Raw genomic sequence first — 114,042 nt, forward strand, 5'->3', positions numbered from 1 at the left:
GGCTGGGCGTGGGCATGGGACAGCCAGGGGCGCGCTACCTGGGGTCCGCCGAGGTCCGCTGGCGATTCTTGGGCGGGCAGCTCTACGCGATGGGGACGGGCGGCACGCTGCTGTTCCCCACGCCGGAGGGGACGCTGCGGCCGGGGGCGTTCGCCTCGGTGGGCCTGGGGTTGGACGATGCGCGCTGACGCCCTCTTGCTGGCCCTGGTGCTGATGACCGCGGGATGCGCCTCCATGTCGCAAGCGCCTGGGCGTGGCCGGAGCTTGAGCTACGCGCCGCGAGAGGACTCCTTGCCCGCGTGGGTGGAGACTCCGCGCGATGAGCCCCCGCAGGCCCGGGCCTTTCGCCCACGCGCCATCTCCGGGCCCCAGCAGCGTCTCCTGCGTCGCCAGCCGCCGCGTGACGACGTGACAGCCGTGGGAGACATCGGCAGGGAGGGCACTGTTGGGGGCGGGGCTCGGAGCGCTGCGTCGACGCGGCAGGCGGTTCTCGACGCCACGGACGAAGTGAAGGGTTCCCTGCGCAGCATCGAGGCTGCATTCACGAAGCTGGCGGCCCGTCCTGCAGACCCCTGGGGCTGGAGCCTCACCGGCGTCTTCACGCGCTACCTCGACCATGGGGCCAGGCAGGTGACGTGGCTCCATGGCGCGCTTGGGAGCGCCACCGCGTTGACGGAGGTGGCCACGGAAGTCGGCGACACGGACATGGAGTTGGGCCTGCTGCGCATGACGGGGCCGAAGCTCCAGGCCGCCCAATTCGGAACCCTCCTCCTGGCCACCTGGGTGGACTTCCTGCACCTCGCGGACGCCGTGCTCCGAAACTGCCCCATGTGCAGCGCAGAGAAGCTCTTCACGGACCTGCATCGCGTGCAGGGGCTGATGGAGCCCACGCTGACAGACCTGGCCTCACTGGACCCGGAGCGGGTGGAGGCGGCGACGACCGCGATGCCCGAACTGATGGGGAAGCTGACCCGCGAGTTCGACACGCTCCAGCGGGAGACCCGCGCGACCATGAAGCTCGGCGGGCAGGTCCTCGCGGCGATGCAGGCAGTGGAGATGGTCACCATGATTTCCACGATGAAGCTGTCCCTGCCACGGGTGCCGCCCTCGGCCCCCGCGACGCTCGGCATGGGCCTCGTGATGAGCTCGGGCGGAGTCATGGTGGGCTCGCGGATGGTGGTCTCCGCCGAGTGGATGGAGATGATGCGAAGGCTCGTGCAGGCGGGCGTCATCTCCAGTTCCGCCGCCAGCGCGACCGTCCTCATCCAGGGCGGACAGGTCATGATGGCCCAGGCGCATCAGGACCTCCCCAAGGGCGTACGCGATGCGCTGGGGGACAGTCCGGAGGTGCGCGGCATGCAGGTGACGGGCAGAGCAGGGGCGGGCATGTCTGACGCCCCGAAACACCACGTGCTGCCGCAAGAGAACCGCGACTGGTTCGAGCAGCGCGGCTTCAAGGGCGACATGGACATCGACCAGTTCTGCGTCCGGATGGAGCAGGCCCACCACGAAGCGATTCACGGTGGCGGGAACTGGAAGCTGGGCCGCACCTGGCCCGGTGAGTGGAACCGGATGATCATGGAGATACTGCACGACGCGGAGACCAAGACCGGCCGGATGTTGACCAGAAACGAGGTCCTGGACATCGTCGCAGCGACCATGGAGCGCTACTACATCCCGATGAGTTTTGTCCCAGGGAGAAGCCGATGACCGCCAGACATCCATGGGACGGCAACTGGAGGGCCCGCTTGTACGAGAGGGTTCGCGAGCGTGGCTATGATTCCCTGACTGCCTTTGCTGAAGCGCACCCGACCGCCTCGCTGGTGAAGCTTGCCGCGGAGCTAGGTGAGGGCGAGATCGCCGGGGTGCAGGTGTTCAGCGGACTCGTTGCCGAGGCGGAGCGGAGCAAGCAGCTCACGCGCTTGGTTCGCGGACAGCTCGTGCGTGAACTGGCGGAGTGTCTACCCAGGGGTTGGCCGGGCGTGCTCGACGATGCCAACCGCTTCAAGGTCGCCAAGGCACTCGGCTTATGGTCCGGCTTTACGCCAGAAACGCAAAAAGAACGTGTCAGGCGGGTCGGCGACGCTCTTCTTGCCAACCCACCGCCCGCTGGCTGGCGCCCGCTCGGTCCTGACGATGAGCTACTCCGGACGCTCCTCCCCGACGAGGAGACCTGATCGGACGCGGCGGCCAACGGAAGACGTCCAGTTGGCAGAGAGGGCCGCGGCGGTGAGTCGTCGCGTGTGCAACAGTGTGGGCCGCCGGCGGGGTTCAAGGGCGTGCAGGTCCCGCGATACTCCATCGCATCTGGCCCTGCGGGGGATTAAGCCTGGGGAACCGGCTCCCCGGGTGGGACCCTCCAGGACTTCATGCCCAGCACGACCCGTCACGACCCCGCGCCATCCCCTTCGTTGAGCGCGGTGGGACGCGCGCTCCCCCCGCACTACGCCAGCCAGGAGCAGCTCATCGCGGCGCTGCGCGACCTGTGGGCGACGAAGCACTTCAACCTGGAGCGACTGGAGGACCTGCACCGCAACGTGCAGGTGGGCGGCCGGCACCTGGCGCTGCCCTTGGAGGAGTACCCGGCGCTCACGACGTTCCAGCAGCGCAACGACGCGTGGATCCGCGTGGCCACGGAGCTGTCGGAGAAGGTGGCGCGCCAGGCGCTGTCGCGCGCGGGGCTCACGCCGAAGGACGTGGACCACGTCTTCTTCGTCACGGTGACGGGCATCGCCACGCCCAGCGTGGACGCGAGGCTGGTCAACCGGATGGGCCTGCGCGAGGACGTGAAGCGCACGCCCCTCTTCGGCCTGGGCTGCGTGGCGGGCGCGGCGGGCCTGGCGCGCGCGGCGGACTACCTGCGCGCGTTCCCGAAGCAGACGGCGCTGCTCATCGCCACGGAGCTGTGCTCGCTCACGCTCCAGCGCGAGGACCTGTCCATCCCCAACATCATCGCCTCCGGCCTCTTCGGTGACGGCGCGGCGTGCGTGGTGCTGCGGGGCGCGGAGGCACCAGCCACGGGTCCTCGTGTGGTGGGCTCGCGGTCGGTGTTCTACCCGGACACCGAGCGGGTGATGGGCTGGGACGTGGTGGACACGGGCTTCAAGGTGGTGCTGTCCGCGAAGGTGCCGCAGTTGGTGAAGGAGCACATCCGGGGCAACGTGGAGGGCTTCCTCGCGGAGCACGGGCTTGTGCTCAAGGACGTGAAGCACTGGGTGGCGCACACCGGCGGGCCCAAGGTGCTGGAGGGCTTCGAGTCCGCGCTGGAGCTGGCGCCCGGCGCGCTGGAGCGCTCGTGGCGGTCGCTCAAGCAGGTGGGCAACCTGTCCAGCGCGTCGGTGCTCTTCGTGCTGGGGGAGACGCTGGAGGAGGTGGACGCGAAGCCGGGCGACTGGGGCGTGGTGATGGCCATGGGTCCGGGCTTCTGCGCGGAGATGGTGCTGGTGCGATGGTGACCGGGACGCAGGCGTTGTTCGCGGGCTTCATGGGGCTGCTCGTCGCGGAGCGGCTGCTGGAGCTGGTGCTCTCCAAGCGCAACGCGGCGCGGGCCTTCGCGCGGGGCGGGGTGGAGACGGGGCAGGGGCACTACCGGTTCATGGTGGTGTTCCACACGCTGTTCCTCGTCGCGTGCGTGGCGGAGGTGTTCGGCCTCCAGCGGCCCTTCTGGGGCGCGTGGAGCTGGGCGGCGCTGGTGGGCGCGGCGGTGGCGCAGGGGCTGCGGTACTGGGCCATCGGGACGCTGGGCGACCGGTGGAACTCGCGCATCATCGTGGTGCCGGGGCTGGCGCCGGTGACGGGCGGGCCGTACCGGTTCCTGCGGCATCCGAACTACGTGGCGGTGGTGTTGGAGCTGTTCTGCGTGCCGCTCATCCACGGAGCGTGGGTGACGGCGGTGGTGTTCACGGTGGGCAACGCGGCGCTGCTCTATGTGCGCATCCGCGCGGAGGAGGCGGCGCTCGGGGCGATGTACTCCGAGGCCTTCGCCCACCGTCCCCGCTTCATTCCGGAGGTTCGCCGTGGCTGACATCGTGACGGAGGCGGTGGCGGAGATCCGCCGCATCGCCCGCGAGGAGCTGGAGTTCGAGGGCGCGGTGGAGCCCGCGCACGACCTCTTGCGCGACCTGCAACTGGACAGCCTGGGGCTGACGGTGCTGGCGGTGGGGCTGGAGAACCGCTTCCGGGTGCTCCTGTCGGAGGAGGACGCGCAGGGCGTGCGGACGGTGGAGGACCTGGCGCGGCTGGTGGCGGCGCGGGTCGAGGCCGCGAAGCCGGACGCGGGAGCGCACCCGTGAAGGGGCCGCCGCTGCCGGCGCTGAAGCACGCCACGGTGAACGCGATGCTGAAGGCGACGTCGCGCACGTCGCTGGGGCTGGTGTTCGTGGACGCCGCCGAGCACGAGACGTCCCTGCCGTGGGCCCAGGTCTACCGGCGGGCGAAGCGCGCGGCGGCGGGGCTGGCGCGGCTGGGCGTGCGCCCGGGGGACCGGGTGGCGGTGTTGTTGCCCACGTCGCCCGCGTTCATGGATGCGTACTTCGGCGCGCTCCTGGCGGGCGCGGTGCCGGTGCCGCTGTATCCGCCGGTGCGGCTGGGGCGGCTGGACGAGTACCACCGCTCGACGGCGCGGATGCTCCAGTTGACGGGCGCGGTGGTGGTGCTGACGGACACGCGCGTGCGGCTGCTGCTGGGTCCGAGCATGGCGCTGGCGCGGCCGAGGCTGGGCTGTCACACGGTGGACGCGGTGCTGCACGGCGACGAGGACCTGGAGGTGGAGGTGGAGCCCGACGCGCTGGGGCTCATCCAGTTCTCCTCCGGCTCCACGGTGGAGCCGAAGCCGGTGGCGCTGACGCACGGGGCGCTGGTGGCGCAGGTGGCGGCGCTGGAGGCGGCGATGCCGTTGGCGCCGGGCGTGATGCCGGTGGGCGTGAGCTGGCTGCCGCTGTACCACGACATGGGGCTCATCGGCTGTGTGCTCGCGGCGCTGTACTACCCGGGCAGCCTGGTGCTGATTCCGCCGGAGACATTCCTGGTGAAGCCGGCGCTGTGGCTGCGCGCGCTGTCGCGGCACCGGGGCTTCGTGTCGCCCGCGCCGAACTTCGCCTACGGGTTGTGCTTGAAGCGGGTGAAGGACGCGGACCTGCAGGGCGTGGACCTGTCCGGGTGGCTGCACGCGCTCAACGGCGCGGAGCCGGTGTCCGCGGACACGCTGCGCCGCTTCGCGGAGCGGTTCGAGAAGTGGGGCTTCTCCGCGAGGGCGCTGCGGCCGGTGTATGGCCTGTCGGAGGCGGCGCTGGCGGTGACGTTCCCGCCCGCGGGCCGGGGGCCGCGCGAGCTGGGCGTGGACGCGGACGTGCTGGCGCGCGAGGGGCAGGCGCGTGACGGGGCGCGGACGCTGGTGAGCGTGGGCGCGCCGGTGGCGGGCTTCGAGGTGCAGGTGCGCGGTGAGGACGGCGCGGTGCTGCCGGAGCGTCAGGTGGGGCGCGTGTTCGCGAAGGGGCCGTCGGTGATGCACGGCTACTTCGAGGACGCGGAGGCGACGTCGAGGGCGCTGGTGGCCGAGGGCTGGCTGGACACGGGAGACCTGGGCTTCAGCGCGGACGGGGAGCTGTACCTGACGGGCCGCGCGAAGGACCTGGTCATCATCCGGGGCGCGAACCACGCGCCGCAGGCCTTCGAGGATCCGCTGCTCAAGGTGGAAGGCGTGCGCACGGGCTGCGCGGTGGCGCTGGGCTTCACGCCCGAGGGCGGCCAGGACGAGGCGTTGCTCATCCTGGCCGAGCGCGCGGAGCGGGGCGCGGACGTGGCGTCGGTGGAGGCGGACATCCGCGCCGCGGTGGTGGAGGCGACGGGCGTGCAGCCGCACACGGTGAGGCTGCTGGAGCCGGGCACGCTGCCGCGCACGTCCAGCGGCAAGCTGCGAAGGCGCGAGGCGTTGCGGCGCTATCTGGCCGGAGAGCTGACGGCGCCGAAGAAGGTGGGCGCGGTGGGGCTCGCGGTGGAGATGGCGAAGAGCGCGCTGGCGATGGTGCGCGCGGAGCACGACTCGTGAGCGTGGCGGTGCTCGCGTGATTGCCTCGGTGCACGGGGCACGGACCGCTCTGGGCGGGATGCGCCTCGATGCAGCGCTCCGCATGACCTCTCTGGTGCGCGAGGCCAGGAACGCTCGGAGCAGGGCACGTCTTACGCTGATGCCACGTGGGACTTGTTCTGGTTTGCCGCGCCCTGCGACCCGGCGAGGCCCATGCACGTGAAGCCGCATGACGTGGTCGTGGTGGGCGGAGGCCCTGCCGGGCTCGCGGTGGCCATCACGGCGGCCCTGCGTGGGCTGGACACGGTGGTGGTGGAGCGCGCATCCGCGCCCGTGGACAAGGCGTGCGGTGAAGGCCTGATGCCCTCCGGCCTCGCGGCGCTGGAGCGGCTGGGCGCGCTCGCGCACCTGGACCGGAGTGACAGTTCGCCCTTCGTGGGCATCCGTTATGTGCAGGAGGACGGCAGCACGGCGGAGGGATTGCTGCCCGCGCCCGGTGGGCTGGGCGTCCGCAGGCTGGCCCTGTCGAATGCGCTGGCGACCCGTGCGCGCGAAGTGGGCGTGGACCTGCGCGAGCACACGCACGTCGTCTCGCACGTGCGCACGCCGGACGGGGTCACGCTGGAGACGCCCGTGGGCCGCGTGTCCGCGCGCTTCCTCGTCGCGGCGGACGGCTTGAACTCACCGCTGCGCAAGGCCGAGGGCCTGGACGTGGAGCAGGACATGCCCAGGCGCTACGGACTGCGGCGCCACTTCCGGCGCGCGCCGTGGACCCCCTACGTGGAGGTGCACTTCGCCTCCGGCGTCGAGGCCTACGTGACGCCCGCTGGAGCGGAGCGTGTGGGCATCGCGTTCCTCTGGGAGGACGGCACGGTGCCGGGCCGCGTGGGCTTCGACGCGATGCTGGAGCGCTTCCCCCGGCTGGCGGAACAGCTCACCGGCGCGGAGCCGGACTCCCAGCCGCGCGGCGCTGGCCCCCTGGCCCGCGTGGCCCGAACGCGCATCGCGGATCGCTTCGCCCTCGTCGGTGATGCCGCCGGCTACGTGGACGCGCTGACCGGCGAAGGGCTCACGCTCGCCTTCGCCTGCGCGGAGTCCCTGGGCGCGCTGCTCCCGGACGCTCTGGCGAAGGGCGCGGGCCGCGACACGCTGCTGCCCTACGAGCGCACCTTCCAGCAGGTGTTCCGCAAGTACTCCTGGACCACGCACGGCCTGCTGCTGCTCGCGCGCCGCCCGCGTCTGCGCAGGCCCGTGGTGCGCCTCCTGGGCCGCGCCCCCTGGCTCTTCGAGCGCATCCTCGCCGCCGTGGTGAGCTGACCCGGACGCGGATCCGCACGGCCTGGCCCTTGTTCCACCGCCGCGCGCCGGGGACACTCGTCCCCATGGCATCTGGCCCCGCGGCTTCACGTCCCTGGTTCGCGTTCTCCCTCGACCTGGCTCCGGCCGCGGCGAGCCGGCACCTGCACGGCCTGCCCCCCGTGCCCGACTTCCCCGAGGGCGAGCTCGCCGAGGCCCTGGACGTGGACGTCGTCTACGACGTGCACGTGCCCAACTGGGGCGGCCGGGTCGCACGCCTGGTGGATGCTCCCGGACACCGGCTGTCCGGGCGCCTGCGCCCCGTCGCCACCGAGTCCTGGCCCGTCCTCGCCCGCCTGGAGACCGCGCTCGCCCTGGCCACCGAGGAGCGCCCGGTGAAGGTGCGCACCGCCTCCGGCACCGTCGTGGACGCCCACGCCTTCACCCCCGCCGCGCGCAACGCCTCCACGCAGGGGCCCGTCAGCGAGGCCTTCCTGATCACCCTCGCCGTCGCCGCCGAGCGCGCCCGCCTGCCTGCCGCCGTGGTCGAAAAACTCCAGGCCGAAGCCCGCATCGTCCACGCCGTCCAGCACGCCCGGCCCGACGGACACCACCCTCCGCCCCCCTCCAAGTCCGGCATTAAGTGACAGCCGGGTCCAGCCGGACCGAAAAACGCCCTGCTCCCTGAGAAAAAAGGCGGGGTGACGCAACCGGGCGCCGGGTCACTCCGACGATGGAGGGGAGGGGCCCTCCCTGATCGTCTCCCCCGCCGGCTCCGAGGACTTTCACCGCATGTCGCTGCGAATCCCGACGGGAATCTCCACCCCGCGTCCCACGCCCGCGAATGCCGCCGCCCCCACCGCCGCGCCCGCGAACACCGCGGTGCCCGCCGGGGCGGACCTCCCCGTCAATGCGCCCGCGTCCCATGTCGTGGCGCCCACGGGGGGCAGTTGGAAGCGCTCCGCCACCAAGGAGGTGGCCATCTCCGACCTCCAGCAGAAGTTCGGCTGGACGGATGAGAGCTGGCAGGGGCGCCTGCTGCACGCGGCGGACGAGGGCGCTGACGGGAGCCGGGCCTCGAACGGCCAGGTGTCCGCGGCGGAGCTGGAGTCGTACCTCTCCGCGCCCGCGGACGCGCAGTTCCTCACGTCCACGGCGCTCCAGCAGCAGCGCGCGGCGCTCGACGCGAAGCTCCAGGGCGGCGCGCAGTCCGCGAAGGTGGACAGCTTCGACAGCCCCTGGCAGCAGTCCGTGGCGAAGCGCGCGGACCTCCTGGGCGGCAACGGCGACGGGGAACTCTCCGCGGACGAGCTGACGGCCTACATCAACGCGTCCAAGGCGAACCAGGCCAAGGGCACGGGCACGGCCGCGAACACGCAGTGGGTGCCCGACCAGCAGATGGCCGCCTTCCAGAGCCGCGTGGCGGAAGTGGCCGGCGAGGTGGATCCGCTCCAGGGCGTGGGCGGCAGCGGCGCGACGCCCGGCCTGAACATGGTGAAGGAGTACTCGCGCACACTGATGGACACGGACAAGAACGTGCCCACGTTCGTGAGCTACCTGCTGTCCGCGGCGGACGTGAAGGAGACGCCCGCGGACGTCAGCCGGCTGGACAGCACCTTCGTGCGCGACCCGGAGCTGAAGCAGGGCGGCGTGGTGGACTCCGACTACAACAACACCGGTTTCGACCGGGGGCACATGAAGCCGGCCGAGGACTCGCCCACGCAGGCGGCGATGAACGAGAGCCACTACATGAGCAACATCGCGCCCCAGCACGGCAACCACAACCAGCAGGTGTGGCGCACGCTGGAGCGCGGCGTGTCCGAGATGGTGAAGGAGACCGGCGGCAAGGCCTACATCGTCACGGGCAACCTGTACCTGGATGACAAGGGCAAGCCGCTGCCGCCGGAGTCCATCCAGACGACGGGCTCGAAGGCCGACCGGCAGATCGCGGTCCCCACGCACAACTTCAAGACGGTCCTGCTGGAGCTGCCCAACGGCAACCTGTCGATGTTCGCGTACATGGTGCCCAACGCGAAGGAGGGCCCGTCCAAGAAGGAGGACATCCTCCCGCTGCTCCAGCAGTCGCGCGTGCCGGTGGACCAGTTGGAAGGATTGCTGGGCCAGGACCTCTACGCGCAGTTGCCGAAGGGCGTGCAGGACAAGCTGGAGAAGGACACCTCCGCCGCGGGCGTCTTCCAGCAGCAGAGCCTCTACGAGTCCGCCACGCTGCTGCGCGCGCCCTGAGCCGTTGTCAGGGCCGCGGGGGCACGGGGAAGAGGCTCAGCGCCGCACGCGGTACCGGAGCCACACGATGCCGGAGTCGCGGCGCTCCACGTGGGTGAGCTCCAGCGCGGCGCCCGCGCCGGTGGAGCCCTGGGGGCGGTCGAAGACGGTCGGAGTGCCGGGCAGGCCATCGGCGGTGGGGTGCACGAGGAGGCTCACCTCGTCGATGAGGCCCGCGGCGAGGAACGCGCCATTGATGCCGCCGCCGCCCTCCAGCAGCACGGTCTGGATGCCGAAGGTGTCTCCGAGCTTCTCCAGCACGTGGGCGAAGTCGATGTCCTGCGTGCCGCCGAAGACATAGGAGACGCCACGCTCGCGCAGGTGGGCGAGGTGCGCGTCGGAGACGGACTCGGTGAGCACGACGACGAGGTGGTCCTCGTCGATGGCGCCGGACTCCCAGCTCAGCTTGCCGTGGGCATCCAGGGCGATGGCGTAGGACTCCGCGTCCTTGCGAGCGACGAAGTCCGTGCGGGGCAGGGGAGTAGCCGGAGCGGGCTTGAACACGGCGCCTTCCGCGGCGAAGTCCTCCATGGTGATGCGGCCGCACATCCAGGCGTCCGCGTCGAAGGTGTCGGCGGTGCGCTCGTATTCACCGCGCAGCGACGCCGGGTCGGGCCAGTGCTTGACGACGATGCGCCCGTCGATGGACGAGACCATGTGGCAGATGACGTGGGGCTTCATCGGGAGGCTCCGGAGCACGGGCGGAGCGCGGATGGTTCCTGAGGCGCCAAGGCCTGTCGAACCGATTCCGCGCCGGTCCGTTCACAATCCCGCGAGCCGCTACTGCGTCGCGCCGGGGTCGTCGGAGGCCTCGGCGGTGGAGGGCTTCTCCTCCTCCGCCTTGGGGGCTTCGAGGGGAGGGGACTCTGACTTGCCCACCTGGATGACCACGGGCCTGGAGACAGCGGGCGCGGCGGAGAACCGGCTCCTGGGCGTCGTGCCGACTCCCACGTAGGAACAGCCAGCCAGGGCGAACAGCGGGACAGCGGCAATCAGTCGGCGCATGAACGCATTCAAGCGGACGTGCGTGTGGGAGGTCCAGCCACGGAGGTGTTCAGCCGGTGGCCGTCGTTCGGGTGAACTCCATCACCCAGTTGGTCTCCCAGGTCTCTCCGTCGAGCGAGAAGGCCTGCTCCCACCGGGCCCGGTCGTTGCCCAGGCGGGTCCAATTGAACATGACCTGGACCGGGTGGCCTCCTTCGGTGTCCTCGCCGTAGAAGCGGCCGTGGTCGCCGGTGAAGCCTCCGTGCACGGGGGGCTGGAGCACCGCGTGGCGGCTGTCGATCCAGTGGATGGACCAGCGGCGCTCGCGCACGTCGAACAGGCGCAGCGCCATGCCGGAGAAGCCCCGCTCGAAGACGGTCTCCTCGACGTTGGACAGGCCGCCCAGGTGGGGTTGGCAGCGCATCCTGGACGTGAACACGTCCCAGTCGTCGCTGCCTGTCAGCCGTTGCTGGAGCTTCCGGTTCACGCACGTCCATTCGCCCATGAGGAAGTCGAAGTCGTGCACGTCGCCCGTGGGCAAGGGGGGAAGGGGCTTCATGGTGCGGGTCCTTTCAGCGCAGCTCGGAGCGCGCGGTGGGGGACAGCGTCAGGTGTTCAACCGGCGCGCTCAGCCACGGTTGGAGTGGCTCCGACCAGTTCTTCGCGGTGGCCCGGCGTCGTAGGTGTTCGCGGTGGCGCGCCGCATCCGGGAACACGGTGAGCCACGCGAAGACGTGCTCGCCCGTGCGTACGGGCAGGGCCGGGAACGTGTTCTCCGCGGGAGCCTTCAGGTAGCAGACCGTCACCACCACCCGGGAATCCGGACGCGTGTCCGTCTCCGGCGCGGGTCGAGGCGTGCCTGGATGCGCGAGGCCCGTGTCCGAGCGCACCGGCCTCAGGAGCAGGACGTTGTCGGAGTCCTGCATGGTCACGTTCGCGGCGCTCCGGTGCTCCTTCCACACCGGGCTGCCGTAGAACGCGCTCAGCGCCTCGCGCCGTGAGGCCATGTCGCGGAAGCCTCGCAGCCACACGAACCGGTCCGGACGGTCCTCGTCGCGGAACTGACCGATGAGGTGCATGCCGGTGGCTTCCTGCGACTCGATGAAGGCCCGGTCGAACAGCGAGATGAGGACGTCCCGCTGACCGGGATGCAGCGTGTACTGGCGCAGTTCGAGGACTGAGCAACAAGAGGACGGCATGAGGGGCTTCCGGGGTGCGGGGGCGGAGGCCATCCTTGCCAGGGAACTGGTAGGGTCATGAAGACCACTTCCGCCAGAATCGGCCATACCAGTTTGAAGACCTCCCACGGCGTCGCCTCCTCGCTCCTCCTGCGGCTCGATTCGCGGAGTCCCACGCCGCTCCATGAGCAGCTCTTCGAGGGGATTCGTGCGCGCATCCTCGCGGGGGCGCTGGCACCCGGGCTGCGGCTGCCGTCCTCTCGTCAGCTCGCCACCGAGCTGGAGGTGGCCCGCAGCACCGTCCTCCAGGCGCTGGACGCGCTCACGGCGGAGGGCTACCTCGTGGCCCGTGCGGGCTCCTGCACGCGCGTCGCGCCCGAGCTGCCCATCCTCGCCGGGGACCGGAGCCGTGAGCCCGCGCTCCCTGCTGCCTCACGCACGTCGCTCACAGGGGAGCGGGTCCTGGGCAGGGGGCCCGGTGCTTCACGCGGGTCCCGCTTCTCCACTGCCGCACAGACGCCAGGCTCCGTGGCGCGGAGGCAGGGTGCCTCGCGAGGGCCTCGACTTGCTGCCTCCGTGCGGACGCTGAAGTTCACACCTGTGGGGGCTCCGCGCCTCGGGGCCGCGCCTCGCGCGTTCCGGCCCGGTGTGCCCGCGCTGGACCTGTTCCCCACCGCGCTCTGGGCCCGCACGGTGTCTCGCGTCCATGCTCGCGCGAGCACGGGCCTGCTCGATGGCGGTGACCCTTCAGGCCATGCGCCGCTGCGTGAAGCCATCGCCACCCATGTGTCCGTGTCGCGGGGCGTGCGCTGCTCCCCGGAGCAGGTCTTCATCACGGCCGGCACCCAGCAGGCCTTCGATGAAGTGCTCCGGCTCGCGCTGAACCCGGGGGACCCCGTCTGGGTGGAGGACCCGGGCTATCCCGGCGTCCGTCGCGCCGTGCTCTCCGCCGGAGGCCGTCCGGTGCCCATCCCCGTGGATGGAGACGGACTCGACGTGGGTGTGGGCCTGACTCGCGCGCCTCGGGCCCGGGTCGCGCTGGTGGCGCCTTCGCACCAATACCCGCTGGGCGTCACGCTGAGCCTGGCGCGACGCATGGCGCTGCTCCAGTGGGCCGAACGCACCCGCTCGCTGATCATCGAGGACGATTACGACAGCGTGTTCCGCCACCGCGGCCGCCCCCTCACCGCGCTCCAGGGACTCGATGACGCCGGCTGCGTGGTCTACGTGGGCACGTTCAGCAAGTCGATGTTCCCCGGCCTGCGCCTGGGCTTCCTCGTCGTGCCGCCCTCGCTCGTGGACGTCTTCTCCGCCTCGCGCGCCGCCGCGCCCGCGCCCGCCTCCACGCTGGAGCAGGCCGCGCTCGCCGTGTTCCTCGCGGAGGGCCACTTCGCCCGCCACCTGCGCCGCATGCGCGCGGCCTATCGCGAGCGCGGTGAGGCCCTGCTCGATGCCCTGAACGCCGACTGCTCGGGCCTCCTCACGCCCCGCCCCTGTGACACCGGCATGCAGGTGTGCGCGTCCCTGGCCACGCCGCTGTCCGACCTGCGCGTCCGAGATGAAGCCGCCCGGCGGGGCGTGGAGGTCGCCGCCCTCTCCGACTACTTCCTCGGCAGACGCCGCGAGTCCGGCCTCATCTTCGGCTTCGGCGGCGTGCGCCCGGAAGGCATGCGCGCCGGGACGCGGACCCTGGCCCAGGCACTCGAAGCCGCGCGCCGCGGCCGCCGTCCTTCCCGATAGGACCTCCCCGATGAGCGACGGCCTGCCCTGAACACGATGCCGGGCAGGCGGGACACGTGGCGGGTGTGTGCCCTTGCCATCGCTCCGCTCCACGGACATCCCTTCCTGGACACAGGCCGTCTACGATGGCGCCATGGCCTGGCGCTCCCTCGTCCTCTCACTGTTGCTGCTGTCCGCATGCGGTCAGCGACGCAGCGACCCCGCGCGCGTGGCGGAGGACCTGATGCGCCCCGCGCCCGTGGGCGCCTTCGCCGCGGGCACCCCTCCGGTCTCCTCGGAGGACTGCACGGTGCGCACGGCGAAGCAGTGCTTCGACCAGGCGCTCACGCTGCTGGCCACGAACGCGCGAGGCCCGGAGCGGCTGCGCGCGCTGTCGCTGATGGGCAAGGCCTGTGACGGACAGGTGAAGGACGCCTGCTCCTGGCTGTCCCAGCACGTGAAGGAGCCCCGGCGCGTGCGCGGCGGTCCTCCGGACGACCCCGTGTTCCAGGAGGCCTTCGAGCACTGGCGCGAAGGCCGCAAGCACCACGTGCGCGTGACGTGCCGGCTGGTGCAGGGCGGCGTGCCCCAGCAGTGCGAGGTGCGGGAAGCGACGTTGCCGCCGGACCTGCTGGCGCAGGCGCTCGCCAGCATCCAGGCTTCGCGCTACGTGCTGCCCACCCTCGACGGAGAGCCCTTCGAATGCGACTGGACCATCGTCATCAAGTGACGCGGCTCTGGCCCGCGCTGGCCCTGTCGCTGTTCACGGGCTGCTTCGCCGGCACCGTGCACCGGGGCCCGGTGACGGACCACTTCGACGGAGCGTCCTTCCAGAACATCGGCGACGCGCCGAAGCTGTCCCCGCTCACGCTGATAGGGGCCGTGATGGAGGAGCGGCGCGGCCCCTGGCGCGACTACGCGGAGGAGCCCTCGGGCCCGAAGCCGCCGGAGCGCGTGGGCCCGGGCGGGCTGCGCGTGACGTTCATCAACCACGCCACGGTGCTGCTCCAGGCGGACGGGGTGAACGTGCTGACGGACCCCATCTATTCGGAGCGGGCGAGCCCCGTGTCCTTCGTGGGCCCCAAGCGCGTGCGGCCCCCGGGCATCCGCTTCGAGGACCTGCCGCCCATCGACGTCGTGGTGGTGAGCCACAACCACTACGACCACCTGGACCTGCCCACGCTGCGGCGGCTGGAGGCCGCGCACCACCCGCTCTTCCTCGTGGGCCTGGGCAACCGCGAGCTGCTCCTGGACGAGGGCTTCCAGCGCGTGGAGGAGCTGGACTGGTGGCAGTCCGCGAAGAGGGGTCCCCAGGGATTGAAGGTCTGGGCGGTGCCCGCGCAGCACCGCTCGAACCGGGGGCTGACGGACCAGGAGGAGACGCTGTGGGCGGGCTACGTGCTGGAGACGTCCGGCGGCCCGGTGCTCTTCGCGGGCGACACGGGCCTGGGGCCGCACTTCGACCGCATCGCGGAGCGCTTCGGGCCCATGCGCCTGTCGGTGCTACCCATCGGGGCGTTCCGTCCGCGCGTCCTGCACCCGGTGCACATGGGGCCGGAGGACGCGCTGAAGGCGCACCACGTGCTGCGCTCAGGGACGTCCGTGGCGATGCACTACGGCACCTTCCCCATGGCGTGGGACGGCCAGGACGAAGCGAAGTACCTGCTCCTGCGGTTGCTGCTGAAGGAAGAGGTGCGGCCGCGCTTCTGGGCGCTCGGCTTCGGCGAGGGCCGGGACGTGCCGCCGCTGGCGCCGGGCCATGAAGGGCGTGCCGATGCCGGACGCTGAAGGCGCGGTGCCACCGGAGGTGGAGGCGAAGGAGAAGATGGACCGGGCGCGCGCGTACCTCCGCGCGGGCGAGGAGCTGGAGGCGGCGATCGCGCTCTGTGACGAGGTGTACCGGCGCTTCACGCTGTCGAAGGTGCCGGCGCTCCAGCTCCAGGTGGCGCGGGCGCTGGGGCTGCGAGGCGCGGCGATGGGAGAGCTGGAGCGGCTCCCCGAGGCGCTGGTCCACTTCGACGAGGTGGAGCGCCGCTTCTGGAGTCCGCGCCGGCCCGAGCTCTGGGAGGGGGTGGCGTGGGGGATGCTGTACCGGGCCCGCGTGCTGCTGGACCTGAACAAGGAGGGCATGTGCACGAACTGGCTGGAGCGGATGTTGAGCCGCTTCGGGGCGGTCGCGCAGCGGCCCGACCTGCGCGTCCCGGTGGAGATGGCGCGGACGGCGATGCTCGTCGCGCACAACATGGGGCAGCGGTTCGAGGAGGCCCTGAGCCAGTCCGAGCTGCTCCTGAAGGGATACGACGGGAGCACCGCCCCGTTCCTGGTGGAGCAGACGGCGGTGACCCTGGTGCAGCGGGCCTTCGCGCTCCAGGGGTTGGGGCACGTGGACGAAGCGCTGGAGGCGTTCGACGAGGTGGACGTGCGCTACTGCGAGTCGACGGACCCCAGGATGCGCACCGTGGTCTCCACCGCGCTCATGGGGCGGGCCATCGTGTTGCTCCAGGAGGAGTTCCTCCCGGAGGCGCTGGGCGCGATCGACGCCATCCTCGAGTACGCGGGCCCGAGCCCGGAGCGGCGCCTGATGGAGCCCGTGAACTTCGCGAAGTTCCACCGCGAGGTCGTCGAGCGCGAGCTGCAGCTCGAACGCGAGCGGGCCGCGCGCAGGCCGAAGCCTCCACCCCTGGCGAAGCCGAAGCCGCGCTAACCCGGAGGCGGAAGGGACTTCCAGAGCCAGCCCAGCCGCAGGTCCCGCTCCTCGAAGGGCGGAGCGCGGATGAGGTCGTCGGACTCACCGTAGACGCCCATCTCCAACCAGCGCCCGTCCCGCAGCTCGCTCACGGTGAGCGTGCGCGAGTCCAGGTCCACGAACCACAGGTGCTGGATGCCGATGCGCGCGTAGAACGGCCGCTTGATGCGCGTGTCGTAGGCCCGCGTGGTCGGCGACAGGATTTCGCAGGCCCAGTCAGGAACATCCGTCCATTGGCCCTTGGGAAGGGTGGGCACCCGTTCGCGCCGCCATCCCGCGAGGTCGGGGATGAACTCCGGTGAACCGCCCACCCGGATGCCGGGCTCGGTCATGATCCACCAACCACCTGGCTCCACACCGCTCAACTGGAGTGCATCATCCAGCTCACGGTGAAGCCTGTACTCGAAATGGCCATGCGCGGCACGCGGCCGTGCATGCGTATACAGCGTCCCATCGATGATCTCGCCCACCACGCCCTCGGGCAGGGCCTCGATGTCAGCGAAGGTCGCCGGACCTTCGAGTGGTTTCGCGCCATAGGCCATGCCTGGAGTGTGGAGTTACCTCCACCGTCTGACAAGCAGGCGCCGGGACCGTCAGTCCGGCTGCGCGATGATCAACGTCTGCAAGGGCAGGTGCCGGATGGGCCGCGTGCTCTGGACCTTGAAACCCGCGTCATCCAGGAAGCCCTCGACCTCCGCGGGCGTGTAGGACGCCGCTCCGGACGTGAGGAAGTAGTGCAAGCCGATGAGCGGCGCGGACGTGCTCTGCGTGTCCCGCTCCTCGCGCAGGTACTCCAGCACCGCCAGCGTTCCCCGGGACACCATGGCCCCGCGCACGCGCCGGAGCAGCGCCACGTTCTGCGCGGGCGTCAGGTGGTGCATCACCTGGAACAGCAGCACGCCGTCATACGGCCCGCCCAGCTCCGCGGTCAGCACGTCCCCTTCCTTGTGCGTCACCCGGTGCGACAGCCCCGCCTGGGCGATGATGTCCCGCCCCACGCGCACGCTGCCCTCCAGGTCCACCACCGTGGCCTTCAGCCCCCGGTGCGCCCTGCACAGCTCCGCCGCGTACCAGCCATGCGCGCCGCCCAGGTCCAGCAGGTGCCTCGCGCCCCGGGGCAGGGGAATGGCCGCCGCCACCTCCGGCGAGGCCATCCGCGCCAACTGGTACATGGCCTGGATGTAGTCCCGCCAGCGCGGGTCGTCCGGAGCGAACTGGTGGATGTCCACCGACTGCCCGCTCTTCACCGCGGTCTCCAACTGCCCCCACCAGTCCCACTGCGCGTAGTTGAACTCCAGGAACGCCGTGATGGACTGCGGCGAGCGCGGGTCCAACCACCGCCGCGCCCGGGGAGCCAGCCGGAAGCGCCCCCGGTGCAGCTCCACCACTTCGCAGGCGATGAGCGCTTCCAGGAGCGCCCGCATCCCCTCTGTGCTCGTCTTGAGCCGCGCCGCCAGCGCCTCCGCCGTCGCCGCGCCGTCCGCCAGCGCCGCGTAGACGCCCAGCCGGGCCCCGGCCATCAGCGTCCGCGACGCCATCATCCCGAAGAAGGCGTGCGCCAGGGGCTGGGGCGCCAGGTTGAGGAAGTCCGCGACCCGCTCCAGGAGGTTGTCCGCCTTCAGGCCCAGCCGCATCGCGCGTCGCTCCTTGGAGTGGGGGGCCTGCCGGCTACCGGCGGCGCCGCGAGCCTGCCACGGCCGCCACGCCCAGCACCATCAGCGCCGCCTGCGGGCCCAGCAGGCACCCCTGCGTCTCCGCCTGGCGGATGCCGGTGTACTTGCACTTGCCCGCGTTGCAACTGAAGCGCGGCGCGCAGTCGCTGGTGCTGCGGCAGTCCGTGGGCACGCGCCCCGTGTTGTCGTCCCCTTCCGGAGAGTTCGGATCGTCCGGCTGGCCCGCGTCCGGCTGCTGGCCCTCCTGAGCCCGTGCCACCAGGGGGGAGAAGAGGAGCAGGCCGGCCAGGAGCCCTGCCGGAAAGATGCGGGAGGAGAGGGAGGACATGAGGCGGGCGCCACCCTAACGCCCCAGCGGGGCGCTTGCATCCATCCTCTGAAGCGGGCGGCCTTCCGGGGTTCCCTGGAAACGCTGGCCGCCCCGGCGTCCGAATCTGCTACGGTCCCCCCGCGATGGCGCCTCGAATCCTCGTCGTGGATGACAACCAGGAGCTCCTCTCCCTCCTCACGCAGTTGTTCGAGGACGCCGGGTACGAGGTGGTGGGCGCCAGCCGTGGCAAGCAGGCCATCGAGGCCGCCCGCGCCCAGCCCCCCGGCTGTGCTGTCTTGGACATCCTCTTGCCGGACATGATGGGCTACCACCTGGCGGACACGCTGCGGAAGGACAACCCCCAGCTCCCGCTGCTCTTCATCACCGGCGTCTTCAAGGGCGGCAAGCACGCCACCGAGGCGCGCCAGAAGTACCAGGCCGCCGGCTACTTCGAGAAACCCTTCGAGGCCCAGAAGCTGCTGGAGGCGGTGGCCAAGGTCCTGCCCGCGGAGAAGAAGGTCCCCGCCGCCTCCATGCAGGACGCCTTCGAGGTGGAGCTGGACATCGACGTGGAGGAGGAGGGCCCGCAGGACGCCATGGAGCTGACCGGCCGCATCAAGGTCACCGGCGGCGGCAACCTCACGGCCGAAATCCGCGGCGCCAACCTCACCGCCACGCCCATGCAGAAGGTGCCCACCACCCAGGTGCGGCCCCCCACGCCGGGCCGCCCGCCGGATCCGCTGCCGGTGGGCGCGGGCGCGCCGGGCAGCCGCCGGGGCGAGCTGAAGGACAACCTCCCGTCGCTGCTCACCGCCTTCTACCTGTCGCGTGAGACGGGCGAGCTGGGCGTGCAGCGCGGCAAGGTGAAGAAGGTCGTCTACTTCGAGAACGGCACTCCGGTGTTCGCGCTCTCCAACCTGCTGGCGGACCGCTTCGGGCAGTTCCTGGTGCGCGTGGGGAAGATCAAGCCCGAGCAGCTCCAGGACGCGTCCGCCGTCGCCGCGCAGAGCCACCGGCGCACCGGTGACGTGCTGGTGGAGCGCGGCCTGCTCAAGGACACCGAGCGGCTGTACTACGTGGGCCAGCAGGTGAAGGCCATCATCTACTCGCTCTTCTCCTGGGAGGAGGGCACGTACGTGATGAGCTTCAAGGAGAAGGCCTCCTCGGAGTCCATCAAGCTGGACGTGCACCCGGCCAACCTCATCGTCCGGGGCATCAAGAAGCTCTACAAGCCGGAGCGCCTGCGCCGCCTGCTCCAGCCCGAGGACCGGCTCATCCCCGCCGTCGCCCCCGCCTACGGCCTCAACGAGGTGGAGCTGGAGCGCTGGGAGGCGGAGCTGCTGCCCAAGATTGACGGCAACCGCGTGGTGGCGGAGCTGCTCGCGTTCGCCAACCGCCCGGAGCACGTCGTCTACGGCTTCCTGGTGTCGATGATGGCGCTGGGCATCCTGGACAAGCGCTCCTGAGCGCTCGCGGTGCCTTCACGCGGGCCGGGAGTGCTCCCCGCGCCCGCCCGCGCCGCGCGGCTCCCTAGACGAGCCGCGAGCCGATCCAGAACAGGCCCAGCGCGCCGGAGCCCAGCGCCACGCCGCGCTGGATCCACAGGCTGATGCGCGCGTTGGCGCGCGACAGGCCTTCCGCGAACAGCAGGCCCACGGCGCCCATGCCGATGAGGATGCCCAGCGCGAAGCCGGGCAGGTACGTCCACGCGGACAGGCTCATGCTGCCGCCCACCAGCAGCGGGGGCAGCGCGATGAGCAGCGACCGCACGCCGCTGACGGCCATGAAGGCGCCCGCGGCGGTGCTCACGGTGTGCACGTGCTCGTGCGGCTCGCGGTCGTGGCCGGGCAGGTGCGGGTGGCCGTGGTCCAGGCTGTGCGGGAAGAGCAGGGCGGTGACGGCCAGCGCCACCAGCACCGCGCCACCGAACACCTCCGCCCACCGCTCGAAGGTCTCCGACAGGCCCACGCCCGCGACCAGGCACACCGCCGCGATGCCGCCCAGCATGGCCGCGTGGCCCAGGGCGAAGCGCAGCGCCGTCATGAGGGCGACGCGGCGCCGGCCACCGCCCAGGGTGCCGAGCGTGGCCATGGCGGCGCAGTGGTCCGGCCCCAGGGCGTGGAGCATGCCTTGGGACAGGCCGAGCAGGAAGGCGAGCAGGATGGGAGCCACGACGGCGCACCCTAGCCGTGGTTTAACCCTGTGGCCAGCAGGAGGACGTCCCACACCATGCGCATTGCCCATCCCCGAACTTCCGCCGCGCTGCTGCTCGCGGGGCTGCTCGCGCTGTCCGGCTGCTCCACCGACCCCGGTCCGGAGCAACTGAAGAAGGCCGAGGAGCGCTACCAGGAGCTGATCAACCAGAACCTCGCCGCCCAGGACCCGGCGTGGGCGGAGGTGGCCGCCCAGTTCGAGGCCGTCCCCAAGGACTCCAAGGCCCGCCCGGAGGCAGACAAGCGCCTGGCCGCGCTGAAGGCCGCCCAGGAGAAGGTCCCGCCGCGTCCCCTGGCCCGGCCCGGCGCGACCGGCCAGGGCGCCAGCGACGTGGAGGCCAAGCGCGCCGCGTGCGAGTCGCTCGCGAAGAAGATGGGCGAGGCCCACACGGACGCGACGCGCAACATGCTGCGCAAGGTGCTGGAGAACTGCCAGGCGGACCTGGTCAAGCTGGAGGCCCACGACCACCCGCCGGGTGAAGAGGTCCATCCGGCGGACGAGGGCGCGCGCTGACGTCCCCGTCGCGTGCGTGGAGTTGAGAAGCCCCCGGGGTCTGGGTATGGAGCCGACGCATGCCCATGCCCCAAGCAGGTGACAAGGCCCCCGGCTTCTCGCTCCCCGACCAGAGCGGCGCCACCGTCTCCCTCTCGCAGTTCAAGGGGCGGCACGTCGTCCTCTACTTCTACCCGAAGGACGCGACCCCCGGCTGCACCACGGAGGCGTGCGACTTCCGTGACGAGCACTCCGCGCTGGTGAAGGCCGGCGCGGTGGTGCTGGGCGTGTCGCCGGACAGCGTCGCGTCCCACCAGAAGTTCGCCACGAAACAGGGGCTGCCGTTCTCGCTCCTGGCGGACCCGGACCACGCGCTGGCGGACGCGTACGGCGTGTGGGGGGAGAAGTCCCTCTATGGCCGCAAGTTCATGGGCCTCATCCGCGCGACCTTCCTCATCGGCCCGGACGCGAAGGTCGTCCGCGTGTGGCCCAAGGTGAAGGTGGCCGGGCACGTCGCGGAGGTCCTGGCCGCGCTCCAGGGCGGGGCGGCCTCCGACGCGGCTCCGGCCCCCAAGAAGGCTCAGGCGGCGAAGCCCGCCGCTGTCAAGAAACCGGCGGCGAAGAAGGCTCCGGCGGCGAAGGGCGCGGCCCGGAAGGGCGCTCGCGCCTGAGGTGGGGCGTGGGTGGCGGACGCCGGTGCACTCCTGGCGGGACAGGGAGGCCGGGACCGTGTATGCCTGCGCCCGTGGCTGGCTCCTCTCTCCCCGGGCGGGGCCGGCCGTTCACCATGAAGCCCTGTCGGCCTCCGGGCCGGACAGCGGGCGGCCGGCAGGGCCTGCCCCCGGGTGGATGCCCGGTGGTGGGCGAGGACGGCGTGACCATTCCTCGGGGATGGCGGAGACGATGAACATGCGCGAGCGAGGCATTCAGCGGTGGATGGGAGCGGCGGCGCTGGCGGCGGGCGTGCTCCTGGGCACGGCCTGTGGCGGGCTGCCGGAGACGGGCGGCAAGCAGCCGGATGAGCCGCGGGGCAATGCCTTCGCGCAGCGTGGGACGCAGCCGGAGGCCGTCTACAACGTGGCCGAGCAGCAGGGGCGCGAGAACCCCGCGGACGCGCACCACGGTGACGCGGCCGCGAAGCTGCCTCCCCACGTGCTGACGGTGGACCGGGGCTACAACTCCACCATCGAGAAGATCGGCTCCAGCATCGACCCGCGCACGCCGGCGAAGGCGGGCAAGTCCAACAACTCCAAGTGGGACGACGCGGGCGGCATGATGGCGCACCGCTACGGCGTGCTCGGCGGCGCGACCTACTCGCCCGCGGCCGACGGTCTGGGCGGCTGGAACGTGTCCACCGCGAACGAGGGCACGCGCGGCTTCGAGGCGCCCTACACCTACGTGAGTCCGCCCGTCTACCTGCAGAACCGGTAGTTGGACGGAAGTCCCAGGGCGCCCGCCGGCCAGCGTGCCAGCGGGCGTCCGTCCTCCGGCCCCGCCACTCCCGGTGGGGCACCGGGGTGGCCACTCCTTCTGTCGAGGCCATGACGGCTTCTGGAGGGAGCAGGCCATGCACTCAAGAAGACTTCATCACTGGACGCTGGTGGCGGTGTGCGCCGCGACGGCCGCGCTGGTCGGCCCCGGCTGCAACCGTGACAAGCCCACCATGCCGCGCGCGGGGAGCCGCTATCAGGGCGTCGCCAACACGCAGCAGCCCGCGCCGCCGGGGACGGGTGGCTCCGGCGCCACCGTGCCCACGGACGCGAAGGGCTCGCCGCTGAAGCCGCAGCCCGCGGGGGCCCAGGGCCTGCAGAACCAGATTGGCGCGCCCGGCTTCACCACGCTCCAGGAGCCGGTGCCCGGAGACCGGGGCGGCGCGGACCGCTTCCAGGGTCCCATGGGCCAGGGCTCCGAGCTGGGCTCCAGGCACGCCACCCACTAACGCGACGCGAGCATGGCCTCCGTGGGGTCCTTGCCGGTGAAGGCGCTGGCGAGGCCCTCGGCCAGCGCGCGGTGCTCCGCGTCGCCCAGCGTGGCGAGCCGGTCCTCGGCGGGGTGCGCGAAGCGGGCGGCGAGCGCGTCCAGGCGGCGGTGGGCTTCGGTGATGCGCTCGCGCGGGACGCGGCCGGACTCCACGGCCTTCACGAGCGCTTCGATGGCGGTGCGCTGCACGTCCGCCTTGTGGCACACGAGGAACAGGTCCACGCCCGCGAGCGTGCCCTGCACCGCGGCCTCCGCCACGGAGTAGTGGTCCGCGATGGCTTTCATCTCCAGGTCGTCGCTGACGAGCACGCCGTCGAAGCCCAGCTCCTTGCGCAGCAGGTCGTGCAGCGCGCGGTGGCTCATGGTGGCGGGGACGCCCTGCTCCAGCGCGTCGAAGAGCACGTGCGCGGTCATCAGCGACGCGAGCCCCGCCTTCGCGAAGGCCTGGAACGGCACCAGCTCCACGCGGCGCAGGCGCTCCAGGTCGTGCGGCAGCTTCGGCAGGGTGAGGTGGCTGTCCGTCGTCGTGTCGCCGTGGCCGGGGAAGTGCTTTCCGCAGGACGCCACGCCGCCGGCCTCCAGCCCCTTGGCGAGCGCCACGCCCAGCCGGCCCACCTCCACCGGGTCGCGGCTGAAGCTGCGGTCGCCAATCACGGGGTTGGCCGGGTTGGTGTCCACGTCGAGCACGGGCGCGAAGTCCCAGTCGAAGCCCACGGCGCGCAGCTCATGTGCGAGCAGCCGGCCCACGCGCTCGGCCAGGGCTTCGTCGCCGCGCTGTCCCAGCTCGCGCATGGGGGGCAGGGCGGTGAAGGGCTCGCCGCGAAGGCGCGCCACCCGGCCGCCCTCCTGGTCCACGGAGAGGATGAAGGGCCGGCCCGCGCGCGTCTTGATGTCACGGCACAGCGCCGCGGTCTCCGCGGCGGTGCCCACGTTGCGCTTGAAGAGGATGGCGCCGTAGATGCCGTCATCCATCAGCGCCGCGAGGTCGGCGTCGATGCGGGTGCCAGGGAAGCCCACCATGAAGAGGCGGGCACAGTCGCGGTACAGGGCGGAAGCAGGGCTCACGGCGGCGCAGTGTGGCAGAGCCCGCCGCCCGTGGGGCACTGCGAGCGCATGCCGAGCGTCGGCTGCCTGTCAGGGCACGGAGCGGGCCGACCCGCAGGCTTCCAGGCTGGGCCCGAGATCGGCGTCCCGAAAACCTGTCCGACAGTCGGACAGGTTCGAAGCCCGTGGCCGGGAGGGCTCCCGCCGCAGCCAGGCGGCGGGAAACCTGTCGGACAGGTTCGAAGACCGCGGCCGGGGGGAGCCGCAGCAGCCGGGCGGCGCAAACCAGTCGGACAGTCGGACAGTTTTTGAAGACCGCGGCCGAGGCGAGGGAGGCCGCCTCAGCCGGGTAGCGGGAAACCTGTCGGACATTCGGACAGCGCGGAGAACCGTGGCCGAGGGAGGCCGCCGCAGCCGGGCAGCGGGAAACCTGTCGGACAGTCGGACAGCGCAGGAGAACCGTGGCCGGAAGGGGCTCCGCTGCGGCCGGGCGGCGGGAAACCTGTCGGACAATCGGACAGTTTGGAGCTGCGTTGCCGTGATTGCTCCCGCCGCGGCCGGGTGCCGGCAACCTGTCGGACCGTCGGACAGGTTTTTGGAGCAGCGAGGCCAGGAGGGGCTTCGGGCCCAGCCGAGCCATGGAAACCTGTCGGACCGTCGGACAGGTTTTGAAGCAGCGTGGCCAGGAGGGGCTTCGGGCCAGCCGGGCCACGGAAACCTGTCGGACAGTCGGACAGGTTTTGAAACAGCGTGGCCGGGAAGGGACTCCGGGTCAGCCGAGCCATGGAAACCTGTCCGACTGTCGGACAGGTTTTGGAGCAGCGTGGCCGGGCGGGGCCTACTTCCGCAGCAGCGTGCCTTCGAAGAAGAACGCCAGGCAGGCGGCCAGGATGAGCCACGTCCACAGTGGCACGGCGGGCTTGTCCGCGTCCCCCGTGGAGGCCTTCACCGTGTCCTCGCCGAAGTAGGCCGTCAGCGTGTCCTGCGGTACGCGCGTCAGGTCGCTCTCCGCCGGGTCCAGCGTGGCGGCGAAGTCCAGCGCGGCCACGGGCTTCCCGTCCGCTCCCAGCACTGCGTGCACCCCCGGCTCCACCGTGGGCCCCGCTACGAACGACCCGTCCGGCTGTGCCTTCACCGGCAGTTCGCTGCCATCCGGCGCGCGCACCCCCGCCACCTTCTGCGTGCCTTCCGGTCGCAGCGTCACGGACTCGCCCACGCGCACGCGCACCTCCTCGCGCTCCTCCAGCGAGCCCGTGAGGTACGCGGCGAAGCGCTGCATCAGCGGCAGGAAGCTCGTGCGGATGGCGAAGTCGCTCCAGTCGCGGTCCACCGTGCTGGTGAACAGCGCCACGCGCCCCTTGCCCCGGCGCGCCACCGCCACCGCAGGCGCGCCGTCCTCGTACGTGGCCAGTACCTGGCTGGTGCCCGGCGCGGACGGGCTGTCCGCCTCCAGCAGCATGTACTTGTAGAAGCGCGCCCCGATGAGCCCCTCCTCCGCGCGGCCCGTGAAGGGCGCGAACAGCGGATGGTCCACCTTCACCTGCGCCAGCTTCGCCGTCTTCGTCTCCGCGTCCGGGTCCTCGCGCTCGGCGCTCGTGCGCACCAGGCGCAGGGGGCGCGGCAGGAGCGTGCCCAGCCGTGAGTTGTACGCCTCCGGGTTCACGTGGTCGCCCACGCTCACGAAGAGGCCTCCGCCGTTCTCCACGAAGGCCGACAGCTTCCGCGCCTCCTCCTCCGACGGCGCCGCCGTGTTGAGCAGCAGCACCAGGTCATACGCGCTGAAGTCCTCGCGCAGCCCCACCTCCGCGTCGCGCACCACCACGTCCACCGGCGAGCCCGGTGACGTGAGCGCCGCGTCCACGAAGAAGGCCTCGTCCCGGTAGCGCGTCGCATGCGGCGAGCCGTTCACCACAAGCGCCTTCAGCCCGCGCGGCACCGGCAACACGAAGGCCCGCCGGTCGTCCTCCGCCAGCGCGTCCGGCGCGAGCGTCACCTGGCCCACCACCGTGCCGCCCTGCGGGAAGCGCACCGTCAGCGTCTTCTGTGTCGTGCCTCCCGCGGGCACGTCCACGAAGCCCTTGGCCAGCGTGGACTCTCCCACGCGCACCGCGGCCTCCAGGTCCTTCGCCGGCTTCGCGCCGAAGTTCCGCACCGTGAATGTGAACTGGTACGCGCGCGGCCCCGCCTGCAGCGCGGGCTCCACCCGCAGGTCCACCAGCGCGTGGTTGTCCAGCGACTCGCGCCCGGACGCCACGTCGCGCAGCACGACCTCCGGCTTCACCATCGCGCCCGTGGGCCCCTTCACCGTGGGCGGCGGCGCTTCCAGCCGGAAGCCGGAGCCCGTCATGTCGGAGACCACCACCAGGCGCTTGCCCGGCATCGGGTTCTCCTCCAGCGACCGCGCGGCCATGTCCAGGCAGCGCGACAGGTCCGCCGTGCCGTAGGTGGGCTTCGCCTCGTCCACCAGCGCGCGCAGCCGTGCCCGGTCGAAGCCCGGCGGCGGGGGCGCTTCCGGCGCGCCCGTGCACACCATCACCGTGGCGGGCTCCTCCGGCAGCAGGTCCTTGAGCGCGTCGCGCGCCTCGTCGCGGCCCTTCTCGAAGTTCGACGTGCCGTCCGACCAGCGCATGGACAGCGACGCGTCCAGGATGACCGCCGTGGCCGCCGGCCCGCGCGTCACCGTGGCCGCCTGCGCGTCGCGGGTGAACTCCGGCCGCGCCAGCGCGATGGGAATCGCCAGCAGGATGAGCGTGCGCAGCGTGTACAAGAGCAGCCGCTTCAGCTTGAGCCGGCTCGCCGTGCGCTTCTGGCTGCGCAGCACGAACGCGAGCGGCCCGAACGGATGCGCCCTCGGGCGGCGCCGGTCGAACAGGTGCACCAGCACGGGGATGAGCGCACCCAGCGCGCCCAGCAGGAACCACGGGTTGCCGAACGTCACCGGCGCCTCCCTCGGCGTCCCAGGAAGCGCAGGAGCACCTCGTCCAGCCGCTCGTCCGTGCGCACCAGCTCGTAGTCCACGTCGGCCTCGGCGCACTTCGCCTTCACGTCCGCGAGGAACGCGCCGAACTCCTCCAGGTAGCTCTGCTTGATTTCGCGCGGGTTCACCTCGATGCGGCCCTCGCCCTCCATGTCCAGGAAGAGGGTGGGGTCGTCGAAGGGGAACGTCAGCTCCGCCGGGTCCACCAGGTGGAACACCGCCACGTCGTTCTTGCGCTGCCGGAGGGCCAGGATGCGCTTGAGCGACTCCTGCCGTTCATCCAGCAGGTCCGACAGCACGATGACCGTGGAGCGCCGGGGCAGCACCTCCGCCAGGTGATCCGCCGCGCTGCCCAGATCCGTGGGGCCCTTGGGCTGCGTGTGCTCCAGCGCGTCCAGGAGCACGTTGAGGTGTCCGGCGGAAGCGCGGGGTGGCACGTCCTTGAACGCGCCGCCCACCATGACGGCCAGGCCCGCCGCGTCCTGCTGGCGCACGAGCAGGTAGCTGAGCGCGCCCGCGAGCGTCTTGGCCACCTCCAGCTTGGACATGGCGCCGCTCTGGTAGCCCATGGACGCGGACGCATCCACGACCATCACCGAGCGCAGGTTCGTCTCATGCTCGAAGCGCTTGACGTAGTACTTGTCGAACTTGCCGTAGGCCTTCCAGTCCAGGTGGCGCAGCTCATCGCCGGGGGCGTACTCCTTGTGCTCGGCGAACTCCACGCTCTGGCCCTGATGGGGGCTCTTGTGGAGGCCGGACAGCACGCCCTCCATCACGGCGCGGGCGCGCAGCTTCACGCCCTGGAGGCGGGACAGCGTCTGGGCGTCGAGCAGCGACATGGGATGGAGGTCCCTAGCCCTTCACCACCGTGAGGAGCTGGTCGATGAGCTTCACGGACGTGATGCCGTCGCTCTCCGCGGTGAAGTTGGGCAGCACGCGGTGGCGCAGCACGGGCCGCGCCAGCGCCCGCACGTCCTCCACCGTGGCCACGAAGCGGCCGTTGAGGATGGCGCGCGCCTTGGACGCGAGCACCAGGTACTGGCTCGCGCGCGGGCCCGCGCCCCAGGACACGTTCTTCGCCACGAAGTCCGGCACGCCCGCTTCCTTGGGGCGCGTGTGGCGCACCAGCTCCACCGCGTAGCGCACCACGTGGTCCGGCACCGGCACGCGGCGCACCAGCTCCTGGAGGGCGAGGATGCGCTCCGGGGAAAGAATCTTCTCCAGCTTCGGCGGCGCGCCGGCGGTGGTGCTCTTGACGATCTGCACCTCCTCCTCGGCGGTGGGGTAGCCCACGTCCACCAGGAACATGAAGCGGTCCAACTGCGCTTCCGGGAGGGGATAGGTGCCCTCCTGCTCGATGGGGTTCTGCGTCGCGAAGACGAGGAAGGGCAGCTCCAGCGGGTACGTGCGGCCACCGGCGGTGACGCGGTACTCCTGCATGGCCTGGAGGAGCGCGGCCTGCGTCTTGGGCGGCGTGCGGTTCACCTCGTCCGCGAGGATGATGTTCGCGAACAGCGGGCCCTGCATGAAGCGGAAGGAGCGGCGGCCCGTCGTCTTGTCCTCTTCCAGGATGTCCGTGCCGGTGATGTCCGACGGCATCAGGTCCGGCGTGAACTGGATGCGGTTGAAGGACAGGTTGAGCACGTCCGCCAGCGTGGAGATGAGCAGCGTCTTCGCCAGGCCGGGCACGCCCACGAAGAGGCAGTGGCCGCGGCTGAAGAGCGAAATCAGCAGGTGCTCCACCACGTCCCGCTGACCGACGACGCGCTTCTCAATCTGCTCGACGATGGCGTTGCGGGCCTGGGCAAGCTCCTCGACGGCGCGCAGATCCTCGGGGGTGGCGTCGGACGGGGGGAGTGGGGCGGGGGCGGCGCTTTCCATGGAAGGGTTCTCTTAATCGGCGCGGCGGGGGCGGACCAACGGTTTCCGTCGCCCCGGGGCCCCGAGCGTGGGGTGCCAACCGTTCCAGCCGTCCGGTATTCCGCCGGAACGGGCCACGGGTCCGCCCGGCCCCGCGCCTGGCCCCGTGCCTGCCCCCCGGCCTGTTTCAGGTCCCCCCGGGGAGGGGGGAATGCCGGACCGTGGACACACTGCTTACGTTCCCAAGGCACCTGCGATGGAGCAGGGCAGGCATGGGAGCACGGCATGCGTTCAGCACGGCGAGTCATCTGGGGCGGGTGGGCACTTCTGGGCGCGGGACTCCTCGGACTGGGAAGCACTGCGTGTGGTGGTGCTCCGGCGGACGAAACTGGGGATGTGACTGACGGTACGGAAGCCCAGGGGACCGTCCCCACTCCGGCCCCCCAGACGGCTGCTCCCTCGCCCGGGACCCAGGCCCCCACGCAGGCCCCCGCCGCGGAGGCTCCGGCGCCCGCGGCCCCGGCGGCGAGCCCCTGGTCGCTCAAGTCCGGCGGTCCGCAGGATGACACGGGCGCGGGGCTGGCGGTGGGGCGGGGCGGGGATGTGCTGTGGGTGACGTCCGGCACGCCGCGCTCGGACGAGGACCGCGAGCAGGTGGACGGCGAGCGGCTGGTGGTGACGCTGTCGCGCTACTCGGCGGACGGGACGAAGCGGTGGGCGAAGGAGTTCGAGCGCAACCGCCTGTCGGACCTGCGCGTGGCGGGCTCCACGGGGAGTGACGGCGCGGTGTTCCTGTCCGGCAACGCGTTCCTGTACTCGGCGGACTTCGGGCTGGGCGAGGCGCAGGACGGCTTCCTGGTGAAGTTCACGCAGGCGGGCGAGCCCGAGTGGCAGCGCCGCGTGGGCCAGAAGGTCTACGCGGTGGCGGCGGACGCGGCGAGCGGCGTCGTGGCCCTGGGCGAGGAGTGGACGCCGGAGGCCCACACGCCCCGGCTGGTGCGCTACGCGGCGGACGGCACGGCGCGCTGGACGAAGACGTTCAACGGCGCGAAGGAGGGCACGCTCCTGTCGGCGGTGGCGCTGTCGGGGACGGGCACGTCGGTGGTGGCCGGGCGGCTGGTGGGCCCGGTGACGGTGGACGGGCGCACGTTCGACGCGCAGGGCACGGGCGGCTTCGTGGTGCTGGCGTTCGGCGCGGACGGAGCGCTGGCGTGGGGCCGCGAGGTGCCGGGCGTGAACGGGCGCGTGGGCTCCGTGTCGGTGGGCGCGGACGGCACGGTGGCGGTGGCGGGCGAGGCGGTGGGCCTGCTGGTGTGGAACGGCGTGGCGCTGGATGGGGGCGGCCCGTTCGTGCTGACGGCGGCGGCGGACGGCCAGGAGCGCTGGGTGAAGCAGCCCACGTGCGGCGCGACGTCCGTGGGCACGGTGGCGGCGGTGGAGCCCGCGGGCCCGGTGGCCACGGCATGCGGCGATACGGTGACGCGCTACGCGGCGGACGGCGCGCTCCTGGGCACGAAGTCGCTGGCGCCGGAGTCGTGCGAGAGCGGCACGTGCTCGCTGGCGACGACGGCGCTGGTGGCGGCGCCGGAGTCCGGGCTGGTGGTGTCCGGCTGGCAGCGCGACGGCGCGGGCGACACGTGGAACCAGGATGCGTTCCTGCGGCTCGTGACGCCGTGATTTGGACGGAGTCCTCGGGGCCGCGCTACCACGCGACCTCGATGCCTCCGGTGTCCTGCGCCCAGCCGGAGATGGCGCGGTCGCGGGTGAGGAGCGGCAGTCCGAGTCTGTGGGCCGCCGCGACGATGAGCCGGTCGAAGTGGTCCCGATGCTCCCAGTCGAGCCGGGCCGCCTCCCGGACATCCGCATCGCTCATGGGGTCGTGGACCAACTCCGGACAGTCGATGTCCACCCACCAGGCGTCCAGAGTGGTGGGGAATCGCAGCTTCCCGCCCTGGGCAAGCAACAACGTCTCCAGCACGACGGGCGCGGGCACCACGTAGAAGAGCGGGCATTCGTGTCGAGCACGTAGCCTTCACTCACGCTCCAGTACCTCCGCGGAGGTCAGTGCCGAGCGCTGGAGTCGCTGACTGGGGCTCTCATCGGTAGCTTCCAGGTCACCGACGATGCGCAGGGAGCCGCGAAGCTTCGACTTCCGCTTCCGGACGGGACGTACCTTTCGCTCCGCTTCCAGCAGGGCCTCCAGACGCGAGGGCGCGATGATGAACGCCTTCAGTTCATCGTGCACCGTGATGGCGGTGAGATGCCGCTGGGAGGCCGCCTGCTGCACGAGCGCGCTGAGATGGCTGCGCGCTTCGCTGAGCGAGATGCGCTGCATGGGCAGGGGCCACGTGGGCGGTGATGCGGCGGCGCGACGCGCGGTCGCGGGACGAGGAGGTGTCCGCCGCCGATGTTTGCTGGCCATGGTGCGCGGATAATAGGCACAGGTCCGACACACCCTCTGGCCGAGCGTCAGACCGCCGCCGCGGTGTTCAGCTTCAGGTCCTGGTTGAGCCCCGCGTCCTTGCGCACGCGCCAGATGTACTGGTCCAGGAAGTAGTGGTGCAGCGCGAAGCCCCAGATGAAGCCTTCCATCAGGTCGCGCAGCGTGAGCCCACTGCTTCCCAACGCCACCTTCGCGTCGAACGCGCCGCAGCCCGGGTGCACGCCCATGCCGCAGCCCAGCGTCCGGTACGCCAGCGTGAACGCGAGCCCGCAGAGCGCGTAGATGATGAAGCGCTGGCTCACCTTCGGCGCCCAGCCGAACGCGGCCCGGTCCACGCCTTGCGCGTGGTAGCGGTTGCGGTGAAAGAACCAGACGATGCCGTGGTACTGCACGTTGTGGAACGCCGTCACCGCCACGGTGAACATCAGGAAGTCCATCCGCCGCGACACCGACGGCCAGAACACCAGCGACGTCAGCCCCAGCGCCGCGCCCAGCATCAGCAACTTGGGCCCGTTCACCCCCAGCCCCCGGCGCCACCGCCACACCTGCCTCGCCGCCAGCACCCCCACCACCGCGAGCACCACGGCGAAGCACGCGTGCGCCACTCCGACCTCCCAGGTCGGCTCCGCCATCAGACCCAACCGGCGCCGCGCTCCCGGATGCGTCAGCGCGAACGCCACGAACGGCGCGAGCAGCCCCACGTACAGGGTCACGCTGTCCAGCCGCCGGTCCCACGCGTCCCGCTCTCCGGCCTTGCGCTGGTAGAGCACCATGATGCCGTAGTGCTGCCGCACCACGTGCCAGTACGCCCACAGCGCCGCCAGCGTCACGAACACCGCGAACGGCCAGCGCTGCCCGGACAGCACCGACACCCCGAACATCGCCGGCCCCGCCGCGAACCAGCCCAGGCTGCCCCAGAGCAGCCGGGCGCGCGCCCTCCGCTCCCGAGCGTCCAGGTACGTGCGCGACACCGTCGCGAACAGGTGCGGCCCGTCCAACAGCAGCACCCACGCCCACCACAGCGGCGGCCCGCTCACGCCCCCCAGCACGTGCAACGCCATCAGCGCCAGGCTCGCGCCCAGTCCCCCCACCGTGGAGAGCAGGTCATGCCGTCGGTCCACCAACCACCGCGCATGCAGCGGAACCGGGGCGAAATGGGGGACCGCGTTCATCGGGAACTCCCGTCCGGTGGACCCGGACCTCTTCCTGGGGGAAACGAAGTCCCAGGATAGCGGGGGCATACAGGTAAGTCAGATGCGCACCTGGAGGTCTTGAACGGGCACCGGGCGGACGGGCAGGGGGCCAGAACCCCCTTGAGGGAATGGCCCCCGAACGCGACAGTGCCGAACCATGGATCAAGGTCGGCGTACCTCGGACCGCAAGTCGGTCGGTCTGTTGGTGAAGCTCAAGCATGAGACCGTGGGGAGCTTCACCGAGGAGTTCGCCACCAACATCAGTCCCGGGGGCATGTTCATCCGCTCGCGCACGCCGCAGCCGGTGGGCACGCCCGTGCGCTTCGAGGTGCAGATCGCCAACGGCGTGCGCGTGCTCCAGGGCACCGCGAGCGTGCGCTGGGTGCGCGATGTGAACGACCCCGCGGGGCCTCCGGGCATGGGGTTGCAGTTCCAGGAGCTGGATACCGCGAGCCGCGCGCTCGTGGACCTGATGCTCCAGCGCAAGCCGGGGAGCGGTGCCGTGCCCGCCGCCGCGCCGTTGCCGTCCATTGCTCCGGTCGTGGCGCCGGGCATCGCGCCGTTGGCCGCGCCGGGCATCGCGCCGTTGACCGCGCCGGGCATCGCGCCGGTGCGCCCGCCCGTGGCCGCGCAGCCGACTGCCGCCGCCCCCCGGCCCGCCGTCGCGCAGCCCGCGCGTCCCGCGCAGCCGGCCGCGGGAGGTGTCGCGCTCGATTCGCTGTTCGATGATCTGGATGCTCCGGCCAGCCCCGCGCCCGCGGCGGATGAGCCGCTGTCCCTGGGCGGCGCGGATGAGCCGTTCTCGTTGGGCATGCCGGACGAGGACATGGGGTTGGCGCAGGCGGACTCCGCGAACGACGTGGACATCCCGCTGGATGAGCTCATCGCGGGGACGCCTCCGCCCACCGTGCAAGGCGTGCTGTCGGGAGACGACGAGCCACTGCCGGGGCTCGAATTCGAGTTCGAGGCTCCGGCCGTGGATGCGCCCATCGCGATGGGCGAGCCGCTGGAGGAGGTGCCCATCGAGGTGGGGCTCTCCGTGGAGGACGGCGCGGCTTCGGACGCGGGCGACGCGGGTGGGTTCGAGCTGGATTTCTCGGATGTCGCGCCCGAGCCGCCGCCTCGCGCCGCGCCAGTGCCTCCGCCGCCCGTGCAGCGCGCGGCCCCGCAGCCTACGCCCGCGCCGATGCCCGTGGCGCCACCGGTTGCGCCCGCGAAGCCCTCCGGAGGCAGCGCGGAGTTCGACTTCGACCTGTCCTCGCTGGACGACGACGCCCCGTTGGAGCTGGCGCGCGAGCCCACGTCCTCACCGGGTCGTCAGCGGCCGCTGGGGCGTGAGCCGGCGTCCTCGCCCGGCCGTGCCGCAGCGCCGGGGCTGGGACGTGAACCTGGATCCGCCGGCCGTGCTCCAGGACTCGGGCGTGAGCCTGGATCCGCCGCCGGCCGTGCCGCTCCGGGACTCGGGCGTGAGCCTGGATCCGCCGCGGGCCGTGCCGCGCCGGGGCTTGGACTTGAGCCTGGATCCGCTGCCGGTCGTGCCTCGGCGCCGGGCCTTGGACTGGAACCTCGCTCGTCGGGAGGTCGCCCTGCGGCGCCAGGCCTGGGGCGCGAACCCGGGTCCGCGGCGGGTCGTCCCGCCGCGCCGGGCCTGGGACTTGAACCGCTCTCCTCGGGGGGCCGCACCGCTGCTCCCGGACTGGGGCGTGAGCCCGGATCCGCCGCCGGGCGTGCTTCCGTGCCGGGCCTGGGGTTGGAGCCTGGATCCGCGGCGGGACGTGCCGCCGCGCCCGGCCTGGGCCGCGAGCCTGGATCCATGGCGGGGCGCCCCGTGGCGCGCGCTCCCGGTGAGCTGCCGTTGGAGCCCGGCTCCTTCGCCAACCGTCCCGCGGCGCCCGGCCGCGCCCCCGACCTCGCCCAGGAGCCGGCGTCGTCCTGGGGCCGCGCTGTCCCGCAGCAGCCCCCCGCGCCGCAGCGCCCGTCCGGTGGCAGCGCCGAGTTCGACCTGGACCTGTCCATCGACGACGACGGGCCGCTCGAACTGGCGCGCGAGCCCGTGTCCTCCGCGGGCCGTCCCGCCCCCAGGCCCCCGGCCGCTCCGCCGCAGCCGAGCGTGCTCCCTCCCTCCGTGCGCCAGGCCCCGCCCGCGCCCGCCGCGCCGAGCGCCCCCGCGACGCTCGCGCCCGCCGCCGCTCCGGTGGCCCCCACGCCCCCAGCCCTGGACGCCAACGGCCAGGTGCGCCCCATCTACCTCACGCCGCCGCAGACGCTCGCCGGCACGGGGCCCGTGATTGGCATCGACCTGGGCACCACCAACTCCTGCGTGGCGCTCCTGTCCAACGGCCGGCCCGTCGTGCTCCGCTCGCGCGAGGGCTACAACACCATCCCGTCCGTCATCTCGCTGAGCGCGCAGAACAAGCTGCTCGTCAGCCACCGCGCGAAGAACCAGCTCGTGCTGCGGCCCACGCACACCATCTATGGCGCGAAGCGCCTGGTGGGCCGTCCCTACGACAGCGCCGTGGTGAAGCAGGTGCGCGAGCGCTTCCACTACGAAATCACCCCCGACGCCGCCGGCCGCGCCGCCGTGCGCCTGGGCAACGACGTGCTGTCGCTGGAAGAGGTGCAGGGCATCATCCTGCGCGAGTGCAAGGAGATGGCCGAAACCCACCTCAACCAGAAGGTGGAGCGCGCCGTGGTGACGGTGCCGGCCTACTACTCCGAGCCCCAGCGTGAGGCGGTCCGCAAGGCGGGCGCGATGGCCGGCCTCAAGGTGGAGCGCATCCTCAACGAGCCCACGTCCGCGGCGCTCGCGTACGGCCTCAACCGCGAGCTCAACAAGAAGGTGCTCGTCTACGACCTGGGCGGCGGCACCTTCGACGCGACCATCCTGCGCATCGAGAAGAACGTCTTCGAGGTGCTGGGCACCGGCGGCGACATCTTCCTGGGCGGTATCGACTTCGACAACCTCATCGTCGACTTCCTCCTGGAGCGCTTCCAGGAGAAGGAAGGCATCGCGTTCAACGGGGACGGCATCGCCCTGTCGCGCGTGGGCGACGCCGCCGAGCGCGCGAAGATGGCGCTGTCCGAGCGCAGCACCTTCGAGGTCCACATCCCCATGTTGATGATGGACGACGCGGGCCGCCCCCGGGACCTGCGCGTGACGATGTCGCGCCAGGACCTGGAGAAGATCTGCGACCCGCTGCTCAACCGCACCATCGACGTGGTGCGCGACGTGCTCCTGGACTCCAAGCTGAAGGCCTCGGAGGTGGACGACATCATCCTGGTGGGCGGCATGAGCCGCATGCCGCTGGTGCGCGACAAGCTCAAGGGCCTGTTCGGCAAGAACGCGCAGGCGAGCGTCAACGCGGACGAGGCCGTGGCGCTGGGCGCGGCGCTGTACTCGGGCTCGGTGGACAAGGTGAGCAGCGTGGTGCTCATCGACGTGCTGCCCATGACCATTGGCGTGGCCATGGCCGGCGGCGGCTTCAAGCGCGTCATCGAGCGCAACAGCCCGCTGCCCACGCAGCGCTCGTTCGCCATCAGCACGTCGCAGGACAACGAAGAGCGGATGGAGCTGTCCGTCTTCCAGGGCGAGGACAACCACATCTCCGCCAACGAGTACCTGGGCACCGTGCGCATGGAAGGACTCCCACGCGGCCCCAAGGGCTCCGTGCGCGTGGCGGTGACGCTCAAGCTCGACTCCGAATGCGTGCTGCACGTGGAGGCGCGTGAGTATTCGACGCGCAAGGAGGTGAAGGCGACGCTCGCCACGCGCTACTCGCCGGAGGAGCTCCAGAAGCAGCTCCAGGTGAGCAAGGAGGCGGTGAAGGCCGCCGAGGATCGCCGGGGCGCGGACCTGAAGGATCGCGCGGGCCGCTTCTGGGGGTTCGTGAAGAAGGCGCTGGGCCGCAAGTAGACTGGCGCGATGACGGCCTCCGCCCCCCGCTACATGGCGCGCTTCCGGTGCATCGCGGAAGCGTGCGAGGACACCTGCTGCGCGGGGCTCACCGTGCCCATCAGCGAGTCACGCTGGGGCCTGCTGCGCCAGAAGGTCGCCGGCACACCGGACGCCGCGCGGGTCGCGGAGTTGATCACGCCGAACCCGGACGGCGCCACGGGCCAGCAGGCGGGCATCCTGGGCAAGCGCGCGGACGGGCACTGCGCCTTCCTGGATGAAGCGAAGCTGTGCTCGCTCCAGCGCCGCTACGGTGAAGCGGTGCTGCCGGACGGCTGCTCCGTCTTCCCGCGAGTGCTCACGCGCTGGGGCGCGCGGGTGGAGATGGCCGGGTCGCTCGCGTGTCCGGAGACGGCGCGACTGTGCCTGCTGTCCGAGGACGCGCTGGTGCGCGAGCCCGTGCCCGAGGAGCAGGCCCTGCGTCCCCAGGTCGCGAGGCAGGTGGCGGCGGGAGACGACGCGTGGACGGCCCACGCGGACACCGTGCGCGAAGCGATGCTGCGGCTCCTGAACCGCCGCGAAGTCCCGTTCGCCGCGAGGCTGTACGCGCTGGGCCGCATGGCGCTGGACCTGGGCGACTTCTACTTCCCGGGGACGACAGCGTTCGCGTCAACGGAGACAGCGCGGCTCGCGAGCATCCTGCGCGAGTACGAATCCACGGACACCCTCGCGTCCCTGCACGCGCAGCTCCAAGCACTGGAATTGCCCGGAGGCCCGTGGGCCGGCATCTGCGGCGCCGTGCTCCGTTCCCGCGAGGCCGCCGTGAGCAGCCCGCGCTTCCTGTCGCTCATGAGCGCCGTGCGCGCATCCTACGGCGGCGCGGACACGCATCCCGACCGGGCTTGGGAGCTCCACGCCGCGCGGCGCTCCGCCCTGGCGTCCCTGCACGGCGCGCGCGTGCACCAGTACTTCCTGCACCACGCGCTCAACCACGTCCTGCGCCACCCGTTCACCGAGGCCGAGAGCCTCTTGAACGCCGTGTTCCTGCACGTGCTGCGCGCCTCCGTGGTGCGCTGGGTGCTGCTCGGGCACCCGGCCGTGGTGGCGCTGCTGGAGGCCCCAGGCACGCCCGTGGCCGCGCTGGACGCCGCCGCCGTGGAGGCGTTCCAGGTCGTCGCCAAGCACGTGGAGCAGGCGCCCTCGTTCCTGGACTTCGCCAGGGGCCTGGCCGGCGAAGGTCCGGAGACCTTCGCGCGGCTGCTCATCCTGGTGAAGGGCCTGTAGCGCTCAGCCCTGCTGCTTCGGCTTCGCGCCCAACTGCTGCATGGCCCGCTGGAACGACGGGTACTCGTGCGCGCCCTGGATGGCCACCTTCTCCCCCAGGATGAAGGTGGGCACCGCGCGGATGCCCATCTCCTGGGCCTCGCGCACGGACTCCTCCACCACCTGCCGGTAGCGGCCTTCCTCCACCGCGCGCTGGAGCTCGTCCGGATCCAACCCGGCCTCCACGCCCGCGGCCCGCAGCGTGTCCCACTGCCAGAGGTCCTGACCCTCACTCCAGTAGCGCCGCAGGATGGCCGCCTGGAAGGGCTCCAGCCTGCCTTGCGCGCGCGCGTACTCCGCCGCCTCGTGCGCGCGGCGCGTGGACGGGATGATGTCCCGCTGCACCATCGTCAGCCCGGCCTTCGCGGCGCGGAGCTTCAGCGGGTTGTTGGGGTCCTTCATCCCCTGGCGCACGTACTCGGGCAACGGCAGCCCTTCCGGAGGCGTCTCCGGGCGCAGGAAGTAGGGGTGCCACTCCACCTGGACGTCGTATTCCTTCTTCAGCTTCTCGACCTCACCGAGGCCGACGTAACACCAGGGTCAAACGAAGTCGGACCAGATGTGGACGACGATGGGTGCGCTCATGGGCTGAATCTCTAGCACCGCGCGTCAGGGGCTTCCACCTCTTCCACCGGGGCCCGCATCCATCGGTGGACAGTCCGCCCTCCCGAGGGCACGGTCCGGGTTCCATTCCTCCGGAGGAACCTTCCGTGCCCCTGTCGCTCCTCGCGGCCCTGGCGCTCGGCGCAAGCCCCGCGCCCGCGCCCCATCCGTTCAATCAACAGGACCTGGTCACGCTGCGCCGGCTCAGCAGCCCGCGCGTCTCTCCCGACGGCCGCCAGGTCGCCTACGTCCTGCGCTCCACCGACATGGAGTCGAACCGCGGCCGCACCGACCTGTGGCTCGTCAACCTGGACGGCTCGGCGCCGCGCCAGCTCACCACGGACCCGAGCAGCGACAGCGACCCCGTCTGGGCGCCGGACGGCAAGAGCCTCTTCTTCCTGTCGTCGCGCGGCGGCTCCTCGCAGGTGTGGCGCCTGCCCGTGGACGGCGGCGAGCCGCTCCCCGTCACGAAGCTGCCGCTGGACGTGAACAGCTTCGCGCTGTCGCGTGACGGCCAGCAGCTCGCGGTGGCGCTGGACGCGCGCCCTGACTGCGCGGACCTGGCGTGCAACACCCAGCGCGCCGCGGAGGCCTCCAAGAAGAAGACCACCGGCCGCGCGTATGATCAGCTCTTCGCCCGCCACTGGGACACCTGGAAGGACGGCACGCGCTCGCACCTGTTCGTCCTCCCCGTGGCCGGCGGCACGGCCGTGGACGTGATGAAGGGCATGGACGCGGACGCGCCCAGCAAGCCCTTTGGCGGCGCGGAGGAGTTCACCTTCACCCCGGACGGCAAGGGCATCGTCTTCGCCGCGCGCGACGTGGGCCCCAGCGAGTCGTGGTCCACCGACCTGGACCTGTTCCTCGCGCCCGTCGACGGCAAGACGAAGCCGCGCAAGCTCACGGAGAAGAACCGCGCCACGGATACCAGCCCCGTGTTCAGCCCGGACGGCAAGACGCTCGCGTACGTGGCCATGTCCCGCCCCGGCTACGAGGCCGACCGCTACCGCGTCATCCTGCGCACGTGGCCGGGTGGCCAGGAGCGCGTGCTGACCCAGGACTGGGACCGCTCGGCCGGCTCGCTCGCGTGGAGCAAGGACGGCGCCACGCTCTACACCACCGCCAACGACGTGGGGCAGAACACCGTGTTCGCCCTGGACGTGGCCACCGGCAAGGCGCGCGCCCTCACCCAGGGCGGCAGCGCGGACGGCGCCCAGCCCGCGGCGGACGGCCAGGTCGTCTACGCCCTGGATGACCTGGACTCGCCTGCGGACCTGTACGCGGTGAAGGCGGACGGCACCGGCGCGCGGCAGCTCACCCAGGTGAACAAGGACGCGCTCGCGGGCCTGAAGTTCGGCGCCTTCGAGCAGTTCAGCTTCCCGGGCTGGAACAACGAGACGGTGCACGGCTACGTCGTGAAGCCGGTGGACTTCGACCCGAAGCGCCAGTACCCGCTGGCCTTCCTCATCCACGGCGGGCCGCAGGGCAGCTTCGGCAACCACTTCCATTACCGGTGGAACCCGCAGGTGTACGCGGGCCGCGGCTACGTGGCGGTGATGATCGACTTCCACGGCTCCACCGGCTACGGCCAGGCCTTCACGGACTCCATCGCCGGGGACTGGGGCGGCAAGCCGCTGGAGGACCTGCAGAAGGGCCTGAACGCCGCGCTCCAGAAGTACCCCTTCATCCACAAGACGAAGCGGTGCGCGCTGGGCGGCAGCTACGGCGGCTACATGATCAACTGGATCGCCGGCAACTGGGCGGACGGCTTCCAGTGCCTGGTGAACCACGACGGCATCTTCGACGAGCGCGCCGCCTACTACGACACCGAGGAGCTGTGGTTCCCCGAGTGGGAGCACAAGGGGCTGCCCTGGGAGAAGCCGGAGTCGTACGAGAAGTTCAACCCGGTGAACCAGGTGGCGAAGTGGAAGACGCCCATGCTCGTCATCCACGGCGGTAGGGACTACCGCGTGGTGGACACGCAGGGCATCGCCACCTTCACCGCGCTCCAGCGCCGAGGCATCCCGTCCCGCTTCCTGTACTTCCCGGACGAGAACCACTGGGTGCTCAAGCCGCAGAACAGCATCCAGTGGCACGACGAGGTGCTGGGCTGGCTGGACCGCTGGACGCGCAAGTAGCGCGCGTCCAGCAAGGCATCCCTTGAGGCGCTGGGCTTCAGGGGATGCCGAAGCAGTCGTCGATGCAACTGGCGATGACCTCCGCGCACGTGCGGTCGGAGATGCACTGCGAGCACTCCGCGGTGCGCGCGCGGCGGTCGTCCTGCTCGCTCTCCTTCTCATCCTCCCAGGCGCTGATCTTCTCGGCGCACTTGCCGGTGTCCAGGTCGGACTCGAAACACTCCTTGCGGCGGTCGCAGATGGCGTCGGCGTTGTTGGAGCAGCCGGTGAGGAGCAGCACGGAGACACAGGAGGCCAGGGCAATCAGTCGTGACATGGCCCGGCACTATGCACGCGGAGGGCGCCTCCCGTGAATGCACTTCCGGGGAGGCGTTCCGCGCTTCACACCGGCTGCATTACTTCGTCTTCGTCGCACCGCCCATGGAGCCGTGGTCCATGGTGCCGCCCTGCATGCCGGCGCCGCCCACGCCCATGGCTTCGTCCAGCTTGCCCAGCGTCTGGTAGGCCATGTCGCGGTGCTTGGGCAGCTCCTGGCTGAGGTTCGTGAGCAGCGTGGCCAGCTCGCCCGTGGCGCCCATGCCGTGCTGGGCGGCCATCACCTTGCCGATGGCGGCGTCATGGGCGCCGACCTGGGCGGACATGTACATCGAGTCGAACGGCGCGCCCTTCAGCGCCTGGAGCTTCTCCATGTCCGCCTTGTCCGCGGCCATGGCCTTCTTCTCCAGGTCGTTGGCGGGCTTGGGCATCTCCGCCAGCTTCAGGTTCTGTGACTTCGCATAGTCCATGACCTTCTGGTCGGCGGCCGTGTGCGAGTCGACCATCATCTTGGCGTAGCTCTGCACGTCCGGGTTCTGCGAGTTCTTCTGCGCGAGCTCGGCCTGCTTGATCTCCGACTGGTTGATGTAGTGCAGGCGCTCCAGGAAGGCCTTCGGATCCGCCGGCACCACGAAGCCCTTGAACTCCACCGTGCCCTTGGGCGCGGCGGCCGTCTTCGCGCCGGGCGCGGGGGTGGGGGACGCGGCGCTCTGGGCCAGCGAGACGCCGCCGGTGAAGAGGACCGCGGCGAGGGTGACTCCGTGCAGGGTGCGCTTCATGGGGTGCTGCTCCTTTTCAGGGCCTCGGAAGTGAGGCGGGGCACGTCGGTGGACCGGACACACCCGGGTCCGCGCGGCGCACGTTGGAGCAGGGCGCGACGCTGGACCCAGTGGGTGGGAAGGGGGACGTGCGCCAATTCACGTTGCGCCCACGGGCCGGTGCGCCAGTGGACAGCGCCACTGACCCCGGGACTGGGAGCGGACGTTCAGCACCGCACGACTGTCTGGGAGCGCCATCCCGTCCTCCTCGTCGGCTGGCTGGCCGCCGGGGAGGAGGGCTACTTCGCGGGCGCGGGCGCCGGCTTCGGGGCGGCCTTCGGGGCGTCGGGCGTGCCGGCGGGGACGTTCTTCGTCTCCGACAGCTCGTCCTCGGCGCGCAGGAAGGCCTGGGCGGCGCGGTCCACGTCGTCCGGCTTGAGGCCCGTGAGGTTGGCGGCGGCCACGCGCGTGCGGGACGCGAGCGCCGTCTCGCCCAGCGCGCCGTGGATGCGCGTGAGGGCCACGTGGATTTCGGGGTCGAACGGGTCGGAGGCCAGCGCCTCCAGGTACGCCGTCTTCGCCTTCGGGTAGTCCTTGCGGAACAGCAGGATGCGGCCCAGGTGCACGTTGGTGGAGGGCGAGCCCGGGTGCATGCGCAGCGAGCCGCGCAGCACGGACTCCGCCTCGTCCAACCGGCGCAGCTCCAGCAGCGCGAGCGCGAACTTGTTGGACACCGACTCGTACTTGTCGCCCACCAGCTTGTGCGCCCGCGCGTACTCCTCCGCGGCGGCCTTCACGCGGTTGCGCTCGCGCAGCACCTCGCCCAGGTGCGCGAACTTGCGCGCGGGGACCTCGGTCACCTCGGAGAAGCCGCCGAAGGAGATTTCACGCCCCTTCTTCTCGCTGTCCTTCTGCGCGCCCTTGGCGTCCTCCTTGAGCACCACGCGGTCGTCGCGCGGCACCAGCTCCTGCGGGAAGGGCTGCTTCTTCACGTAGGACAGCCACGTCTTCTCGAAGAGGGGGAAGGGCATGCCCGTCGCCGCCTCCACCGCCTTCTTGTCCGGCTGGCCCGCCTTCAGCTCCTGCAAGAGCGTGCGCAGGCCCGCGGTCCCCTGGGTGCCGTGGATGTAGTCGATGGCGTAGAACACCTCCGCGAACGCGGTGGCCGCGTCCTCCGCCGTGGGCAGCATGGCGATGGAGGGGTGCATCTTCTCGAAGGGGATGAGCTTGTCCTCCTTCACGCGCTTGCCCAGCAGCGCCTGCGTGGACGGCGTCATGGCCAGGCCGCCCTTGCCGCGCCAGCGCGACTCCAGGAACTTGGCCAGGCCCTCGTGCAGCCAGATGGGCACGGTGTTGTGGGACATCTGGCTGACCACCAGGTGCACGTACTCGTGCGCCAGCGTGTCCTGCCAGTCGTAGCCCTGCGCCACGGCCTTGGGGCTCGTGACCATCAGCTTGTTGAACTTGCAGATGGCGATGGTGCCCGTGGTGCGGATCTGCTTCTCCGTCAGCGTGCTGACGCGGGACAGCTCGCGCGCGTTGTTCACCACCTCCACGCGCACCTTGCCCGGCGGCGTCCAGCCCAGGTCCTCCGCGAGCGCCCGGTGGATGGCCTCCAGCGTCTCCAGCGCGTAGGGCACCAGCACCTCTTCCTTGCCCTTCGGGTAGAAGAAGATGAAGTGCTCGGACTCCGCCTTCTGGTGGTCCTTGACGATGGCGCGCGTGTCCTTGGCCAGCCGCAGGTAGCTGCCCGGCTTGTCCTCGATGTTGGCGCCTTCGAGCAGCGTCACCGCGTCGTCGTACTGGCCCTCCTCGAAGGCCACGCGCCCCTGGAAGTACTTCAGGGGCTCCAGCTCGGAGGGCACGCGCTTCTCGACCTCGGCCAGCTCGCGGCGGGCGCCGCCCACGTCCCAGTCGTCCAGCGACTGCTCCACCTTGCCCAGCCGCTGCTTCACCTCTTCCTTGAGGGCCGCGTCGGGCGGCTGCGCGAAGGCGGTGGAGACGGCGACGAGGAGGGCGCACAGGACGCCCAGTCCGTTGAGGGACGCGTGCATGTGGCGGCTCACTTCACCAGCTCCTCGTAGTAGCGCTTCACCTGTTCACGGTACTTCTCCGGCGCGCCCTGCTTCATCGCGTCCAGCAGGTCCTTGCGGAACTCGCGGGGCGCCTGGAAGGCGTCCTCGTCCGGCAGCTCCACCTTGTCCTGCGGGTTGCGGCCGTTGCCCTCCTGGCGGCGGCCGGAGCCCATGGGCATGGGCAGCCCGCGGCCGCCCTTGCGGCCCTGCTGGCTCTGCTGCATCTGCTGCTGGAAGCGCTTGAGGCCCTCCATGGCGGCCTGCTGCTCCCCGTAGCCGCGGCCCGGGTCCTTGCCCTGCATGCGCTGGGACGCCTCGCCCATGCGCTGGCCAATCTCATCCATCTGCTGGCCGGCCTCTTCCCCGAACAGCGGCGCCGTCTGCTCCATGTCCTCCATCTGCTGGCGCAGGCCCTGCGCGCGCTGCTCCAACTGCTGCTGGCGCTGGCCCAACTGCTGGAGCTGCTGCTTCTCCTGCTGCGACAACTGCGAGCCCGGCGGCGGGAAGAGGTTCTGCAACTGCTGGCTCACGTCCGCCACGTCGCGCGCGTCCTTCTTGAGCTGCTCCGCCATCTTCGCGGACTGCTGGCGCACCTCCGGCGGGTTGCCGAACATCTCATCCAACTGGCGCTGCTGCTCGCCCATGCTGGAGAGCTGGCGCGCGGCGTCCTCGGCGCGCGCGGCGGCCTCCGCGGCCAGGTCGAAGTCGTCCACCTTGAGCGCGTTCTCCACGTTGCGCAGCTCGGACTGGGCCTCCTCCAGCGGGCGGGCCGCGCGGCTGTTGAGCCGGGCCGGGTCGAGCTTCTGGTAGTCCTCCTGCACCTGCTTCAGCTTGCGCTCGAGCTCGTCCTTGAGGGCCTGGCCCTTCTCCTTGAGCCGGTCGCGGTTCTGGCCCCGGGCCTGGTCGCGCAGGGCGCGCGTCTGCTCCGCGACCTTCTGCTGCTCGTCCATGGTGCCCTGCAGGTCGTCCATGAACTTGCCGAACTTCTCCGCCAGCTCCGGGTACTGCTCCGCGCCGAAGTCCTCCTGGGACTTGTCCATGGACTCGAGCATCTCGTCCATCTGCATGCCCAGCTCCTGGAGCTTCGCCAGGGCCTCGTCCGCCTTGCCCTCCTGCATCAGGCGCTCGACCTCATCCATGGCGCCCTGCATGTCCTCCTGCTGCATCATCTCCGACAGCGCCTCGGCGTTGAGGTGCTCGTCGCGGATGCCCTTGCGCAGCTCCGCCATGCGCTGCATCAGCTCCTGGATGCGCGACTTGAGCTGTTGGATCTGCTGCATCACCTGCTCGCGCGCGCCCTCGTCCGGGTTGGCCTTGTACTGTTCGATGAGGCGCGACAGGTCGCGGCGCTCGTTGGCCAACTGCTTCGTCAGCTCCTGGAGCGCCTCCAGCTTCTGCCGGTCCAGGAGCGACTCCAGGTAGAGGATGTCGCGCTCCAGGCCCTCGATTTCGTCCTCCACCACGGCGGTGAGCCGGGTGCCGGTGCCCCAGTCCTCGCCGCGCGCGCGCTGGGTGCGCAGGTACAGGCGGCGGAAGTCGGAGGTGGTGCTGACGCTGCGCTTGAGCTCCCCGCCGATGTTCAGCAGCGCGGAGACGATCTCCTTGGGCACGTCCTTCTCCCGGGACAGCTCGGCGCCCTGGGCGCGGAAGTCGTCCGCGAGCTGCTGGCCGCTCGTGTCCACGGACTTCGCGGTCTCCACCGCGGCCGCGTCCTTCTGCTTCGCGCGGTCCGGGCCCTCCAGGCGGTCGGCCAGGTGGTCCACGAGGCGGCCCCACAGGACCTCGGCCTTCTCCAGGGCGGCGCGGCGGTGCTCGGCGGCGCTGTAGACGCGCAGGGTCTGCGTGCGGCTGACGCCCTTCTTGGGGCCCTCCACCGCGTCGTTGTCCTTCGCCTCCACGTAGTAGGTGATGCGGTCGCCGGGGGCGGGCTTGAGCGGGCCCAGGTCCCAGTTGAAGGTGCCCCGGCTGCGGCGGCTGTCCTCGCGCGGCAGGTTCACGCGCGTCTCCTGCTTGGCGCCGGGCATGCGGTACACCAGCGCCAGGCCGGACAGGCCGTAGTCGTCCGTGGCCTCGTACTTGAGCGTCACCTTCTGGCCGGGGTCGACCTCAATCTCCGTGGACGGGATGAGCAGCGTCACCTGGGGCGCCTTGTCCGCCTCCACGTTGAGGGGGATGTCCGGGCCCACCGCGAGCGGCTTCGCGCGCGCGCCGTAGAAGACGAAGTGGTAGTGGCCGCCCTGCTTCGCCACGAAGCTGCCGGTGAGCTCCCGGCCGCCGGTGACGGTGAGGGGCAGCGTCTGGCCGTTGACGACGACCTCCGCGCGCTCGACGGGGCGGTCCGAGCGCGTCTTCAGCACGACCTCGGTGCCGGCGGGCGCGCTGACCTCGCCGTTGGTGCCGGGCACGGTGCGCGGCGCGAGGCCGGTGTACGCGGGGTAGCGGTACGTCAGCTCGATGTCGCCGGTGATGGGCTCCGCCTGCGCGGCGGTCTCCGGGCGCGCGGCCTGCTCGCGCAGGTGCTTCCAGCCCGCGGCCCACCGGCCGCCCACGAAGAACATCAGCACCGCGAGCGCCAGCACCGCGCCGCCGCACGCCATGGCCACGCGGCGCAGCGGCTGGCGGTCCACCACCAGCCCGGCGTCCACCGTGCGGGCGCGCTCGTCCATCTGCCGCAGGAACGCGTCCGCGAGCTGGGGGGACCAGCCGGCTTCTTCACGGCGCTCGCGCGACAGCTCCACCGCGGCGAGCACGTCCAGCGACAGCTCCGGCCGGCGCTGGCCCACGAGCCGGGCGGTGCGGGTGTCGTCGCCCACCTGCCGGTGCGCGAGCACGACGCCGAAGACGTACGCCACCGCCGCGCCCACCGGCAGGGCGAGCCACAGCAGCGACCGCGCTAGCCCGGGCGCCGCCCGGCCCAGGAGGCCCGTGGCGAACAGGAGCACGAGGGCCGCGACGGCGCCCAGCAGCAGGCCCTGGGCCCAGAGCTGGCGGCGCTGGCGGGCGCGCACCTGGGCGAGCAGCTCCGCCACGCCTCCGGAGCGCGCTTCGGCCCGGTCCCGGGGAGGCGGGGCGGGAGGAGGCGGCGGGGGCGGCAGCTCGGGGGCTGGGCTCTGCGGTGTCTCGAGGTTCACGCTGGCTTGTCCGCTCGTCGGTCGCGAGCCAACCCCGGGCGGGGCGGGCTATTTCCCAATTGTGGCGCACTCCCGCCGTCTTCGCGCGAGCATCGCCGGGGCGGAGGACAGAAAGGCGGGCGCCTGTGTCCGCCGCACGAAGGAGGGGTGGACAGCAGGGTTCTGGGGACAACGCGGAAGGGGGACCCGGGCCCTCCCCGCCCGGTGGGGACGGTGGGAGGGCAGGGGGGGCGCTCAGCCTTCGGCGGGAGGCGTGGGGCGGGGCTGCGCGTCTTCCAGGGGCGCGGAGAGTCCGCCCAGCTCCTCGGCGAGCGCCTTGAGCACCTCCTGGGTGAAGACGATGCGGTCGCGGGGCAGGCGGGCGAGCACGCGCTGCACGGCGGACTCGACGGTGCCCTCGGACGGGATGTCCAGCGCGCGGCCGGCGTCGGTGAGCGCGAAGAGGGCCTTGCGGCCATCGAGCGGATCCGACTTGCGCTCCAGCAGGCCGCGCTTCTCCAGGCGCTTGAGCACGCCGGTGAGCGTGCTGGGGTGCACGTGGAGGATGTTGGCGAGCGTGCCAGCGGTGATGCCCGGGAAGCGGCCGACCAGCCGGATGACCAGCCGCTGCGGGCCGGTGAGCCCCAGCGTGGACTCCATCCGCTTGGACGTGGACTGGAGGCCATGGTCCACGGCCCACAGCAGGCGCATGAACTCCAGCACCTCACCCAACTGCTGCTGATGCTGCTGCGAACCCCGGGACCTGCTGCCGTCCGGGCCTGGTATCGACTCCGGGGCTTGTGTGTCCTTCATGGGCGCATCCTCCCTCACCTCCGGCCTCCCTGTCTTTCCGTTGTGTTCCAAAGGTGGGCGTGTCCTAGCGCGTCGGCCTGGGCGTTCCAGCAAAATCCGGAAGGGGTGCTCCCAGGTGGACGGGGCCGCCCGGCTGGAGGCCTGGGGAGGCAACGGAAGGCCGCCATCCCGGGGCATGCCGGGACCTGGGGATGGCGGCCCTCCTGAGCCTGACTCAACCGAGGGTTGTATTTGTCATGGGTTCGTGACGCTGGCCTCCCTTCCCGGCGGCGACCCGGCGGGGACCTGCTCCTTCTTGAGCGTCGTGGGGCCGGTGAGGGCCAGGTGGGCCCTCAGCTTGAGGAACTTCTTCTTGCCGAAGCCCTTGACCCGGACCAGCTCCTCGACGCGACCGAAGGGCCGCTTCTTGCGGTGCTCGAGGATGCGCTGCGCCGCCTTCTCACCCACGCCCGGCAGCAGGTCCAGCTCCGCCGCCGTGGCCTCGTTCAGGTTGACCACCCCCACGTATTGCATGCGCGGGCTGGCGGCCTCCGCACGCCCCGGCCCCATCAGCACGCAGCCCAACACCCACGCCCAGGCCCACCTCACGAGTGGCCCCCGACGCCCGCCTCCAGCGAGGGCTCGCCGCCGCCGAAGCGACTGCCGGCCGCCGAGTCGCGCTTCTCCGCGGCCTCGCGCACGTGCAGCTTCCCGTCCAGGGGCAGCACGTCCAGCAGGACGTTGAGCGAACCGTCCTTGTTGACGAACGCGCTGCCCGCGCGCACCCAGATGCTCCCGCCCTTGCCCTCGCGGATGGAGAACACCGCCAACCGCTTCCCCGCCATCAGCATCGACACGCTTCCCCCTTCAGAATCCCGCGCCACCACGGCCCGGGCACCTCGCTGGCTCGACCGCCTGAGGTCGCGTCCGGGCTTGAGCAGCCCGCGTGCCAGCGGCGTGCGCCTCTGAAGCGGAGTCAGCGCACAGTGCGGCGGCGCGCGCGGCGTCCACGCGCGGGGATGGGCGCGGATGCTCCAGTGGGCGTCTTGAGGGGTGAGAGTCGGGACCTGCTGAGGACATCCCCGGCTTCTGGACTCGCATCAGGCGCAGCGGCACCACTGCTGCATGGCGTTGGAACCATGAACCTTCCACCTCCCGCTGCGACACCTTTCCAGGAACCGCCATGATGATGTCGCGCAAGAAGGGAGGCAGCACCGCGGGCACGCCTGTACTCTCGCGAGAGCTATTTGGGGGCGCGCCCAGCGACCAGGAGGTTTCGATGCTCGTTCAAGACCTCAGCTCGATGATCGAGGATGCTCGTCAGCAAGTCGCGGTCACCGCGAACGCCATGTTGACGAAGCTGTACTGGCAAATGGGGCGTCGCGTTCTCACCGAAGTGACAGGTGGGCAGCGCGCGGAATACGGCGGCCAGATTGTCTCCGCGGTGGGGAGACAATTGGAGACCCGCTACGGACGAGGCTTCGGCGAGAAGAACTTGCGCCGGATGGTCCAGTTCGCCACCGTTTTTCCCGACCCACAGATTGTCGCAGCACTGCTGCGACAATTGGGGTGGACCCACTTCACCCTGTTGATTCCACTCAACGACCCGCTGAAGCGCGAGTTCTACGCCGAGATGTGCCGCGTCGAACGGTGGAGTACGCGCGAGCTGCGCCAGAAGATCGACAGCATGCTCTTCGAGCGCACGGCTCTCTCCAGGAAGCCGGAGGAGCTCATTCGTGATGAGCTCGCGTCTTTGCGTGAGAAGGGGGAACTCACGCCCGCGCTCGTGTTCCAAGACCCGTACATGCTCGATTTCCTCGAACTCTCCGACACCTATAGCGAGAGGGATCTCGAGTCAGCCATCCTCCGTGAGATCGAGCGCTTTCTCCTGGAGCTTGGCGTGGGCTTCGCCTTCGTCGAGCGACAGAAGCGCATCACGCTCGACGGCGATGACTACTACCTCGACCTGCTCTTCTTCCATCGGCGCATGCAGAGGCTCGTCGCCATCGAGCTCAAGATCGGCGACTTCAAGCCCTCGGACTCCGGTCAGATGGAGCTCTACTTGCGGTGGCTCGATCGACATGAGCGCCAGCCTGCCGAGCAGGCTCCGCTCGGCATCATCCTGTGCGCGGGCAAGAAGCGCGAGACGGTCGAGTACCTCGATCTCGACGCACGAGGAATCCATGTCGCTGAGTACCTGACGGAGCTGCCTCCGCGTGAGGTCCTCCAGGAACGTCTCCACCGTGCGATCGAGTCCGCACGTGCGAGGCTCGAAATCAGGACAGGAGGCGACGTGGGCGTTGCTTCGAGCAGGCGGGTCGCGACGATTCGTGGGTCGAAGCGGAAGCCCAGAGGACGGGAAGTCATCGTGCGCGGCGTCCGACCGCGTCGAAGCCCCTAGCGCAGCTCCGGCCGTTCCAGAGCCGGAGCGTGGCGAGCAGGCCCAGCACCGTCAATCCTCCTCCCGCCTGGGTGCAGCCCTTCTTGGAGTCGCCTGGCACGGGGCTCGGATCCTCGTCCACGGTCCCTGCGTCATCGCCAGCCCAGGGTCCTCCGTCCGCGCATTGGGCCCTTGGGTGGCCTTCCGCGAGCGCGCTCCTCACCGAGCAGCTCAGCTCGAAGTCCACGCTCACCGGGGGGAGTGTGAGGTTCGCGTGCTCCAGCGTCGCCGTGAGCGTGGCCCGGTGATGGCCCTGCTTGAGGCCGCCTTCTGGCGGCATACGGCAGCTCGGGTAGCCGCAGAATGTGTAGAGGAAGAGCAACTGCCGGATGTTTTCAGCGCGATACGACTCGACGGTGTCCTCACCCGCGGAGTTCAGCACGCCGTGCTTCGCGTACGACCAAGGCTCGCCGTCCACCTCCAGCGTCCAATGCACCCACGGCAGGAATGGCACCAGCTCCGGCGACGGCGTGAAGCGCAGCGTGGTGGAGGTCCCCATCTCCTCCCAGGCGCCACACGTCGAGTCCCCGTACACGTGGAAATATCCCCAGCCCGGCGTGTCGGCCGTCAGGGTGCCGAGGGTCGTGGGCAGGGGCAGGGCTGGACCGGCGGTGAACGTCATGGACCGGGTCTGGGGCCCCTGGCGTTCACAGGTCCCCTTGGCCTCGATGCGGTACGGGGTGCCCGGCTCCAGCGGTGCGTCCGGGACCAGGACCTGGGTCTCGTGCGCGCCCGCCGTGACGGTCGCGGGCACCGGCGTTCCATCCGGCAGCAGCAGCCGGACGGTGGATGGATCCACGCTCTCCCGCAGCGGCGGTATCGCCACCAGCCCGGGGACGTTCGCGGGCACCACGCCGCCGTCCCCGGGGAGAGGGAAGCGCACTCCCTGCTCGCAGTCGGGCGCGATGCAGGCGCGCGCTGGCGTGGGCGCGAGCATGCCCACTCCCACGAGGAACATCCCCACCGTGCTCCAGCTCCAGGCGTTTGCGTTCATGTCCCCTTGGACACCCGCGCCCGTGGGAGTGGGACATCACTCAGGGGCAGCGCCCACGGGCCGTGCCTTGACGCGCCTGGGGTGACCTCCTAGAACGGCCGGGCCCTTGGGTGCCCATGCCGGGCCTTCAAGAGGGAAGCCGGTGCGAGTCCGGCGCGGTCCCGCCACTGTGAACGGGTTGCCCTGAGGTCCAGGGCCGGAAGCCTCGGCTGTCACCACTTTCGCTCCCGCGAAGGGAAGGTGGAGGGTTCCTTCCAGAAGGGCGCAGCGTGCGCCCAGGTCTGGAGCCTGTCAGCCAGGAGACCTGCCCAGGGGTGCGGCAGCGGTGCTGCCGTGAGGCCTTCTCTCTTCGACGGAGGGAGCGGAAGGCGGAGCATGTGGCGCTCGCTTCTCGCCCGGACCGTCGTCGGTCTGGCGCTCGGCTTCCAGGCACAGGCCCTCGCCGGGCAGGAGACGCCTGCGCCCGAGGACGGCGAGCCCCCCCTCCCTGAGTTCGTCCTCCCCATCGTGGAGGTCATCGGCAGGGAGGTCCCCGAAGCCCCCGCCGACTCCGCCCGGCGCCGCGACCCCACCGGCGCCATCACCGTCATCGACGTCCGCGAGCGCGCAGGCGAAGCGCGCGACACCGCGGAGCTGCTCGGCGGATCCGCGAGCCTCGTCGTGCAGGACTCCGGCGGGTACGGACAGAGCAAGAGCCTGGTGGTTCGCGGCGCGTCGTCCAATGGCGTGCTCGTGTTCCTGGACGGCATCCCGCTCAACGGCGCGGGCGGCGTCGCGGACCTGTCGCTCATCCCCGTCGCGCTGCTGGAGCGGATGGAGATCCTCCGCGGCGCGGCCGGTGCCCGCTACGGCGCGGGCGGCCTGGGCGGCGCGGTCAACCTCGTCACCCGCGCGCCCTCGTCACGGCTCCTCTCCAGCGGCGAGGTCACCTACGGCAGCTTCGACACCGTGATGGCCCACGTCGCCGCGTCGGGCGCGCTGCTCGAAGGTCAGGCGCTGGTGCTGCTGCATGGCGGGCGCTCCCAGGGCGACTTCAGCTACCGCGTGGACGAGCTGCCCGCGCTGGACGACAACCCGCTCACGCAGGAGGTGCGCACGCGCAATGACGCGCGCGGTGGCGGCGCGCTCCTGAAGTACCGCCAGGGGCTGGACGGCGGCGGGCGCGTGGACGTGCTGGCGGAGCTGTCGCTGGAGGACCGCGCGCTCGCGGGCACCGTGCAGAACCCCGCCGAGTCCCGCCGCCAGGACCAGACGCGCCTGTCGCTGGGCGCTCGCTGGGCAAGGCCCTTCGGTGACACGGGTGAGGGCAGTGCTCGCGGCTTCTTCCGTCGCGACTGGCTGGACGTCACCGGCGGCACCACCGGCGTGGACTCCGGCGCGCAGCACTACACCGTGGGCGGCGTGGAGGTGGAGGGGCGCGCGGTGCTGGGCCGCAACGCGCTCGCCGTCACGCTGGCCGGCTCATCGGAGTCCGTCACGCAGGCCGTGGGCGGCCAGGCCGCGTCGTGGTGGCGCGCGAGCGTCATGGCCATGGACTCGCTGTCCCTGTTCTCCGAGCGCCTGAAGCTGGTGCCTTCGGTGCGCGTGGAGCGCGTGGGGCACTACTCGCTGCTGTCGCCCAAGCTGGGCGCGAGCGTGGACCTGGGCCATGGCTTCGGCGTGCGCGCCAACGCGGGCCAGTCCCACCGCGCGCCGTCGTTCCTGGAGCTCTACATCCGGCAGGGCCTGCTGCTGCCCAACCCGGAGCTCAAGCCCGAGCGCGCCCTGTCCGTGGACGCCGCGGCCCTGTGGCACGACGCGCACTGGAGCGCCAGCGCGGGCGGCTTCGCGGCGGTCTACGAGAACCTCATCGCCTACGAGCTGTACCCGCCGAATCTCGCGAAGCCCTACAACTTCGCCGCCGCGCGCGTGTGGGGCGCGGAGGTGGAGCTGGAGGCCCGGCCTCGCGCGTGGCTCACCGCGACCAGCAGCTACGCGTGGACCCGCACGCAGAACCGCTACGGTGACCCCCGCTACTTCGGCAAGGAGCTGCCGTACCGCCCTCGCCACAAGTGGGTGGGCCGGCTGCGCGTGGGGCCGGACTGGCTCAACGGCCGCACGGAGGTCCTCGTCCAGTCCTCGCAGTTGATCAACCGCGTGGGCGAGGCGCGCCTGTCCCTGCCTTCGCGCACCTGGGTGAGCGTGGGGGCCTCCAGCACCTTCCTGCGCCGCCCGGACCTCACCGTGTCGTTCGACGTGAAGAACCTGCTCGATGCGCGGACCGCCGACTACACCGGCATGCCGCTGCCCGGCCGCGCCGCGTACGTGACGCTCTCCGTGGCGCTCGACCCTGCCCCCTCCGAGGACTCCCATGTCGCGTCCCCTCCTTGATGCGCGGCTCGCGCTGCTGCTGTCGGCCGTGGCGGCGGCGCTCCTCACCGGCTGCCCGGAGGAGAAGGTCCTGTGCACCTCCGGCCTGAGCGTCTGCGGCGCCGAGTGCGTGGACCTCCAGGGCGACCCGTCGAACTGCGGCGCGTGTGGCACCGCGTGCGGCGCGGGGGAGACGTGTCAGGCGGGCGTGTGCGGATGCCAGCCGGGCACGCAGACGTGTGGTGAGGCGTGCGTCGCGCTCGCGAGCGACCCGCTGAACTGTGGCGCTTGCGGCGCCGCGTGTCCGTCCGGCCAGGTCTGCCAGGCCGGCACCTGCCGCGAGGGGTGCTCCGACGGCGCGGAGCGGTGCGGGGACAGTTGCGTGGTGCTCGCGAGCGACCCGCTGAACTGCGGCGCTTGCGGCGCGGTGTGCCCGGACGTGCAGTCGTGCCACTCGGGCCGGTGCATGTATGACGTGGTGGCGGCCTGCTTCACCAACGGACAGCTCGTGGGCATCCAGGCGGCCACGGACCGGATGGGGCCCCGGCGGCAGTTCGGCTCCGGCGTGCAGGCGCTGGCGGCGTGGGATGGCGTGGTGCTGGCGGCGGACGCGGCGCGCTCGGTGCTGTCACAGGCTCCTGCGGGGGCGCTGGGGACGGTGGCGGAGGAGGACTCGCTGGGCGCGGTGGCGGCTTCGCCCAATGACATCCTCGTGGATCCTCCGTATGTGTATGTCCTCGACTCGGCGAACAACACGCTCCAGGTGCTCAAGCGGGAGGGGGCCGCGCAGGGCGGGGGGCTGGGACTGCGCACGGTGGGGCAGGTGAACCTGGGCGCGAACACCAGCCCGCAGGTCATCGCGAAGCGCGGCGACACGTTCTACATCCCGCTGTTCGGCACGGCCGGCTCCGACTTCAAGCAGGGCAACGCCGTGGCTCGCGTCAGCGTGAGGGACCCGGAGAAGCCCCGGCTCGTGGACACCGTTCCGCTCACCGGTCTGGACCTGAAGTCCTTCGACGGCGGGACGACGATGGCGCTTCCCTACGCGGCGGTGTCCGTGGACGCGGGCGTGTACGTGGCGCTCACCAACCTGAACCCCGCGAATGACTACCTGCCCAACGGACCCGGGATGCTCGCGCGCATCGACCCGGCGGATGGTGGGGTGCACGCCATCGACCTGGGCGCGAAGGACTGCCTCAACGCGGGCGACGTGCAGGCGGTGGGTGACCAGTTGGTGGTGAGCTGCCTGGGCGAGGCGGTGTTCGACACCGCGGGCAGCTACCGCGCCAAGGCCGTGCGGGCCACGGGGCTGGTGCTGGTGAAGGATGACCGGCCCGTGGCGTCGTATGCGCTGTCGCCGGGCTGCACCGGAGGGCCGGAGAGCGGCTGCGACCTCGCGGTGGGAGGGCGGCTCGCGGTGGTGGGCAATGCCGTGTACGTCACGGACGTGAACGCGGGCCGCGTGTTCGTGGTGGAGGTGCGTGACGGCCAGTTCGTCGAGCGGCGCGGCAACTCCACGCCGCAGGCGGCGGGCCCGGCGCTGGATGCGTGTCCGGTGGATCCCCGGCGCGGCATCTCCAATGCCATCGACATCGTCGCGGTGCCGTGAGGCATTGGCCCTGCTTGTATTGACAAGCCCTGCTGTCCGCCATACTCCAGCGCCCGTCGTTGGTACGCCGCATCCGCAGGGTGCGGCGTTTAAAGGGAACCCGGTGTGAATCCGGGACTGCCCCGCAGCGGTGAGCAGGAACGAACGCCGTCCTCGCAAGCACTGGCCCGTGAGTGGGCTGGGAAGCGACGGCCAGTAGGTGGGTGACCCGATGAGGGCCTCCCGCGCCTGTGAGTCCGAAGACCTGCCACGACCCATGCCTCCGGGCATGGCCAGACCGGAGCCTCCGAGGGGAGGTGACGGAGGTCTTCCGCTCGCGCGGCGTGTCGTGTCCTGACGTGTCCCCCGTGCGCGGTCCGCTCTCCGTCCACGCCCCTTGGATTCACCTCGCCCGTGGGGGCGATGCAAGGGAGCAGTCGCGGATGAAGACAGAGCGGATGTTGACGGGGCGGGGACTCCAGGGCTTCGCGTGGGCGCTGACGACCCTCGCGATGGCGCTGACCAGCGCGGGCTGCGGCGATGCGTGCGTCGATGATTTCGACTGCCGCGACCAAGGCGCCGCTCCCGCGGGACAGCGCTTCGCCTGCGTTGAGAGCAAGTGCGAGCTGACGTCCGTCACCGTGCCGGATGCCGGCACGGAGGCCGATGCCGGTGCGAGCACCGACGCGGGCACGGGCAGCGACGCCGGTACGACGACGGATGCTGGAACGACCGACGATGCCGGAACGGGCAGCGACGCCGGTACGACGGCGGATGCTGGAGCGACCGACGATGCTGGCACGAGCGCGGATGCGGGCACGGGCAGCGACGCAGGTACGAGCACCGATGCTGGCACAGGCGCCGACGCTGGTACGACGACGGATGCTGGAACGGACACCGACGCGGGCACGGGCACCGATGCAGGCTCGGATCCGTGCGCGGCCGCGACCTACGACCCGAAGCTGGGCACGCTCCAGCTCCAGGCGGGCTTCGTGGCCGGTGAGGCCGCGTCGCTTCCTTCCGCCGCGGGCCCGGTGGGCGTGACGCCCGGTCCCACGTACTCGCTCTACACGGTGGTGTCGGACGGCTCCTCCGGCCCTCATGCGCTGTACTCGCTGGGCACGTGGCCGCAGGTGTCGCTGGGCGCGGCGCCGCTGTTCGACGTGGCTGCTCCCTCCGACCGGAGCCCCTCCACCTCGCTCTTCCTCAGCCCCTTCGTGGAGACGGATGGCCAGCACGTCCTCACCGGCTACACGAAGTCCGGCGGAGGCTTCCCGGGCTCCGTGGGCGTGTATGACGTCGCCGCGCCCGCCAGCTCCACCTACGTCTCCGCGCCGAGCAACTTCTCCGCGGGCGTCGTGCCGGGCGCGTTCCTCATCAACGGCGGTGGGCTCGACACGGTGTCGGCCGGTCTGGGCGTCTACGCGTTGAAGACGGACAGCTCGCCGTTCACCGCGCTGAAGGTGGGCACGCTCCCGCCGGAGACGGGCGGCAGCGGCTTCACCGCCGTGTCCACCCACGGCGTCGCGATGATCGGCTACTTCTCCGACGACACCTTCCTCAACGAGGGCCGCGCGGTGGCCCCGGCGGCCATCACCGAGGCGCTCAGGTCCGGCACGCCGTTCGCCGTGGCGGATGCGCCCGCGCTCGACGTGGGCTCCAACTTCGTCGCCGCCTCGGGCCACGGCGAGGGCGTGTCCGTGCTCCGCGGCGACTACGTCCCGCCCGACTACAACTTCGCCGGCACGGACGTCTCGCGCTTCGCCTTCACCGTGACGGACGCCGGCGCGACCGTGACCGTCGGCGCCCGCCAGCCGGTGCTCGTCTACGCGGACCAGTGCACGCGCGTGACTGGCCTGACCGCCATCGGTGCGGACCTGCTCGTCGGCGTCGATGACAAGAACGGTGCGCGCCTGGTCCGCATCCAGCAGGCCCCTCAGCTCCGGTGAGCGCGCCCATGAACAAGACCCTTCTTCCCAGGTCGTTCGCGCTGGGCTTCACCGCGCTCCTCTCCGTGGCGTGCGGCGGCGAGGACTTGCGGGACTCCCTCCAGGACCAGCCGCTGGTGGGTGCCCCGTTCGCGGACCGCGTCGTGTCCTTCGCTCCGGGCGCGGGCGCCGGGTTCGGTCAGGGCCTGCTGCCGGGCATCGTGCTGGGCGCGCCGAAAGGGGATGGCGCGTCGTCGGGCTCGCTGGACGTGCTGTCGCTCGGGAGCAACGGCGTCATCGTGCTGGAGTTCACGGACATCGCCGTCACGGACGGGCCGGGCGTGGACCTGCTCGTCTTCGAGAACGCGTTCATCAAGCCCTCCGGCAAGCCGTTCGCGGAGACGGGCGTGGTGGCCGTCAGCGACGACGGCGTCACCTGGCACGAGTTCCCGTGCGCGTCCTCCGACGTGGCGAACAACTTCCCGGGCTGCGCGGGCGTCACGCCCGTGTACTCGCATCCCGACAATGGCATCCCGGCCACGGACCCGGCCGTGGCGGGAGGGGACGGCTTCGACCTGGCGGCCGTGGGCCTCACCCGCGCGCGCTTCGTGCGCATCCGCGACTCGGGCGCCAACGGCTACGCGGGCACCAGCGGCGGCTTCGACCTGGATGCCGTCGCCGTGGTGAACGGCGTGCAGCTTCCGTAGTCGCGCGCGAGCACCGGGGCCGTTCTCCAGCGGACGGTCCCGGTGGCCTCGCGCGTCCATACGGCGAGTCCGGACGGCTGGAGGCTTCCGGGGTGGGGATGGCGGCATTAGATGCCCGCTGTCCCTCCCCCGGGTGCGCATCCATGAACCGTCGTTCCGCCTCACTCCTCGTGCTGCTGGGCGTCCTGCTCGGCGCGGCCGCTCCGTTCCTTCTTCCCTCGGCGGTCTGGGCGCAGACGTCCCGCGCGGCGCCGCGGAAGGAAGTGCCGCCGCCCGCGCCTCCGCCGCCACCGGCGTACGAGTACACCTTCGTCAAGCGCGAGAGCCCGGACGAGGACCTCGTGGAGCTCCAGCGGCTGGGGGGCGAGGGCTGGCGCGTGGTGTCCACCGTCGTCGTGGACGGCAGCACGCGGCGCTACGTGTTGATGCGCGACCGACGCGCCGAACCCACGCCGCATTGACTTTGCCCCGGGGTCGCCATAGTCCCGCCCCGTCATCGATGCCTTCACGCCATGGGGCGTGAGGGCTTCCAGGGAACCCGGTGTGAGTCCGGGACTGCCCCGCAGCGGTAAGCAGGAACAGCGTTCGCACGAACACCGTTTCAGCGAGTCCGAAGACCTGGCGACGACCCGGCGTCCTCCCCACGGAGGGCCCGGCGACAGACCGGAACCTCCGCGGGGAGCTGACGGCGAAGGCAGGCCTCCAGGGCGCGGCACGCGCCTGGCGGTCCGGTGCCTTGCGTCCGCGCAGCCTCCCGCCAGGGCAACGCCTTTTCCGCCTCCGGGCGGGAAGGCCAGGAGCGAGGACGCGATGCGGACCGACATGAAGCGGATGGGCACGAAGGGCCAGCGCGCGGCGTGGATGGGCGCCCTGCTGGCGGTGGTGCTGGGCGGCACGGGCTGCGGCAGTGAGTGCGTGGACACCTTCGACTGCCGCGACAAGGGCACGCCCGCGGAGGGCAAGGCCTGGGCCTGTGTCGCGGAGACGTGCACCCAGGTCACCGTCGACATCGAAGAGGTCGACGCGGGCACCGACGCGGGGACGGGCTCCGACGCGGGCACGGAGCCCGACGGTGGCACCGGCACGGACGCGGGCACGGATGGCGGGACGGTCGCTTGCGCCCCGCTGCCTCGCGAGCAGGTGCTGGGCACGCTCCAGCTCCAGTCGGGCTTCAGCGTCGCGGAGTCCGCGGAGCTGTCCCCGGAGGTGGTCGCGGTGGTGTCCACGCCCGGCCCCACGCACTCCCTCTTCGGCTTGCGCACGACGGCCACGGGCCGCGACTTCTTCGCGCTGGGGACCTGGCCGGACGTGACGCTGGGCACCGCCGCGCTCGACACGGTGCTCGCGCCCGCGGACCGCGCCAGCGCGGCCGACACCTACCCGTCCTACTTCCTGGCCTATGACGGCACGCGCCTGCTCGCGGGCTACACGAAGTCCGGCGCGGGCTTCCCGGGCTCCGTCGCGGTGGTGGATCCGTCCGGGCGCGACGCGGCGCTCTACCTCAACGCGCCGGGCAACTACACCGCCGCGGGAACGACGGACGCGTTCTTCGTCAATGGCGGCGGCCTGGACACGGTGACGGACGGCCTGGGCGTCTACGCGCTGGTGACCTCCGCCAAGCCCTACGTCGCCGTGAAGGTGGCGGACTTCCCGGCGCAGGTGGGCGGCAGCGGCTTCACCGCCGTCGCGGACAACGGCATCGCGGTGTTCGGCTACTCGGAGCCGGACACGTACGTGAACGTGGCCTACGCCGTGTCCAGCACCAAGCTGGGCGAGGCGCTGGCGTCGCGCACGCCGGTGGTGCTCACGAACGAGCCGAAGGTGGACGTGGGCTCCGACTTCAACGCCGCCGCCAGCTTCGGCAACGGCGTGGCCCTGGCGCGCGGCGCCTACGGCGCCACGGGCTTCGGCGTCACCGACGTGTCGCGCTTCTCGCTCACGCCCGGCCTGGGCGGCGGTCAGCCCATCAGCGTGGGCACGCGCGTGGCGGTGCTCAACGCCGCGGACGCGTGCACGTCCGTGGACCTGCTGTCGTCGCTGGGCGCGGACCTGCTCGTGGGCGTGAAGGACGTCAACGGCCGCCGCCTCGTGCGCATCCGGCAGGGCCCGTGATGAAGCGTCCCTTGCTCGCGCTCGGCGCGCTGCTGGCCCTGGGCGCGTGCTCGGGCGACTCCGAGTACGCCCCGCCGCCTTCAGGCGAAGTCGTGGATGCCGGCACCCTCGCGGATGCCGGCGTCTCCGATGCCGGGACGGACTTCGACGCGGGGACGGATGCCGGCGCCGACGCGGGCTCGCGGCCGGTGGATCCGTTCGCGGACCGGGTGACGGCGTACACGCTCGGCGACTCGGCGGGCTTCGGGCAGGACCGCCTCCCGGACGTCGTGCTCGGGCCTCCCGTGGGCGCGGGCCAGTACACCGGCTCGCTCGACGTGCTGTCGCTGGGGCGGGGCGGCTCCATCACCCTGGAGTTCACCGACCTGTTCGCGGTGGATGGCCCCGGCGTGGACCTGCTCGTCTTCGAGAACGCCTTCCAGAAGGTGGGCGGCGACATCTTCGCGGAGCCGGCCCAGGTGTCCGTCAGCGACGACGGCGTCACCTGGTTCGACTTCCCGTGCGCCGCCACCGACAAGGACGGCGGCTTCCCGGGCTGCGCCGGCACGCACCCGGTGCACTCGGCTCCGGACAACGGCGTGTCCGCCACCGACCCGGCCGTGGCGGGCGGAGACGGCTTCGACCTTGCGGACGTGGGACTCCACCGCGCGCGCTTCGTGCGGATCACCGACACGGGGCTCAACAGCTACGGCGGCACGTCCGGCGGCTTCGACCTGGACGCGCTGGCGGTGGTGAACGGCCAGCTCCCTGACGGCGGCGTGCCGTGAACACGCGCGCCCCACCTGCCTCCTGAAGCCGGGGAGGCGGGTAGGGCGGGCCTCCAGGGCCCCCGCGTTCCGCACGCTGCGCGTGGGTGACGCCCCGTCCATCCACCGCCCCAGGTGAACTCCGACCCCGGCATCCGGCGGGACCCCCGGGTATGACGCGACGCGAGAGGGCTGCCAGGGACTCGGCTGGACGCCCGTCCTCCACGGGAAAGCGTCTCGGACTCTCGGAAGATTGGGAGGTCGTGTAATGTCTTGCGCCCGATGTGGCAGATCATCATCAACGGGCCCGGCTACTTCGACACGTCGTACGACCTGCCGGAGGGCGTCACCAGCCTCGGCCGGGCGGACGAGAACGACATCGTGCTGGGCGGCGACCTGGTGTCGCGCCGGCACGCGCGGCTCTACGTCGAAGGTGACGTGCTGCGCATCGAGGACCTGGGCAGCCGCAACGGCAGCCGGGTGAACGGTTCGCCGCTCCAGGGCAGCAAGCACCTGAACGCGGGCGACACCGTGGCGCTGGGGGAGAACACCCTGGCGGTGCGCCAGCCGCACACGGTGGAGAACGCCGCCACGGAGATGATGGACCTGGGCGCGGGCGGCGTCGTGCGCTTCGGGCACGGCACGGACGTGGGCCCGTCCGTGCTCATGGCCAAGAACGTCAAGGACGCGGACGTGCTGCGCCTGCTGGACAACGTGGGGCCGCTGCCGTTCGACGACGCGTTCTCCGGTCCCTCGCCCGTGCCCGCGGGCTCCGCGATCGCCAGCCCGCGCGTGTCCTATGAGACGCTGGTGCTGCTGGTGCACGCCGCGGAGGCGCTGGCCACCGCGCGCACGCTGACCGCGTTCCTGGAGTCCGCGATGGACCGGCTCCTGGAGCGCACGGACGCCACCACGGCGGTGGTGCTGCTCAAGCACGCCACCGGGCCGCTGGTGCCCGCGGCGGTGCGCCACCGGGGGCGGCTCGCGAAGGGTGAAGTGCCCGTGTCGGACGCCATCGTGGACGAGGCCCTCCGCCAGGGCCGCGCGATCGCGGTGGGCGACGTGAAGGACGACCGCCGCTTCGCCGGACGCGAGAGCGTCATCATGTACGGCGTGGACCGCGTGCTGTGCATCCCCATCGGGACGGAGCCCCCGTTCGCGGGCGTGCTCTACGTCAACGTGTCCGGCGGGGGCGACACCAGCCTGGAGCTGATGCTGGACGCGTGCACCGCGGTGGCCCACCTGGTGGCCAGCGGCGTGCAGCGCTTCGCCGTGCGCGACGGCTCCAGCACGGACCGGATGCGGCGCAACCTGGAGCGCTACCACTCGCCGGAGGTGGCCGAGCGCCGCGCCGCCGAGGCCCAGCGCACGGGCGGCAAGCTGCCGGGCCTGGAGGAGAAGAACCTCACCGTGCTGCACGCGGAGCTGGCGGACTTCGGCGCCGTCATTGGCCGGCTGGGCGCGGCGCGGGCCACGCAGTTGCTCAACGACTTCCACGCGCGCATGAGCGGCATCGTCTTCAGCTTCGAGGCCACCGTCGAAGGCTTCCTGGGCGAGTCCATGCGCGCGCTCTTCGGCGTGCCCTACGCCAAGGGTGACGACGCGGTCCGCGCGGTGCGCGCGGCGCTGGCCCTGCGCGCGGACTGGGAGCGGGGCATGGCCCGCCGTCCCCAGGACGAGCGGTGCGACCTGCGCATCGCGCTGCACTCCACCAAGGCGCTGGTGGGGATGATCGGCACCGAGTCTCGCACGGAGTACAGCGCCGTGGGGGAGGGCATGGGCGTGGCGGGCTGGCTGGCCTCCACCGCGGCGCCGGGCCAGGTGCTGATGACGGGCAAGCTGCTGGCGGCCACCGGGGCCCGCTTCGACGTGATGCCCCTGGGCGAGCGGGTGGTGCGGCCGCCTCGCGACAAGGTGGCGGTTTTCGAGGTGATTGAAGAGGACATGGGCATGCTGACCAACCCCGGTATCCGGTGAGGCGGCCGGCCCGGCCGGTTGACGGGTTGAAGCGGGCCCCCTGCCCGGGGTTCAATGCGGTTTCCGTGGTGGACCCCCGCACCGCATGAACTCTTCGAACCAGCCCGCCCGATTGCGGCCCTTCCGGCCGCAACCCTTCGGCCGGTACACGCTCCTGTCGCACCTGGCCACCGGCGGCATGGGGGAGATCTACCTCGCCCGCCTGGAGGGCGCGCAGGGCTTCGAGAAGCTGTGCGTCATCAAGAAGATCCTCCCGCAGTTCGCGGAGGACCAGGACTTCGTCGACCGCTTCGTGGGGGAGGCGCGCACGCTGGTGCGGCTGGGGCACGGCTCCATCGCGCAGGTGCTGGACATGGGCGTGCACGAGGGCGAGGCCTACATGGCCCTCGAGTACGTGGACGGCAAGGACCTGCGCAAGGTGGCCGCGCGCGTGCGGGACCGGCAGACGCCGCTGCCGCTGACCTTCGTGCTGTATGTGATGGGCCGGGTGCTGGACGCGCTGGCGTACGCGCACCGCAAGCGGGACGAGGAAGAGAAGGAGCTGAAGCTCGTCCACCGGGACATCTCGCCGCAGAACATCCTCATCTCCTACGAGGGGGAGGTGAAGGTCATCGACTTCGGGCTGGCGAAGAGCCGGCTGTCGGCGGCGAAGACGAACCCCAGCATCATCCTGGGCAAGTTCCTCTACATGTCGCCCGAGCAGGCCCGGCACCAGCCGGTGGACCGCCGCAGCGACCTGTACGCGGTGGGCCTGTGTCTCTACGAGCTCATCTCCGGCAAGAACCCCTTCGACGCGCTGCCCCCGGGCGAGTTGATGTCCGCGGTGGCGAACCCGAAGGTGGCGCCGCTCAGCGAGGTGGAGCCGCTGACGCCGCCGACGGTGTCGCAGTTGGTGGCGAAGGCGCTGGCGGTGGAGCCGGGCCAGCGCTTCCAGACGGCGGAGGACTTCCGGGTGCGTCTTCAGGCGTGCCTGATGGAGATCGACACCAGCGCGGGACCGGAGAGCGTCAGCAAGTTCATGCGCGACCTGTTCTCCGCGGACTACCAGTCCGAGCGCCGCCTGCTGTCGTCCCTGCGCGAGGTGTCGCGCGACGTGCGCGGCAGCGGCACGTACGAGTCGCTGAGCCCCGCGCCGCGCCCGACGATGCAGGCGCCCGCGCTGCCGCCCAAGACCATCCGCCTGGATGGTCCGGTGGAGCCCCTGTCCTTCCACCCCACGCCCCGGAGCCGCGAGGACGGCGGCGGCGCGCGCGACGACGGTGAGACGCGCCCCGGCGTGGTGGTGGACGAGTCCACGCGCCCCGCGTTCCCGGTGGAGGCGCTGGAGGAGGCGGCCCGCGCGAAGATGCGGCCCAGCCCCGCGTCGTCGGAGCCGTCGCCCACGGTGGAGGTCCGCCAGGACGCGATGGAGCGGCCCACCATCCTGGAGGGGCTGCCGGCCATCCGCACCGCGGCGGAGCGTGCGTTGGAGGCGCAGGCCCCGCTGACGGGCGAGCCCACCGCGCCCCGGGCGGACGCGCTGTCGGCCTCCGAGCCGCAGGCGGAGCCCACCGCGCCGCGCGCCACGTCGTTGCCGTACGCGGATCCGGGGTTGCCGTCGCGTGACGCGCCGCCGGTGCCGGACGTGCCGGTGTCGCGGCCGTACGCGGACGCGGGAGGGCGGGGCGCTTCGCTGCCCTTCTCCGATTCGGTGGGCCCGCGGGGTGTGCCGCCTCCGCCGATGGCCGTGCGGCCCGCGGATGGGCCCGTGCCCTTCGTGCCGGCGGATGCGTCGCGGCCGGTGGCGCCTCCGCCGATGCCTTCCTTCGACTCCGGACCGGGGCGGTTCGAATCGGCGGGTGAGTCGCTGCCGTTCATGGAGCCTCCGCCACCGCCGGACGACCCGTTCGACGACGAGGAGCTCCCCGAGAGCGACTATCCGTGGCCGGAGCCCCTCCCCGAGGGGGGCCGCTCCGCGGGAGCCGAGCTGCGCGCCGCGGAGGCGCGCATCCCGGAAGGTCAGCGCCCCACCGCCGCGATGCCGTCCCTGGCGTCGGCGCGCCCGGGAGTGACGACGCCGTCGAACGGCAGCCGCCCCGCGCCGTCGTCCCCGTTCGATGCGGCTCGCGAGTCGGAGCCCCTGCCGAGCTACGAGCCGGTGCGCGCGTCCGAGTCGTCGCGCGGCTTCGATGCGCCCCGCGCGTCGGAGTCGTCGCATGGTTTCGATTCGCCACGGGCGTCCGAGTCGTCGCGTGGCTTCGATGCGCCCCGGGGGACCGAGTCGTCCCGTGGCTTCGATGCGCCCCGCGCGTCCGATCCGTCCCGCAGTCTCGATGCGCCCCGGGGGGCCGAGTCGTCTCGCGGCCTTGATGCGTCTCGTGCTTCCGAGCCGTCCCGCAGCTTCGATGCGCCACGGGCGTCCGAGTCGTCGCGTGGCTTCGATGCGTCGGAGTCGTCGCGCGGCTTCGATTCGCCCCGGGGGGCCGATGCGTTGCGTGGCTTCGATGCGCCCCGTGCCTCCGAGCCCGCGCGTGCCGTGGAGGCGCGCATCCCGGAAGGCCAGCGCCCCACGGCCGCGATGCCGTCGCTGCCGTCCTCTCGCCCTGGCGTGACGACGCCGTCGAATGGGAGCCGGCCGGTGCCGGCGCAGGTGCCGCTGCCGTCGCACGCGGCGCCCACCATCCAGGTGCCCTCCATCCAGTCCTCCGGCCCTTCACTCTCCTTCGACGCCGAAGCGGACTCGCTGGACTCCGAGCCGCTCGACTCCGGCCCGGCTCCCCGGCCCACGATGCAGGACACGCGGCCTTCGGAGGACCTGGTCTCGGTGGATGTCCGCGCCCTGGAGGCGGACTCCAGCGTGCCGTACATCTCCGCGGAGCCGGACGACGCCCTGGTCGCGCGCGAGGGCGACGCGGACACGCACCCGCGCATCCCCATGCCTCGTGGCTCGCGCCGCGAGGAGCCCCAGGCCCGCGTCATGCTGGACGAGGCGCTGCTGCGCGAGACCTCCTCCTCCACCAGCAAGCGCGAGGCCGACACCGGCCCCACCGCTCCGTCCCGGGGCCGCACGGGCTCCCGGCGCGCCGTGCGCGGTTCGTCGCCAGGTACGCCGCCCCCGCGCCCCAGCACCGCGTCGAGCATGCGCGCCGTCACCCGCACCCCCGCGCCCGCCGCGGATCCGGACGAGTCGTCCACCGCGCGCGCCACGCGCGACGACGCGACCCGGCGCAAGGCCATGCCGGTGCGGCCGGAGCCTTCGGAGCCGCCGCGCGCCTCACGGCGTGAGCCCGCGCCGGTCCGCAAGGGCGGCGGCCTGCGCTCCGCGCTGATGTTCACCCTGCTGATGGTCGTCGCGCTGTCCATCGTGGGCGCGGGGCTCTACTTCGTCCCCGAGCTGCGCGTGGCCGTGGGCCTGGAGCAGTCGCGCACGTTGACGCCGCCTCCGCCCACCCCGGTGCAGCAGCCTCCCACGCGGCCCGCGCGCGGGCGTCCGCCCCAGGACACGCCTCCCGCCCAGGACGTGGCCACGGCGCCCACCCCCGCTTCGGCCGAGTCCACGTCGCCGTCCGCCGAGTCCGCGCAGGCCCCCACCGGGCCGGACACCGCGGAGCTGGATCCGGACGGCCTGCTCTCCCCGACCGCGCCAGCGGGAGGCACGGCCGCTCCCGCCGCGAAGAAGGCGGCGCCGCCCCGCCCCGGAAAGCGCCCCCCCGCCCCGGTCCGCGCTCCCGTCAAGGAGAGCAGCCTCCCCCCGGAGCTGGAGAAGGAATGGACGCAGACGAAGGCGCTCTTCCGGACGCTCAAGAACAACCACGGCTGCGAAGCCATGTCGATGCAGTGCACCCTGTTCGACAAGCTGGCGGACGACTTCATCGTGGGCGGCAGTGAGACGCCGACCCTCAAGCAGGTGAAGGACCTGCACGAACAACTGAAGGTCGTGAAGCGCCGCCAGGACTACTAGGCGCCCGCGAGGACGCCTTCTCCAGGGGCGTGCCTCAACGCCGGGTGCCCGCGTCCATCATCTCCAGGTCCGCGCCGGGCCCGGAGCCGCCCGTGCCCGCGTCGAGCCCGGAGCCGCCCGTGCCCTCCGAGGCCGTGCCCCGGTAGCTCTCCGCGAGCCCCGTGCCCAGCTCCCGGCTGCCGCCCGTCTGCTGCCCCAGGCCGGTGTTCCCCTCCATCCGGTTGGGGGCCGCGGTGCCGCCGCCCAGCGAGCTCCGGCTGTTGCTGTTGTAGGGCTTGCCGCCGCCCTCCTCACTGGAGGTGTCGCGCAGCGGGCTGCCCGCCCTTTCTCCAGCCGGTTCGGCGCGGGAACGGTGCTGGAGCTGGACGGGGTCCTGGAACGCTCGCGTCTCCTCCGGGGGCGACTCCTTGCCGCAGCCCCAGCCTCCCAGGGCGCCACCCACCAGCAGTCCCAACCCCACCGCGCGCTTGAAGCCCGTCATGTGTTCCCCCTCGGGCGCGAGCAAGTCCGCGCCTGTCCGTCCGGGAAGTTAGGAACGCTGTCCCCCGGGGCCACCCACCCACGCCGACGGATGCTCGCCCGGTCGCCCGCCGGGCTCCGGGACGTGCCCGTGTTGACAAGACTGTCGCCCTGGCGGGAAACACCCGGAGCGCGGGACCCCTACGCCGTGCGTCTTCCCCCCGCCCCCGAGGCCGCATGGTGCGCTACGCGCTCGCCATCTTCACCAGCGCCTTCCTGCTCTTCGGCGTCCAGCCGCTGGCGGGCCGCTACGCGCTGCCGTGGTACGGCGGCACGCCCGCGGTGTGGACCGCGTGCATGCTGTTCTTCCAGGCCGTGCTGCTCGCGGGCTACGCGTACGCGCACGCGGTGGCCTCCCGGCTGCGCCCGCGCGCGCAGGTCGCCCTGCACCTGGGCCTGCTGGTGGTGGCGCTGGCGGCGCTCGCGGCGCGGGCCTCGTGGACGGGCTCGCCGCTGGCGCCGGGGGACGGCTGGCGCCCCGTGGACGACCACCTGCCCGTGCTCCGGTTGATGCGGATGCTGGCCGCGACGCTGGGCCTGCCCTTCTTCGTGCTCAGCACCACCGGCCCGCTCGTCCAGTCGTGGTTCGCGCGCGCGCGGCCGGAGCGCTCGCCCTACGTGCTCTACGCGCTCTCCAACGCGGGCTCGCTGCTGGCGCTCCTGGGCTACCCGTTCCTCGTGGAGCCCTGGGTGGGCCGGAGCGCGCAGGCGTGGGGCTGGGCCGCGGGCTTCGTCCTCTTCGTCCTCTGCATCCTCGCCTGCGCCCGGGACCTGCTGCGCCGGGCCTCCGCGACGTACGCCCCCGAGTCCTCCACGAGCGCGAGCGCGGAGGCGGTCTCCGAAGAGGACTCCACGGCATCGGCGTCCCGGCGCCCGGGCGTGGGGCGCACGCTGACGTGGCTGGCGCTGAGCACGTGCGCGTCGGTGCTGCTGCTGGCCACGACGAACAAGCTCTCCCAGGACGTGGCGGCGGGCCCCTTCCTGTGGGTGATGCCGCTGGCGGTGTACCTGATCACCTTCATCCTGGCCTTCTCGCGCGAGTCCTTCTACGCGCGCACGCCGTACTCGGTGGGGCTCATCGCCTCCGTGGTGCTGGTGACGTACGCGCACAAGGAGGGCCCCGCGCTGGGCCTGGGGTGGCAGGTGCTCTTCCACGCGTCCGCCCTCTTCACGGGCGCCATGGTGTGCCACGGCGAGCTGTACCGGCGCCGTCCGGCCCCGCGCTACCTGAGCGCCTTCTACCTCTGGGTGTCCGTGGGCGGCGTGCTGGGCGGCGTGTTCGTCAACCTGGTCGCGCCCGCCCTCTTCACCACCTACTGGGAGCACCCGCTGGCGCTGGCCGCGTGCTGCGCGGTGGCCTTCGCGGGGCTGATGCGCAAGCCGAAGGAGGAGACCGCGGTGGCGCGCGGGCAGCGCCTCTTTCGCGGGGCGCTGCTGGTGGGGGTGGCGGTGCACCTGCCGGTGCTCGTCCTCTCGGACCTGGGGCGGGTGCGCTTCGCCGCGCGCAACTTCTTCGGCGTGGTGCGCGTGCTGGAGCTGTCCCCCAACGACCCCCAGCAGCACCAGTACGTCCTGCGCCACGGCGCCATCACCCACGGCTGGCAGTACATCCGCCCGGAGCGCCGCAACCTCCCCACGGCGTACTACACGAAGGACGCCGGCCTGGGGCTCGCGCTCGCGGAGCAGCGCCGGTGGCGGCAGGCGCTGGGGCTGCCCACCGGCCTGCGCGTGGGCATGCTGGGGCTGGGCGTGGGCAACAGCGCCACGCTGATGGCCGCCGGGGACGACGTGCGCTTCTATGAAATCAACCCCGACATCATCGACCTCGCCCGGGGCCAGGGTGGCTTCTTCAGCACGCTGACGGACACGCCCGCGCACGTGGAGGTCGTGGAGGGCGACGCGCGCATCTCCCTGGAGAAGGAGCTGGAGCACGGCTCGCGCCAGTTCGACGTGCTGGCGCTGGACGTCTTCAGCTCGGACGCCATCCCGGTGCACCTGCTCACGAAGGAGGCGGTGGCGCTCTACCTCCAGCACCTGGCGCCGCACGGCGTGCTGGCGCTGCACATCAGCAACCAGCACCTGGACCTGGTGCCCATCAGCCTGGCGCACGCGCGGGCCTCCGGCCTGGCCGCGGCGCTCGTCGCGCGCGACAGCGACGGCGACGCGGTGGCCAGTTCGTGGATGCTGCTGAGCCGGGACCCGGAGTTCTTCTGGGGCTCCACCTTCCACCAGGGCCGGGCGCGCGTGCGCCGGCTGGTGCTGCGCGGCGAGCCGGAGTACGTCTGGACGGACGAGCGCAGCAGCGTGCTCCAGGCGCTGCGTCCCATGAACCAGGGGCGCGCCGTCGCCGACCCGAACGTCGCGGACGCGCCCGTGGCCCCGCGGAGCCCGTCCGCGCCGCCCGTGGTCCAGCCCGCGTCGCCCTAGCGGCCCGGCCCGTCGGGGGGCGGCGGCGAGGGCTTCACGGTCAGCCGCACGTCCAGCGCGGCCAGCACGCCCAGCACCGCGCACGGCAGCGCCAGCGTCACGGCCCCGTGGCGCAGGAACAGGTACGGGCCCAGCGTGGAGCCCCCGAGGAACGCCAGCGCCAGGCCCAGGTGCAGCCGCGTGCGCTCGAACTGCACGGCGGAGGGCAGGTCCCTCACGCGGCTCCACAGCCCCATCGCGCCTTCGCCGCGGATGCCGTCGCGCACCCAGGCCAGCATCTGCACCAACTGGATGCCGATGTCCGTGAGCAGCCCCGTCACGTGCGTGGTGCGCACCACCGCGCCGGACACCCGCGTGACGAGCGCGTTCTGCAGCCCCATGGCGAAGGCGATGCCCCAGAGCAGCACCGGCGCGCGCGTGCCCGGCATGGACGCCATGCCCACGCCCACGCCGCCCAGCACCAGCACCTCCAGCAGCAGCGCGGCCACGTGCCGGCCCCGCGTGCGGTGGCGCGAGGCATCCAGGAGCCCCGTCGCGCAGAAGGCCCCCGCGACGAACAGCGCCATCAACTGCGCGGGCAGCAGCGCCGTGTCCCAGCGGCCCTGGGCCATGAACTCGCCCAGCATGGCCATGTTCCCGGACATGTGGGACGCATGCGAGCCGAGCGCCACGAACCCCATGGCGTTGACCACGCCGGCCACGGAGGCCAGCAGGACGGCGAGGCGGGAGTAGGCACGGCGGGACTGGGGTGACGACTGGGAACTGAACATGACGGGCGGGCCCACCCTGGAAGAAGGGCGGGCCGCGCGCCCGGGAACGCTAGCACCCGGCGCCCCGGAGCGCGTGTCACTCCGCCGGGGCGGACGGCCCGAGGCCAGCCCGGAAGCCGGCTAGCCCGGCGGCCAGTGCAGGGTGCGGCCCGCCAGCAGGTGCAGGTGGATGTGGAACACCGTCTGGCCCGCGTCGCGCTGGGTGTTCATCACCACGCGGTAGCCCGTGTCCGCGAAGCCCCGCTCGCGCGCCACCTTCGCCGCGCCCATGTAGATGCTGCCCACCAGCTCCCGGTCCTCCACCGTGATGTCGTTCACCGTGGGGATGTGCTTGCGCGGGATGAACAGCACGTGGGTGGGGGCCTGGGGGTTGATGTCCTCGAAGGCCAGGCAGTTTTCGTCCTGGTAGACGACCTTCGCCGGGATGAGGCCATCGCGAATCTTGCAGAAGAGGCAGTCGGATTCGGGCATGGCCGTGGCTTACCAACCCGCAGGTGGCGCAGGAAGGGTCTTCCGTGTCCCAACTGTCCCGCTCAGGGCAGTCGCCACGAATAGCCGGGGTCCGGCGTGCAGTCCGCCACGGGCAGCTTCACCAGCGCCAGCGGGCCGTCCTGGACCAGCAGCGTGCCCGCGCCCTCGAAGCCCGCCCGGGTGATGACGTGGCTGAAGCGGCCGGAGTCCCGCCCGGGGCCGGTGTGGGGATACAGCGGCACCTTCCGGTGGAAGTAGCTGTAGCCCCCCGTCCACGCCAGGTGCACCGCCTCCACCTTGAGTCCGCACACGTCGTCGCGCCGGCCCGCCGCCTCCAGCAGCCGGTTGACGGGGCCCTGGTCGTCCCAGGCGCTGTCCCTGGGGCGCACGCGTTCGTACTGGCCCACGTCCCCGAAGGTGAGCGCGCCCGCGCCCGCGCCGGACAGGAGCGCCCCCGCCACCACCGCGACCGTGGCGGTGGCCCTCGCCGGAGCGCCGCGCAGCAGCCGCAGGGCGGAGTCCAGCCCCACGCCCGCGAGCGCCGCGAACAGCGGCAGCACCGGCACCAGGAAGCGCAGCTCCTTGTGCGGCTGGTTCGCGTGCAGGAGGAAGAAGGCCGCGGCCAGGAAGGACAGCCCCCACGCCCGGGGCACGGCCAGCACGGCCAGCGCGGCCGTGAAGACGGTCAGCACCGGCATGGCCGTGCGCAGGACGCGCGGGTAGTACTCGAAGGGCTCCGTGCCCCACTGGGCCGCCTTGCCCTGCACCACGTTGAAGTCCAGGTAGACGATGGCCGAGTGGAACCACCGCCCCCAGGTGAGCCTGTCCAGCAGCCCGAAGGCCAGCGCCCACCCGGACAGCACCGCCAGCGCCACGCCCGCCTGCCGCCACTGGCGCCGGCAGAGGAGCACCGCCACCAGGCCCGCGCAGAAGACGCCGTTCTGCAGCCGCAGGAGCACGGCCAGCCCCAGCAGGGACGCGCCGGTGACGAGCGCGCGCCGGGACGCGGCCCGCGGCAGCGCCAGGGCCAGGCCCAGCGCCACCGGCAGCACGGAGGCGTTCTCGCTCATGGCCCGGGGCGCGAAGTACAGCGGCACGGACGCCAGGGCGAACAGGGCCGCCCCGCCGGAGGCCGCCAGGGTGGAGGCCCCGCACGCGCGGGCGAGCCGCCACGTGGCCCACGCCGTCGCCGCGCCCACCAGCGCGAAGAAGCCCTTCACCAGGGACAGGTAGCCCGCCGGGTCCGTCAGCCCCACCATCCGCCCCAGCCCCAGCACCGCCGCCACCAGCCCGGGCAGGGCCCAGTTCCGGGCCCCCCGGACGAACTCCCAGGCGACGAGCCCGTAGCCGTAGACCAGGCGGTGGGCCGGCTCCAGGCTCTGGTAGACCTCGTCCGGCCAGTAGATGCCGTCGTCGTGGAGCGCCCGGTACAGGCGCAGGGCCGCGCCCAGCACGAGCACGCCCCCCAGCAGGACGAGGCCCAGCCGGCGCTCGAAGGGGGCTTCGCCTGGAGCTCCGGAACCGCCCCCGGGGGCGGCTGTAGGGGAGGCGGGGGGGACGGCGGACACGGTGCGGTTCACCTCCGGAGGCCGGTGGGTGATATCCACGTCCTGACGATGAAATCCATTCGCATCTCCCAGCTCCTCGAGGACCAGGGCCACGACCTGCGGCTGACCCTGATGGCGGGCACCCAGGGGCTGGCGCGCACGGTGGACTCCTCGCGCATCCAGAAGCCGGGCCTGGCGCTGGCGGGCTTCACGGAGCACCTCCACCCGCACCGCGTCCAGGTCTTCGGCAACACCGAAATCTCCTACCTGGCCACCCTGCCGGAGGACGCGCAGCACGCCTCGCTGGCCAAGCTCTTCAGCGAAGAGGACCTGGCGTGCGTGGTGGTCACCAAGGCGCTGGACGTGCCGCGCGCGCTGGTGGACGCCTGCGAGGCGGCGGGCCTTGCGCTGATGAAGACGCCGCTGCTCTCCAGCGAGTTCATCCAGCGGGTGCAGAGCTTCCTGGAGGACGCGCTCACGGAGTCCAGCAGCCTGCACGGCGTGCTGATGGACGTCTTCGGCGTGGGCATCCTGCTGCTGGGCAAGAGCGGCATCGGCAAGAGTGAAATCGCGCTGGACCTGGTGATGCGCGGCCACCGGCTGGTGGCGGACGACATCGTGGACGTCACCCGGCGCAAGGGGGCCGTCTACGGCGCGGGCAACCCGGTCATCAAGCACCACATGGAGATTCGCGGACTGGGCATCATCAACATCAAGGACCTCTTCGGAGTGTCCGCCGTCCGGGAACAGAAGAAGATTGAGCTTGTGATCGAGCTGCAGGAATGGGATCCGCACCAGGAGTACGACCGCCTGGGCGTGGAGGACAAGCACCTGCAGATTGTCGGCGTGGACATCCCCCTGTCGGTCGTCCCGGTGCGTCCTGGACGCAACATGGCCACCATCGTGGAGGTGGCCGCGCGCAACCAACTGTTGAAGCTTCAGGGCCACCATTCGGCGCGAGAGTTCGCCGAGCGACTCAATCGAGCCATCGCCCAGGGGGCGATGCGCCGCACCTTGGGAGAAGAGGTCGAGTGACCGCCCCCGCGAAGCAGATCATCGTCATCACCGGCATGTCAGGTTCCGGTAAGTCCACCGCCATCCGCGCGCTGGAGGACGCCGGCTTCTTCTGCATCGACAACCTGCCGGTGCTCCTCCTGCCCAAGCTCACGGAGCTGGCGGGGGGCGGCAACATCGAGCGCATGGCGCTGGTGATGGACGCGCGTGAGGGCGTCTTCCTCAAGGACGCGCCCCGCGTGCTCGCGGACGTGCGCCGCGCGGGCCACCAGGTGGACGTGCTCTTCCTGGACGCCAGCGACGACAGCCTCATGCGCCGCTTCAGCGAGACGCGCCGCCGTCACCCGCTGGCCCCGGAGGGCACGGTGGCGGAGGGCATCCACCGGGAGCGCGAGGCGCTCAAGGACCTGCGGGAGCTGGCGGACCAGGTCATCGACTCGTCGGCGCTCAACGTGCACGACCTGAAGCGCATGGTGCAGGGGCGCTTCAGCCCGGAGCCCACGACGGGGCCCAGCCTGTCCATCATGTCCTTCGGCTACCGGTACGGCGTGCCGCCGCAGGCGGACCTGGTGTTCGATGTGCGCTTCCTGCCGAACCCGTACTTCGTGCCGGAGTTGAAGGGGCTCACGGGCAAGAACCCGAAGGTGTCCGGGTACGTGCTGGAGCGCGAGGAGACGCAGGCGTTCCTGGAGAAGGTCGTGGACCTCTGCCGGTTCCTGTTCCCGCGCTACCAGAAGGAGGGCAAGGCGTACCTCACGGTGGCGCTGGGGTGCACGGGCGGCAAGCACCGCTCGGTGGCGCTGGCGGCGGAGATGGTGCGCCGGCTGTCCGCGGACTACGGCCGCGTGCAGTTGTGGGACCGGGACATCGAGAAGGAGTAGCCCGGGTCCGGCTCCTGGGCCTTCAGTGCCGGGTGTCCGTCACGGGCGTGAAGCGCGCGCCGGTGACGCCCTCCTTCTCCAGGGCCTCCTTCACGACCTCGGAGACGACGAGGGTGACGGGCCAGCCCCAGGGGCGAAACACGCGGGCGCGGCCCACCTGGTCGGGGTCGATGCGCAGGCCGCGCACGGAGCGGTACTGGCCCACGCGCGCGGGGATGCCGTCGCCGGGGCCATAGCGGTGGATCTCCAGGCAGGCGGCTTCGTCCACGCAGCGGATGAGGCGCGTGGCGACGACGAGGAAGTACGGCTCCGGCTGTCCCTCGATGTGCACGGGGATGAGCTGCACGTCCTCGGGCGCCAGGCGCGCGAACACGGCGGCGACGCGCGGGTGCACCACGGGGGTGAGGCCGGCGCCGGCGAGGCTGAAGTCCAGCGGCGCGGCCCGCTGCTCGTTGGGGATGTGGAGGGGGCCGGGCGGGTCCACGGGGCGCCCGGCGGTGAACATCCACACGTCGCCCACCACCTTGTCCTCCAGGTCCAGCGGGTCGCCGGGCTCCCAGCGGCCGGGGGCGCGGAAGTCGTCGTGCAGGTCGTAGAAGCGCGGGGTGGTGACGCCCGCGCGGCGGGACGTCTTGCGGTTGCTGACGTGCGGGGCGGCCCCGTGCGCGACGATGCGGACGGCCGGGCGGCGCGGGCGGCTGGTGCGGACCGGAGGCGAGGACTCCTCCGCGACCGACGCGCGGGAGCGCCGGGGCGAGGCGACGGTGGGTTCGGTACCGCCGGGCAGGCTCTGCCGGTCCGGGGGGCTGCTTTCGGAGGGGCGGAGCCACAGCCGTCGCAGCGCGTTGGTGAGACGCCTGAACATCAAGCGATGTTACCCAAGCGCCCGCTGGAGGGGAGCCCCTACCGTGGGGCTTTCTCGCCCGTCCTCAAGGCAGGCCGGCAGCCGTACCGGTTTCCAAGGAGGAGAGGGTTGCCCGGGGTTCCGTTTCCCCCGTGGCCGGGGCTTGAGACGCCATGCCATGGTCCGCGCCCATGACGACTCCGAGCCCGAAGTCCGAAGCGCCCGCCACGCCGGAAGCCGTGTTCGCCAGCCTGCTCCAGAAGCTGGAGGAGTCGGGGCGGGCGCCCTCTGGGACGGCCGTATCGCCGAGGACGCCGGAAGCCCTGGCGGCGGCCCTCTTCGACGTCGCGGGGCGGACGGGCGCGGCGATGTTCTCCGTCTGGGCGGCGGACGACACGGACCGCGCCGAGGACGAGGACGACGGTGGCGAGGAGGCCCGGGCGGAGACGGGCGGCCGGGTCATCAACGCGGGCATCACGCTGTACTTCATCGAGAAGGACTCGCCGGACCGCGTGGGGCTGCTGGGGGCGGAGCGGGTGCCGGTGCGTCAGCCCCTGGCTTACGAGCTGTATCGGCCGCTGGGGAAGGCGCTGGCGGAGCACGCGAAGCGGGGCGCGGATCCGGTGATGCCGGACCGGGGCCGCGCGACCTTCCCGGCGGGCGCGGCGGATCCGGACCTCGAGTTCCGCGTGTCGTTCCGCGAAGACGCGCTGGGCACCTGGACCACGGCGCTGGCCCGGGACCGGGAGGCGCGTCAGGCGTATCCGAGCATCTCCAGCCTCCCGCTCTCCGCCGAAGCGGCGGCGTTCCTCCAGGGGCTCTTCAGCCGCCTGGACAGGACGCTGTTCAACGGCCGGATGGTGCTGCTCACGGGAGCCTCCAACACGGGCCGCAGCACGACCTTGCGAGCCGTGATGGATGCGCTGCCGGACAACGTGCACACGCTGGCGGCGGTGGAGGAGCCGAAGGGCGGACCGGGAGGTGCGACCGGCGTCGTGAAGGTGGGCGGGGAGCTGAAGCTGGTGCAGGCGCTGCGTTCATTCCTGCGGCAGGACCCGGACCTCCTCTTCGCGGACGAGGTGCGCACGCTGGAGGACATGCGGATGCTCTGCACCGCGTCGCAAACGGGACACGCCACGGTCTGTGTCCTGGAGGCGAAGACCCCCGAGGAGGGCTACGCCTGGTTGGGTGAAGCGATGCCCGGAGTCCCCACGTATGCGCTCATCGTGCATCACACGCGTGACGCGGCGACGGGTGCCCTCGTGATGACGCTCCACGAGACGAAGCCCACGGACGACGGCGACACGCTGCACGTCGTCCCGTGGTCGCCACAGGGGTGATGAGGATTTCGATTCAGCGTGATGCCGGACGCCTGGAGTCGCGGCTGACAGGCTTGTTCAGCTTGCGCATCACCCTCGTCTTCCTGAGGCGCTGGGGCGCGGTCTGCTTGGGCTTGGGCTCTGGGAAGAGGATCCCGATGGTCTCCTTCTCTACGGCGTACCGGAAGTGGAATGGAGGCCCCGCACCCAGGGGACTCCACCCCGCCGCGAGTGCCCGCCGGATGACGTCGCGAACGATGCCCGGAGTAACGCCGGTCTGATGCGGGGCCATCCAGTTGTCCGGCCGGCTGATGCCAAGGTCGACGACGAGCACGCTCCGCGGGACTTCTTCGCTGGCCTGGACCGCCAGGAGCATGGGCGAGTGGGCGACGCCTTGGGCATACGTGGGCGTTTTCCGGATGCGCCAATCGTAATGGGTCTCACCGAAGAGAACCCGGCGAGTGCCCTTCTTGGAAAGCGTCATGTCGCGAGGACCTCCCGTGTCGCCATCAGTTGCCGCATGCCCCACCGCAACGGAACGCTGCCATCCGAGCGTCGCAGCGGTTCCACGGCGTGGAGGAACGAGGCCTTGAGTGACGCCTGTGCCGCCGGAGACAAGCGGTCCGCGTCATACGTCGTGAGCAGCGACTCCCAGACCTCCTGAGGGGGCCCATCCCCCTGCACGGAGAGGGACCGCACCGTGACGTCCACGAAGCCCTCGGCGAAGAGTGCTCGCAACCCATCGCTGGAACGGACCTTCGCATCGCCCAGCCGCGTGGGAGGAACCGCCGCGGCGTTCTTCATGAGCCCGGCGAACACCTCCAGCGCACTGCCCGGCACCAGGTCTCCCCCGACGACGATGGACACCCGTCCGCCCGGCTTCAGCACACGCCGAAGCTCCGCGAGCACGGTCTCCACGTCGTCCATCAGCATGAGCGCCAGGTGGCTCAGCACGACGTCGACACTGGCATCCCCGAACGGAAGCGACTGCGCCCGTCCCTGGAACAACGTCGCTGCCCCATTCAACCGCGCCCGTGCCGCAGCAAGCTCGTGCTCGCTCATGTCGAGCCCCAGCAGAGACAGCCCTGGCTGCTTCCTCCGGGCAAGCAGCTCCAGGAGGTATCCATCCCCACAAGCCAGGTCGAGCAGCGTCAGGGGGCGCGCATCGTGAGGCACGACCGCCTCCAGCAGCGCATAGCTCGAAGGCGCCGTCCCACCCTCGACCTCGACCGGAGCGGAAGCGAACCACCGCGAGGTCACTCCGGCGAGGCGCGCATGGAAGTCCAGCAGGTACGACTCGGAAGGGGAGGGCATGGGCACCTCTTCAGCGCCGGGGCTTCTTCTGTCCCGCGTTCGTGGCTTCAGCGGTGAGCGCCAGCACGGAGTACAGGTTCATCGTGTAGACGCTGTTCTCCGGCTCCAGGTCGGAGGCCTTCTGGAAGAACGCACTGGCACGTTCGTAGTCACGCTGGTGGTTCAGGAGGATCATCCCCATGCGGTTGTAGAGCGGCGCGGGCTTTTGCAGGAGCCCGATGCTCCGCTCCAGCAGGTCCAGCGCCTCCGCCATCTTCCCCGCCTGCTCCAGCCGCACCACGCGCTGGAGCACCTCCTCCTGCGCGTCCTCCTTCCGGGCCGCTGGAGCCACGGGAGAAGGCATCGGCGCCTGCCGCGGAGCCTGGGCACGGGCTGCTGGAGCCGCAGGGGCAGCCGCCACCTTCGCGGCCGGAGCCGGCGGCGCGGTCTTCGGCTCACCCCGCCCGAACACCGGCGTCCCATCTCCGGAGAACGCCACCTCCGCCGATGCCAGCGTGCCCACCAGCTTCGTCACGCCGCGCTCCGACAGCGACTCGAACACCGCGCGCAGCTCCAGCTCCGTCACCTGGGTGATCATCGCCATGTCCGACAGCGCCGTGCGCCCGTCCACGAACGACAGCACGTACGCCTCGAACGGGCTCAGCGGCCGGTTCACCAGGTCCAGCCCCGCCACGATGACCGGCCGCACCGGAGGCCCCTTCGCCTTCGCCTGCGCTTGGAACGTCACCACCCGCGTCGCCTCCTGCTGGGGCGGACGCGGCACGCCGCGCGCTCCCGTCTGCTCCGGCTTCGTGAGCAGCGCGCGCACCAGCGACACGTTGTCCCTCGGCGGCAGGTCCTCCACGCTCCTCACGAGCAGCAATTCACAGCGCGCGCACTGGAAGTCCCCCGGCTTGCACGACGCGCCACAGTGCGGACACGCCAGGTCCTCCGGCGGGTGCTCAAAGGCGTGCGCGTCCGCGTAGTAGTGCTTGCGGATGGCCGCGCGGATGGACCTGCGCACCGCCACGAACGGCAGCACCTGCGCCACGCCCACCGTCTTCGCTATCTCCTCCAACGCCCGCTGCCGCTGCGGCTCGGAGATGGCCACGTACAGCGCGTCCTGCGCCAGCCGCAGCGGCATGAAGTCGAAGCCCTCCGCCAGCCGCACCGGCACCCGCTCCAGCAGGCCCGGGTCCACCTTCGCCTGCGCCAGCTTCTCCGTGGACACGAAGCGCGTCTTCAGCTCCTGCGCCAGCAGCCGCAACACCGGCGTCTCGTCCACGCCCAGCCGCACCAGGCACTCGCCCAGCTTCAGCCCCGTCTCCTTCTGCCGCGCGAGCGCCCGGGACAACACCTCCGGCGTCAGCACTCCATCCAGGATCAACTGCTCCCCGAGCTTGCGCGTCATGCCCCCGATTCAAGGACGCCCAAGCCCACCCCGTCCACCGGCATCCACGCCACCTACACCGCTTTCCCGCACACCTTGTTGCGAATGTGTATGAGGGACACTAAGATGGTGTCGAAGTTACACAAACCGCCACGGCGGGCGAGGGGGATTCGCGGATGTTCATCGGATACATGAAGTCAACGCCGACCACGTACGTGATGCAGTACCGGGACGGCGAGGTGGTCCGGGAGGGCGCGGGCCTGTCGTTCCTCTATTGGAAGCCGGCGACGACGCTGGTGGCGGTGCCCCTGTCCAGCGCGGACGTCCCGTTCGCCTTCAACGAGGTCACCCTCGACTTCCAGCCGGTGACGATTCAAGGGCAACTGACGTACCGGGTAGAGGACCCGCGCCGGCTGGCGGGGCTGCTGGACTACTCGCTCACCCCGGGAGGACGTCACCGCTCGGACGACCCGGAGAAGCTGGCGGACCGGCTGGTGCAGGCCGCGCAGGTGCGCGCCCGCGCGGTGGTGCAGTCCCTGAGCCTGCGCGAGGTGCTGGTGCAGTCCGACCTGCTGGAGGCCCGGGTGCTCGCGGCGCTGGCGGAGGCGGAGTCCGTGAAGTCGCTGGGCGTGCACGTGATGGCCTTCTCCGTGCTCTCCATCCAGCCCACGCCGGAGATGGCGCGAGCCCTGGAGGCCGCCGCGCGCGAAGCCCTCCAGCGTGAAGCGGACGAGGCCATCTACGCCCGCCGCAACGCGGCCGTGGAGCAGGAGCGCCGCATCAAGGAGAGCGAGCTGGCCACGGAGCTGGTGGTGGAGGAGCGCCAGCGCCAGATTCGCGAGGCGAAGATGGCCGCGGACATCGCGGTGGAGGAGCAGCGCGCCGCCCTCATGGAGCGCTGGGCCCAGAACGAGCGCCAGTCCGCGGACGCGCGCGCGTACACCCTGGAGAAGACGCTGGAGCCGGTGAAGAACGTGGATTGGAAGACGCTGCTGGCCACGTCCGCCAACGGCGGCGACCCCGCGCTCCACATCGCCCTGGCCTTCCGCGAGATGGGCGAGAACGCGGAGCGCATCGGCGAGCTCAACGTGTCGCCGGACCTGCTGCGCTCGCTCCTGCCCTCGGACGTGGGCCCGAACCCGGGACCCCGCTCGGGCCCCAAGCCGAACAAGCCCGGCCGCGCGGACGTGCAGCACTTCGACCGCTGAAGGCCCCGGAAGGAGTCACGCCATGTTCGAGAAGGTCGTCCTCGTCACGCGCAAGACGCGGCTGGCGGACCTGGTGGTCCGCTTCAACACGAAGAAGCAGGCGAAGTTCTACGTGGAGCACAACGGCCAGGACTTCCACGGCTTCGAGGCGGAGGACGACGCCTACCGCCGCGCGGTGGACGGCCTGCGCTCGCGTCTGGATGTGGGGCTGCCGGTGCAGCAGGTGGACCGCTCGCTCGTGCCCACCTTCCTCTTCACCGGCAAGGAGGTGGTGGTGGCGGTGGGGCAGGACGGGCTCGTCGCCAACGTGGCCAAGTACGTGGGCAGTCAGCCGCTCGTGGGCGTGAACCCGGATCCGGACCGCTTCGACGGCGTGCTGCTGCCCTTCCTCCCGCGCGACGCCCGGGCCGCCGTGCAGCGCACCCTGGAGGGCCGCGCGAGGCTGCGCGAGGTGCAGCTCGCGGAGGCGCGGCTGCAGGACGGCCAGCGGCTGCTCGCCTTCAACGACCTGTTCATCGGCGCGCGCACGCACGTGTCCGCCCGCTACCAGCTCCGCCACGGCGGGAAGGAGGAGTCGCAGTCCTCCAGCGGCGTGCTCGTGTCCACGGGCGCGGGCTCCAGCGGGTGGCTGTCCTCCGTGTTCGCGCTCGCGCGGGGCCTCACCCGCTGCACGGGCGGCACGCCGGGGAAGCCCTGGACGCTCGGCTGGGAGGACGCGCGGCTCGCCTTCGTCGTGCGCGAGCCCTTCGTCAGCCGTCACTCCGGCGCGGACCTCGTCGGCGGCTTCGTCACCGCGGAGCAGGAGCTGGTGCTCGAGTCCCGCATGCCCCAGGGCGGCGTCATCTTCAGCGACGGCATGGAGGAGGACTTCCTCACCTTCGGCGCCGGCGCCACCGCGCGCATCCGGCCCGCCGAGCAGAGGGCTCGCCTGGTCGTCCACTGAGACACCGCACCCGATGTAACGGGTCCCCAGAACCCGGCGCGCCCCGAGTACCGTTGGACCTCGCGGGCCCTCCTGGGATTCCCAGGTGATACCGCCGCTCCCGCGCGATGGCACGGCCGGCTCCCTACCCACCGAGCGGGGACACCGGCCTCGTCCCGCGGGGCACGCACCGCGGGGCCACACCGCGCATCTCCTCTAGCGTGGGGAGACCGCGCCCGGCTCCCCGTCCGGCAGACGACACCGTGTCCCTTCCCCGGACCTGAAATTCCAGGCATGGTGGGCGCAGTCGCCTTACCTTCGAAGCGAAGTGGTTGGGGCAGCGGTTCCCAGGTGCAGGCGGAAAACTTCGCCGGAGTTGCGTCCGGTCGTTGATGGGCGTAGGACGCAAATCTCCCGGGAAGTGGCTCAGGGGTGATCAATGGTCGGCCTCGTCATCGCATCGCACGGGCGTCTCGCGGATGAGCTTGTCTCTACCGCTGAACAGATCGTGGGCAAGCTGCCCGCCGTGGCCACCTGCAACATCGAGCCGGGGGCTCCCGTCGAGGACCTCCGCGCCAAGATGAAGCAGGCGGTGAAGGCCGTGGATGAAGGGGACGGCGTCATCATCATGGCCGACCTCTTCGGAGGGACCCCCTGTAAGGAATCGCTGATGATGTGTCAGCGGATGAATCTGGAAGTCCTGGCCGGCGTCAATCTGCCCATGCTGCTGAAGGCCAACTCGCTCCGTTCGGAGCAGATGGCCCTGTCGGACATGGCCAACCAGCTGGCGTCGTACGGCCAGCGCAACATCACCTGTGCATCCGCCCTGCTTCGCGAGGCCCAGCAGCAGCCGCGAACTTGACGGACCCGTACGGGTCGGCGATTCGAGACTGTCGTGATCACCCTGGTCCGCGTCGACAACCGCCTCATCCACGGTCAGGTGGTCGAAGCCTGGCTCCCCCACCTCAAGGTGTCCCGAGTGGTGGTGGCGGACGATGAGGCGGCCTCCAGTCCCCTCATCCGTGCCGCCATGGCGCTCGCCGTGCAGAGCGCCATCGAGGTGCAGATCCTCCCCCTGGCCCAGGTGGACTTCGCCGCCCTGTCCAGGGACGGCGTGCGCACGCTGGTGCTCCTGAGGGACGTCGCCTCCGTGCCCTTCGCCTTCCAGCACGGGCTGGTGATGGACCAGCTCAACCTGGGCAACGTGCACTTCGGCACCGGGAGGCGGCAGGTGTCGCCGTCCGTCTTCCTGGCGGAAGGGGAGCTGCAGGCCCTCCAGCAGTTGTCCGCGCAGGGCGTGCGCGTGGAGGCGCGCGCCGTGCCCGCGGAGAAGTCCGTGGACCTGCCGGACCTGACCGAGCGCTGGTCGAAGGCCGGGTGAGCCGGTGAACGTCGGCTGGACCCAGGTGGCGCTCGCGTGTCTCTGGGGGGGCCTGGTGGCCGTGGAGCGCAAGGCGTTCCTCCAGGCCATGCTGTCCCGGCCCCTGGTGGCCGCCACGTTCATGGGCGCCCTGTTGGGCGACGTGGGCGGGGGCCTGTCCGTCGGCATGCTGCTGGAGCTGTTCTACCTGGGCACCGCCAACCTGGGCGCCTCCCTGCCGGAGAACGACACGCTCGCGGCCACCGGCACCGCCGCCGCCGCGGCCACCCTCACCGCCGCCACCGGCGCGGGCTCCACGCCGGCCATCTGGTCGCTCGCCGTGCTGCTCTTCATCGGGCTGGGGCGGGTGGGGCGCAGGCTGGACCGGCTGCTGGAGGGCTACTCCGCCCGGCTCGCGCGCGTGGCGCTGGCGTCCGCGGAGGCCGGCAACCTCCACCGCGCCATGCGGCAGAACCTGTGGGGCATGTGGCCGCACTTCGCGGCCTACGGCGCCATCACCGGCGCGTGCGCCATGGCCGGCTACTTCCTGGAGCCGCTGATGGTGGCGCTGCCGCACGGGATGGTGCGCGGCCTGGCGTGGGCGTACCCGGCCATGGCGTCCGTGGCGGCGGCCATCGCCGCGCAGTCCAGCCACGCGAAGCGCGCGCCCCTGTACGCGGGCCTGGCCGCGGCGGCCGTCACCGCGGCGGTGGTGCTGGTGCAGTTGCAGGAGCAGCGGCCTTGAGCTCGACGCCCACGCCCACGCCCGCGCCTCCGGTTCCCGCCGCCGCGCCGGCCTTCACGCCGCCCGTGCGGCTGTCGCGGGGCACGCTCCTGCGCGTGTTCCTGCGCTCGCTCTTCCTCCAGGCGTCGTGGAACCCCAAGGGCATGCAGAACCTGGGGCTCGCGTACGCGGTGTACCCGGCGCTGGCGAAGCTGTACCCGCCGGGCCCGCAGCGCGAGGCGGCGGTGCGCAGGCACCTGGTCTTCTTCAACACGCACCCCTACGTGGCGGCGGCCATCGTGGGCGGCGTGGTGAACCACGAACAGAAGATTGCCCGGGGGGAGGAGACGCCGGACCGGGTGGTGGGCTTCAAGGCGGCGCTGATGGGGCCGCTCGCGGCGCTGGGGGACGGGTTCTTCTGGCTGTCCCTCAAGCCCGCGGTGGGCGGGCTGTGCGCGGCCATGGTGCCGCTGTTGGGCGTCTGGGCGGTGGCGCTCTTCCTGGTGCTGTACAACCTGGTGCACCTGCTCTTGCGCATCCGGCTGTACTGGCTGGGCCTGAGTCTGGGAGACCGGTTGGTGGAGGCCGTGGCGCGGGTGAACCTGCCCGCCAAGGGCGCGCGGCTCCGGGGCGTGGCGGCGGCGAGCGCGGGCGGCCTGGCCGCGTGGCTGGCGGTGAGCTTCGGGGCGACGGCGGGCGGGACGTGGGCGCCGTTCCTGGCGGTGGGGTGCCTGGCGGTGGGCGTGTTGGCGTACGTGCTCGTCAACCGGCGCGTCCCCACCTACGTGGTCCTCTACGTCGCGGCGGGATTGGCCTGCGCGGCGGGAGCCTTTCTGTGAGTACGAACAGTCGAGTGAAGCGGGAGTCGCACGATGGCCAGTGAAGCCGAGGGAACCTTCGAGATCATCAACGCGCTGGGGCTGCACGCCCGGGCCGCGGCGCAGATGGTCAAGGTGGCCAATCGCTTCAAGAGCGAGGTCTTCATCAAGGCCTCCGGGCAGCGCGCCAACGCCAAGTCCATCATGGGCGTGCTGATGCTCGCGGCGGCCCAGGGCACCCAGGTGACCCTCACCTGCAAGGGCGAGGACGCCGAGGCCTGCTTGTCCGAATTGAAAAAGCTCATCGAGGACCGGTTTGGCGAAGCGCAGTGAGCGTCCAAAGGGGCGTTAGACTCCCCGTGAGGTCAGGAGAACCGTGAGCAGCCAGGCCACCCCTACACTCAGGTTGACGGGCATCGGCGCCTCCCCGGGCATCGCCGTGGGCCATGCCTTCATCCTGGACAGGAAGCGCATCCGCACGCCCAAGCTGCGCCTGGCGGACGCGGAGGTGGAGCCCGAGCGGATGCGGATGAAGACCGCCATCGACCTGTCCGACCGCCAGCTCGCGGAGTTGAAGGACCAGATCACGCGCACGGAGGGCAGCGACCACGCCCTCATCCTGGAAGCGCACCGGCTGATGCTCCACGACCCCATGCTCGTGGACGAGGTCAACCGCCTCATCGTGGAGGACCGCATCAACGCGGAGTGGGCGGTGCGGCGCACGGCCCGGAAGATCAAGCACCTCTTCGACAACATCCCGGACGAGTACTTCCGCGAGCGCCGCTCGGACGTGGACTACGTGGCCGACCGCATCATCCGCAACCTGATGGGCCAGGTGGTGGACGAGGACGTGGAGGTGCCCGCGGAGGCCATTGTCGTCGCGCATGACCTGCCGCCCGCGGACGCCGCGATGATGGCTCGCAGCGGACGCGTGGCGGGCTTCGTCACCGACCTGGGCGGACAAACGAGCCACACCGCCATCGTCGCCCGCGCGCGGGAGACGCCCGCGGTGGTGGGCGCGGGGCGCGCGAGCGAGCAGATCTCCCCGGGCGACCTGGTCGCCATGGACGGCACGCGCGGCGTGGTGCTGGTGAACCCCACGGAGGACCAGCTCGCGCTGTTCCGCGAGGAGCAGCGCCGCTACCTGGAGAGCGAGCAGTTGGCGCTGGCCACGAAGGACCAGCCCTCGGTGAGCACGGACGGCTTCCGCATCCGGCTCAACGGCAACATGGAGTTCCTGGAGGAGATCCCCTCGCTGCTGGCGCACGGCGCGGAGGGCATCGGCCTGTACCGCACGGAGTTCATGTTCCTGGACCGCAAGACGGCGCCCACGGAGGAGGAGCACTACCGCGCCTACAAGCAGGTGCTGGAGGCCATGGGCGGGCGCCCCGTCACCATCCGCACGCTGGACCTGGGCGGCGACAAGGTGCCGGGCAAGACGAAGCACGAGAAGGAGCCCAACCCGGCCATGGGCCTGCGGGCCATCCGCTACTGCCTGTCCAACCGGGAGCTGTTCCGCGTCCAGTTGCGCGCCCTGCTGCGCGCGAGCGTGCACGGCAACCTGCGGCTGATGTTCCCGCTCATCTGCGGCGTCAGCGAGCTGCGGGAGGCGCGCACGGAGCTGGAGGCGTGCCGCACGGCGCTGGGGCGGGCGGGAGTGCCGGTGGGCAAGCGCTTCCCGGTGGGCATCATGGTGGAGACGCCCAGCGCGGCGACCATCGCGGACCGGCTGGCGCAGGAGGCGGACTTCTTCTCGGTCGGCACCAACGACCTCATCCAGTACTCGCTGGCCATCGACCGTCAGAACCGCGAGGTGGCGTACCTCTACCGGCCGCTGCACCTGTCGGTGCTGCGCATGCTCCAGAACATCGTGGACGCGGCGAAGGCCGCGAACATCCCCGTCTCCATGTGCGGCGAGATGGCGGGCGACCCGCTCTTCACCCTGGTGCTCCTGGCGCTGGGCTTCGACGAGCTGTCCATGACGTCCGGGCAGATCCCGGTGGTGAAGCGGCTGATGCGCCGGGTGAGCCGGAGCGAAGCGGTGGAGATGCTCCAGGGCGCCATGGAGCTGACGACCGCGGAGGAGATCGAGCGCTTCGTGCGCACGGAGATGGACCGGCGCTTCGGCGGCGGCCAGGAAGGCTCGCTGCTGTCACCGGTGCGTGATGTTGAACCTGAGTCCGTGTAGGCCCTGCTCCCCCGCGTGAATGCGTGGGGGGAGGGGGTCGCCGTTTCCAGGCGGAGTGCACACGTTCGCCGGACACGGATGCAGGAGGCAGCAGCGTGTTCAAGCCAACGGACATTCAGCGGGGAATGGTGGTGCGGGACCGGGACGGAGAAGCGCTCGGCGGCATCGTCGCGGTGGATCCGCGCGGCTTCACCATCGGCAAGGGGCGCATCTTCGAGCGGGAGTACCCGGTGCGCTTCTCCGAGGTCGACGACCTGGACGGGGACGACGTCTACCTGCGCCGGGACCTGGCCAGCCTCCCGGGCGCCATCCTGGCGGAGGGCGCGCTGGACCTGGACGATGAAGCGCGCCACAACATGGAAGACGCCTCGCACGCGCCGCACCGGCCGGTGGTCTACACGCACGACCTGACGGGCGCGCTGGTGCCCATGGAGTAGCGGGCGTCCGCACGCACCGCTCGCGTCACTCGGGACGGGACTCCCCTTCACCGGTGGGGGGCCCGTCCTCGCTGTTCTTGCCCTCTGGCGGCTGCTCGTGTCGCCCGCCTCCTCCGTGCCGTCCTGCCTCGGGTGACAGCAGCCGGGAGAGGGGGCGCAGCACCACCAGCGACAGGAGCGCCAGGGCCACGGTGACGCCGGCCGCCACGTAGAGGCCCAGCCCGCAGGCCAGGCCCACCGCCGCCGTCAACCAGAGGTTCGCCGCCGTGGTGAGCCCCCGCACCGCTTCCCCGTGGCGCAGGATGACGCCCGCGCCCAGGAAGCCGATGCCCACCACAATCTGGCTGGCGATGCGGCTGATGTCCGCCCGCGTGCCGCTGGGGTCCGCTCCCATCCGGAGCAGCTCCTCCGTGTACACGCTGGAGAGCGTGAAGCAGCACGCCCCCAGCGCCACCAGCGTGTGCGTGCGCAGCCCCGCGGCCTGGTTGCGCGCCTCGCGCTCCACGCCCAGCACGCCGCCCAGCAGCGTCGCGAGCATCAGCCTTCCGATGAGGACGTGGGTTTCCACCGGACCGCGAGGCTACTCGCCCAGGTCGATCTTCTCGTCCTTGTCCGCGTCGTTCAGTTCGGGACTGGGCAGCGTGTCCAGCGTGGCCACCAGCAGCTTGTAGGACGGCACCACGTAGGGCTCCACCTCCTGGCCCAGCTCCGTCACGTACTGCTCCTTGCGCTCCACGTACTTCTTGTCCTCGGAGTCCCAGCTTCCGCCCGCCTCCGCGGCCCACACCTCCTGGCCGTCGCGGCAGCGGATGAGCTGCGCGCGCACCGCCACCTCCGCGCCGTCACCCACGCGCTTCACCGCCGGGTCCAGCCAGAGCACGCCCTCGATGCCCTCCACGCACTGGTCCTTGAAGGTGGGGTCCGTGGGGCGCTCGGGGAGGGACGTGTTGGCCTTCACGATGTAGTCCCGGTTCTGGTTCAGCCACTGCCGGGCGATGAGGCTCCACAGGTCGCCAATGTACTGCTGCCCTTGAGGGAACGGCTGCGTCACCACCGCCAGCCGCTTCACCTGCAGCCGGTCCACCGTCGCGTAGTCGGGACGCAGCCGCTGGCTCTTCACCGTGCTCGCGCAACCCGTGAGCACCATCAGGCCCAGCACCGCGCCCACCCGCTTGAACGTCCCCATGGCTTGAAGCTCCCGAAGAAAAGAACGGCCCCGCGCTTCCCTCAAGGGAAGGCGGGGCCGAAAGGTCCGGCGCGGATATTAAGCGCTTCCTCCGCGCTGTCAGGCGGCGCGTGTGGAGGACGTGTCACCGCCGGAGGCGGAACCGCCCTCTTGCGAACGTCCCGCGTCCTTCTGGCGCTTGTCGTGCATGAGCTGCATCACCGCCGCCAGCACCGTGAAGGACACCAGCAGCGTGGTGATGAGGCCGATGCAGGCCACGAGGCCCATGGAGCGCAGGCCGTTGTGGCTGGCCACCAGCAGCGCCGCGAAGCCCGCCACCGCCGTCAGCGTGGAGGACGCCACCGCCGCGCCCACGCTGCGCAGCGCCACCAGCGGGGACGTGCCCTCCAGGAAGCGGTGCAAGAGGTACAGGCCGTGGCTCACGCCGAAGCCCAGGAGGATGGGCAGGATGATGATGTTCATGAAGTTCAGGCGCAGGTCGAACAGCGCCATGAAGCCCATCATCATCGCCAGGCCCACCGTCAGCGGAATCACGGACGCCAGCGCCAGCTTCGCGTTGCGGAAGTCCGCGAAGTGCATCACGAGAATCCACAGCGCGGTGAGGATGACCGTGAGCTTCGCGTCCTTGAGCACCATGCGCGCCAGCGACGCGTAGAGCTGCGTGGCGCCCGCGGCGCGGAACTCCTTCTCCACCGGCGGGCCGGAGGGGCCGGCGTCCGTGAACTTGCCCGGCGTCACCATGCCCTTGATGGAGCTGGTCTGGTCCGCGAACTGGAGCATCTGCTTGCCGTCCCACAGGTCCACGCTCGGGTAGATGAACGTGAGGTAGCCGTGGTTCTCCGGGCTCGTCGTGGGCAGGTGCCGGAACTGCGAGGCGTAGATCTCCGGCACGTGGTGCACGTCGAAGGGGCGCGCCTCCAGCATCTTGAAGAACAGGGCCGCCTTCTCCTGCGTCTCCGGCGGCAGCGCCTTCACGTCGATGTCCTTCAGCTCCTCCTGCCACTCCTCCAGGATCTTCGTGTTCGCCTGCGCGATGCCCTCCGGCGGCACGAAGGTGAACAGGCTCATCACCTGGGAGATGGCGGGGCGCTTCTTCGGGTCGGTCGTCAGCTCCTTGTAGAGGGCCTCCGTCTCCGCCAGGTCCTTGGTGTAGACGGCGAGCGGGTCGCTGGCGATCTTGAAGCGCGCGTTGATTTCATCCTGCAGCACCACGGACGGCTGGTTCGCCGGCATCAGCGCGCGGGTGTTGTAGTTGAAGCGCACGCCGTACGGCAGCCGCGCGAAGAAGCCCGCGTCCGCCGGGGGCTCGCCGCTCTTCCACGGGATGGCCGCGCCGCACACCACCGCCACAATCACGCAGCCCACCGCCAGCACCAGGCCGGGGCGCGGGATGCGCAGCTCCTTGCCGGTCGCGCTGACCGCGGGCGGCGGCTTCATGATGCCGATGAGCTTCTGCGGCAGCTCCGGGTCGCGCCGGCCGGCCAGCGCCAGCATCGCCGGGCACCAGGAGAACAGCGTGAAGCCCAGCATCAGCGTGCCCGTGCCGGCCAGGAAGCCGAACTGGGAGAAGCCTTTGAACTCGCTCACCATCAGCACGTAGAAGGAGCCCGCCACCACCACCGCGGACACCAGCGCCGGGCGGCCCGCGTTGATGACCGCGTCGCGGATGGCCACGTCGTAGCGCTTGCCCGCGCCCAGCTCCAGGCGCGTGCGGAAGATGAAGTGGATGCCGTAGTCGATGCCGAACCCCATCAGGATGCCGCCCAGGATGGAGGTGATCATGTTGAGCTCACCCAGCGTCGCGTAGGTGAAGCCCAGCGTGTACAGCGTGCCCGCCACCGTGCCGCTCACCACGATGAGCGTGGGCGCCCACTTGCGGAAGAACGCGATGGTGATGGCGAAGATGGCGACGAGCGCGATGATGGTGACCGGCTGGAGCGAGTCCTCGATGGCGTACGAGTCGTCCACCGCCGTCTTGTAGGAGCCCGTGAAGCCGTAGGCGACCGTCTTCTTGTCGCCCATCTTGTAGTAGTCCTCCACCAACTGCACGCCCGCGGCGTTGCTCTTGGAGTACTGCTCCAGGTCCCCGCGCAGCTTGTCCACGTACTGCTTCGTCTGGCCAATCTGGTTGGTGTCCCACATCGGCTTGATGAGGAGCAGCAGCAGCTTGCGGTCCTGGGAGATGTAGTAGTCGTCCGCGATGCTCTTGTTGCCAACGCTGGAGTACTTGTCGACCAGGTCCTGCAGGTCCAGCTTCACCGGCTCCGTCTTCTTGATCTCGATGTAGAAGGGGTTCGCGCGGCGGATCTGATCCTTGAGGAACGCCATGATGCGGCGCTTGCCCTCGGCCAGGTCCTCCGTCTTCACGAACAACACCATGTTGTTCTGAACGAACTCGACGGGAATCTTGTAGGTGACGGAGCGCGCGTTCTGCTTGTCCTTGCCCACCATCGCGGCCACGTCGTCCGCGACCTTCTTGAGCGTGGCCTCGTCGTCACCGCGGAAGGTGAGCATGAAGAAGCCGCTGCCGCCCACCATGTCGATGACCCGCTTGACGTCCTTCACCTCCTGCAGGTCCTGGGAGATGAGGTCCAACTGGTTGGAGTTGATGGTCAGCTTCGACGTGCCCCACACCGCCAAGCCGAGCAGCAGCAACAGCACGGTCATCACGGTGCCGGGGCGCCGGACCAGCATCTCTGCGTAGGCCAGGGCGAGGCGGGGCGGGGGATGGGAGGAAGGATTGCCGCTCATGGGCGCGGGACCCTACCGCCGAACGTCCCCGCCCGGAAGCAAAGCCCGGGATGCCTGTCCGCCCTACCTCCGCGCGAGACAGGGCCTCTTGGCTCTCGGGAATAACCCCTCGACGCGTCAGGTCCCCGGGGGCGCCGCCAGGGGGACGACCTGCTCCTCGGTCCCACCCGTGGCGGGCGCGTCGCGGGGCGGCAGGAGGAAGGGGAGCGGGCTGCGCAGGAAGCGCAGGAACACGGCGCCCAGGAAGCGGGGGCCCTCGCGGACCGGCACGTCGCGGGCGCGCAGGGCCACGCCCAGGGCCAGCGCGAAGGACACGCCGAAGTTGACGACGCCCACGATGAGCACCCCCGCGGCGGCCGCCAGGAAGCCCGGCTCCAGCACGGCGGAGGGGCCCAGCGCGCACCCGGCCAGGGCCAGCGAGCCGAAGGCGAAGGTGACGTGCCGCACGTCCAGGGGGACGCCGAAGAAGCCGCCCACGCCCGGCGCCACCGCGAGCAGCACGCCCAGGGTGACGCTGCCGCCCACGCCCGCGGCGTGGTGCTCGAGCGCGTCCGCCACCCTGCGCGCGCCGTTCACGCCGAAGACCGCGCGCAGCACCCGGTGGTGGGCCAGCGCCTCCGGCAGGCGGCGGTAGACGATGAAGTTCTCGAACCAGCCCGCGGCCACGCTGGACGCCCACAGCAGCACGCCGGTGAGCGCGGCGTAGAGCAGCGTGGCGCTCTTCCAGGGGTGGAGCGTGTCCACGACGTGGCGGGCCTTCTCCTGCGACAGGAACGTGTGGCCCGTGAGCGACTGGAAGCCCAGCGCGAGCGCCACCGCGACGGGCAGCACGCAGCCCAGGTTGCCCAGGATGGCCGCCAGTTGGGAGCGGGTGACGCGCGGCACCAGCGCGGACAGGCGCTCCATGCGCCGGGCGCGGCTGTCCGGGCCGGTGTCCTCGCCCACCGCCGCCGCCAGCGTGGAGGCCGTCATGGACGGCTGCTTGGTGGCCAGCGTGAGGCCCAGCAACTGCATCACCACGAAGGCGCCCGCGTAGTTGAGCGCGACGAAGAGGCCCGCGAAGAAGGGGGCCAGCGGCAGGCCCGTGAGGACGAACTTCATCGCGGCGGCGAACGCGGTGAGCAGCCCGCCGCCCGCGGCCGAGTGCACCATGTGGTGGAACTCGGCGGGCGTGGAGGTGATGTAGTGCTCACCGGTGTTGCCGGTGCGCTCGATGATCTTCCGCGCCATCAGCCGCGAGTTGCGCCGCACCAGCGCGCGCACGGAGCGGTCCGAGTGCGCCAGCCGCAGCAGGTCCGACAGGAGCGCCAGCGCCTCGCGCCAGCGGGGCTCGCCGCGGGGCGCGCCCAGCACCCGCGCGATGGCCTCCATCCGGTCCAGGCCGCGCTGGATGCGCTCCAGCCGGTACACCAGGTCCACGCTGACGCCGGAGTCCTCCAGGTGCCGGGTGACGGTGCGCACCACGCCGCGGCAGTCCTCCACCGCGCGGGCCAGGTCCGCCAGCGCCTCCTGGGCCCCGTCGCGCGCCAGCACCGCGTCGGACACCAGCCGCAGCCGCAGGAAGGGGGACGCGCGGAAGGCCAGGTCCGGGGTGCGGTCGCGCACGTCCTCCGCCAGCCCCAGCCCCGCCACCTGCACGCCCAGCAGCAGCAGCGCGTCCATCAGGTCCCCGCGCACGCGCGAGGACGGGGTGGGCTCCGGTGGGGGCGGCTCGCCCACCAGCGCCGTCAGCCGCGCCAGCAGCATGGGGGACAGCGCGCCCAGCCACTCCGCGTCCTCCGGCACCGGGAACAGGCGCAGGAGCAGCTCCGACAGCTTGCCCGGCTCCGGCGGCGCGGGCAGCACGCCGCGCACGAAGCGGTCCGTCAGCTCGGAGAAGAAGCCGTTGCCCGCGCTCAGGCCCACCTGGGCGAAGAGCTTCAGGCCCCGGCTGCCCGCGCACACCCCCGCCACCAGCCGGGTGACGGACGCGCGCAGGGCGCTCTCCCCCTCCAGCACGCGCACCAGCAGGGACAGCCGGGAGTTCGCGGGGGACAGCGCGCCGTCGTCCACGTCCGTGAGGCCGTGGGCGGGGATGCGGTCGCGCATCCAGTGGATCCACCGCTCCACCCACTCCAGGCGCGGCTCCAGGCCCTCGCCGGGGACCTCCAGCAGCAGCCGGAGCAGGTCCCTTACCGCGGGGTGGCCGGGGGCCCGGGGCGCGTACTGGACGCAGAACGCGTCCATCTCACGGTCGGACGGGGCACCCCGGAGCTGCAGCCGCGGGGCGGGGGTCGAAACACTCATTCGCCAGGCGCTCCGGGGGAGGGGGAACGCCCCAGCCTACCCGGCCCGCGCCTCCCCCGGGAATCCGAAGGAGCGGCGAGGGCCGGGTCGCCCGGCTGCCCGGGGGGCGGACGGCTGGATTACTTCAGCTTCACCGAACCCAGCTCGTTGTTCTTGGCACGCATGGCGCCGAGCAGCCCGTCCCAGCCACCCTCCTTGAAGAGGGGGCGGACCTGGTCGTCACGGATGCCGGTGAGCATGGAGTCGCCCAGCACGGACACGTCCACGACCTTCCAATTGGAGCCCACCTTCTCCACGGCGTACTTGAGCTTCATCTCCTGCTTCTTCAGCGGGTGGTTGATGAAGATGGTGGAGCCCACGAGCGCCTTGTCGCCGGTCACCTGCGGCTCGTCGTAGGTGATGGAGTCCAGGTTCTTGAAGTTCTCGCGCACCTTGGGGAAGGCGATCTTCGCGAACAGGCTCTGGAAGAGCTGGGTGAACTCCTTGCGCTGGGCGTCCGTGGCCTTGGTCCACTCTTCGCCCAGCAGGAAGAGGCCCTGCTGGTCGCCGCCCAGGTTCTCCAGGGCCTTGAGGTCCTTCTCGTAGCGCACCGACTGCACCACGGTCTTCACCGGCTTGGTGATGGCTTCGGAAGCCTTGGGCGCGGCGAGCGCGGGCACGGCGAAGGTGAGGGCAACCAGGAAGGGAAGGGTGCGAATGCGTGCGTTCACGTTCATATGGGTCGGTGACCTCCAGAAGAAGGGCGCGGGTCCTGTAGCCCAGGGGAACGCCGCGCGAACCATTAAATTCATCCGGCGGGCGGGCACACCTGGGGCGTCAGGTCCGCCTGCCCGAAGGGCGCTTGCGCTGAATAAACCCCCGTGGCGACAGGTTTGACTCTGCTGGGACCGCACGTTTAGTGTCCGCCCTCTGCGCTGCGTCACCGAATTAGCGCGAAGCCCGAGAAGACATGCCTACCGACTTCCTGTTCACGTCTGAATCCGTCACCGAGGGCCACCCGGACAAGATCGCCGACCAGATCTCCGACGGTGTGCTCGATGCCATCATCGCCAAGGATCCGCAGGCGCGCGTCGCCGTGGAGACGCTCGTGAAGACGGGCCTCGCCATCGTCGCGGGCGAGGTGACGACGAATTGTTACGTGGACATCCCGAAGATCGTCCGCTCGACCATCACGCGCATCGGCTACACCGACAGCTCCATGGGCTATGACGGCCACACGTGCGGCGTCATGGTGGCCATCGAGGGCCAGAGCCAGGACATCGCGCGGGGCGTGGACAACAAGAAGGACCAGGGCGCCGGCGACCAGGGCATGATGTTCGGCTTCGCGTGCGACGAGACGCCGGAGCTGATGCCCGCGCCCATCCACTACGCGCACCAGCTCACCCGCCGCCTGGCGGAGGTGCGCCGCAAGAACCACCCGTGGATCCGCCCGGACGGCAAGAGCCAGGTCACGGTGGAGTACAAGGACGGCAAGCCGCTGCGCATCGACGCGGTGGTGCTGTCCACGCAGCACTCGGATGACGTCTCCAACAAGAAGATCCAGGAGGCCATCCGCGAGGACGTCATCCTGAAGGTCCTGCCGAAGAAGCTCATCGACAACAAGACCAAGTTCTTCATCAACCCCACGGGCCGCTTCGTCATCGGCGGCCCCATGGGCGACTCGGGCCTCACGGGCCGGAAGATCATCGTCGACACCTACGGCGGCATGGGCCGTCACGGTGGCGGCGCGTTCAGCGGCAAGGACCCGTCCAAGGTGGACCGCTCGGCCGCGTACATGGGCCGCTACATCGCGAAGAACGTCGTGGCGGCGGGCCTGGCCAGCCGTTGCGAGGTGCAGGTGTCCTACGCCATCGGCGTGGCGGAGCCTGTCAGCGTGATGGTGGAGACCTTCGGCACGTCCACCGTGCCGGAAGAGCAGATCGCCCGCGCCGTGCGCCAGGTGTTCGGCCTGCGCCCGCGCGAAATCACGGAGCACCTGGACCTGCTGCGGCCCATCTACCAGAAGACCGCCGCGTACGGTCACTTCGGCCGCTCCGAGAAGGAGTTCACCTGGGAGCGCACGGACAAGAAGGACGCGCTCCGTGAGGCCGTCGCCGCCCCCGCCCCCAAGGCGCGCACGCCCCGCCTGAAGGCGGTCTGACGCACCGGACGCACTCCGGCTGAGCCCACGCGCTCGTCTCCTTCCCGGGGGCGAGCGCGTTTTCATTTCCGGGCATCGCGCGTGCGTTGGCCGGGCGCGCACGGCGGGTGAATTGTTAGGACACGGCCATGCCGACTCCGGGTGCCGCGTCTGGCTGGCGCATCGTGCTGCTCACCGTGGCCCCCGCGGTGGCGCACGACTTCACGTTGGCGCTGAGGGCCCAGGGGCATGACGTGGTGGCGCTGGTGGTGCCCGCGGGACTCCGGGGTCTGCGCCCGCTGGACCTGGAGGGGTGGGCGGAGCTGGGGCGGCTCTTCGAGGCCGCGCCGCCGCCGGTGGACGTGCTGTGGGTGAGCGAGCGGGCGCACCTGACGCCCCGGCTGGCGGGCCTGAAGCCGGACCTCCTCCTGTGCTTCTTCTTTCCGTGGAAGCTGTCGCCGGAGGCGCTGGCGCTGCCGAGGCTGGGAGCGGTGAACGTGCACCCGTCCCTCCTGCCGCGCTACCGGGGGCCCTGTCCGCTGGGGTGGGCGCTGCGCGAGGACGCTCGCGAGCTGGGGCTCACCTTCCACCGCATGGACGCGAGCTTCGACACCGGGCCCGTGCTCGCGCGGGGGACGTTCCCCGTGGTGGACGAGGACACGGAGGAGGTCCTCTTCGAGAAGCTCCTGCTCTCGGCGCGCGGGCTGTTGCCCGGGGTGGTGGAGGGCGTGGCGCGGGGAGAGGCGGGCGAGCTCCAGGCGGAGGCGGACGCCACCTTCGCGCCCTTCTTCGAGCCGGCGTACCGGGACATCGACTGGCGCGACAGCGCGCGCGCCGTGCACTTGAAGGTGCGCGCGTGCCGCTTCGCCTGTTGGCGCGAGGGGCGGGGCGAGGCGAGGGCGGTGCTCCAGGGCCGCTGGGTCCGGGTGCAGCGCACGCGGGCGTGGCGGGGCGAGGACCCCCACGCGCGGCCGGGCACGCTGCTGGCCCGGCAGGGGGATGAGCTGCTGGTGCAGTGTGGAGACACGCCGCTCTGGGTGGTGTCGCACGCGCCAGAGGACGCCTGAGCGGGCCGCTGCCGCACGGCCCTGGGGCGGAGTGACGTGGGCCCATGGGTTGCAATGGCAGTCATCCCGGAAGGCAGAGGGGCCTTCCGTGAGGGACACGCTGACAGCGGCCCGTGCCGGTCCGCGTGCCAGAAAGACAGACATGGACACGAAGCAGCGACGTCAGCGCGGCATGACGCTGATTGAAATCATGGTCGTCATCACCATCCTGGGCCTCATCGCGGCCGCCGTGGGCGTGTCGGTGATGGGGCAGTTCGGCCAGGCGAAGCAGCAGCGCGTGGGGCTGGACTTCGGCTCGCTGGGGCAGGGCCTCCAGTTGTACGCGATGAAGAAGGGCCGGCTGCCGGACACCTCCACGGGGCTGCGCGCGCTGGTGGAGGAGAACATCCTCCCGGAGCTGCCGCGCGACCCGTGGGGCAATGACTACGTGTACACGCTGGACAAGGGCGTGCCGGCCATCGTGTCACTGGGCGCGGATGGCGCGCCGGGCGGCGACGGGGATGACCGGGACCTCTCGTCGCTCGACCGGGACGCGCGGTCCCGAGGGTGACGTGAGGAGGAAAGGGTGCTGCCCGAGTGGAGAAGCCACGATTGGGTGGCGTTTCAGGCCAGGAGCGGATTCGAACCGCGAGCCCCATGGTGGTGGAGCCTTACCAGAGCGTGTAGGGCCTCTCCGGCCGGGCAGCACCTCCAGGGACGCAAACGCCGCGAGAATCCTGACGGGGATTTTCGCGGCGGCGCCCTTTCAGTCCGCGGGGAAGGTCTCGAGCGTGAGGGACTCCGGCGGGACCTTCAGCTCGCGCGGCAGCTTGAGGACGCCGTCCAGGTAGCGCCAGCCGGTGCCGTCGTGGCGGAAGTCCGAGCGCTCCACGAAGGACTGGTCCCTTCCCTTCTCGAACACCCTGGCGAAGAAGAGGACGCGGGCGAGCCCCGAGTCGTCCGGCGGCTGGTGACCCATGACGACCAGCCCCGGGTACTGGTGGGCCTGGGCGAAGGCGCGCAGCTCGCGCACGACGTCCGCTTCCGGACGGGCCCTCATCGGGTGTTCAGGGTGGAGCGTCTTCCAGAGGTAGGCGGCGTCGCGCTGCGCGAAGGCGCTGTAGCGGCTGCGCATGAGGCGCTCGGCGTCCGGGGCTTCCGCCTCGCCTTTGTGGAAGGGGGCGCAGCACTGCTTGTAGCGCTGGCCGGAGGAGCAGGGACACAGGGGGACGGGGGGCATGGCGGGGGCCAAGCCTACCCGGCTTCCCCGCGTGGACGGTCGAATGGCGGACCCGGACCCCGGTGTGGGGAACCTTCGCGCTTGCGGGGCAGGGGGGCAGGGCATATCCCTGGCGGCCACGCCCCCTATGAGCCTGCTCGAAGCCATCGTCCTGGGTCTGGTCCAGGGTCTCACGGAGTTCCTGCCCATCAGCTCCACCGCGCACCTGCGCATCACGCCGGAGCTGTTCGGCTGGCCGGATCCGGGCGCGGCGTACTCGGCCATCATCCAGTTGGGCACGGTGGCCGCGGTGCTCATCTACTTCCGCAAGGACATCGTCGCGCTGGTGAAGGCGTTCGTCGTGGGGCTGGTGAAGCGGGACCCGTTCGGCACGCTGGAGGCGCGGCTCGCGTGGTTCGTGGGCGTGGGCACGCTGCCCATCGGCATCTGCGGGCTGGCGTTCAAGAAGCTCATCGAGACGCAGTTCCGTTCGCTCTACGTCATCGCGGGCAGCCTCATCGTGCTGGCCATCGTGCTGTTCGTCGTGGAGAAGCGCGCGTCGCACCAGCGCACCGTGGCGGACATGACGTGGAAGGACGGCATCCTCATCGGCCTGTGGCAGGCGCTGGCGCTGGTGCCGGGGTCGTCCCGGTCCGGCACGACGCTCACGGGCGGCCTGTCGCTGGGGCTCAAGCGCGAGGACGCGGCGCGCTACTCGTTCCTGCTGTCCATTCCGGCGACGACGCTGGCGGGCATCTTCGAGTTGAAGCACCTGCTGGAGGCCACGCAGCGTCCGTCGACGGTGGCACTGGTGGTGGGGACGCTGGTGGCCTTCCTGTCGGGCATGGCGGCCATCGCGTGGCTGTTGAGCTTCCTGAAGCGGCGCACCACCTTGGTGTTCGTGGTGTACCGCATCGCGCTGGGGCTGCTGCTGCTGGGGCTGTTGCAGGCGAACGTCCTCAAGCCGATGTCCGGCGTGGAGAACCTGGCGACGCCCGAGGCTCCGACGAAGCCTCCGGTGGAGAAGCAGATCACGGACTGAGGAAGGGGGAGGTCGTGCGCGTGCAGGCCCTGTTCGATGCGCTGGAGACGCGGCTGACGGCGAGGCCGGCGCGGACGTTCGAGTGGAAGGGCCGGGCGCTGCGAGAGGCCGCGGTGCTGGTGCCCCTCTTCGAGCGGGACGGCGTGCCCCACGTGGTCTTCACCCGGAGGCCCGCCACCCTGCGCACGCACGCGGGGCAGTACGCGTTCCCGGGCGGAGGCCAGGAGGCCCGGGACGTCACCCCGGTGGAGACCGCGCTGCGCGAGACGGAGGAGGAGCTGGGCATCGCGCGTACCCACGTGCGCGTGCTGGGCCTGCTGGACGAGACGCCCACCACGTCCGCGTACCGCATCCGCCCCTACGTGGGCGTCGTCCCGGGGGACGGGCGGTACGTGCCCAACCCGGTGGAGGTGGACCTGGTGCTGGAGGTGCCGCTGGCGCGCCTGCTGGACCCCACCATCCTCCGCGTGGAGCGGCACACGTGGGAGGGGATGGAGCACGACGTGCACTTCTACACGCACGGCGAGCACGTCATCTGGGGCGCCACGGGGCGCATCCTGCGCAACTTCCTGCAGTTCGTGGCGGAGGTGCCGGGCATCCACGACCTGCTGGACGCTCCCCCGCCTGCTGGCCGCTGAGCCACGAGGCCGTGCTGGCGGGCGGCCCCCGCGGAGGGCGCCTTGTCGCTCCGGAGGGCCGGTCCCACGTTGAGGGGGAAGCCTTCGAAAGGGCGCGTACGTGGACGGTGGCAATGGGGGCGGGGCCATGGAGGTGAGGGAGGCCGCGCTGGTGGCGCTGGGAGAGGCTCTGCGCGCCAGGGGGTATGCCTTCACGACGGTGACTCCGGAGACGCACCGGCGGGTGAACGCGCGGCCGGGGGCGAAGGTGGCCCATTCGGTCCGGGACGTGTTCGGGTGGAGCCGTCCCTTCGGGCCGGGCGTGCTGGAGCCGCGGATGGTGGCGCTGCTGGAGGAGGCGGGCGCGCTGGTGGACTGCGAGGACGGGACGCACCGCAGCCGGGTCCGGTTCTCCAGCCTGGGCGCGGGCCTGTATGTCCACTCCGCGTGGCCCACGTCGCAGCAGGACGCGGTGTTCTTCGGGCCGGACACCTACCGGTTCTGCGCGTTGCTCCAGCGGGTGCCGGGCAGCTTCCGGCGCGTGGTGGACCTGGGGTGTGGCTCCGGAGCCGGTGGCCTGTCGGTGGCGGCGAGGAGCGCGCAGGTGGTGCTCGCGGACCTGAACCCGTTGGCGCTGGAGTACTCGCGGGTGAACGCGAGGCTGAACGACGCGCGCGCGGTCCAGGCGGTGCAGTCGGACCTGCTGCGGGACGTGTCCGGCCGGTTCGACCTGATCATGGCGAACCCGCCGTACCTGGCGGACACGGACAAGCGCACGTACCGGGACGGTGGCGGCACGCACGGCACGGAGCTGTCGGTGCGCATCGTGCGTGAGGGCGTGGAGCGCCTGGAGCCGGGCGGGACGCTGGTGCTCTACACGGGCGCGCCGGTGGTGGACGGCGAGGACCTGCTGCGCACCGCGCTGGAGCCGGTGTGGCGGGGAGCGCCGCTCGCGGAGGTCCGCTACGAGGAGCTGGACCCGGACGTGTTCGGCGAGGAGCTGGAGAAGGCGCCCTACGCGGGCGTGGAGCGCATCGCGCTGGTGGCGCTGGTGGCGCGGCGGGGCTGAGGGCCGCGTCAGGGCGGCCGGCTCACGTCGCAGCGGCCGGTGGCCTGTCGCGCCAGGTCCTCCGCCACGGAGCGCAGCAGGCTCCCCAGGACGGGCGTGCCGGAGGACGAGGCCTCGCCTTGCGTGAGCCAGCGCGCCATGCGGCCCAGGCTCGCGGCGGTCACGACCTGGAGCCGCACCTCCACCTGCACCACGAAGTGCTCGTCCGCTCCGGGCCTCGCGTCCAGCGTCCAGGCCACGCGCTCCAGATCCAGCGTGCCCACGCCTCCTGTCAGCTCACGCCCGTCCAGCACGTAGCCGTCGCGGGTGAAGGCGAGCACCTGGGTGACTCGCGCGCTGTCCAGGTGCGCGTCGAACCAGAAGGCGCGGCGCCGCCAGAGCGTCAGCTCCACCTCCAGCTTTCCCGCGAGGCCCAGCCGCACCAGCCGGTCCAGCTCCGGGGAGATGAAGGCGCGTGCCTCCGGCCGGACCATCACGCGCTTCCCGGAGAGCGTCGCGGTGCAGGCCGCGGACGCCTCTTCCGCGCGCGCGCCGGACGCGAGCAGGCCCGCCGCGACGGCGAGCGCCGCGCCTTGCCCGCGCTTTGTGGCGTGCCTTCCCATGGCTCAGAAGGTCCGGTTGAACAGCAGGCGCGCCTCGGGGGTGAGCTGGGCCTTCTCGTCGAGGCGCCATGCGGCCTCGAAGCGCACGGCGTCACCGAGGTGGAGGCTTCCGCCCAGGCCCAGCCGCGGATCCGACCACGCGCTCGCGGCATGCACCGACCCCAGGTCCGCGAAGATGCCCAGGCCGTGCCAGCGGTACTCGGCGCTCGCGAGCACCGAGCTGTCTCCGCCCCGGAACTCCTTGAAGCCGAAGCCTCGCAGCGCGGTCCAGCCTCCCAGCGCCTCCTGCTTCTGGAGCGGCAGGTCGTGCCCCGTCGCGGCCCGCAGGCGCAGGCTCAGCCCCGTGTGCCAGTTCATGGGCACGTCCATGGCGACGTCGCCCACCAGCTTCCAGAAGCGCGCGTCCGCGCCGCCCGCGCCCGGGCCTTCACCCACCTCCAACGTCACGAAGCCGCGCAGCGCGGGCTCGCGCTTCCAGCTCTTGTGGCGCTCGAAGAGGGACGTCTCCGGCGTGCGGAAGAGGGAGCCCACGCGCGTGCCACGCTCCGCGGCGCCGCTGTACTCCAGCCGCACCACCGCGGAGCGGAAGCGCCCCTCGTCCACCGGCGCGTTCGGGAACGGCGGGTCGTCGCTCCGGAAGAGGCTGAGCGGCGGCGTGAAGGACTGGAGCGAGCTCATCGTGTCACCGCGCACCTCCACGCCCGCGAGCCACGACTCCGCCCAGCGCCAGGTGGCGAAGGCCGTGAAGCCCTGACGGCGGAAGTAGTCCCGGTCCGGCCGGTTGATGAGGAACGAGTAGAAGTACGAGTCGAAGTCCCCCAGCCGCCAGCGGTCCAGCGTGTCGATGAAGTCGTGCACCTGCGCGCCGAGCTCCTCGATGCCCAGCCCGGGCAGTTGCACCTTGGCGCCGCCCAGCAGGTTCACGCGGCGCTGGCTGCGCGTGCCTTCCGGGTCGTCCGGGATGCGCTGTCCGCCCAGCCGCAGCGGGATGAAGAACGCGCCCTCCAGCGTCGTGTGCACGCGGTCCCGCGGGTCGAAGATGCGCAGGCTCGCGGACAGCCCCGGGGCGAAGCCCGTCACCTGCGTGTGCACGGGTAGCAGGTCCACGTCCAGGTCCGGAGGACGCGGGCGCACGTGGACGATCAGCCGCTTCCCCTCCAGCGAGAGGCCGTCGCTCCCGGCGCCGGAGCCTCCGTGGAACATCCGGCTCCAGCCCAGCTCGAACTCCACGCGCTCGTGGCGCCGCGACCCGCGGCGGGGCTCCTCCTTCGTGCGGTAGTGCCGCGTGCCGTCGGCCTCGCGCTCCTCGACGATGCGCACGCGCGTGCGGTCGTCCTGGAGGTCCTCGCTGTCCACCGCGCGCAGGAAGGGCAGCCGCGACTCCAGGCGCTCCATGGCGCGGCGGGCATCACTCCGGAGGAAGACGTCGCCGGGCTCCAGGCCCAGGGCCTCCCGCACGCGCGAGGCCATCGGCTCGTCCACGCCGCGCACCTCCACGGACTCCAACCGGCCTTCGTCCACCGTCACGACCAGCCGGCCCGCGGGGGACAGCGTGGCGGACACCGTCGCGAGCAGGTAGCCGTCGTCCTCGCGGAGCGTCTTGAGGAGCCGGTCGAGCGCGGCGTCCAGGCCCCCCAGCATGATGCCGGGACGGAACGCACCGCCCTCCCTCCGCGCCAGCCACGTGCGGGGCGGGCGCGGCGCGGGGCAGGGGCTGACGACCTTCACCCTCCCGTGGCGCTTGTGGACGCGCAGCGTGGTGAGCTCGTCCTCCGCGTCGTCCTCGTCGAGGGGAGGGGAGGACCGCTCGAACAGCGCATCCCACAATTCGTCGGGCCGGAGGTCCTGAAGGCCTTCGAACTCCACCGACGTGAGCGTGGGGTTCTCCTGCAACGTCACCTCGAGCAGGGCCGGACCGGGGTCGCTGACGCGAACGCGGGGCTCCATGCGCGCGAAGAGGCCGGTGCGTGCCAGGCGGTGCAGCAGGGACTGCACCTGCGTGGCCGTCAGGGGACGCGAGGTCTCCTCCGTGGCAGGCGCGCCGACGAGCTTGCGGACCTGCGCGTCCGTGAGCCGCTGGAGCCCGCGAAACTCCAGCCCCGTGGGCGTGAGTCCCCGGCCATCGACCTCCACCTGCAGGGCCCCCAGGACCGTGGAGTCCGAGAGGTCGCCATCGTCCTCGGTGAAGCCCTCCGGGCACGTCGAGTCGCTGGAGTCCTGCGCGGTGACGGTGCCCTCGGATGAAGTGCCGGAAGGGTTGCCCTCTTGAGCGTGGCGGAGCGTGTCGTCGGCGGTGGAGGTGCCGGCCGCGTTGCGGTCCGAAGGTGCGGAGGAGCCACCGGCATCCGGTGGGGTTTGGCCCATGGCCGTGAGCGAGATGAAGCAGAGCGCCAATGCGAGACGGTTCATGGAGGGCGGCAGGAGCATGCTCCGTTCCAGGTGGGGCCTCACGGCAAGTGCCCGGAACGACGGAGGGCGAGCAGTCGGGCGGATGTCATGGACACATCCGGATGTGTCGGGCGGTTGTGGCCGTGACATCGCGCGGCTCACGAGGAGACGGGCAGACCCAGGGCCTTGATGCGCCGGTAGAGGTTGCCCCGGTCCACCTGGAGGAGGCGCGCGGCCCCGGCGATGCTTTCACCTTCTCGGAGCGCGGCGCGGATGAGGTCCCGCTCGAAGTCCTCCACGAGCTCGCGGTAGCTCTTGTCCCCCAGCGCCCTGCGCGGCGCGGGCGCGGTGCCCGTGGGAGCCGCCACCGCGTCCGGTCCCAGCTCCAGCGGACCGTCGCCCCGGAGCAGGTTCAGCCGTTCGATGACGTTGCGCAGCTCGCGCACGTTGCCGGGCCACGGGTAGGCGCGCAGCGCGGTCTCCGCTCCCGGCGCGAGCACGAGCGGCGTCCTGGGGCCCGCGAGCTCCGCGGCGAAGACTCGCGCGAGGGGCAGCAGGTCCTCGGGGCGCTCGCGCAGCGGCGGCAGGTGCAGCGGCAACACGTTGAGCCGGAAGAAGAGGTCCTGCCGGAACCGGCCTTCCTTCACCGCGCGGCCCAGGTCCTGGTGCGTCGCCGCGAGGATGCGCACGTCCACCGGCACCGGCAGCGTGCCGCCCAGCCGTTCGACCTGACGTGTCTCCAGCACGCGCAGCAGCTTGGCCTGGAGCTCCAGCGGCATGTCCCCCAACTCGTCGAGGAACAGCGTGCCGCCCTGCGCCTGTTCGAAGCGGCCCGCGCGCCGCGCCACCGCGCCGGAGAAGGCGCCTCGCTCGTGGCCGAACAGCTCGCTCTCCAGCAGGGTGGAGGGGATGGCCGCGCAGTTGACCGCCACCAGCCGGCCCTTGCGCCCGGAGGCCTTGTGCAGCGCCTGCGCCACGCGCTCCTTGCCGGTGCCTGTCTCGCCGGTGATCAGCACCGCCGTGTCGCTGGGGCCCACGCGCGCGATGAGCTGGCGCAGGGACTCCATGGCCGGGCTCTCGCCCACCAGGTTCCCCGGCTGGGCCAGCGCGTCCAGCAGACGCTCGCGCTCCTCGCGCAGCGCGCCCAGGGCCAGCGCGTTGTGCAGCGCCGTGAGGAGGCGCTCGGGGGACGGAGGCTTCTCCACGAAGTCCGTGGCCCCCAGCTTCAGGGCCTGCACGGCTTCGGAAGGAGAGGCTTCGCCGGACAGGACCACCACCGGGACGGGCAGGGGCTTGGGCAGGCGCGCGAGCAGCTCCAGCCCCGTCTCACCGGGCATGCGCAGGTCCAGCAGCATCAGCGCGGGCGTCGCGTCCGGTGCTTCGAGCAGGCGTGAAGCCTCCGCCGTGGAGCGGGCCTCCACGGTGGAGAAGCCTCCGTCTTGCAGCAGCCCTCGCACGGCCCGGATGACGCCGGGGTCGTCGTCGACGATGAGGATGCGGGCGCCGGTCTTCATGCGGTCACCTGGGAGGCATCGGAAGGCAGCACCACCTGGGCCCGGGTGCCTCCCCGGGCGCCGGGCTCCAATCTCAAGGTGCCGCCGTGCTCGTGGGCGATCTTCTGCGCGATGGGCAGGCCCAGCCCGCTGCCGCCCGGCTTGGTGCTGAACAGGCCCCGGGTGAGGGCAGGGCCCTCCAGCACGCCCGGGACGCCGCTGCCGCCGTCGCTCACGGTGACGTGCACCCGGCCGTCCGCCGCTTCGTGCAGCGCGACGTGGACGGGTGGGGCGCCGGAGGGTGAGGCCTCGGTGGCGTTCTTCACCAGGTTGCCGAAGAGGCGGCGCAGTCCGTCCGGGTCCGCGCGCAGGGACACCTCCTGGCCGGGGTCCAGCACCACGGGCACCGGCGACGTGCCCGCGTACAGCGCGCACACCTCCGCGAGCAGCGGACGCAGCGCGACGTCCTGGAAGCGGGGGGCGGGCAGGCGCGCGAAGGTGGAGAAGCTCTGGGTCATGCGCATGAGCAGGTCCACCTCCTCCTGGAGGAGCGCCACGGCTTCGGCGAGGCGCGTCGGGTCTGGCGGGGTGTCGGCATCCCGAGGGGACAGACGCGCGAGCGACAACCTCATTGCGGTCAGGGGGTTCTTCAACTCGTGGGCGAGCGCCCGGGCCACGTCCTGCCACGCGGCGATCTGCTCGGCGGCCTTGAGGTGTTCGCGCTGGTCCAGCAGCTCCTGGCCCATGCGGTTGAACTGGCCCAGGAGGAACTGGAGCTCGTCGCGAGCGGGCTCGGGCACGGGCAGGCGGACGGACAGGTCTCCGCGCGAGTAGGCCCGCATGCCGTCCAACAGCGTGGCCATGGGGCGCGTGAGGACGCGGCCCAGGAGCACGGCGGACACGGCCAGCACGACGGCTGCGATGGCGCCCACCGCGGCGATGAACACGGGCACGCGGCGCACCAGGGCCCGCCGCGCCAGCTCCGCCTGCGCCAGGTTCAACCGGGCCTCGTCGAGCGCGTCCGGCGGCAGCCCCCGGCGGCTCAGCTCGTCGGAGACGTCGTCGAGCACGGCCTCCACGGGCGCGATGGAGATGGAGAGCACGCGCTCCAGCACGCCCTGGGCGAGGGCGCCCAGCAGCGCCAGGGGGATGAGGCCCGCGAGCAGCATCACCGCCAGCAGGCGCCGGCGGAAGCGGAACGGAGGCGGGGGAGGGCCTCTGGATGGCGCACGGCTCATGGCGAGCTGTTCATATCGCGGAGCGTGCATCGTTCGCGTGGACGCGGACTCCTGAAGGGGAACCCCGACTGGAAACCCCATGCGCCCTTCCCTGAAGTCGCTCGCGTTGACGGTGGTCTTCCTGATGGGCCTGCTGGTGGCCCGTCCCGTCCAGGCCCAGGACCCGCTCCGTGGGCGTGAGTCGCTCCGCGAGCGCATCGACGCGTTCGTGCGCGCGGAGCAGAAGCGGCTGGGGGTGCCGGGGCTCGCCGTGGGGGTGGTGAGTCACGGCCGGGTGGTGCTGGCGAAGGGATATGGGTTCGCGAACCTGGAGCACCAGGTCCCGGTGGAGACGGACACGCTCTTCCAGTCGGGGTCGTTGGGGAAGATGTTCACCGCGACGGCGGTGATGCTCCAGGTGGAGGCGGGGCGCGTGTCGTTGTCCGACAGCGTGACGAAGTACTTCCCGGACGCGCCCGCGACGTGGAAGCCCATCACGGTGCGCCACCTGCTGACGCACACGTCTGGCATCAAGGACCTGGAGGGGCTGCTCGACGAGCGCAAGGACTACACGGAGCAGGGGTTCGCGGAGTTCATCTACTCACTGCCGTTGCAGTTCCCGGCGGGGCTGCGGTGGAGCTACAGCAACTCCGGCTACGTGCTGCTGGGCATCCTGGTGAACCGCGTCGCGGGCATGACGTACCAGGAGGTCCTGGGGCGCCAGGTCTTCAAGCCCGCGGGCATGAAGACGGCGCGAGGCATCAGCGAGGCGGACGTCATCCCGAACCGCGCGGCGGGTTACCAACTGGTGGGTGGCGTGGTGAAGAACCAGCGCTGGGTGTCGCAGTCGTTGAACACGACGGGGGATGGCGCGCTCTACTGCTCGCTGAAGGACATGCTGGCCTGGGAGGAGGCGGTGGAGAAGCGGGACATCCTGTCGCGGGGCAGTTGGAAGGAGATGTTGTCACCGGCGAAGTTGAACAGCGGCGCTCCCTGGCCGTACGGCTTCGGGTGGGAGGTGCTGGAGCGCAACGGCCAGCCGCTGCACCAGCACACGGGAGCGTGGCAGGGGTTCCGGACGGCCTACGCCCGCTTCCTGGGGGACGGGCTGTCCATCGTGGTGCTGGCGAACATGGACCGGTCGAACCCGATGCTGTTCGTGGAGGGCATCGCGGCCATCGTGAATCCGGCGCTCGCGGTGCCGCCGCTCAAGCCCATTTCGGACACGGAGCCGGAGGTCACGGCGTTTCTCACGGAGCTGTTGGAGAAGACGCGGCAGGGAGCCTGGGAGCCGTCGATGTTCGCCTACGTGCCGGACCGGTACTTCGAGGAGGCCGGGCCGGTCTTCCAGTCCCTGTTGCAGACGCTCGGACCCGCGGGGCCGCTGGTGCTGGCGAAGCGGGAGACGAAGGGCGACGACCGCATCTACACGTACCTGGTGCAGTTCGGCACCGCGACGTGGCGGTACCGCGTGGGCCTGACCGCCGACAACCGGGTGACCCTGTTCACCCTCCAGGTGAACTGAAGCGAACTTGTAACTGCGGCTTACAAGTTGCCATCCCGGCTCCGTCGAGGATGGCAACGTCCTCAGAACTGCAGGTACACGTACGGCCGGGTCTCCAGCGTGGACAACTGGCGGATGCCTGCGACTCGAACACGGGGCGTTAGCGCCGGGATGCCGTCGAATACTGCGTCTCCATCTACAAGACGCCGCAAGACTGGCGTGTCTCCTGGCCCATCCGGAGCTTCGTGGGAGAGGAGTCCGGTTGCCGGCCTGCCTATGGCGGCGTGGATGACGAGGAGTTCGGATCCGATGTGCCCATCTTCGGGTTCGCTCACAACCATCCCTGCGGAACCCCTGTCAGCAGCCGCGACCTGAAGGTCTTTCCCGCGATGAGGATGGAGCAGGGCGGATGGGTGGTCGTGACCTATGGCGCGACCCCCAGCGGGAAGCTGATCAGGGACTCGCGTGGTGAGTTGGTTCCGGCCTGGGGATGGCTTGCCACAGGGCATCGGGACTCACCCCGCTTCTACAAGTGGAATCAGGCCGGCTGGATGTACCGGTGGCATGAGCAACGCAGGGACTGGGAACGGGTATCGACCTGCCAGCCCGGGACGCCTCCTGGCCCTCTCAGCCCTCGTGGAGGTCCTCCGGAATGCATCCCCGCGTTGGAGTGGTAGAAGGTTCACGGCTCCACTCGAGGAGACGCCCATGCTGAGACCCCACGCCCTGCTTCTCCTCGTGTCGCTTCTCCAGGACGGAGGAACGGAGCCGGCCCGGTCAGCGCATTCCATCGTGAAGAACCCCGCGTTTCCCGCTGCCTCCGCAGGCTCGGATGCGGGAGTGCGCGCGCCCATTGTCGCGGAAGGCATCCAGTGGCCTGACGACCTTCAGCCCCTGGCGACCCTGGACGGGCCCGCGGTCCTGGCCGCGCACGCAGCATTGCAGCGGAGGCTCTCCCGCTATCCCAAGGAGTACGCCAGGAGTTGCGCCTTCTCGGCGAAGGGAATGGAGGTCATCGTGGGTGAGGAGCGGGGGATGTACTTCGTCCGCATCAACCCTCGACCTGACAGGTGCGGATGGGCACCCGGCACCGTGCTCGCGTTCGACGAATTCGAGCTGTACGCCGTCTCACCCGAGGGAAAGGTGTTGGCGCGGTATCCGTACGTGCCCTGAGCGAACGGTGCGTCCTCAGAACTGCAGGTACACGTACGGCCGGGTCTCCAGCGTGGACAGTTGGCGGATGCCCAGGCCCAGGAGCACCAGCACCACCGCTCTCGCGGGCGCGGGCAGCTTGAGGAAGACGAGCGCCGCCGTGTCGTAGAGCTTCATGGGCAGCGTGTGCGCAATCACGGCGATGGCCAGCATGCTCCACACCAGCGGGCCCACGTTCGCCAGGCCTGGGATTCCCGCCAGCATCCGCGCGTAGAACTCACCCGCGTGCGCCATGTCCGGCGCCCGGAACACCACTCGCGTCAACACCACCAGTGTGAACGTGGCCAACATCCCGGCCGCCACGCGCACCGGGCCCGGCTCCTGCTGCTTGCCCTTGAACCACCACCAGCACCGCACCCCGCACAACGCCACGCCGTGCACCGCGCCCCAGACCGCGAAGCGCCAGTCCGCCCCGTGCCACAGGCCTCCCAGCACCATCACCATCATCAGGTTGAAGCACACCCTCGGCTTCGACCGCCGGTTGCCGCCCAGCGGGATGTACAGGTAGTCCCGCAGCCATGACGACAGGCTCATGTGCCAGCGGTTCCAGAACTCGAACAGGTTCTTCGCCAGGTACGGCCGCGCGAAGTTCTCCGGGAACTTGAACCCGAACAGCGACGCCACCCCGATCGCGATGTCCGAGTACCCCGAGAAGTCGTAGTACAGCTCCAACGTGTACGCGACCGCCGCCACCGCGCACTCCGCCGACGAGTACGCGTGCGGACTGCCGAACACCGGATCCACGATGCCGCTGCCCAGCACGTCCGCGATGACCAGCTTCTTCACCAGCCCCACGGCGATGCGGAACAACGCCTTGTTCCCGTCGTCCGACGACAGCGTGGGCACCTCCCGGAAGTGCGCCATCAGCTCCGACGCGCGGACAATCGGGCCGCTCAACACGCGCGGGAAGAACAACATGTAGAGCAGGTGCTCCACGAACGAGTGCTCGGAGCTCGCCTTCCCCTTGTACACGTCCACCGTGTAGCTGATGGACTGGAACACGAAGAACGACAGGCCCACCGGCAACAGGAGATGGAACGGCTCCGGCCGCACCTCCACGCCCCACGGCCCCAACAGCGACGCCACCGTCCTGCGCAGCAGCTCCAGGTACTTGAAGCCCGCCAGCAGCCCCAGGTTGGAGACGATGGACAGCACCACCAGCGCCTTGCGCAGCCCCGGCCGCTCCGTGGCCCCCATCCCCTTCACCAGCAGGTGGTCCACCGTCACCCCCGCGATGAAGATGAACAGCGGCACCAGCTTCACGACCAGCTCGCCGGGCGGCATCCCGCCCACGAACGCCGTCAGCGGCACCTGGAGGAACGACACGTAGACCAGCAGGCTGGCCGCCAGCAGCAACAGCATCCGCGGCCAGTAGTGCCGGTGCACCGCCCAGTAGAGCGCGAACACCGCGATGACGAAGACGACGTACTGGAGGCTGTGGGACAGCACGGCTCAGGGCGCTCCCGCGGCGGAGGCCGTCGGCTCGCCGCCCTTCTTCGTGGACTCGTACGCCGCCATCAGGTCCTTCACGAACGCGTTCGCCAGCACCGCGTACCCCTGCGGCGTCAGGTGCACCCCGTCCGCGTGGCCCAGCGGCTCCGGCTGGCGCTGCCAGCGCTGCATGGAACGCTCACCGCCCATCGCCGCGCGCGCGGACCAGTACGCACACCCGGCGTCCTTCGCCACCAGCGGCAGCGTGTTCAGCACCTTCGAAAGCGACGGCGCCTCATCCCACCGGCCGTTCGCGTCCTGCTGGAGCCGGTCCGTGGGCCCGATGAGCAGGCACTCCGCCCCCGTCGCCTTGCGCATCCGCGCAATCAACGCCGCGTAGTCCTGGCGCAGCCCGTTCGCGTCCAACCCCGGCAGCTCCGCCTCGTTGGTGCCGTACCAGAACACCAGCAGGTCCGGACGGCGCGCGGTCAACTGCGCGTCCATCGCCGACGCATCCATGTCCCGCGCCGTGAACGCCGTGGCCCCGGGCAACCCCAGCGCGTCGTACACCAGCCCCGGCGTGTCGTATTCCAGTGACGCGCCCAGCACCGTCGCGCTCCCGCCCCCCTCCGGCACCTTCACCTGGACCGAGTGCGCCACCCCCGTCACCGGGAACGAGCGGATGCGCACCGTGGGCTGCGTCAGCGGCTCCGGCGGTGGCGCCTCCGGCGGAAGCTCCTCGCCGTCCACCGTGATTTCAGGCGCCGCGGCCCCCGGCGCGTCCAGCGCGTACAGGTCCAGCCGGCCCTGGCGGTTCTTGTCCTCCGCGCAGCCTTCACAGAAGGAGATGCCCAGGCTCGCGCCGGGCGCGCCCACCGCGCGGATGCCGGTGAGCCCCCAGATGCTTCCGGAGGCGCCTCCGGGCGTGCTCTTCGCGTCCTCCACCGTCCACGGGCCGTCCAGCGTGCGCGTCACGCGCGCCGCCTCCAGCCGGGACGACGGCTTGCCCGCCGCGATGAAGCCCCGGCCCGCGTCACCGAAGCGCTTCGTCAGCGCGTCGCGGACCTTGTCGGAGAAGTAATGCGCCGCCGTGTGCGACGCGCCGAGTTGCGCGATGCCCACGCGCAGCTTCGCGCCGGACTCGCGGCGGGCCAGCGACTCGAACGTGCGGCGCAGCGCCGGGGTCGCGTCCCGCAGGCCGGTCATGTCCGTGCCGGGCACGCGCGGCGGATGCGTGCGCGCGAAGGCCCGCTGCAGCGCCAGGTCGAACAGGTGGCCCAGCAGGTTGGAGCCGCGCACGCGCGGGTGCACCAGGTCCTCCAGCATCAGGCCGGACTCCAGCCACTTGAGCGCGGAGCCCTCGCCGCCCATCGCCGCCAGCGTGTCGTAGAAGGCGCAGCCTCCCGCGCGCGCCTCCTCGCGGAACACCTCCGCCACCTCCGCCGAGTGCCGGCGGGTGATCAGCTCGCCGCTCAGCGTGCGCACGCCCGCGTCGATGGGCGACATCACCAGGCACGCCGCGTCCGGCACCGCCGAGCGCACGCGCGACACCAGCTCCTTCATCTGCGTGCGGACCTCGTCCAGCGTGGTGCGCTCGCGCGAGAGGAAGAACGCCTCGTTGCCGCCCACCATCAGCACCACCAGCGACGGCTTGCGGTGCTTGAGCTGCGCACGGAACGCCTGGGGCTGCGCGCGCAGGTACACCTCCGCCATGCCGCCCAGCAGGCCCACCGTGTCGTAGACGACGCCCGGCGTGCCCGACTCCACCGACACACCGTGCAGCTCCGTCTTGCCGCTGGCGGTGAGCGTCAGCGTCTTCGCGCCCTCGGGAATCCGGAGCCGCGCGAAGGCGGCCTCCGCCCTGGGCCCGAACGCGCGCGTCTGGATGCGCTGCGTGTTCTTTCCGTCCACCGCCACCTGCACGGCGCCGTTGGCGGGCTGGGCCAGGAAGAACAGCTCCGCCTCGCGCGCGCCCTCCACCGAGTAGCGGGTGGCCTGCGCGGGGCCGCTCGTGGAGAAGGCCACGCCCGTCCAGCCCACGCGGTCCCTGGGCCAGTGCGTGTCCACCAGCCGCTCCATCTTCCAGCCGTCAGTGCTCGCGGTGCCCGCGCGCGTGGCGCGGCCGGCGCTCGCCAGCCGGTGGATGTAGAGGAAGCCCGGGCCGCCCGAACCGAAGCGCTCCTGGAGCCGGTCGCGCACCACGTCCGTGATGTAGTCGGAGGCGATCAGCGAATCGCCCAGGTGCACCACCCGCACCGGCGTGCGCCGCGTGTCCGCGCGCAAATCTCCCAGCGCCTTCATGAACGGCGCCAGGCCGTCCTCTTCACAGGTCCCGTCCGCGCGCGTCTTGCGGCAGTTGAGCTCGATGTCCACGTGCTTCGCGCCCATCCGCTCGCGCAGCGCCTCCAGCTCCCGCGCGGTCGCCAGCGTGGGGGCGCTCAGCTCCTCCAGGCCGATGCCGGGCACGGCCGGGGCTTCCCCCACCTGCGGGCCCGCCCGCGGATCCGTGTCGTTGGCGGCGGTGTCCGCCTCCGCGACCGCGGCCGGCGGGGCGTCCGGGACCATCGTGTCCGAGGGCGGGCGCGGGGCCTTCACGCCGCGCAGGGACGCGGGCAGCGCGATCGCCGCCAGCTTGGGCCCGAGCGAACCTTCCTGACGGAGGCTGGGGAGGGGGCGGTACTTCTCCGGCAATGGCGCCAGGGACAACCCCACCGCCAGCAGCACGGTGAAGGCCAGCGTCCATCCGGTGGATGTGGGCTTGAGGCTCAACGCCGGGGCATGAGACTGGCTTTTCGGGGGCGGGTCAAAACTCTGCCCACATTGTCGCGCCCCATCCCTCGGAGGGCAGGCGGCCGGGCCCCCTTCACATCGTCGGGCCAGATGGGAGACGGTGGGGCATGGGACAGAGCTCAGACTCCTCGAAGACGCCGACCGTGGTGCTGACGAATCCGAAGGGGTTGTTCGACCCGGCGCCCTATGGCTTCTCACACGTGGCGCAGGTCGCGCCCGGCACCCGGCTGATCTTCCTGGCGGGGCAGGGGGGAGAGCGTGAGACGGGCGCGCTCGAGCCCGACTTCCGCCTCCAGGTGCGGCAGGCGTTCAGGAACATCCGGACGGCGCTCGAGTCCGTGGGAGCGGGCGTCGGTGACGTCGCCAAGCTCACGATGCTCGTGGTGGACCACACGGAGGAGAAGCTGCGCATCATCGGCCCTGAACTGGACGCGGCCTGGAACGGCCGCATGAAGCCGACCTGCACGCTGATTCCCGTCCCCCGGCTGGCACTGGACGGGATGCTCTTCGAGGTGGAGGCCATCGCGGTCCTGCCAGCCTGAGCGGCGAGCAGCCCCCTTCCTCCGCTGGCGCGAAGCGCTATGGTGCGCCGCCGTGCGCGCCGGGCCGGGCCCGACGTGCCCCTAGGAGCTCGCACCCGCATATGGCCCTCTATCCCGTCATCATGGCCGGAGGCTCCGGCACCCGCTTCTGGCCGCTGTCCCGCCAGGCCCGTCCGAAGCAGTTCCTCCCGCTGGCCTCCAAGCAGCCGCTGCTCACCGACACCGCCCAGCGCCTCAAGGGCCTGGCGCCGGTGAAGAACACCTTCATCGTGTGCGGCCCCGTGCACGCGAAGACGGCCGCGAAGCTGGTGAAGGGGCTGCCCAAGGGCAACCTCCTGGTGGAGCCCGTGGCGCGCAACACCGCGCCCGCCATCGCGCTCGCCGCGCTCCAGGTGGCCGCGCGCGACCCCCAGGGCGTGCTCGCGGTGCTGCCGTCGGATCACCACGTCGCGGACGTGAAGGGCTTCCAGCGCACGCTCGCGGAGGCCGCGCGCATCGCGGAGGGCGGCCACATCGTCACGCTGGGCATCAAGCCCGCGCGCCCGGAGACGGGCTACGGCTACATCCAGGTCGGTGACGCGCTGGAGGGCGGCGGCCGCCGCGTGAAGGCGTTCAAGGAGAAGCCCGACCTCAAGACGGCGCAGGAGTACCTGGCCGGCGGCGACTACCTGTGGAACGGCGGCATCTTCGTCTTCCGCGCGGACGTGATGCTGGCGGCCTTCCAGAAGCACATGCCGGAGATGCAGAAGGGCCTGGACGCGCTCCAGAAGGCCGCGGGCAAGCGCACCTTCCCGGCCGTGCTCAAGCGCGTGTTCCCCAAGCTGCCCTCCATCTCCATCGACTACGGCGTGATGGAGAAGGCGGAGAACATCGCGGTGCTGGACGGCGACTTCGGCTGGTCCGACGTGGGCTCCTTCGCCGCCATCCCCGAAGTGCGCCCCGCGGACGCGCAGGGCAACGTCGTCTCCGGCGACGCGGTGCTGGTGGACTGCACCAACTGCGTGGTGCTGTCCGACAAGCGCACGCTGTCCGTCGTGGGCATGCACGACGTGGTGGTGGTGGACTCCGGTGACGCCGTGCTCGTGGTCCCCAAGGACCGGAGCCAGGACGTCCGCAAGGTCGTCGAGGCCCTCAAGGCGAAGAAGCGCACCCGCCTGCTGTAGGCCTGGAGGCGACTCCGCCTCCTGTTTCA

At 71.4% G+C, this 114,042-nt stretch carries 98 protein-coding genes, 2 pseudogenes and 3 riboswitches; of the genes and pseudogenes, 56 read left to right on the forward strand and 44 right to left on the reverse strand.

The window, feature by feature from the left end:
* From K8612_RS29860 to K8612_RS29905, 10 genes and pseudogenes are all read left to right on the forward strand, one after another.
* A pseudogene (locus K8612_RS29860) lies at positions 1-188 on the forward strand (hypothetical protein); the annotation flags it as partial.
* A gap of 319 nt (positions 189-507) precedes the next feature.
* Positions 508-1,710, forward strand: coding sequence for a DUF2380 domain-containing protein (locus tag K8612_RS39650; protein WP_223764763.1), 1,203 nt, complete (start codon positions 508-510; stop codon positions 1,708-1,710).
* A complete protein-coding gene (locus K8612_RS29870) occupies positions 1,707-2,177 on the forward strand; it encodes an NUDIX hydrolase (RefSeq protein WP_223764764.1) in 471 nt (156 codons plus the stop codon). Before K8612_RS39650 ends, K8612_RS29870 begins: the two co-directional genes overlap by 4 nt.
* A 192-nt stretch (positions 2,178-2,369) precedes the next feature.
* Positions 2,370-3,455, forward strand: a complete 1,086-nt coding sequence (locus K8612_RS29875) for a type III polyketide synthase (RefSeq protein WP_223764765.1) — start codon at positions 2,370-2,372, stop codon at positions 3,453-3,455.
* Positions 3,449-4,024, forward strand: coding sequence for an isoprenylcysteine carboxyl methyltransferase family protein (locus K8612_RS29880; protein ID WP_223744823.1), 576 nt, complete (start codon positions 3,449-3,451; stop codon positions 4,022-4,024). The genes K8612_RS29875 and K8612_RS29880 overlap by 7 nt, the downstream gene beginning before the upstream one ends.
* Positions 4,017-4,292 (forward strand): acyl carrier protein, encoded by a 276-nt coding sequence (locus K8612_RS29885; protein WP_223744824.1) that lies wholly within the window; start codon positions 4,017-4,019, stop codon positions 4,290-4,292. Before K8612_RS29880 ends, K8612_RS29885 begins: the two co-directional genes overlap by 8 nt.
* Positions 4,289-6,046, forward strand: a complete 1,758-nt coding sequence (locus tag K8612_RS29890) for a fatty acyl-AMP ligase (RefSeq protein WP_223744825.1) — start codon at positions 4,289-4,291, stop codon at positions 6,044-6,046. The genes K8612_RS29885 and K8612_RS29890 overlap by 4 nt, the downstream gene beginning before the upstream one ends.
* 198 nt (positions 6,047-6,244) lie before the next feature.
* Positions 6,245-7,342 (forward strand): NAD(P)/FAD-dependent oxidoreductase, encoded by a 1,098-nt coding sequence (locus K8612_RS29895; RefSeq protein WP_223764766.1) that lies wholly within the window; start codon positions 6,245-6,247, stop codon positions 7,340-7,342.
* Between the two features lie 65 nt (positions 7,343-7,407).
* Complete coding sequence (locus tag K8612_RS29900; protein WP_223744827.1) at positions 7,408-7,968, forward strand: gamma-glutamylcyclotransferase; 561 nt, start codon at positions 7,408-7,410, stop codon at positions 7,966-7,968.
* Positions 7,969-8,113: 145 nt separating this feature from the next.
* Complete coding sequence (locus K8612_RS29905) at positions 8,114-9,565, forward strand: DNA/RNA non-specific endonuclease (RefSeq protein WP_223764767.1); 1,452 nt, start codon at positions 8,114-8,116, stop codon at positions 9,563-9,565.
* Positions 9,566-9,601: 36 nt separating this feature from the next.
* Here K8612_RS29905 and K8612_RS29910 read toward each other — a convergent pair whose 3' ends face one another.
* The 4 genes from K8612_RS29910 to K8612_RS29925 form a co-directional block, all read right to left on the reverse strand.
* Entirely contained in the window at positions 9,602-10,285 is a 684-nt protein-coding gene (locus K8612_RS29910) for a RibD family protein (protein WP_223764768.1), read from the reverse strand.
* 99 nt (positions 10,286-10,384) lie between these two features.
* The gene (locus tag K8612_RS29915) at positions 10,385-10,609 is read right to left on the reverse strand and encodes a hypothetical protein (RefSeq protein WP_147439601.1); all 225 of its coding nucleotides are present in this window, start codon (positions 10,607-10,609) and stop codon (positions 10,385-10,387) included.
* A 49-nt stretch (positions 10,610-10,658) separates the two neighbouring features.
* A complete protein-coding gene (locus tag K8612_RS29920) occupies positions 10,659-11,147 on the reverse strand; it encodes a hypothetical protein (RefSeq protein WP_223764769.1) in 489 nt (162 codons plus the stop codon).
* Between the two features lie 13 nt (positions 11,148-11,160).
* Positions 11,161-11,787 (reverse strand): NIPSNAP family protein, encoded by a 627-nt coding sequence (locus K8612_RS29925; protein WP_223764770.1) that lies wholly within the window; start codon positions 11,785-11,787, stop codon positions 11,161-11,163.
* Between the two features lie 93 nt (positions 11,788-11,880).
* Here K8612_RS29925 and K8612_RS29930 point away from each other — a divergent pair, with 93 nt between their 5' ends.
* From K8612_RS29930 to K8612_RS29945, 4 genes are all read left to right on the forward strand, one after another.
* Positions 11,881-13,506 (forward strand): PLP-dependent aminotransferase family protein, encoded by a 1,626-nt coding sequence (locus K8612_RS29930; protein WP_223764771.1) that lies wholly within the window; start codon positions 11,881-11,883, stop codon positions 13,504-13,506.
* 133 nt (positions 13,507-13,639) lie between these two features.
* Entirely contained in the window at positions 13,640-14,215 is a 576-nt protein-coding gene (locus K8612_RS29935) for a hypothetical protein (protein WP_223764772.1), read from the forward strand.
* Positions 14,188-15,273, forward strand: a complete 1,086-nt coding sequence (locus K8612_RS29940; RefSeq protein WP_223764773.1) for an MBL fold metallo-hydrolase — start codon at positions 14,188-14,190, stop codon at positions 15,271-15,273. The genes K8612_RS29935 and K8612_RS29940 overlap by 28 nt, the downstream gene beginning before the upstream one ends.
* Entirely contained in the window at positions 15,245-16,189 is a 945-nt protein-coding gene (locus tag K8612_RS29945) for a hypothetical protein (RefSeq protein WP_223764774.1), read from the forward strand. Before K8612_RS29940 ends, K8612_RS29945 begins: the two co-directional genes overlap by 29 nt.
* On the opposite strand, the gene K8612_RS29950 is transcribed toward K8612_RS29945, so the two are convergent.
* From K8612_RS29950 to K8612_RS29960, 3 genes are read right to left on the reverse strand one after another with little or no spacing between them, the layout of a single operon-like run.
* Positions 16,186-16,773, reverse strand: a complete 588-nt coding sequence (locus K8612_RS29950; protein WP_223764775.1) for a Uma2 family endonuclease — start codon at positions 16,771-16,773, stop codon at positions 16,186-16,188. The genes K8612_RS29945 and K8612_RS29950 overlap by 4 nt on opposite strands.
* 51 nt (positions 16,774-16,824) lie before the next feature.
* The gene (locus K8612_RS29955; RefSeq protein WP_223764776.1) at positions 16,825-17,865 is read right to left on the reverse strand and encodes a class I SAM-dependent methyltransferase; all 1,041 of its coding nucleotides are present in this window, start codon (positions 17,863-17,865) and stop codon (positions 16,825-16,827) included.
* A gap of 34 nt (positions 17,866-17,899) precedes the next feature.
* A complete protein-coding gene (locus K8612_RS29960) occupies positions 17,900-18,232 on the reverse strand; it encodes an MXAN_6627.5 family MYXO-CTERM protein (RefSeq protein ID WP_223744839.1) in 333 nt (110 codons plus the stop codon).
* Between the two features lie 125 nt (positions 18,233-18,357).
* Here K8612_RS29960 and K8612_RS29965 point away from each other — a divergent pair, with 125 nt between their 5' ends.
* Complete coding sequence (locus tag K8612_RS29965) at positions 18,358-19,680, forward strand: response regulator (protein ID WP_223744840.1); 1,323 nt, start codon at positions 18,358-18,360, stop codon at positions 19,678-19,680.
* A 64-nt stretch (positions 19,681-19,744) separates the two neighbouring features.
* On the opposite strand, the gene K8612_RS29970 is transcribed toward K8612_RS29965, so the two are convergent.
* Positions 19,745-20,386 carry a hypothetical protein gene (locus tag K8612_RS29970; protein ID WP_223764777.1) on the reverse strand — a complete coding sequence of 214 codons (642 nt, stop codon included), beginning with the start codon at positions 20,384-20,386 and terminating at the stop codon, positions 19,745-19,747.
* Between the two features lie 57 nt (positions 20,387-20,443).
* Here K8612_RS29970 and K8612_RS29975 point away from each other — a divergent pair, with 57 nt between their 5' ends.
* From K8612_RS29975 to K8612_RS29990, 4 genes are all read left to right on the forward strand, one after another.
* Complete coding sequence (locus K8612_RS29975; RefSeq protein WP_223744842.1) at positions 20,444-20,941, forward strand: DUF3987 domain-containing protein; 498 nt, start codon at positions 20,444-20,446, stop codon at positions 20,939-20,941.
* A 59-nt stretch (positions 20,942-21,000) separates the two neighbouring features.
* Complete coding sequence (gene bcp, locus K8612_RS29980; RefSeq protein WP_223764778.1) at positions 21,001-21,591, forward strand: thioredoxin-dependent thiol peroxidase; 591 nt, start codon at positions 21,001-21,003, stop codon at positions 21,589-21,591.
* A gap of 238 nt (positions 21,592-21,829) precedes the next feature.
* Positions 21,830-22,351, forward strand: coding sequence for a hypothetical protein (locus K8612_RS29985; protein ID WP_223744844.1), 522 nt, complete (start codon positions 21,830-21,832; stop codon positions 22,349-22,351).
* 136 nt (positions 22,352-22,487) lie between these two features.
* Complete coding sequence (locus K8612_RS29990; RefSeq protein WP_223764779.1) at positions 22,488-22,859, forward strand: hypothetical protein; 372 nt, start codon at positions 22,488-22,490, stop codon at positions 22,857-22,859.
* Here K8612_RS29990 and nagZ read toward each other — a convergent pair.
* The 4 genes from nagZ to K8612_RS30010 all read right to left on the reverse strand — a co-directional run bounded on the left by nagZ (position 22,856) and on the right by K8612_RS30010 (position 28,802).
* On the reverse strand, positions 22,856-23,920 hold the full coding sequence (gene nagZ / locus K8612_RS29995) for a beta-N-acetylhexosaminidase (RefSeq protein WP_255672386.1): 1,065 nt from the start codon (positions 23,918-23,920) through the stop codon (positions 22,856-22,858). The two genes, K8612_RS29990 and nagZ, sit on opposite strands and share 4 nt — an antisense overlap.
* A gap of 862 nt (positions 23,921-24,782) precedes the next feature.
* Complete coding sequence (locus K8612_RS30000; RefSeq protein ID WP_223764781.1) at positions 24,783-26,882, reverse strand: BatA domain-containing protein; 2,100 nt, start codon at positions 26,880-26,882, stop codon at positions 24,783-24,785.
* Positions 26,879-27,760 (reverse strand): DUF58 domain-containing protein, encoded by an 882-nt coding sequence (locus K8612_RS30005; RefSeq protein WP_223744848.1) that lies wholly within the window; start codon positions 27,758-27,760, stop codon positions 26,879-26,881. The genes K8612_RS30000 and K8612_RS30005 overlap by 4 nt, the downstream gene beginning before the upstream one ends.
* A 13-nt stretch (positions 27,761-27,773) precedes the next feature.
* Positions 27,774-28,802, reverse strand: coding sequence for a MoxR family ATPase (locus K8612_RS30010; RefSeq protein ID WP_223764782.1), 1,029 nt, complete (start codon positions 28,800-28,802; stop codon positions 27,774-27,776).
* Positions 28,803-29,177: 375 nt separating this feature from the next.
* On the opposite strand from K8612_RS30010, the gene K8612_RS30015 reads away from it, so the two are divergent.
* Positions 29,178-30,458: a hypothetical protein gene (locus K8612_RS30015; RefSeq protein ID WP_223764783.1), complete on the forward strand. Its 1,281-nt coding sequence runs from the start codon at positions 29,178-29,180 to the stop codon at positions 30,456-30,458.
* A gap of 25 nt (positions 30,459-30,483) precedes the next feature.
* Here the strand turns inward: K8612_RS30015 and K8612_RS30020 are convergent, their stop codons facing one another.
* From K8612_RS30020 to K8612_RS30030, 3 genes are all read right to left on the reverse strand, one after another.
* The gene (locus K8612_RS30020) at positions 30,484-30,777 is read right to left on the reverse strand and encodes a type II toxin-antitoxin system VapC family toxin (protein WP_223764784.1); all 294 of its coding nucleotides are present in this window, start codon (positions 30,775-30,777) and stop codon (positions 30,484-30,486) included.
* A gap of 36 nt (positions 30,778-30,813) precedes the next feature.
* The gene (locus K8612_RS30025) at positions 30,814-31,116 is read right to left on the reverse strand and encodes a type II toxin-antitoxin system Phd/YefM family antitoxin (protein WP_223764785.1); all 303 of its coding nucleotides are present in this window, start codon (positions 31,114-31,116) and stop codon (positions 30,814-30,816) included.
* Between the two features lie 134 nt (positions 31,117-31,250).
* Positions 31,251-32,396, reverse strand: coding sequence for a hypothetical protein (locus K8612_RS30030; protein WP_223764786.1), 1,146 nt, complete (start codon positions 32,394-32,396; stop codon positions 31,251-31,253).
* 178 nt (positions 32,397-32,574) lie between these two features.
* Between K8612_RS30030 and K8612_RS30035 the strand changes: the two genes are divergently transcribed.
* Together K8612_RS30035 and fliB are read left to right on the forward strand one after the other, a co-directional pair.
* Positions 32,575-36,330, forward strand: coding sequence for a TIGR02266 family protein (locus K8612_RS30035; protein ID WP_223764787.1), 3,756 nt, complete (start codon positions 32,575-32,577; stop codon positions 36,328-36,330).
* A gap of 9 nt (positions 36,331-36,339) precedes the next feature.
* Complete coding sequence (gene fliB / locus K8612_RS30040; protein ID WP_223764788.1) at positions 36,340-37,593, forward strand: flagellin lysine-N-methylase; 1,254 nt, start codon at positions 36,340-36,342, stop codon at positions 37,591-37,593.
* Between the two features lie 3 nt (positions 37,594-37,596).
* Here fliB and K8612_RS30045 read toward each other — a convergent pair.
* A pseudogene (locus K8612_RS30045) lies at positions 37,597-38,160 on the reverse strand (DsbA family protein); the annotation flags it as partial.
* A gap of 182 nt (positions 38,161-38,342) precedes the next feature.
* Here K8612_RS30045 and K8612_RS30050 point away from each other — a divergent pair.
* Positions 38,343-40,373, forward strand: coding sequence for a S9 family peptidase (locus K8612_RS30050; RefSeq protein WP_223764789.1), 2,031 nt, complete (start codon positions 38,343-38,345; stop codon positions 40,371-40,373).
* Positions 40,374-40,410: 37 nt separating this feature from the next.
* Here the strand turns inward: K8612_RS30050 and K8612_RS30055 are convergent, their stop codons facing one another.
* The 7 genes from K8612_RS30055 to K8612_RS30085 all read right to left on the reverse strand — a co-directional run bounded on the left by K8612_RS30055 (position 40,411) and on the right by K8612_RS30085 (position 48,274).
* Positions 40,411-40,689 (reverse strand): hypothetical protein, encoded by a 279-nt coding sequence (locus K8612_RS30055; RefSeq protein WP_223764790.1) that lies wholly within the window; start codon positions 40,687-40,689, stop codon positions 40,411-40,413.
* A gap of 79 nt (positions 40,690-40,768) precedes the next feature.
* Positions 40,769-41,467 carry a DUF4142 domain-containing protein gene (locus K8612_RS30060; RefSeq protein ID WP_223764791.1) on the reverse strand — a complete coding sequence of 233 codons (699 nt, stop codon included), beginning with the start codon at positions 41,465-41,467 and terminating at the stop codon, positions 40,769-40,771.
* A gap of 278 nt (positions 41,468-41,745) precedes the next feature.
* Positions 41,746-43,500: a peptidase MA family metallohydrolase gene (locus K8612_RS30065; protein ID WP_223764843.1), complete on the reverse strand. Its 1,755-nt coding sequence runs from the start codon at positions 43,498-43,500 to the stop codon at positions 41,746-41,748.
* A gap of 8 nt (positions 43,501-43,508) precedes the next feature.
* Positions 43,509-46,652 (reverse strand): DUF4175 family protein, encoded by a 3,144-nt coding sequence (locus tag K8612_RS30070; RefSeq protein WP_223764792.1) that lies wholly within the window; start codon positions 46,650-46,652, stop codon positions 43,509-43,511.
* A 234-nt stretch (positions 46,653-46,886) separates the two neighbouring features.
* Complete coding sequence (locus K8612_RS30075) at positions 46,887-47,444, reverse strand: MarR family winged helix-turn-helix transcriptional regulator (protein WP_223764793.1); 558 nt, start codon at positions 47,442-47,444, stop codon at positions 46,887-46,889.
* Positions 47,445-47,678: 234 nt separating this feature from the next.
* Positions 47,679-48,032 carry a helix-hairpin-helix domain-containing protein gene (locus K8612_RS30080; RefSeq protein WP_223743953.1) on the reverse strand — a complete coding sequence of 118 codons (354 nt, stop codon included), beginning with the start codon at positions 48,030-48,032 and terminating at the stop codon, positions 47,679-47,681.
* On the reverse strand, positions 48,029-48,274 hold the full coding sequence (locus K8612_RS30085; RefSeq protein WP_223743964.1) for a hypothetical protein: 246 nt from the start codon (positions 48,272-48,274) through the stop codon (positions 48,029-48,031). The genes K8612_RS30080 and K8612_RS30085 overlap by 4 nt, the downstream gene beginning before the upstream one ends.
* A 332-nt stretch (positions 48,275-48,606) precedes the next feature.
* Here K8612_RS30085 and K8612_RS30090 point away from each other — a divergent pair, with 332 nt between their 5' ends.
* Complete coding sequence (locus tag K8612_RS30090; RefSeq protein ID WP_255672379.1) at positions 48,607-49,824, forward strand: PDDEXK nuclease domain-containing protein; 1,218 nt, start codon at positions 48,607-48,609, stop codon at positions 49,822-49,824.
* On the opposite strand, the gene K8612_RS30095 is transcribed toward K8612_RS30090, so the two are convergent.
* Positions 49,787-50,857 (reverse strand): hypothetical protein, encoded by a 1,071-nt coding sequence (locus K8612_RS30095; RefSeq protein WP_223764794.1) that lies wholly within the window; start codon positions 50,855-50,857, stop codon positions 49,787-49,789. The genes K8612_RS30090 and K8612_RS30095 overlap by 38 nt on opposite strands.
* Positions 50,858-50,948: 91 nt before the next feature.
* A riboswitch (cobalamin riboswitch) is annotated at positions 50,949-51,184 on the forward strand.
* 48 nt (positions 51,185-51,232) lie between these two features.
* On the opposite strand from K8612_RS30095, the gene K8612_RS30100 reads away from it, so the two are divergent.
* The 9 genes from K8612_RS30100 (at position 51,233) to K8612_RS30140 (ending at position 66,204) form a co-directional block, all read left to right on the forward strand.
* Entirely contained in the window at positions 51,233-53,227 is a 1,995-nt protein-coding gene (locus K8612_RS30100) for a TonB-dependent siderophore receptor (protein WP_223764795.1), read from the forward strand.
* Entirely contained in the window at positions 53,208-54,815 is a 1,608-nt protein-coding gene (locus K8612_RS30105; RefSeq protein ID WP_223764796.1) for an MXAN_6577-like cysteine-rich protein, read from the forward strand. The genes K8612_RS30100 and K8612_RS30105 overlap by 20 nt, the downstream gene beginning before the upstream one ends.
* Positions 54,816-54,858: 43 nt before the next feature.
* Positions 54,859-55,082: riboswitch (cobalamin riboswitch) on the forward strand.
* Positions 55,083-55,237: 155 nt separating this feature from the next.
* Entirely contained in the window at positions 55,238-56,743 is a 1,506-nt protein-coding gene (locus tag K8612_RS30110; protein WP_223764797.1) for a hypothetical protein, read from the forward strand.
* Between the two features lie 8 nt (positions 56,744-56,751).
* A complete protein-coding gene (locus K8612_RS30115) occupies positions 56,752-57,429 on the forward strand; it encodes a cell surface protein (protein ID WP_223764798.1) in 678 nt (225 codons plus the stop codon).
* Positions 57,430-57,572: 143 nt separating this feature from the next.
* Positions 57,573-57,890 (forward strand): DUF4177 domain-containing protein, encoded by a 318-nt coding sequence (locus K8612_RS30120; RefSeq protein ID WP_223743947.1) that lies wholly within the window; start codon positions 57,573-57,575, stop codon positions 57,888-57,890.
* A 19-nt stretch (positions 57,891-57,909) separates the two neighbouring features.
* Positions 57,910-58,070: riboswitch (cobalamin riboswitch) on the forward strand.
* Between the two features lie 169 nt (positions 58,071-58,239).
* The gene (locus K8612_RS30125) at positions 58,240-59,541 is read left to right on the forward strand and encodes a hypothetical protein (protein WP_223743946.1); all 1,302 of its coding nucleotides are present in this window, start codon (positions 58,240-58,242) and stop codon (positions 59,539-59,541) included.
* Positions 59,541-60,308: a cell surface protein gene (locus K8612_RS30130; protein ID WP_223764799.1), complete on the forward strand. Its 768-nt coding sequence runs from the start codon at positions 59,541-59,543 to the stop codon at positions 60,306-60,308. The genes K8612_RS30125 and K8612_RS30130 overlap by 1 nt, the downstream gene beginning before the upstream one ends.
* A 261-nt stretch (positions 60,309-60,569) precedes the next feature.
* A complete protein-coding gene (locus tag K8612_RS30135; RefSeq protein WP_223743962.1) occupies positions 60,570-62,264 on the forward strand; it encodes an FHA domain-containing protein in 1,695 nt (564 codons plus the stop codon).
* A gap of 85 nt (positions 62,265-62,349) precedes the next feature.
* Positions 62,350-66,204, forward strand: a complete 3,855-nt coding sequence (locus tag K8612_RS30140; RefSeq protein ID WP_223764800.1) for a serine/threonine protein kinase — start codon at positions 62,350-62,352, stop codon at positions 66,202-66,204.
* Positions 66,205-66,238: 34 nt separating this feature from the next.
* Here K8612_RS30140 and K8612_RS30145 read toward each other — a convergent pair whose 3' ends face one another.
* A complete protein-coding gene (locus K8612_RS30145) occupies positions 66,239-66,685 on the reverse strand; it encodes a hypothetical protein (RefSeq protein ID WP_223764801.1) in 447 nt (148 codons plus the stop codon).
* Between the two features lie 215 nt (positions 66,686-66,900).
* On the opposite strand from K8612_RS30145, the gene K8612_RS30150 reads away from it, so the two are divergent.
* Positions 66,901-69,150 carry a spermidine synthase gene (locus K8612_RS30150; protein WP_223764802.1) on the forward strand — a complete coding sequence of 750 codons (2,250 nt, stop codon included), beginning with the start codon at positions 66,901-66,903 and terminating at the stop codon, positions 69,148-69,150.
* Here the strand turns inward: K8612_RS30150 and K8612_RS30155 are convergent.
* The 3 genes from K8612_RS30155 to K8612_RS30165 all read right to left on the reverse strand — a co-directional run bounded on the left by K8612_RS30155 (position 69,147) and on the right by K8612_RS30165 (position 71,998).
* Positions 69,147-69,920 (reverse strand): YoaK family protein, encoded by a 774-nt coding sequence (locus K8612_RS30155; RefSeq protein WP_223743941.1) that lies wholly within the window; start codon positions 69,918-69,920, stop codon positions 69,147-69,149. The two genes, K8612_RS30150 and K8612_RS30155, sit on opposite strands and share 4 nt — an antisense overlap.
* A 120-nt stretch (positions 69,921-70,040) precedes the next feature.
* Positions 70,041-70,391, reverse strand: a complete 351-nt coding sequence (locus K8612_RS30160) for a histidine triad nucleotide-binding protein (protein WP_223743940.1) — start codon at positions 70,389-70,391, stop codon at positions 70,041-70,043.
* Positions 70,392-70,453: 62 nt separating this feature from the next.
* Positions 70,454-71,998: a hypothetical protein gene (locus K8612_RS30165; RefSeq protein ID WP_223764803.1), complete on the reverse strand. Its 1,545-nt coding sequence runs from the start codon at positions 71,996-71,998 to the stop codon at positions 70,454-70,456.
* Between the two features lie 9 nt (positions 71,999-72,007).
* On the opposite strand from K8612_RS30165, the gene hprK reads away from it, so the two are divergent.
* Both hprK and rapZ read left to right on the forward strand, forming a co-directional pair.
* Complete coding sequence (hprK, locus tag K8612_RS30170) at positions 72,008-72,973, forward strand: HPr(Ser) kinase/phosphatase (protein ID WP_223743938.1); 966 nt, start codon at positions 72,008-72,010, stop codon at positions 72,971-72,973.
* Positions 72,970-73,833: an RNase adapter RapZ gene (gene rapZ, locus K8612_RS30175; RefSeq protein WP_223743937.1), complete on the forward strand. Its 864-nt coding sequence runs from the start codon at positions 72,970-72,972 to the stop codon at positions 73,831-73,833. The genes hprK and rapZ overlap by 4 nt, the downstream gene beginning before the upstream one ends.
* Positions 73,834-73,855: 22 nt before the next feature.
* Here rapZ and K8612_RS30180 read toward each other — a convergent pair whose 3' ends face one another.
* Positions 73,856-74,698: an imm11 family protein gene (locus K8612_RS30180; RefSeq protein ID WP_223764804.1), complete on the reverse strand. Its 843-nt coding sequence runs from the start codon at positions 74,696-74,698 to the stop codon at positions 73,856-73,858.
* 170 nt (positions 74,699-74,868) lie between these two features.
* On the opposite strand from K8612_RS30180, the gene K8612_RS30185 reads away from it, so the two are divergent.
* Entirely contained in the window at positions 74,869-76,017 is a 1,149-nt protein-coding gene (locus K8612_RS30185; protein WP_223764805.1) for an ATPase, T2SS/T4P/T4SS family, read from the forward strand.
* 13 nt (positions 76,018-76,030) lie between these two features.
* Here the strand turns inward: K8612_RS30185 and K8612_RS30190 are convergent, their stop codons facing one another.
* Genes K8612_RS30190 through K8612_RS30200 form a run of 3 tightly spaced genes read right to left on the reverse strand, consistent with a single transcriptional unit; the run spans position 76,031 to position 78,700 of the window.
* Entirely contained in the window at positions 76,031-76,480 is a 450-nt protein-coding gene (locus tag K8612_RS30190; RefSeq protein WP_223764806.1) for a hypothetical protein, read from the reverse strand.
* Positions 76,477-77,310, reverse strand: a complete 834-nt coding sequence (locus K8612_RS30195; protein ID WP_223764807.1) for a class I SAM-dependent methyltransferase — start codon at positions 77,308-77,310, stop codon at positions 76,477-76,479. Before K8612_RS30195 ends, K8612_RS30190 begins: the two co-directional genes overlap by 4 nt.
* A gap of 10 nt (positions 77,311-77,320) precedes the next feature.
* Positions 77,321-78,700 carry a general secretion pathway protein GspE gene (locus K8612_RS30200; RefSeq protein WP_223764808.1) on the reverse strand — a complete coding sequence of 460 codons (1,380 nt, stop codon included), beginning with the start codon at positions 78,698-78,700 and terminating at the stop codon, positions 77,321-77,323.
* Positions 78,701-78,855: 155 nt separating this feature from the next.
* Between K8612_RS30200 and K8612_RS30205 the strand changes: the two genes are divergently transcribed.
* From K8612_RS30205 to K8612_RS30245, 9 genes are all read left to right on the forward strand, one after another.
* Positions 78,856-79,887 (forward strand): SPFH domain-containing protein, encoded by a 1,032-nt coding sequence (locus K8612_RS30205; protein ID WP_306799747.1) that lies wholly within the window; start codon positions 78,856-78,858, stop codon positions 79,885-79,887.
* Positions 79,888-79,909: 22 nt separating this feature from the next.
* Positions 79,910-80,830, forward strand: coding sequence for an NAD+ kinase (locus K8612_RS30210; RefSeq protein WP_223764810.1), 921 nt, complete (start codon positions 79,910-79,912; stop codon positions 80,828-80,830).
* Between the two features lie 418 nt (positions 80,831-81,248).
* On the forward strand, positions 81,249-81,671 hold the full coding sequence (locus K8612_RS30215; RefSeq protein ID WP_014399911.1) for a PTS sugar transporter subunit IIA: 423 nt from the start codon (positions 81,249-81,251) through the stop codon (positions 81,669-81,671).
* Positions 81,672-81,704: 33 nt separating this feature from the next.
* Entirely contained in the window at positions 81,705-82,190 is a 486-nt protein-coding gene (locus K8612_RS30220; protein ID WP_223743929.1) for a PTS sugar transporter subunit IIB, read from the forward strand.
* 4 nt (positions 82,191-82,194) lie between these two features.
* A complete protein-coding gene (locus K8612_RS30225) occupies positions 82,195-82,914 on the forward strand; it encodes a PTS sugar transporter subunit IIC (RefSeq protein ID WP_223743928.1) in 720 nt (239 codons plus the stop codon).
* A gap of 65 nt (positions 82,915-82,979) precedes the next feature.
* Positions 82,980-83,732 carry a PTS system mannose/fructose/sorbose family transporter subunit IID gene (locus K8612_RS30230; protein ID WP_370639999.1) on the forward strand — a complete coding sequence of 251 codons (753 nt, stop codon included), beginning with the start codon at positions 82,980-82,982 and terminating at the stop codon, positions 83,730-83,732.
* A 33-nt stretch (positions 83,733-83,765) separates the two neighbouring features.
* Positions 83,766-84,044 (forward strand): HPr family phosphocarrier protein, encoded by a 279-nt coding sequence (locus K8612_RS30235; RefSeq protein WP_120561227.1) that lies wholly within the window; start codon positions 83,766-83,768, stop codon positions 84,042-84,044.
* Positions 84,045-84,087: 43 nt separating this feature from the next.
* A complete protein-coding gene (ptsP, locus tag K8612_RS30240) occupies positions 84,088-85,899 on the forward strand; it encodes a phosphoenolpyruvate--protein phosphotransferase (protein WP_223764811.1) in 1,812 nt (603 codons plus the stop codon).
* A gap of 95 nt (positions 85,900-85,994) precedes the next feature.
* The gene (locus K8612_RS30245; RefSeq protein ID WP_223743925.1) at positions 85,995-86,336 is read left to right on the forward strand and encodes a hypothetical protein; all 342 of its coding nucleotides are present in this window, start codon (positions 85,995-85,997) and stop codon (positions 86,334-86,336) included.
* Between the two features lie 25 nt (positions 86,337-86,361).
* Here the strand turns inward: K8612_RS30245 and K8612_RS30250 are convergent, their stop codons facing one another.
* From K8612_RS30250 to K8612_RS30270, 5 genes are all read right to left on the reverse strand, one after another.
* Positions 86,362-86,904, reverse strand: coding sequence for an MgtC/SapB family protein (locus K8612_RS30250; protein ID WP_223764812.1), 543 nt, complete (start codon positions 86,902-86,904; stop codon positions 86,362-86,364).
* A gap of 12 nt (positions 86,905-86,916) precedes the next feature.
* Positions 86,917-87,522, reverse strand: coding sequence for an MXAN_6521/LA_1396 family lipoprotein (locus K8612_RS30255; RefSeq protein WP_223764813.1), 606 nt, complete (start codon positions 87,520-87,522; stop codon positions 86,917-86,919).
* 99 nt (positions 87,523-87,621) lie between these two features.
* The gene (locus K8612_RS30260) at positions 87,622-90,273 is read right to left on the reverse strand and encodes an RND family transporter (protein ID WP_223764814.1); all 2,652 of its coding nucleotides are present in this window, start codon (positions 90,271-90,273) and stop codon (positions 87,622-87,624) included.
* Positions 90,274-90,390: 117 nt separating this feature from the next.
* Positions 90,391-92,559, reverse strand: a complete 2,169-nt coding sequence (locus K8612_RS30265) for a site-specific recombinase (protein WP_223743921.1) — start codon at positions 92,557-92,559, stop codon at positions 90,391-90,393.
* Between the two features lie 119 nt (positions 92,560-92,678).
* A complete protein-coding gene (locus tag K8612_RS30270) occupies positions 92,679-93,269 on the reverse strand; it encodes an ABC transporter substrate-binding protein (RefSeq protein ID WP_223764845.1) in 591 nt (196 codons plus the stop codon).
* 239 nt (positions 93,270-93,508) lie between these two features.
* Here K8612_RS30270 and metK point away from each other — a divergent pair, with 239 nt between their 5' ends.
* The 3 genes from metK to K8612_RS30285 all read left to right on the forward strand — a co-directional run bounded on the left by metK (position 93,509) and on the right by K8612_RS30285 (position 96,295).
* Positions 93,509-94,699, forward strand: coding sequence for a methionine adenosyltransferase (gene metK / locus K8612_RS30275; RefSeq protein WP_223743919.1), 1,191 nt, complete (start codon positions 93,509-93,511; stop codon positions 94,697-94,699).
* A gap of 128 nt (positions 94,700-94,827) precedes the next feature.
* Positions 94,828-95,745 (forward strand): methionyl-tRNA formyltransferase, encoded by a 918-nt coding sequence (locus K8612_RS30280; protein ID WP_223743918.1) that lies wholly within the window; start codon positions 94,828-94,830, stop codon positions 95,743-95,745.
* Positions 95,746-95,887: 142 nt separating this feature from the next.
* Positions 95,888-96,295: a type II secretion system protein GspG gene (locus K8612_RS30285; protein ID WP_223764815.1), complete on the forward strand. Its 408-nt coding sequence runs from the start codon at positions 95,888-95,890 to the stop codon at positions 96,293-96,295.
* Between the two features lie 195 nt (positions 96,296-96,490).
* Here the strand turns inward: K8612_RS30285 and K8612_RS30290 are convergent, their stop codons facing one another.
* Positions 96,491-96,964, reverse strand: a complete 474-nt coding sequence (locus tag K8612_RS30290) for a YchJ family metal-binding protein (RefSeq protein WP_223764816.1) — start codon at positions 96,962-96,964, stop codon at positions 96,491-96,493.
* Positions 96,965-97,091: 127 nt separating this feature from the next.
* Here K8612_RS30290 and K8612_RS30295 point away from each other — a divergent pair, with 127 nt between their 5' ends.
* The 3 genes from K8612_RS30295 to K8612_RS30305 all read left to right on the forward strand — a co-directional run bounded on the left by K8612_RS30295 (position 97,092) and on the right by K8612_RS30305 (position 99,671).
* Positions 97,092-97,985 (forward strand): undecaprenyl-diphosphate phosphatase, encoded by an 894-nt coding sequence (locus tag K8612_RS30295; RefSeq protein ID WP_223743915.1) that lies wholly within the window; start codon positions 97,092-97,094, stop codon positions 97,983-97,985.
* Positions 97,986-97,999: 14 nt separating this feature from the next.
* Positions 98,000-98,623 carry a CoA pyrophosphatase gene (locus tag K8612_RS30300; RefSeq protein ID WP_223764817.1) on the forward strand — a complete coding sequence of 208 codons (624 nt, stop codon included), beginning with the start codon at positions 98,000-98,002 and terminating at the stop codon, positions 98,621-98,623.
* A 127-nt stretch (positions 98,624-98,750) separates the two neighbouring features.
* The gene (locus K8612_RS30305) at positions 98,751-99,671 is read left to right on the forward strand and encodes a methyltransferase (protein ID WP_223764818.1); all 921 of its coding nucleotides are present in this window, start codon (positions 98,751-98,753) and stop codon (positions 99,669-99,671) included.
* A gap of 8 nt (positions 99,672-99,679) precedes the next feature.
* On the opposite strand, the gene K8612_RS30310 is transcribed toward K8612_RS30305, so the two are convergent.
* The 4 genes from K8612_RS30310 to K8612_RS30325 form a co-directional block, all read right to left on the reverse strand.
* Positions 99,680-100,273, reverse strand: a complete 594-nt coding sequence (locus K8612_RS30310) for a hypothetical protein (RefSeq protein ID WP_223764819.1) — start codon at positions 100,271-100,273, stop codon at positions 99,680-99,682.
* Positions 100,274-100,276: 3 nt separating this feature from the next.
* Complete coding sequence (locus K8612_RS30315) at positions 100,277-102,700, reverse strand: hypothetical protein (protein ID WP_223764820.1); 2,424 nt, start codon at positions 102,698-102,700, stop codon at positions 100,277-100,279.
* Between the two features lie 119 nt (positions 102,701-102,819).
* Positions 102,820-104,175, reverse strand: a complete 1,356-nt coding sequence (locus K8612_RS30320) for a sigma-54 dependent transcriptional regulator (protein WP_223764821.1) — start codon at positions 104,173-104,175, stop codon at positions 102,820-102,822.
* Entirely contained in the window at positions 104,172-105,392 is a 1,221-nt protein-coding gene (locus tag K8612_RS30325) for an ATP-binding protein (RefSeq protein ID WP_223764822.1), read from the reverse strand. The genes K8612_RS30320 and K8612_RS30325 overlap by 4 nt, the downstream gene beginning before the upstream one ends.
* 79 nt (positions 105,393-105,471) lie before the next feature.
* Here K8612_RS30325 and K8612_RS30330 point away from each other — a divergent pair, with 79 nt between their 5' ends.
* Positions 105,472-106,896 (forward strand): serine hydrolase, encoded by a 1,425-nt coding sequence (locus K8612_RS30330; RefSeq protein ID WP_223764823.1) that lies wholly within the window; start codon positions 105,472-105,474, stop codon positions 106,894-106,896.
* Between the two features lie 819 nt (positions 106,897-107,715).
* Positions 107,716-108,048: a hypothetical protein gene (locus K8612_RS30335; RefSeq protein ID WP_223743907.1), complete on the forward strand. Its 333-nt coding sequence runs from the start codon at positions 107,716-107,718 to the stop codon at positions 108,046-108,048.
* A 15-nt stretch (positions 108,049-108,063) separates the two neighbouring features.
* On the opposite strand, the gene K8612_RS30340 is transcribed toward K8612_RS30335, so the two are convergent.
* Positions 108,064-109,536 carry an MBOAT family O-acyltransferase gene (locus K8612_RS30340; protein WP_223764824.1) on the reverse strand — a complete coding sequence of 491 codons (1,473 nt, stop codon included), beginning with the start codon at positions 109,534-109,536 and terminating at the stop codon, positions 108,064-108,066.
* Between the two features lie 3 nt (positions 109,537-109,539).
* Complete coding sequence (locus K8612_RS30345; RefSeq protein ID WP_223764825.1) at positions 109,540-112,287, reverse strand: GDSL-type esterase/lipase family protein; 2,748 nt, start codon at positions 112,285-112,287, stop codon at positions 109,540-109,542.
* Between the two features lie 128 nt (positions 112,288-112,415).
* Here K8612_RS30345 and K8612_RS30350 point away from each other — a divergent pair, with 128 nt between their 5' ends.
* Positions 112,416-112,850 (forward strand): RidA family protein, encoded by a 435-nt coding sequence (locus tag K8612_RS30350; RefSeq protein WP_223764826.1) that lies wholly within the window; start codon positions 112,416-112,418, stop codon positions 112,848-112,850.
* 101 nt (positions 112,851-112,951) lie between these two features.
* A complete protein-coding gene (locus tag K8612_RS30355; protein WP_223743903.1) occupies positions 112,952-114,013 on the forward strand; it encodes a mannose-1-phosphate guanylyltransferase in 1,062 nt (353 codons plus the stop codon).
* The last annotated feature ends 29 nt before the right edge of the window (positions 114,014-114,042 follow it).

The sequence above is a fragment of the Corallococcus sp. AS-1-6 genome (genome assembly GCF_020037015.1).
In the GTDB taxonomy this organism is placed as follows: domain Bacteria; phylum Myxococcota; class Myxococcia; order Myxococcales; family Myxococcaceae; genus Corallococcus.

Coding starts and splice junctions, on each gene's coding strand:
- K8612_RS30105 (WP_223764796.1), top strand. CDS start 53,208: ATGTCGCGTCCCCTCCTTGATGCGCGGCTCGCGCTGCTGCTGTCGGCC.
- K8612_RS29905 (WP_223764767.1), top strand. CDS start 8,114: ATGTCGCTGCGAATCCCGACGGGAATCTCCACCCCGCGTCCCACGCCC.
- hprK (WP_223743938.1), top strand. CDS start 72,008: ATGAAATCCATTCGCATCTCCCAGCTCCTCGAGGACCAGGGCCACGAC.
- K8612_RS29985 (WP_223744844.1), top strand. CDS start 21,830: ATGCGCGAGCGAGGCATTCAGCGGTGGATGGGAGCGGCGGCGCTGGCG.
- K8612_RS30265 (WP_223743921.1), bottom strand. CDS start 92,559: ATGAGTGTTTCGACCCCCGCCCCGCGGCTGCAGCTCCGGGGTGCCCCG.
- K8612_RS30145 (WP_223764801.1), bottom strand. CDS start 66,685: ATGACGGGCTTCAAGCGCGCGGTGGGGTTGGGACTGCTGGTGGGTGGC.
- K8612_RS29940 (WP_223764773.1), top strand. CDS start 14,188: ATGCGACTGGACCATCGTCATCAAGTGACGCGGCTCTGGCCCGCGCTG.
- K8612_RS30215 (WP_014399911.1), top strand. CDS start 81,249: ATGGTCGGCCTCGTCATCGCATCGCACGGGCGTCTCGCGGATGAGCTT.
- K8612_RS30185 (WP_223764805.1), top strand. CDS start 74,869: ATGACGACTCCGAGCCCGAAGTCCGAAGCGCCCGCCACGCCGGAAGCC.
- K8612_RS30155 (WP_223743941.1), bottom strand. CDS start 69,920: ATGTTCAGTTCCCAGTCGTCACCCCAGTCCCGCCGTGCCTACTCCCGC.
- K8612_RS30305 (WP_223764818.1), top strand. CDS start 98,751: ATGGAGGTGAGGGAGGCCGCGCTGGTGGCGCTGGGAGAGGCTCTGCGC.
- K8612_RS30095 (WP_223764794.1), bottom strand. CDS start 50,857: ATGAACGCAAACGCCTGGAGCTGGAGCACGGTGGGGATGTTCCTCGTG.
- K8612_RS29915 (WP_147439601.1), bottom strand. CDS start 10,609: ATGCGCCGACTGATTGCCGCTGTCCCGCTGTTCGCCCTGGCTGGCTGT.
- K8612_RS30130 (WP_223764799.1), top strand. CDS start 59,541: ATGAAGCGTCCCTTGCTCGCGCTCGGCGCGCTGCTGGCCCTGGGCGCG.
- K8612_RS30255 (WP_223764813.1), bottom strand. CDS start 87,522: ATGGGGACGTTCAAGCGGGTGGGCGCGGTGCTGGGCCTGATGGTGCTC.
- K8612_RS29870 (WP_223764764.1), top strand. CDS start 1,707: ATGACCGCCAGACATCCATGGGACGGCAACTGGAGGGCCCGCTTGTAC.
- K8612_RS29960 (WP_223744839.1), bottom strand. CDS start 18,232: ATGTCCTCCCTCTCCTCCCGCATCTTTCCGGCAGGGCTCCTGGCCGGC.
- K8612_RS30315 (WP_223764820.1), bottom strand. CDS start 102,700: ATGCTCCTGCCGCCCTCCATGAACCGTCTCGCATTGGCGCTCTGCTTC.
- metK (WP_223743919.1), top strand. CDS start 93,509: ATGCCTACCGACTTCCTGTTCACGTCTGAATCCGTCACCGAGGGCCAC.
- K8612_RS30125 (WP_223743946.1), top strand. CDS start 58,240: ATGCGGACCGACATGAAGCGGATGGGCACGAAGGGCCAGCGCGCGGCG.
- K8612_RS30100 (WP_223764795.1), top strand. CDS start 51,233: ATGTGGCGCTCGCTTCTCGCCCGGACCGTCGTCGGTCTGGCGCTCGGC.
- K8612_RS30260 (WP_223764814.1), bottom strand. CDS start 90,273: ATGAGCGGCAATCCTTCCTCCCATCCCCCGCCCCGCCTCGCCCTGGCC.
- K8612_RS30030 (WP_223764786.1), bottom strand. CDS start 32,396: ATGAACGCGGTCCCCCATTTCGCCCCGGTTCCGCTGCATGCGCGGTGG.
- K8612_RS30210 (WP_223764810.1), top strand. CDS start 79,910: ATGTTCGAGAAGGTCGTCCTCGTCACGCGCAAGACGCGGCTGGCGGAC.
- K8612_RS30055 (WP_223764790.1), bottom strand. CDS start 40,689: ATGTCACGACTGATTGCCCTGGCCTCCTGTGTCTCCGTGCTGCTCCTC.
- K8612_RS30085 (WP_223743964.1), bottom strand. CDS start 48,274: ATGCTGATGGCGGGGAAGCGGTTGGCGGTGTTCTCCATCCGCGAGGGC.
- K8612_RS29975 (WP_223744842.1), top strand. CDS start 20,444: ATGCGCATTGCCCATCCCCGAACTTCCGCCGCGCTGCTGCTCGCGGGG.
- K8612_RS30065 (WP_223764843.1), bottom strand. CDS start 43,500: ATGCACGCGTCCCTCAACGGACTGGGCGTCCTGTGCGCCCTCCTCGTC.
- K8612_RS30280 (WP_223743918.1), top strand. CDS start 94,828: ATGCCGACTCCGGGTGCCGCGTCTGGCTGGCGCATCGTGCTGCTCACC.
- K8612_RS30090 (WP_255672379.1), top strand. CDS start 48,607: ATGATGATGTCGCGCAAGAAGGGAGGCAGCACCGCGGGCACGCCTGTA.
- K8612_RS30140 (WP_223764800.1), top strand. CDS start 62,350: ATGAACTCTTCGAACCAGCCCGCCCGATTGCGGCCCTTCCGGCCGCAA.
- K8612_RS29920 (WP_223764769.1), bottom strand. CDS start 11,147: ATGAAGCCCCTTCCCCCCTTGCCCACGGGCGACGTGCACGACTTCGAC.
- K8612_RS29945 (WP_223764774.1), top strand. CDS start 15,245: ATGAAGGGCGTGCCGATGCCGGACGCTGAAGGCGCGGTGCCACCGGAG.
- K8612_RS29880 (WP_223744823.1), top strand. CDS start 3,449: ATGGTGACCGGGACGCAGGCGTTGTTCGCGGGCTTCATGGGGCTGCTC.
- K8612_RS30355 (WP_223743903.1), top strand. CDS start 112,952: ATGGCCCTCTATCCCGTCATCATGGCCGGAGGCTCCGGCACCCGCTTC.
- K8612_RS29910 (WP_223764768.1), bottom strand. CDS start 10,285: ATGAAGCCCCACGTCATCTGCCACATGGTCTCGTCCATCGACGGGCGC.
- K8612_RS29875 (WP_223764765.1), top strand. CDS start 2,370: ATGCCCAGCACGACCCGTCACGACCCCGCGCCATCCCCTTCGTTGAGC.
- K8612_RS29900 (WP_223744827.1), top strand. CDS start 7,408: ATGGCATCTGGCCCCGCGGCTTCACGTCCCTGGTTCGCGTTCTCCCTC.
- K8612_RS30330 (WP_223764823.1), top strand. CDS start 105,472: ATGCGCCCTTCCCTGAAGTCGCTCGCGTTGACGGTGGTCTTCCTGATG.
- K8612_RS30025 (WP_223764785.1), bottom strand. CDS start 31,116: ATGCAGCGCATCTCGCTCAGCGAAGCGCGCAGCCATCTCAGCGCGCTC.
- K8612_RS30005 (WP_223744848.1), bottom strand. CDS start 27,760: ATGTCGCTGCTCGACGCCCAGACGCTGTCCCGCCTCCAGGGCGTGAAG.
- K8612_RS30235 (WP_120561227.1), top strand. CDS start 83,766: ATGGCCAGTGAAGCCGAGGGAACCTTCGAGATCATCAACGCGCTGGGG.
- K8612_RS30310 (WP_223764819.1), bottom strand. CDS start 100,273: ATGGGAAGGCACGCCACAAAGCGCGGGCAAGGCGCGGCGCTCGCCGTC.
- K8612_RS30060 (WP_223764791.1), bottom strand. CDS start 41,467: ATGAAGCGCACCCTGCACGGAGTCACCCTCGCCGCGGTCCTCTTCACC.
- K8612_RS30325 (WP_223764822.1), bottom strand. CDS start 105,392: ATGAGCCGTGCGCCATCCAGAGGCCCTCCCCCGCCTCCGTTCCGCTTC.
- K8612_RS29935 (WP_223764772.1), top strand. CDS start 13,640: ATGGCCTGGCGCTCCCTCGTCCTCTCACTGTTGCTGCTGTCCGCATGC.
- K8612_RS30200 (WP_223764808.1), bottom strand. CDS start 78,700: ATGACGCGCAAGCTCGGGGAGCAGTTGATCCTGGATGGAGTGCTGACG.
- nagZ (WP_255672386.1), bottom strand. CDS start 23,920: ATGGTGGGCTTCCCTGGCACCCGCATCGACGCCGACCTCGCGGCGCTG.
- K8612_RS30195 (WP_223764807.1), bottom strand. CDS start 77,310: ATGCCCTCCCCTTCCGAGTCGTACCTGCTGGACTTCCATGCGCGCCTC.
- K8612_RS30035 (WP_223764787.1), top strand. CDS start 32,575: ATGGATCAAGGTCGGCGTACCTCGGACCGCAAGTCGGTCGGTCTGTTG.
- K8612_RS30285 (WP_223764815.1), top strand. CDS start 95,888: ATGGACACGAAGCAGCGACGTCAGCGCGGCATGACGCTGATTGAAATC.
- K8612_RS29925 (WP_223764770.1), bottom strand. CDS start 11,787: ATGCCGTCCTCTTGTTGCTCAGTCCTCGAACTGCGCCAGTACACGCTG.
- K8612_RS30010 (WP_223764782.1), bottom strand. CDS start 28,802: ATGGAAAGCGCCGCCCCCGCCCCACTCCCCCCGTCCGACGCCACCCCC.
- K8612_RS30115 (WP_223764798.1), top strand. CDS start 56,752: ATGAACAAGACCCTTCTTCCCAGGTCGTTCGCGCTGGGCTTCACCGCG.
- bcp (WP_223764778.1), top strand. CDS start 21,001: ATGCCCATGCCCCAAGCAGGTGACAAGGCCCCCGGCTTCTCGCTCCCC.
- K8612_RS30120 (WP_223743947.1), top strand. CDS start 57,573: ATGAACCGTCGTTCCGCCTCACTCCTCGTGCTGCTGGGCGTCCTGCTC.
- K8612_RS29965 (WP_223744840.1), top strand. CDS start 18,358: ATGGCGCCTCGAATCCTCGTCGTGGATGACAACCAGGAGCTCCTCTCC.
- K8612_RS30150 (WP_223764802.1), top strand. CDS start 66,901: ATGGTGCGCTACGCGCTCGCCATCTTCACCAGCGCCTTCCTGCTCTTC.
- K8612_RS30160 (WP_223743940.1), bottom strand. CDS start 70,391: ATGCCCGAATCCGACTGCCTCTTCTGCAAGATTCGCGATGGCCTCATC.
- K8612_RS29950 (WP_223764775.1), bottom strand. CDS start 16,773: ATGGCCTATGGCGCGAAACCACTCGAAGGTCCGGCGACCTTCGCTGAC.
- K8612_RS30110 (WP_223764797.1), top strand. CDS start 55,238: ATGAAGACAGAGCGGATGTTGACGGGGCGGGGACTCCAGGGCTTCGCG.
- K8612_RS30295 (WP_223743915.1), top strand. CDS start 97,092: ATGAGCCTGCTCGAAGCCATCGTCCTGGGTCTGGTCCAGGGTCTCACG.
- K8612_RS30190 (WP_223764806.1), bottom strand. CDS start 76,480: ATGACGCTTTCCAAGAAGGGCACTCGCCGGGTTCTCTTCGGTGAGACC.
- K8612_RS29990 (WP_223764779.1), top strand. CDS start 22,488: ATGCACTCAAGAAGACTTCATCACTGGACGCTGGTGGCGGTGTGCGCC.
- K8612_RS30320 (WP_223764821.1), bottom strand. CDS start 104,175: ATGAAGACCGGCGCCCGCATCCTCATCGTCGACGACGACCCCGGCGTC.
- K8612_RS30205 (WP_306799747.1), top strand. CDS start 78,856: ATGTTCATCGGATACATGAAGTCAACGCCGACCACGTACGTGATGCAG.
- K8612_RS30290 (WP_223764816.1), bottom strand. CDS start 96,964: ATGCCCCCCGTCCCCCTGTGTCCCTGCTCCTCCGGCCAGCGCTACAAG.
- fliB (WP_223764788.1), top strand. CDS start 36,340: ATGACGGCCTCCGCCCCCCGCTACATGGCGCGCTTCCGGTGCATCGCG.
- K8612_RS30180 (WP_223764804.1), bottom strand. CDS start 74,698: ATGTTCAGGCGTCTCACCAACGCGCTGCGACGGCTGTGGCTCCGCCCC.
- K8612_RS30075 (WP_223764793.1), bottom strand. CDS start 47,444: ATGAAGGACACACAAGCCCCGGAGTCGATACCAGGCCCGGACGGCAGC.
- K8612_RS30350 (WP_223764826.1), top strand. CDS start 112,416: ATGGGACAGAGCTCAGACTCCTCGAAGACGCCGACCGTGGTGCTGACG.
- K8612_RS30135 (WP_223743962.1), top strand. CDS start 60,570: ATGTGGCAGATCATCATCAACGGGCCCGGCTACTTCGACACGTCGTAC.
- K8612_RS29955 (WP_223764776.1), bottom strand. CDS start 17,865: ATGCGGCTGGGCCTGAAGGCGGACAACCTCCTGGAGCGGGTCGCGGAC.